The following is a 114,593-nucleotide window of genomic DNA, read 5'->3' on the forward strand; positions in this document are numbered from 1 at the left end:
GGCACCGAATCTCAACTTCTTCATGAACGTGCCGGTCGAGGCCGACGGTACGCTCGGCATCGTCGACGGGCTGTCGGCGCCGGGACTGCGGGTGGCGCTGCGCGCCGACACCGACGTTCTCGTGCTGGTGTCCAACTGCCCGCAGATCAACAACCCGTGCAACGGCTTCGATCCGACACCGGTGCGGATGATCGTCACCCGCCCGTCCTGATCCACGTTCTCTCGCACCGCGTTCTGCATTCGAAGGAGTACCGGAATGGCGCCATCCGCCCTTACCGTGCTGCGGCCCGGGCCGAGCACCACCGTCCAGGACTGGCCGGGCCGCATCGGCTACTGGCAGGTGGGCGTTCCGCCGTCAGGCCCGATGGACGACCTGTCACTGCGGCTGGCCAACCTCGCGGTCGGTAACGCCGAGGGCGCACCCGGCCTCGAGGCCACGATGGCCGGTCCGACACTGGGATTCGACGAGGCGACGGTCGTCTGCGTCACCGGCGCCCCGGTATCGGTCACGCTCGACGGTGTCCCGGCACGGCAGTGGGCGCCCATCGCCGTTCCGGAGGGCGGTGTGCTCGAGATCGGCGCGGTGCAGGGCGTCGGCATGCGCATCTACATCGCGGTGGCCGGTGGTATCGAGGCCGAGGCGTACCTCGGCTCGCGTTCGACGTTCACGCTCGGGAAGTTCGGCGCCGGTGGGCGGGCCCTCGCGGCCGGCGACCGTCTCGATCTGGGTACCCCGGGGGGACGACCGCGCCGGCTGACCGATGAGGAGATCCCGTCGATCGGCCACGAATGGCGCCTGGCGGTCACCGAAGGACCGCATGGCGCGCCGGAGTTCTTCACCCGCGCCGACATCGAAAGCCTCTACGAGGCCACGTATCTGGTCGACCACAACCTCGACCGCACGGGTGTGCGCCTGGTCGGGCCGAAGCCGCAGTGGGCCCGGCCCGACGGCGGTGAGGCCGGCCTGCACCCGTCGAACATCCACGACACCCCGTATTCGGTTGGCGCCCTGGACTTCACCGGCGATACCCCGATCCTGCTCGGTCCGGACGGACCCAGCCTCGGCGGTTTCGTCTGCCCGGTGACGGTGACGTCGGCGGACCGCTGGAAGCTCGGGCAGCTCACGCCCGGCGACCGGGTGCGCTTCGTACCGGTGCGGGCCAGTGCCGCGGCACCGCTGGCGGCCCTGGGCACCTCACGGCGCGCGGCGTCCCCGGTGGTGCGCAGCCCGCGCGGCGACGGCGACGACGGTGTCCTGCACCGCGGCGTCACCGGCGATGGTACGACGTCGATGACCCTGCGCCGCAGCGGTGATGACAACCTGCTGGTCGAATACGGCACGATGACACTGGATCTCGTGCTGCGGGCGCGGGTGCACGCCCTGCACACCGCGATCGACGCGCACCGGCCCCGCGGCATCATCGACCTGACGCCCGGGATCCGTTCGCTGCAGGTCAAGTTCGACGCCGCGCTCACCGACCACCAGGCGATGACGGCTTTCGTGCTCGACCTCGAGTCCGCGCTCGGACCCGTCGACCAACTGGTGCTGCCGAGCCGCTCGGTGCGGCTGCCGTTGAGTTGGGACGACCCGACCATCCGGCTCGCCATCGACCGGTACCGCAACGGTGTGCGCGACGACGCGCCGTGGTGCCCGAGCAACATCGAGTTCATCCGGCGGATGAACGGCCTCGAGTCGCAGCAGGAGGTGTTCGACATCGTCCATGCGGCAAGCTATCTCGTGCTCGGTCTGGGGGATGTCTACCTCGGCGCCCCCGTCGCCACCCCGGTCGATCCCCGCCACCGGGTGGTCACCACCAAGTACAACCCGGCGCGCACCTGGACGCCGGAGAACGCGGTCGGGATCGGCGGTGCCTACCTGTGCATCTACGGTATGGAAGGCCCGGGCGGCTACCAGTTGATGGGCCGCACCACGCAGGTGTGGAACCACCGATACCCGTTGTCCGCACCGGGTTTCGAGCCCGAACAGCCGTGGCTGCTGCGGTTCTTCGACCAGGTGTCGTGGTACCCGGTGTCGTCGGAGGAACTGACCGATCTGCGGGCCGACGTCGCCGCCGGACGCGGCACGGTCGACATCACCGACGGTGAGTTCCGCATCGCGGACTATCTCAACTTCCTGTCGAGGGAAGCCGACGACATCGCCGCGGTACGACAGCGGATGACCGCCGCCCGCAACGAGGAGCGGGCCCGCTGGGAGGCCAGTGGCGAGATCGGCGCGCGCAAGAAGCCGTGCGCCACAACAGGACAGGAAGTCGCATGACGGACCGGATCAGCGCCGCCTACGCGGCCATCGCACAGCGACCGGAGGCCTTCATCACCGTCCGGGACGAGGACACCGTGCGCCGCGAGGTCGCACAGGCGCAGGGACCGCTGGCCGGTCAGCTGCTGGCGGTCAAGGACAACGTCGACGTCGCGGGCCTGCCGACCACGGCGGCGTGCCCGGGCTACGCCTACACCCCGGATGCCGACGCGCCGGTGGTGGCGGCGCTGCGGGCGGCCGGCGCGGTCGTGATCGGCAAGACCAATCTGGACCAGTTCGCCACCGGGCTCGTCGGCACTCGAAGCCCCTACGGCGCGGTGCGTGACGCCCGGCGACCGGACCGGATCTCGGGCGGCTCGTCGTCGGGTTCGGCCGTCGCCGTGGCCATCGGTGCGGCTGACATCGGAATCGCCACGGACACTGCGGGATCCGGCCGGGTGCCGGCGGCGTTCCAGGGCCTGGTCGGAATCAAGGGCACCATCGGGCTGGTGTCGACGACAGGCGTCGTTCCGGCCTGCCCGAGCTACGATTGCGTGACGATCCTGGCGCGTGACCTGGCCACGGCAGAGAGCGCCATGGCCGTGATGGCGACCACCACGCAGCGGCCGTGGCCCGCGTCGACGCGCTTCGCCGCCCCAGCAGAACCGGTGCTCGCGGTACCCGCCGAGCTGCCGGCGCTGGCGCCCGGTTGGGACGTCGCGTTCCAGCGCGCGGTCGACGCCGCGCGGGATGCCGGGATGCGGATCGTCCCCATCGACCTGACGGACTTCCTGGCCGCCGCGCGGCTGTTGTACGACGGGGCACTGGTCGCTGAACGCACGGAAGCGGTGGGGGACTTCATCAGTGGTGCCGGTGCCGACGCCGGTCTGGACCCGACGGTCGCGGCCATCATCACCGCCGGCGGCTCCCACACCGCGACCGGGCTGCTGCGTGACCGTCGTGAGTTGGACCGCCTGCGGGAGCGGGCCTTCCGGGCATTGGGGGAGTGCGACGCGCTGCTCGTCCCCACCGCTCCGCTGCATCCCACGCTCGCCGAGGTGGCGGCCGACCCGGTCGCGGTCAACGCCCGGATCGGTACGTATACCAACTTCTGCAATCTCTTCGACATGTGCGGCGTCGCGGTTCCGGCGGGCGAGGTCGCCGAATCCGACGGCACCACAGCACAATTCGGCGTCACGGTGCTGGGCCGGGCCTTCGATGACGCCGTGGTCGCGGACATCGCGGCCCGCCTGGGCGGTGGCGAGCGCGGTGCGGCGGCGTCCTGGCCCGAGCGCGCGGGCGCCGGGGTGCTGACGCTGGTCGTGGCCGGAGCGCATCTGCGTGATCAGCCGCTGGCCGGTCAGCTCCACGATCTCGGGGCGCGGTGGGACGGGCCGGCGCGCACGGCCGACCGCTATCGGATGACGGCGCTACCGTCGGGCAAGCCCGCGCTGGTGCGGCTGCCCCATGGTGGACGGGCTTTCGAGGTGGAGCGTTGGTCGCTCTCGCCGGCGGCGCTCGGGACGTTCCTGGCGGCCCTCCCGACTCCGATGGGGCTGGCGGCGGTCGAGCTCGACGACGGGTCCTGGGAGACCGGCTTCGTGTGTGCCGACGAGGCCGCCATCGCGGCGCCCGACATCTCGGAATTCGGTGGCTGGCGGGCGTATCTCCAGGCCCGCGAGTTCGCCACCCAGTGATTTGTGCACGATTTTCCGCGGCAAGCGCGGAAAATCGTGCACAAATCCCGGTCAGAGTTAGGCGATGACCCGGCCGGCCTTTGCCCGCGCCGACCACCGGCCGTGGTCGCAGCCGACCTCGATGGGGTGTGAAAAGGCCTCTGTCACATGATCGGTCGTCACGGTCTCGACCGCCGGGCCCACCGCGACGGTGCGGCCATCGGAGATCAACAGCGCGTGCGACGTCGACGTCGGCAGCTCCTCGAGGTGGTGCGTCACCAGGATCGACGCCATCTCGGGATGTGAATGCTCCAGCGCATCAAGGGTTTCCAGCAGCTGCTCGCGCGCGGCGACATCGAGGCCGGTGGTCGGCTCGTCGAGCAGCAGCAGCCGGGGTTCGGCGATCAGCGCGCGGGCGATCAGGGTCCGGCCGCGCTCGCCCTGCGAGAGCGTCGGCCACACCGCGTCGGCGCGGTGGGTCAATCCGACGGTGCCGATCAAATCGTCGGCCCGTGCGACGTCGTCGGCGGTGGGTGTCCAGCGTGCCGCGATGTCGATGGTGCCGGTGACGCCGGTCAGGACCACCTCGCGCACCGTCAGCGGGTACTGCAACCGGTGCCGGGGATTGACGTGACCGATCGACCGTCGCAGCGGCGCCAGGTCGGTGCGGCCCATCTGTGCGCCCAGCACCCGCACGGTGCCCGTCGTCGGGAACGTGACTGCGCCGCAGAAGCCGAGCAGCGTGCTCTTGCCTGCGCCGTTCGGGCCGAGCAGCGCCCAGTGCTCGCCCTCGTGCACCGTCAGCGAGATGCCGTCGATGATCTGCTTGCCCTCGCGACGGAAGGTGACGTTGTCGAGTTCGAGGACCGGGGTCATGTGAACGACTCCTTCAAAGCGCTCAGGTGGGTGCGGCTCGCGGCAGCCGCGGCGTCGGGGTCGCGCGCCACGATGGCGTCGGCGAGTTGTTGATGCAGGGCGTGGTCGCACGGCTCCGATGTGATCGGGCGGATCTTCAGCATGTCGATCATGGCCAGCCGCAGTCGGGGGAGGAACGCGTCGAACAGCTGGGTCAGCACGTCATTGTGGGCCGCGGCGATCACGGCCCGGTGAAACGCCATGTCCGCATCCACGTGTTCGGGCACCGACTGGCCGACGACGCCGCGCGCGGCGAGCGTGCGCCGGATGGTGCGCAGGTCGGCCGGCGTGCGGCGGGTGGCGGCCAGGGCCGCGCCCTCGGCCTCGATGGCGATCCGGGCCTCGATCACCGAGGCGATGTTCGCGCTGCGCAGTACGGTGTCCCAGTCGTCGGAGACGTCGAGGGCGGTGACGAAGACACCGGCACCCTGACGGCTGTCGAGGACGCCCTTTCCGGCCAGTTCTCGGATGGCTTCGCGCAGTGTCGAGCGGCCGACGCCGAGCTGTGCGGCCAGCGTCGTCTCGCCCGGAAGTCGTTGTCCGAGGGCCCATTCACCGTCCTTGATGCGCGTCAGCAGGAGCTGCGCGGCTTGCGCCGCCAGGGGTTGACGCTGTACCTGCGCGACCATGATGCCTCTCTACTTGTCTGAGGAGTTGTGTATAGTCTACCCATCATGACGCGCGTGCTTCTCCTTGGCTGCCGCGGCGGGGTCTGAAACGACCGGCCCCCTGCCGTGGGGCTCTGTCGCGACCGGTCACTTTCATCCCTGACCGAAAGCAGACCACTCATGAGCACTTCCTGGAACCGTCAACAGCCGTCACCCATGCCGTGGCATCGCTACACCGATGTCTTCAATCGGGTGGATGTTCCCGTGGCCGAAAGGGATTGGCCCAGTAACCGAATCACCACCGCGCCGCTGTGGGTGCCCGTCGACCTGCGTGACGGCAACCAGGCCCTGGCCGAGCCGATGGACCCGGAACGCAAACGCCGGTTCTTCGAGCAGCTCGTCGCCATCGGCTACAAGGAGATCGAGGTCGGCTACCCGTCGGCGTCGCAGACCGACTTCGACTTCGTCCGGCTGTTGGCCGAAACCGACATCGCACCAGAGGATGTCACCATCGCGGTGTTCACCCCGGCCCGCCGCGACCTGATCGAGCGCACCGTCGAATCGGTGCTGGGCATGCGCAACGACGTCGTCATCCACATGTACACCGCGACCGCGCCCACGTGGCGAAACACCGTGCTGGGCAAGGACCGCGACGAGCTGCGCAGCCTGATCCTGCACGGCGCGCTCGACGTGCTCACCCTGACCGAGGACATGCCGAACGTCCGGTTCCAGTTCTCGCCGGAGGTGTTCAACCTCACCGAACCCGATTACGTGCTGGAGATCTGCGACGCCGTGTCACAGCTGTGGGACGCCACCGCGAGCCGGCCGGTGATCCTGAATCTGCCTGCCACCGTTGAGGTTGCGACGCCCAACGTGTACGCCGACCAGATCGAGTACATGCACCGGAACCTGGCCCGCCGCGACGCGGTGATCCTGTCGGTGCACCCGCACAACGACCGGGGGACGGGCGTCGCCTGCGCCGAACTGGCAGTGCTGGCCGGCGCGCAACGCGTCGAGGGCTGCGTGTTCGGCAATGGCGAGCGCACCGGCAACGTCGACATCGCCACCCTGGCGCTCAATCTGTATGCGCAGGGCGTCGACCCGATGATCGACTTCTCCGATATCGACGCGATCGCCCGCACCGTGTCGCACTGCACCCGGATGCCGATCCACGAACGGCATCCGTATGTTGGCGACCTGGTGCACACCGCGTTCTCGGGCACGCATCAGGACGCGATCAAGAAGGGCATGGCCGAGCACCGGGCCCGGGCAGCGGCGCAGAACCGGGACGAACGCGAAATCGATTGGCGGGTGCCGTATCTGCCGATCGATCCGGCCGACATCGGCCGCAGTTATGACGCCGTCATCCGGGTGAACTCACAATCCGGCAAGGGCGGCATCGCCTACCTGCTGAACACCGGGTACGGACTGGACCTGCCGCGGCGGCTGCAGATCGATTTCGCGCGGCATGTGCAGGCCCACACCGACGGCAGTGGCGCCGAGGTGACCGCCGCCGAGCTGTACGAGCTGTTCGAGGCGACCTACCTGGGCTGCAGTGGCCCGGTGGAGCTGAAGGACTGGCACGCCAGCAGCGACGACACCACCGAGATCACCCTGACCGTCAACGGGGTCGCCCGCACGAGTACGCACCGCGGCGTCGGACCGGTCGAGGCGCTGACCCAGGCGCTGGCCGATGTGGACCGGCCCGTCGAGATCCTGAGCCTCACCCAGCAGTCGATCGGCGACACGGCGGTCACCTACCTCGAGCACCGCGGCGGCTGGTCGTGCGGCCGCAGTGACTCGGTGCTCACCGCGTCACTGGCGGCGGTGATCCGGGCGGCTAACGCGCCCTGAGCACCTCGAGCGCCTTGTCGGCGTGAGAGTCCATCGAGATCTCGCTGGCGATCACCTCGAGAACCTTGCGGTCGGTGTCGATGACGAACGTGGTCCGCTTGACGGGCATCAGCTTGCCGAGCAGGCCACGTTTCACACCGAACGCCTCGGCCACCGCGCCGGAGGTGTCCGACAGCAGCGGGTAGTCGAAGCTGTGCTTCTCGGCGAACTTGTCCTGCTTCTCGACCGCGTCCATGCTGATCCCGACCCGGGACGCACCGACGGCGGCGAACTCGGCCGCCAGGTCGCGGAAGTGGCAGGCCTCCATGGTGCAGCCCGGCGTCATGGCCGCGGGGTAGAAGAACAGCACGATCGGCCCGTCGGCCAGCAGTTCGGAAAGGCTGCGGTTCGTCCCGGTCTGGTCGGGGAGATTGAACTCTGCGACGACGTCACCACGTTTCATGGTTGCCACGCTACTTCTGGGAGGATGACCGCGTGAAGACGACCTCACGTGAGGAATTCCAGGCGCTGGCCGCCGAGCACCGTGTCGTGCCGGTGACGCGCAAGGTGCTCGCCGACAGCGAGACGCCGTTGTCGGCCTACCGCAAGCTGGCCGCCAACCGTCCCGGCACGTTTCTGCTGGAATCGGCCGAGAACGGGCGCTCGTGGTCGCGATGGTCGTTCATCGGTGCGGGCGCCCCGTCGGCGCTGACGGTCCGTGACGGCGAAGCCGTCTGGCTCGGCAACACCCCGCAGGACGCACCGCGAGGCGGCGACCCGCTGCAGGCCGTGCGCGACACCCTGGCGCTGCTGCAGACCGCGCCGGTGCCGGGGCTGCCGCCACTGTCGAGCGGGCTGGTGGGTTACTTCGCCTACGACATGGTGCGCCGGCTGGAACGGCTGCCGGAGTTGGCGGTCGACGACCTCAAACTGCCGGACATGGTGCTGCTGCTGGCCACCGACATGGCCGCCGTCGACCACCACGAGGGCACCATCACGCTCATCGCCAACGCGGTCAACTGGAACGGCACCGACGAGCGCGTCGACTGGGCCTACGACGATGCCGTCTCCCGCCTCGACGTCATGACCAAGGCGCTGGGGGAGCCGCTGCCGTCGAGCATCGCGACCTTCAGCCGGCCACAGCCGCAACCGCGCCAGCAGCGCACGGTCGAGGAGTACACGGCCATCGTCGAGAAGCTCGTCGGCGACATCGAGGCCGGCGAGGCGTTCCAGGTGGTGCCCTCGCAGCGCTTCGAGCTGGACACCGCCGCCGACCCCATCGACGTGTACCGGGTCCTGCGGGTGACCAACCCCAGCCCGTACATGTATCTCCTCAACGTGCCCAATGCCGAAGGCGGCCTTGACTTCTCGGTCGTCGGCTCCAGCCCGGAGGCGCTCGTCACGGTGAAGGACGGGGTGGCGACCACGCACCCCATCGCCGGCACCCGGTGGCGCGGCGCCACCGAGGAGGACGACATCCTCCTCGAAAAGGAGCTCCTCGCCGACGACAAGGAGCGCTCCGAGCACCTGATGCTGGTCGACCTGGGCCGCAACGATCTGGGCCGCGTCTGCCGGCCGGGGACCGTCCGCGTCGAGGACTACAGCCACATCGAGCGCTACAGCCACGTCATGCACCTGGTCTCCACCGTCACCGGCCACCTCGCCGACGACAAGACGGCGCTGGACGCCGTCACCGCCTGTTTCCCGGCCGGGACGCTGTCGGGGGCGCCGAAGGTCCGGGCCATGGAACTCATCGAAGAGGTCGAACTGACCCGCCGCGGCCTGTACGGCGGTGTGCTCGGGTATCTCGACTTCGCCGGTAACGCCGACTTCGCCATCGCGATCCGCACCGCGCTGATGCGCGGCGGCACCGCTTACGTGCAGGCCGGTGGTGGCGTCGTCGCGGACTCCAACGGGCCGTACGAGTACAACGAGTCGTCCAACAAGGCCAAGGCCGTCCTGGCGGCGATCGCGGCTGCCGAGACCCTGAGCGAGCCGTGAGGACCACCCGCACCGCTCAGGTGCTGCTGCTCGTCGCCGCGCTGATGCTGTGGGGCGCCTCCCGGCTGCCCTGGGTCGACGTGTCGTCGTTCGACGGGCTGGGCCAGCCGAAGACGACGACGCTGTCCGGCGCGGCCTGGTCCACGGCCCTCATCCCGCTGGCGCTGCTGGCCGGCGCTGCCGCGGTGGCGGCGCTCGCCGTGCGGGGCTGGGCGCTGCGGCTGCTGGCGCTGCTGGTCGCCGTCGCGAGCGCTGGGATGGGATATCTGGCCATCAGTCTGTGGGTGGTCACCGACGTCTCGGTGCGCGCCGCCGACATGGCACAGATCGCGGTCATGTTCCTCGTTGGCACGCAGCGGCACTACTGGGGTGCCGGGGTGACGCTGGCCGCCGCCGTGTTGACGCTGGTCGGAGCCGTTTTGTTGATGCGTTCGGCCGGTCAGAGTGCTGCGGCGCCGGCCACGTCGAAATATGCCGCGCCGGCCGCGCGCCGCGAGGCGGCACAGGAAGAAGCCGCCGACGGCATGTCCGAACGGATGATCTGGGACGCCTTGGACGAAGGCCATGATCCGACCCGGAACGAGGGACCTGATCCCTCCCAGAACGACGGCGGCGGGAAATGAGCGTGGCCCGGTGGCAGTCTGCGCCGCCCTGGCGACTACCCTTCGAGATGATCATCTGGCTTGCCGAACCGGCACGGAAGGACGACGACGCGTTATGACTTCGGGGACCGTGCTCGACTCCATCATCGAGGGAGTTCGCGCTGATGTTGCCACCCGTGAAGCCGCGCTGAGTCTGACCGAGGTCAAGGAGCGGGCCAAGAAGGCGCCGACGGCCAAGGACGCTCTCGCCGCGCTGCGGGAGCCGGGCATCGGCGTCATCGCCGAAGTGAAGCGGGCGAGCCCCAGCAAGGGGGCGTTGGCGCAGATCGACGATCCCGCCAAGCTGGCCAAGGCCTACGAGTCCGGCGGTGCCCGGGTGATCAGCGTGCTGACCGAGGAGCGTCGCTTCAACGGTTCGCTGGCCGATCTGGACGCCGTGCGTGCCGCGGTGTCGATCCCGGTGCTGCGCAAGGACTTCATCGTCACCCCGTACCAGATTCACGAGGCCCGGGCGCACGGCGCCGACATGCTGCTGCTGATCGTCGCGGCGCTGGAGCAGTCGGTGCTGACCTCGATGATCGACCGGACCGAGTCGCTCGGGATGACCCCGCTGGTCGAGGTGCACACCGAGGAAGAAGCGGACCGCGCCATCCAGGCCGGTGCCAAGGTCATCGGCGTCAACGCCCGCGACCTCAAGACCCTCGAGGTCGACCGCGACTGCTTCGGCCGCATCGCACCCGGTCTGCCGAGCAACATCATCCGGATCGCCGAGTCGGGAGTGCGTGGCACCGCCGACCTGCTGGCCTACGCCGGTGCCGGCGCCGACGCCGTCCTGGTCGGCGAAGGCCTGGTGACCAGTGGCGACCCCCGCAGCGCCGTCGCCGACCTGGTGACGGCCGGCACGCACCCGTCCTGCCCGAAACCAGCCCGCTGAATTGCGGGCTCCTGCGCGAAGAAGCAGCCCGAGTTCTCATGTCTGATCACACAGGTACTGAATTGCCGCGGATGAGCGCGGCGGTCGCCGAAGCCACGAGCCACGACCCCGACGCCAAGGGGCACTTCGGTGCCTACGGCGGCCGGCTGGTACCCGAGGCGCTGATGGCGGTCATCGAGGAAGTCACCGCGGCCTACGACAAGGTCCGCACCGACCAGACCTTCCTCGACGAGCTCGACCGGCTGCAGCAGCACTACACCGGCCGGCCGTCGCCGCTCTACGAAGCGACGCGACTGTCCGAACATGCCGGCGGTGCGCGACTCTTCCTCAAACGAGAAGACCTGAACCACACCGGTTCTCACAAGATCAACAACGTGCTCGGGCAGGCTCTGCTGGCCAAGCGCATGGGCAAGACCCGCGTCATCGCCGAGACCGGCGCCGGCCAGCACGGCGTCGCCACCGCGACGGCCTGCGCGCTGCTCGGCCTGGAGTGCGTCGTCTACATGGGTGCGGTCGACACCGCGCGGCAGGCGCTGAACGTGGCCCGGATGCGGCTGCTCGGCGGCACCGTGGTGTCGGTCGAGGCCGGTTCGGCGACGCTCAAGGACGCCATCAACGAAGCCTTCCGCGACTGGGTCACCAACGCGGACGACACCTACTACTGCTTCGGCACCGCGGCCGGGCCGCATCCGTTCCCCGTCATGGTGCGCGACTTCCAGCGCGTCATCGGCATGGAGGCGCGGGTCCAGATTCAGGAGCAGGCCGGTCGGCTGCCCGACGCGGTGACGGCATGCGTCGGCGGTGGATCGAACGCCATCGGCGTCTTCCACGCCTTCATCGACGATCCGGGGGTGCGCCTGGTCGGTTTCGAAGCGGCCGGCGACGGCGTCGAAACCGGAAGGCACGCCGCCACTTTCACCGGCGGGTCGCCGGGTGCGTTCCAGGGCTCGTTCTCCTACCTGCTGCAGGACGAGGACGGCCAGACCATCGAATCGCATTCCATCTCAGCCGGTTTGGACTACCCGGGCGTCGGTCCCGAACATGCCTTCCTCAAGGACATCGGCCGCGCCGAGTACCGGCCGGTCACCGACACCGAGGCCATGGAAGCGTTCGGGCTGCTGTGCCGCACCGAGGGCATCATCCCGGCCATCGAGTCGGCGCACGCGGTGGCGGGCGCGTTGAAGCTGGGCAGTGAACTGGGCCCGGGTTCGGTGATCGTGGTGAACCTGTCCGGCCGTGGCGACAAGGACGTCGAGACCGCCGCGAAATGGTTCGGTCTACTGGACGGTGAGACTGGGGAAGCGTCATGAGCCGACTGGCTGGATTGTTCGAATCGTGCCGGGCCGAAGGGCGTTCGGCGCTGATCGGGTACTTGCCGACTGGTTACCCGGACGTGCAGACGTCCATCGACGCGATGGTCGCGATGACCGAATCCGGTTGCGACATCATCGAAGTCGGCGTCGCGTACTCCGATCCGGGCATGGACGGGCCGGTCATCGCCGCCGCCACCAACACCGCGCTGCAGAACGGGGTTCGGGTCCGTGACGCGTTGAAGGCCGTCGAGGCCATCAGCAACGCCGGCGGGCACGCCGTCGTCATGACCTACTGGAATCCGGTGTTGCGCTGGGGCGTCGACGCTTTCGCGCGTGACCTGGCGTCGGCGGGCGGGCTCGGGCTCATCACGCCCGACCTCATCCCCGACGAGGCCGACGAATGGTTCGGCGTCTCCGACGCCCACAACCTGGACCGCATCTTCCTGGTGGCGCCGTCGTCGACCCCGGAGCGGCTGGCCGCCACAGTGCAGGCCTCGCGCGGGTTCGTCTACGCCGCGTCGACCATGGGCGTGACCGGTGCGCGCGACGCCGTGTCGAACATGGCGCCGGAACTGGTGTCGCGGGTGCGTGCAGTGTCGGACATCCCGGTGGGTGTCGGCCTCGGTGTGCGATCGCGCGGACAGGCGGCCGAGATCGCCGCCTACGCCGACGGCGTCATCGTCGGCTCGGCACTCGTGTCGGCGCTGGGTGACGGCGGCATCCCCGCGGTACGCGCTTTGTCCGAAGAACTGGCCCACGGAGTACGACAGAAAGTTTCCGCGTGACCACATCGTTGCTGGCATACATCCCGAGTCCGGCCCAGGGCGTCTGGCACTTGGGGCCAGTACCGATCCGGGCCTACGCGCTCTGCATCATCACCGGCATCATCGCCGCGCTGATCATCGGCGATCGCCGATGGGTCGCGCGCGGTGGTGAACCGGGCGTCATCTACGACATCGCGCTGTGGGCGGTGCCGTTCGGCCTCGTCGGTGGTCGCCTGTACCACCTGATGACCGACTGGCGCACCTACTTCGCCGAGGGCGGCGCGGGCTTCGCCGGTGCTGTCCGGATCTGGGACGGCGGCCTGGGTATCTGGGGTGCGGTCGCGCTGGGTGGCGTCGGCGCATGGATCGGCTGCCGCCGGCATGGAATTCCGCTGCCTGCGTTCGGTGACGCCATCGCACCCGGCATCATCCTGGCCCAGGCCATCGGCCGCCTCGGCAACTACTTCAACCAGGAGCTGTACGGCCGGCCGACCGACCTGCCCTGGGGCCTGCAGATCTTCCAGCGCAGCGACGGTTCCGGCGTCGTGAACCCGCATCTGCTCAACGGCGTCTCGACCGGGCAGGTCTATGAGGTCGTACACCCGACGTTCCTCTACGAATTGCTGTGGAACCTCCTGGTTTTCTTCATCCTCCTGTGGGCCGACCGCCGCTTCAAGCTGGGTCACGGCCGGCTGTTCGCGCTGTACGTCGCCGCCTACTGCGTCGGCCGCTTCGGCGTCGAGCTGATGCGCAGCGACACCGCGACGCTGATCGCTGGTATCCGCGTCAACTCCTTCACCTCGACGTTCGTGTTCATCGGTGCCGTCGTCTACATGATGGTGGCGCCGCGGGGCCGTGAGGATCCGTCGACGCTCGGTGGCCGGCAGGCCGAAGAAGCCGACGAAGAGACCGACGCTGAGGGCGCCCTGTTGGCCGTGCCCGTGGCTGTCGCGGCCGGCGCCGCTGCCGCGTCGGACGGCGATGCCGACGTCGCCGACGAGGCCGACGCCGTCGAGACCCAATCCGACGAAACCGTGGCGCTCGCCGAGCAGGCCGGCGACGCCGAGGGCGCGGTCGAGGAATCCGTCGACGAATCCGCCGACGAGTCAGTCGATTCCGAGGCAGTCGAGGCAGCAGACGAGTCCGACTCCGAGGCCGAAGAACTGGATGCCGAAGAGCCCGAGACCGCGGAGGCCGAAGCCGAGGCTGCTGACGCCGAAGACGTTGAGGCGGAGATCGCCGAAGGCGACGACAGCGCTGATGTTGAGGATGCCGCGGAAGCTGAAGCTGTCGAGGTGGCCGAGGAGTCCGAGGGGACAACGGAATCCGACGAGGTGGCTGACGAGGCCGCCGCGGAGACTGAGGTCGCCGACGGTGACGACAGCGCTGATGTTGAGGATGCCGCGGAAGCTGAAGCCGTCGAGGAGTCCGAGGAAGTAACGGATTCCGAAGCTGAAGACGCTGACGAAGCCGCCGCGGAGACTGATGTCGTCGACGGCGACGACAGCGCTGATGTTGAGGATGCCGCGGAAGCCGAAGCCGTCGAGGAGTCCGAGGAAGTAACGGATTCCGAGGCTGAAGACGCTGACGAAGCCGAAGACGCCGACGACAGCACCGACGAAACTGCCGATGAAGCCGACGCCGACTCTGAGCCGGCTGAAGAAGCTGCACCGAAGGCCGCAGTCACCGAAAAGGTTGAGCCCGTTGGGGTTCCCGTGTGGGAGCCGCCTTCACCTCGTCGTCGTTGGTGGCGCCGTCAGGGCTGAGCCAAGCCTGCAGGGCCGCGAATGTGCGGCCAGATCGCGGATCTGGCACCGAGGACGCACTGTGCGCACGCTCGGCGACCCTCGCTGTTGACCCTGAACTGAGGGCGCAAAAGTGCGAGTGGCGAACGCCGTCAGCGCAGAGTCAACGCGGCCGGGCGGCCCCTCGCCGTTGACCCTGAACTGAGGGCGCAAAACCCACTTCGTAGGCGCAGGGCCACCGCGACCTCACATCCACCCCGGGGCAAAAGTGCGCACAAGCTGCACATTCATGCGAACGGTATGTTCCGCAGTCGCCGGTCGTTATCGGTTGTGCGGTGGTTGGATGTCTCCTGTGGATGACATAGCCGACGGAGCGCAGTTGCAGCAGTCTCGGCAGGACCGCATCCTCAATGCGGCGCTGACGGTGTTTGCGCAGCGGGGCACGTCCGATGCGACGTTGCAGATGGTGGCTGATACCGCGGGCGTGTCAGTGGGGTTGGTGCAGCACCATTTCGGCACCAAGGACGGTTTGATCAAGGCCGTCGACGACGTGGCGATGAAACTCATCAGCTCGACCATGTTCGCCGCGCTGGAAAGCCCCGGGCCGGATTCGGTTGCCGCTATCGGCAGGGCGGTGCACGGCCTGCTCACCGACCATCTGGTGGTCATGGACTATCTGGGCCGGGCGGTGGCTTCTGAAACACCAAGTGGCATAGCGATATTCGACGCGATGGCGCGGATCGGCATCGACCGGTGGCAGCGCATGGTCGACAGCGGGGACGCGGCCGAGGGGCTCGACGTGGTCTGGGCCGGGCTGAATCCGTTGGTCCTGACGTTGGGCTCGATCATCTTGCGCCGGCATCTCGATCGGCACCTGCAGGCGTCGTTCACTTCTGATCCCGAGCTGGCCAGGTGGGAAGAGTCCGTCAACGAGCTGATCCGGCACGGCCAGTTGCGCCAATAACCCTCGCCTACGTTTGCCCGAACCGTTACAATACGGCAATATTGTCGCTGGGTTCGCGCGGCGGACGTCGGTGTCGAGGGGTCACCGACGTTCGCATTTGCACATCGCACGTACCAATTCCCTGTTCAGTCCGCGGCGAGCGAGCCCCCACCGGGCATCATGGACTGATGACGTCAGCAGGCAGGGCCGCGCGTGTGGCGGGAGTGGCCGGCACCGGCGCTGTGGCGGTGGCGACTCTGACGTATATCGGTGTCGCTGACCCGCATCACCCCGGATTCGGGTTTCCGCCGTGCCCGTTCAAGGCCCTTACCGGCTGGAACTGTCCGCTGTGCGGCGGGCTGCGCATGACGCACGACGTGCTGCATGGTGACTTCTCGGCTGCCGTCGTCGACAACGTCTTCGCACTCGTGGGATTGCCGCTGCTGACCGTCTGGCTCGTGGTGTGCTGGCGACGCCGCCTGTCGGTGGCGCCGCCGCTGGTGACGGCTCTGGTGGTGATGCTGGTGTGGACGGTGATCCGTAATCTGCCGGGCTTCCCTCTGGTGCCGACGTTCACCCAGCCGTAGCGCGCTGAGCTGCGGACACCGCCCAGCAACTCGCTGTTCGGCTGATGTTCGAGGCGCCGACGGCGCTCCCGACGGGCCGTTATCTGAATCGATCCACTATGCTCATGCACCGTGAATAGGCGCGGAAAAATCGTCTGTACCCTGGGCCCGGCTACGTCTACCGACGCGACCGTACTGGCGCTGGTGGAAGCTGGGATGGATGTGGCGCGGCTGAATTTCAGCCATGGTGCCCACGCCGATCATGAGACGGCGTACAAGCGCGTGCGGGCGGCGTCCGACACCGCCGGCCGCGCGGTCGGCATTCTCGCCGACCTGCAGGGCCCCAAGATTCGGCTCGGTCGCTTCGCCGACGGTCCCACCGAGTGGCACACCGGCGAAACGGTGCGGATCACCGTCGACGACTGCGAAGGCAGCCACGATCGCGTGTCGACCACCTACAAGCAGCTGGCCGAGGACGCCCGCGCCGGTGACCGCCTGCTCGTCGACGACGGCAAGGTCGGCCTGGTGGTCGACAAGATCGACGGCAACGACGTCGTCTGCACCGTCACCGAGGGCGGGCCGGTCAGCAACAACAAAGGCCTGTCGCTGCCCGGGATGAACGTGTCCGTTCCGGCGTTGTCCGAGAAGGACATCGAAGACCTGAAGTTCGCCTTGAAGCTCGGCGTCGACCTGATCGCGCTGTCCTTCGTCCGGTCGCCGGCCGACATCGAACTCGTGCACGAGGTGATGGACTCGGTGGGGCGCCGGGTGCCGGTGATCGCCAAGCTGGAGAAGCCCGAAGCCGTCGACAATCTCGAGGCCATCGTGCTGGCCTTCGACGCGATCATGGTCGCCCGTGGTGACCTGGGCGTCGAGCTGCCGCTCGAGGAAGTGCCGCTGGTGCAGAAGCGCGCCATCCAGATGGCCAGGGAGAACGCCAAACCCGTCATCGTGGCGACCCAGATGCTGGAGTCGATGATCGAGAACTCCCGGCCCACTCGGGCCGAGGCCTCGGACGTCGCGAACGCGATTCTCGACGGCGCCGACGCCGTGATGCTCTCCGGTGAGACCTCGGTCGGCAAGCACGCGCTGGAGGCCGTGCGGACCATGGCGCGCATCGTGAAAGCTGTCGAGGCGAACTCCACGGACGCGCCGCCGTTGACCCACGTGCCGCGCACCAAACGTGGCGTCATCTCCTACGCGGCCCGCGACATCGGCGAGCGGCTGGACGCCAAGGCGCTGGTCGCCTTCACCCAGTCGGGCGACACCGTGCGCCGGCTGTCCCGCCTGCACACGCCGCTGCCGCTGCTGGCCTTCACCGACCTGCCCGAGGTGCGCAGCCAGCTGGCGCTGACCTGGGGGACCGAGACGTTCATCGTCCCGAAGATGGAAAGCACCGACGGCATGATCCAGGAGGTCGACAAGGCGCTGCTGGAGCTGGACCGCTACAAGCGCGGTGACCTGGTGGTCATCGTCGCGGGTGCGCCTCCGGGCACAGTAGGCTCGACCAACCTGATCCACGTGCACCGGATCGGGGAGGAAGATCACTAACCGGGAGCGACGCGTGACGACTGCTGATTTCGAGGAACTGCTCAAGGTTCTCGACGTCACCCAGGTCGATGACGACACCTTCACCGGTGGTCATCCGAGCCGGAACCCGGTCCGTACCTTCGGTGGCCAGATGATGGCGCAGGCCTTCGTCGCCGCCAGCCGCACCGTACCGCCGAAGCTCCCGCCGACGACGCTGTCGACGCACTTCATCGCCGGTGGCGATCCGGAGCGCGACCTGGAGTTCAAGGTGGTCCGGCTGCGCGACGAACGTCGCTTCGCGAACCGCCGCGTCGACGTCATGCAGGGCGACACCCTGCTGGCGACGGCACTGGTGTCGCACCTGGCCGGCGGGCGCAGTCTCGAACACTCGGTCAAGGCCCCGGTGGTGCCGGATCCGTTGTCGCTGCCCACGATCGACGACCTGCTGAAGGGCTACGAGGAGACCGTTCCGCTGTTCGTAGAGGCGCTCAAACCCATCGAATGGCGCTACACCAACGACCCGGCCTGGGTGATGCGGGACAAGGGCGGCAAGCTCGACCACAACCGCGTGTGGCTCAAGACCATGGGTGCCATGCCCGACGATCCGGTGCTGCACGCTGCGGCACTGGTCTATTCGTCGGACACGACGCTGCTGGACTCGATCATCACCACCCACGGCCTGTCGTGGGGGCACGACCGGATTTTCGCGGTCACCATGAACCACACCGTCTGGTTCCACCGGCCCATCAAGTTCGACGAGTGGGTGCTGTATTCGACGACGTCACCGGTGGCCGCCGATTCCCGGGGCCTGGCGTCCGGCCATTTCTTCGACCGCGCCGGCCAGGTGCTGGCGACGGTGACCCAGGAAGGCATCGTCAAACACTTTCCGGGCTAAGGCTTTTGGTGTGTCACGGGACCCGGCTCAGCCGACCGTGACACCGAACTCCTTCTCGATGCGGCCGCGGAAATCCTGGACGCAGGTGTTCTGCGCGTTCTGGTCCTGCCCGGCGCGCGTCATGCAGTCGGTGTAGTCACCGAACCCGACCTGGCGGTAGAAGCCGATCACGACGAAGACGAACACGACGGCCAGTACGGTCGCCAGCGCGCCGAGCACGATGCCCGCACCGGCCACCACGCCGTTGTCGGCGAGGCCCTGCTTGACCCGGCCGCGGCCGAGGACGCCGCACGCCACGGCGCCCAATCCGAACAGCAGTCCACCGACCACCGACCACGAGGTCAGCAGTCCCACGATGCCCAGAACCAGTGCGGCGGTTCCCATGCCGTTGCGCGGCGCCGACGTGTATGCCCCGTATCCCTGGTTGGCGTACGGCGGCGGTGGCGGCGGGGGATACGCGCCACCGGGATACATGCTCATGACTGCGCAGGGTACCCGTCTTTGCTGAGGTCCAGGTTCAGCACCGTGCAGTGCAGGCTCGGCGGCAGGTGGTGCGTGGCCACCACGACCGCCCGGTCGGCGCCGAACAATGCGCCGGGAGTGAGGAGTTCGGCGAGCAAGCGGTGGCTGTCCGCCGCGTCGAGATGCTCGGTGGGTTCATCGAGGAGCACGACGGGGAAGTCGGTCAGCAGGGCACGGGCGAGCAGCAGGCGGCGCCGCTGTCCGGCGGAGACGGCGGCAGGGCCGCCGGCCAGCAGGGTCGACAACCCGTCCGGCAGCGTCGCCAGCCAGGGGCCCAGGCCGACCTTTGCCAGCGCGGCGATGAGCTCGTCGTCGGTGGCGTCGCCCCGGGCCACCAGGAGGTTGTCCCGCAGCGTGGTGTCGAACAGGTGCGCATCCTCGGCGAAAAACCCTGCCGGTGAATCGGTTTCGCGCAGGCGATCGGCGGTGGACAGCAGCAGCGTCGTCTTGCCCCGACCGCTGGCGCCCAGTACGGCAATCCGTTCGCCGGGTACGACCTGCAGCGGCGGGACGGCCACGAGGGCGCGGTCGTCGGGGTGCTCGGCCAGCATGCCGGTGAGCCGCGTGATGGCGATGCGGGCCCGCGTCAACTGCACGGCCGCGGCGGGCAGCGCGCCGGTTGCTTCGAACGCCGACAGCGGCAGCAGCATGAGGATCGCCAATGTCGTGGGTGCGACGGCCGACGTGAGCGAGATGGCGGCGAGGATCGCGGCGATGGCGCTGGCACCGGTGGCCAGAATCGGAACCGCGGCGGCGATGGCGGCGGGCCGGGCGGCGCGGTCGGCGGCGTCGCCCCAGCGGCGGTGGTCCGCGGTGGCCTGCGCGATGACACCGCTGAGGCGGCCGGCCACGGCCAGTTCGGCGGCATGGTCGAGTGCCAGCATGACGGCGGCGTCACGGTCCGAATGGTGTGCTGCGGCAAGACGTTCGGTGGCTTCCGCGGCGCGGGCCGCCTGCCATGGCGCCCAGACTCCGGCCACCACCAGTCCGGCGGTCAGGGCGAGCGCGGCAGCGGGGGAGATGACGGCGATGACGATCACCGCGGCGGTCGACAGCACCGTCGCCACGGCGGCGGGCAGCACGGCGCGCACCAGGGTGTCGGCCAGGTCGTCGACGGAAGCGCCTGCGCGCGAAACCAATTCGCCGCTGCTCAGGCGCAGCACCGTCGCCGGCGGGGCGGCCGACAGCCGCCGGTACAGCTCGGTGCGGGCCCGGCCGGCGGCGCGCAGCGCCACGTCGTGCGATGCCAGGCGTTCGCAGTAGCCCAGCACGCCACGGGAAATGCCGAACAGCCGGACGGCCACCACCGCGACCGTCAACTCCAGGATCGGCGGCTGCTCCCAGGCCCGGGTGATCAGCCACGCCGAAACCCCGGCCAGGGCGAGGGCGCTGCCGAGCGCCGCGGACCCGAGGAAGACGGCCAGCGCCAGGCGGGGAAGCCGGGGCCGGAGCAGGTCGACCGCGAATCTAACTGTGGACACGGGACGCACCTCCCACCCGGACGATCTCGTCACCGATGGCCAGCACGGCGGCCCGGTGTCCGACGACGATGACGGTCGCGCCGGCCTCGGCGCGGGCCCGGATCGCCTGGAGGACCTGGAGTTCCAGCTCGGCGTTCAGATGTGAGGTCGGTTCGTCGAGCAGCAGCACCGGGGTGGGCCGGCCGAGTACGCGCGCCAGTGCCAGCCGCTGCCGCTGGCCCAGCGACAGCCCGGAGCCGCCGCGGCCCAGCACGGTGTCCAGTCCGGCGGGCAGAGTGGCCAGTACCTCGTCGAATCCCGCTGCACGGCAGGCGCCGTCGAGATCGGGCAGCAGGCCGAGCAATTCCAGGTTCTCGCGCACGGTGCCCGGGACGAGCACGGGCCGTTGCGGCAGCCAGCCGATCTGTTGCCACCAGTGCTGCCGGTCCAGCGCTCCGACCTCGACGCGGAGCTCGCCGTCGCCGAGAGACACCCGGCCGGCGTCGGGCGTCGTCAGCCCCAGAATCGCTTGCAGCGCTGTGCTTTTTCCGCTGCCATTGGGTCCGGTCAGGACAGTCACCGAGCCGGGCTCGGCCCGCAACGTCAGATTGTGCGGAGCCGGGCCATCCCGGCCCTCGATGCTGACCTGTTCCAGGTCGATGGTCGGCCGTGCGCCGATCCGGGCGGTGCCGGACTCGGGTTGCCCGGCGTTCTCCAGCAGCCGGTAGGCCTGCTCGAAGGCGACCTTGCCGTCTTGGGCGGCATGAAATTCGACGCCGACGCGGCGCAGCGGCCAGAACACCTCGGGTGCCAGGAGCAGCACCGTCAGCGCGACCGGCAGGGTGACGCCGCCGCTGACCAGGCGCAGACCGACGCCGACGGCGACCAGCGCCACCCCGAGTGTCGCCAGTAATTCCAGGACGAGCGCCGACAGGAACGCGATCCGCAGCGTGGCCAGGGCCGAACGCCGGTGTGCGTCGGACAGTTCGGTGATGCGCGGCGCGGCGCCCTCGGCGCGGTTCAGGGCACGCAGTGTGGGGATACCTGCGATCAGGTCGAGCAGACGCGACTGCAGCGTGGCCATGGCGGCGAGCGCGGCCGCCGACCGCTCGGTGGTCATGACACCGATCAGCACCATGAACAGCGGGATGAGCGGCAGCGCGATCAGCACGACGATCGCGGATTTCACGTCGTACCAGGCGATCACGATGACGGCGGCCGGGGTCAGCAGCACGGACATGACGACCGCGGGCAGGTAGCGGGTGAAGTACGGTCGCAGCCCGTCCAGCCCGCGGGTCAGCAGGATCGCGGCCTCGTCGTGCACGGCCTGTCGACGCTGCGGCGGCAGCGCGGTGACGGCGGTGAGCACCTGCGCGTCGAGATCGGCGATCATGGCGGTGGCGCCGTGCTGACTGAGCCTGGCCTGCCACCACTGGGCGCCGGCGCGCAGCGACCAGAGTGCGGCGAGCGCCAGCAGCTGAGGTACCCAGTGCGACAGCGGCGCGCCGGTGGTGATGACCCCCGCCACCACCTGCGCGGTGAGCACTGCCGCGGCGAGCGCCGCGCCGGTGATGACGACCCCGCTGCCGACCGTGGCCGCCAGATGCCGCCGCAGGCCGGCGGTCATGCGGGGGTTGGTCGACGAACGGGTCAGTGCAGCCCGCCGTTTCGGGTCAGACCGATGGAGGCCGGGATCTGCTCGGCCGAAATCCGTTGCCGGAACACCCAGTACGACCATGCCTGGTAGCCGATCACCAACGGCGTGAACACCAGAGCGGCCCAGGTCATCACCTTCAGGGTGTAGGGCGACGACGACGCGTTGTGGATCGTCAGGCTCCATGCCGGATTGAGGGTCGAGGGAATGAGATTCGGGTACAGGCAGCTGAACAGGAGCGCGACCACCGCGACGACGACGACCGCTGTCGCGGCGAACGCCCACCCGTCGGCGCGGCGCGTCCACACCAGGCGGACTGCCGAAAGCTGTGCCACGACAGCGATTCCCAGCGCGATCCAGGTCATGTCGTTGCCGTAGGCCACCTGGGTCCAGATGCCGAATCCGGCGACGATCAGGGTCACCGGGACGGTGAGTCGGGTGGCGAAGCGGCGCGCGTCGTCGTGCACGGCCCCTTGGGTTTTCAGCGTGACGAACACCGCGCCGTGGAACGCGAAGAGGCTCGCCGTGGCGAGGCCGCCGAGTATCGAGTACGGGTTGAGGACGTCACCGAAGGACAGCTGAATCTGATGGTGGGCGTCGACGGGGAGGCCGCGCAGGATGGAGGCGAACGCCACGCCCCACAGCACGGCGGGCAGCCACGATCCCAGGGCGATGCCGATATCGGCCCACCGGCGCCACTGCGGGTCGTCGATCTTGCCGCGCCATTCGATGGCGCAGACCCGGACGATCATGCCGACGAGGATCACGAGCAGCGGCAGGTAGAGGCCCGAGAACAGCGTGGCGTACATGCCGGGGAATGCCGCGAACATGGAACCGCCGGCGGTGAGCAGCCAGACTTCGTTGCCGTCCCATACGGGACCGATGGTGTTGAGCGCGACGCGGCGGTGCCGTTCGGCGTCGGCCTCGTCACCGCCGGCGGCGCGGCCGAAGAACTCCATGAGCATGCCGACGCCGAAGTCGAAGCCCTCCAGGACGAAGAAGCCCACGAAGAGCACGGCCAGGATGATGAACCACAGATGCTGGAGTGTCATGGCTGCCCCTTCCTAGTACGCGAACGACAGTGGGGCGACGTCGTCGCTGTCGGGTGGGGTCGGTGGTGTCGGTTCGGCGTCGTGTTCCTGGGGCCCTTCGAGCGTGTAGCGGCGGATGAGCCAGAACCAGACGACGGCGAGCGCCGCATACAGCGCGGTGAAGGTGAGCAACGAGATCCACACCGTGCCTGCGCTGTGCGCCGACACGCCCTGCCGGATGGTCAGGTGCAGGTTGGGGTCACCGGTCGGGTTGGCGGCGACCACCCAGGGCTGCCGGCCCATCTCGGTGAAGACCCAGCCGGCGCTGTTGGCCAGGAACGGCATGGGCAGCGTCACGAGCGCGAACAAGCTCAGCCACCGTTGCGTCGGAATCCGGCCCTTGCGCGTCAACCACAGCGTGGTGAGCGCGAAAAGCCCTGGGAACGCGAGCAATCCGATCATCATGCGGAACGACCAGTAGGTCACGAACAGGTTGGGCCGGTAGTCACCCGGACCGTATTTGGCCTCGTAGGCCTTCTGCAGGTCCTGCACGCCCTCGAGTCGGACGCCCTCGAACTTGCTCTCGGCGAGGAACGGCAGTACGTACGGCACCTCGATGACGTGCACGACGCTGTCGCAGTTGTTGTGGGTACCGATGGTCAGGACCGAGAAATCGGGATCGGTTTGGGTGTGGCACAACGATTCTGCCGAGGCCATCTTCATGGGCTGCTGGACGAACATCAGCTTGCCCTGGGCGTCGCCGGTGAGCGTGAGCGAGGCAGCGGCGACCAGCGCGACCCAGCAGCCCAGCACGGCGGCGGGGCGGAACATGGTGCGCGATTCCTCGGTGTTGCCACTGCGCACCATCCACCAGGCGCTGATCGCCGCGACGAACGTGGAGGCCGTCAGGATGGCGCCGCCGACTGTGTGCGTGAACGCCGCGATGCCGGTGTTGTTGGTCAGCAGCTCCCAGATGCTGGTCAGCTCCGCCCGGCCGGTCTCCGGGTTGTAGTGCGCGCCAACGGGATGCTGCATGAACGAGTTGGCCGAGATGATGAAGAACGCCGACGCGTTCACCCCGAACGCGACGATCCAGATACACGCCAGGTGCACCAGGCGGGGCAGCTTGGTCCAGCCGAAGATCCACAGGCCGATGAAGGTGGATTCGAAGAAGAACGCCGCCAGGCCCTCCAGCGCCAGCGGTGCGCCGAACACGTCGCCGACGAATCGTGAGTACTCACTCCAGTTCATCCCGAACTGGAATTCCTGCACGATGCCCGTGGCCACGCCGAGGGCGAAGTTGATCAGGAACAGCTTGCCGAAGAACTTGGTCAGCCGGTACCAGGCCGGATTGCCCGTCACCACCCAGATGGTCTGCATGACGGCCAGCAGCGGCGCGAGGCCGATGGTCAGCGGGACCAGGATGAAGTGGTAGACGGTGGTGATCCCGAACTGCCACCTCGATACGTCCAGTGCGTCCATGGGGCCTTCCCCGAGCCGGAGGGATTGGTCTACGACTTACTGTAGTAGTTCATCCGGTCGGTGGTCCAGACCCGCCGAACAGCGAATTGTGTGGCCAGGCGCACACGTGCGCCCGGCCACACAATCGCGGACAGTCGGCGGACTCAGGCGTTGGTCGCCGCCTCGTTGATGGCCTTGTCAACGGCCTTGGCGCCCTTGCGGATTCCGAATGCGGTGATCACTTCGGCGACACCGGTGACCACCAGCCAGATGCCCGTCACCAGCGCCAGCGTGCCGATCGACTCGATCGGCGAACCCAGCACGACGAAACCGGCGATCAGGCTGATGATGCCGAGGAAGATGTTCCACCCGCGGGCGGGCAGCCCCGGATCGCTGATCGCCGACACCGTGGTGGCCACACCGCGGAAGATGAAGCCGATGCCGATCCAGATGGCCAGCAGCAGCACGGCATCGCCGATATGACGGAAGGCCAGCACCGCGAGCACCAGAGATGCCGCGCCGCTGATGAAGGCCAGCACGCGTCCGCCCGCTGTGATGTGCAGGCTGAAGGCGAACACCACCTGGCCGATACCGGTGACGAGCAGATAGGCCCCGAAGAAGATCGCTGCCACCGCGACCGAGATGCCCGGCTGGGCCAACACGGCGGCGCCCAGTACCACGGAGATCAAGCCGGCGATGAGCTCGGTTTTCCACAGATGCTGCAACAGACTTGGCGGAGTTTGCGTGGTCATTGACGCAGTCTCACATATTTGACGGAGGCTGCGCAGAGTTCGGACAACACTGGTTTTCGGTGGTTCTAGATGTGGACAACTGGCGATTGGGCTGCTTGGCGACCACCGTGCCATTAAGGTGCTCTCCAACGCAGCACGCCGACCGATGCGCGCTGGCGGGGTGTCATGGCAGCTGTGGCTGGGACAGAGTTGAGCACGAAGGAAGAGGCAACGTGTCAGGTGTGAGTCAGACCCGTCGGGGCACGGCGTGGCGCATTGCGGTGGTGGCGGCGGCCAGTGGCGCGTTGGCGCTGTCCGGGTGTACCAAGAACACCGAATCCAGCTCGCCCGCATCGAGTTCGTCGGCGGCTCCGGCCGCCAAGGTCGAGTCGATCGCCAACACGGTGCCGGAGGCCATCAAGTCCAGCGGCAAGCTGATCGTCGGCGTCAACATCCCGTATGCACCCAACGAGTACAAGGACCCGAGCGGCAAGGTCGTCGGTTTCGATGTCGACCTGATGAACGCCATCGCCCAGACACTCGGTCTGACCGTCGACTACCGCGAAGAGTCGGACTTCTCGAAGATCATCCCGGCGATTCAGGCCGGCACCTACAACGTCGGCATGTCGTCCTTCACCGACAGCAAGCAGCGTGAGCAGCAGGTCGACTTCGTCACCTACTTCTCGGCCGGCAGCTTGTGGGCGCAGCGCGCAGGTGACCACGTCGACCCCAACAACTCCTGCGGCAAGAAGGTCGCGGTCGAGTCGACCACGGTGCAGGACACCGAGGAACTGCCCGCCAAGTCCAAGACGTGCACCGACGCCGGTAAGCCGCCCATCGACGTGGTGAAGTTCGACAACCAGGACCAGGCCGCCAACGCCGTCGTCGTCGGCCAGGCCGACGCCATGTCCGCGGACTCGCCCGTGACGCTGTGGGCGATCAAGCAGGCGGGCGGCAAGCTCGTGCAGGCCGGCGAGGTGTTCGATTCGGCGCCCTACGGCTGGCCGGTGAAGAAGGGCTCGCCGTTGGCACAGTCGCTGCTGCAGGCATTGCAGCACCTGATCGACAACGGCACGTACAAGCAGATCGCGACCAATTGGGGCGTGCAGGCCGGAATGATCGACAAGCCGGTCATCAATGGGGCCACCAGCTGACGTGACGGGTGCTGAGTCAGCGGCGGACCCGAGCGGTCCCGCCGCCATCCACGCGGTACCGCTACGGCATCCCTGGCGGTGGGTTGGGGCCGTCGCGATCATCGCTGTCGCCGGGCTGTTCCTCTACGGCGCCGCGACCAACCCCGCGTACGGCTGGGACACCTATCTCAAGTACCTGCTCGACGTGCGGGTGGCCGAGGCGGCGTGGAACACCGTGCAGCTCACCATCTACGCGATGGCGATCGGCTTGGTGCTCGGCGTCGTCCTGGCCGTGATGCGGTTGTCGCCGAACCCGGTGTTCCGTGCGGTCGCGTGGGGCTACCTGTGGATTTTCCGCGGTACTCCGGTGTACGTGCAGCTGGTGTTCTGGGGCCTGTTTCCGTCGATCTACCAGAACATCCAGATCGGGGTGCCGTTCGGTCCGTCGTTGTTCCACATCCAGCTGCAGGGACTGTCGCTGGCGTTCGAGATGGCCTTCATCGGCCTGGGCCTCAACGAAGCCGCCTACATGGCCGAAATCATCCGTGCCGGAATCATTTCCGTCCCGGAGGGGCAGACCGAGGCGTCGGTCGCTCTCGGCATGTCGTGGTGGATGACCATGCGGCGCACCGTTCTCCCGCAGGCGATGCGGGTCATCGTGCCGCCGACCGGCAACGAGCTGATCAGCATGCTGAAAACCACATCGCTGGTCACAGCCGTGCCGTACACGCTCGAGCTGTACACCCGTACCCGGGACATCTCCGCGGTGATCTTCCAGCCCATCCCGCTGCTGCTGGTCGCCGCGACCTGGTACCTGGTCATCACCAGCGTGCTGATGGTCGGCCAGTTCTACCTGGAGCGGTACTTCTCGCGGGGTGCGTCGCGCAAGCTGACGACCAAACAGCTTGAGGCCCTTGCCCTGGCGCAGATGGGCGACCACGGGGGTGTGCCCGCATGACCCCCATGGTGCGCGCCGAACAGGTGTGCAAGAGCTTCGGTGCCCTCGACGTGCTCAAGGGCGTCTCGCTCGAAGTCGAGCGCGGCCAGGTCCTCGTGCTCGTCGGTCCCTCCGGTTCCGGAAAGTCGACGTTCCTGCGGTGCATCAACCACCTGGAACAGGTCAGCGCCGGGCGGTTGTACGTCGACGAGGAGCTGGTCGGGTACCGCGAACGCGGGGGCAAGCTGCACGAACTCCCGCCCAAGGAGGCCGCCCGCCAGCGCCGCGATGTCGGCATGGTCTTCCAGCATTTCAACCTGTTCCCGCACCGGACCGCGCTGGAGAACATCATCGAGGCGCCGTTGCACGTCAAGGGCGTCAAGCGGGACGCGGCGGTGAGTCGTGCGCGGGACCTGCTCGACCAGGTGGGGTTGTCCAGTAAGGCTGATGCGTACCCGGCGCAGTTGTCCGGCGGCCAGCAGCAGCGCGTCGCGATCGCCCGCGCGTTGGCGATGGAACCCAAGCTCATGCTGTTCGACGAACCGACCTCGGCGCTCGACCCGGAACTGGTCGGCGATGTGCTCGCGGTCATGAAGAAGCTTGCGCAACAGGGCATGACGATGATCGTGGTCACGCACGAGATGGGCTTCGCCCGCGAGGTGGCCGACGAGCTGGTGTTCATGGACGGCGGAGTCGTGGTCGAGCGCGGCGCCCCGCGCGAGGTGATGGCCAACCCGAAACATGAACGCACGAAGGCTTTTCTGTCCAAAGTGATGTAGTGGCTGTTCACCTGGCCTCAGAACCGGACCCGGCCGCCCCGCTGTGGCGGGCGGCGCAGGGCTTCCGGCTTCTCAGCTGCCTGTACGCCCTGGGTTTTCAGCTCGCGGTGAATGACGATCTGCGACACCCGACCGTCACGTGGGCGCTGTTCGGGGTCCTCATCGCGTGGAGCCTGGCGTGTGCCGTGGCCTATCTGAAGGGTTTCGGCCGACGGAAGGCCTGGGTGCTGGCCGAGGTGGTGGTCGTCATCCTGCTGGTGTTGTCGACCGACCTGGTGGCGTCCCCGGCGTGGATCGCCGGCAACCAGTCGTGGCCGACGACGTTGTGGGCCACCAACGCGACGCTGTCCGCGGCCATCCAGCTGGGGCCGCCGGCCGGAATGGGCGTCGGGCTGCTGGTGACGGCGGCCGGCGCGGTGCTCAAGGGCTACTTCGACCCCAATCTCGGCCGGCAGGCGACGCTCGTCATCGAGTTGGCGGTGGGGCTCGCCGTCGGGATGGCCGCACAGACCGCCCGCCGTGCCCACGCGGAGCTGCAGCGCGCCATCCGATTGGCAGCGGCGACCGCGGAGCGCGAGCGGCTGTCCCGCCAGGTGCACGACGGCGCCATCCAGGTGCTGGCACTGGTGGCCCGCAAGGGGCGGGAAATCGGTGGTGAGACAACGGAACTCGCGCAGCTGGCCGGCGAGCAGGAACGGGCGCTGCGCCGGTTGGTCAGTTCCGGCCTGGACGAGGCCACGGGCGGATCGGTCGACGTCGGGGAGATGCTCCGTGCCCGCGCGGGTGATCGCGTCGCGGTGAGCGTGCCGCCGGACCCGGTGCTGCTCGACGCCGCCGTGGCAGGCGAACTCGATGCCGCGGTCGCCAATGTGCTGGGTAACACGGTCGCGCATGCGGGCCCGCAGGCCCGGGCCTTCGTCCTCGTCGAGGACCTCGGCGAACAGGTCGTGGTGAGCATCCGCGACGATGGGGTGGGGATCGCCGACGGACGGTTGGCGCAGGCGGCTGCGGAGGGACATATGGGTGTGACGAAATCCATTGTGGGACGGCTGGAATCACTCGGCGGTACGGCCGAGCTGACGACGTCGCCGGGCGCCGGCACAGAGTGGGAGCTGACCGTGCCCAGGGCGGCCGGCGATGTCTGAGCCGCAGCTGACGGTCATGGTCGTCGACGACCACCCGATCTGGCGGGACGCCGTCGCCCGTGACCTCGAGGACTCGGGCTTCACCGTGGTGGCCACCGCCGACGGCGTCGCGGCCGCGGGACGCCGGGCCGCGGTGGTCAAGCCGCAGGTGGTGCTGATGGACATGCGTCTGTCCGACGGCAGCGGCGTCGAGGCGACCGCTCAGGTGCTGGCGGTCTCACCGGCGAGCCGGGTGCTGGTGCTGTCGGCCTCCGACGAGCGCGACGACGTGCTGGAGGCCGTGAAGGCCGGTGCCACCGGGTATCTGGTGAAGAGCGCCTCCAAGGCCGAGCTGGCCGACGCGGTGCGCGCGACGGGTGAGGGGCGTGCGGTGTTCACTCCGGGCCTGGCCGGTCTGGTGCTGGGGGAGCACCGGCGCATCGCCAAGGCGCCGGGAGCGGACCCGGCCGCGGGGCTCACGGAACGGGAGACCGAGATCCTCCGTTACGTGGCAAAAGGCTTGACCGCCAAGCAGATCGCCGAGCGTCTGACCCTGAGTCACCGCACCGTCGAGAACCACGTGCAGGCGACGTTCCGCAAGCTGCAGGTGGCCAATCGGGTGGAAGCGGCGCGCTATGCCATCGAGCACGGGCTGGACTGAGCACCGTCGGCTCGCGACGAGCCGGCCGCGGAGGTTCGCCCGACCAGGTACCAGGTGCGCATCAGGCCCTTGCCCTTGACGTCGATCTCGCCGCGCTCCTCGAATTCGTAGGCGTGCTGGAGACGCTCATACACGTTGTGCGGCACCTGGATTCGGCCGGCGACATCGGTGCTCTCCATGCGGGACGCGACGTTCACCGCGTCGCCCCAGACGTCGTAGAAGAACTTGCGTGACCCCACCACACCGGCCACGACGGGGCCGGCGGCGATGCCGATGCGGACCGGGACGGGACGCCCCTTCGGGTCGGTCAGTTCGCGGACCGAGTCGGCGAAGTCCAGGGCCAGGCAGGCCAGCGCCTCGAGGTGATCGGCCCGGCCGTGCGGGATACCGCTGACCACCATGTAGGAGTCACCGCTCGTCTTGACCTTCTCCAGGCCGTGCCGGTCGACGAGTGCGTCGAGCCCGGTGTACAGCGCGTCCAGGAACTGGACCAGATCGGCCGGAGCGGTGTCGCTGGCGCGCTGGGTGTAGCCGGCGATGTCGGCGAAAAGGATTGAGGCGTCGTCGAATTTGTCGGCGATCACCGAATGCGCGGGATCCTTGAGGCGCTGCGCGATGGACTCGGGCAGGATGTTCGCCAGCAGCGTCTCGGACCTCAGGTATTCGGCTTGGATGGCGCGCTGGGCGATGGCGTTCTCCCGCAGCACCGACCAGACCGTCGCCATCACGATGAGGCAGGCCGACACCGCGATGATGACGAACGACACCCGGCTTTCCATCTCGGTCTGCGCTCCGGTGTGTGCCGGGACCGTGAATTCCAGGATGCTGGCGGTGACGATGCCGACGGCGGCGACGGCGGCCGCGAATCCCACGTGCTCGAGACCCACGATCAATAGCGCGATGGCACCGGAAACGGTCAGATACAGCAGAATTCCCGAGCCGGTGCCCACATTGATGGTCACGACTGTGACCGTGGCGTAGGCGATGAGGATGAATGCCGCCGGGGCCACGAGCTCGCCGAACCGGTAGAGCGCCGGGACGAGGAGGAAGAGCACCGCGCCGGCCAGGTTGACCGCGCCGATCCACATCGTGTGAGGCCCTGTGGTCAACGCCTGCAAGGCGAAGAAAACGCTGAGCACCGCGCCGAGGCGGCTGGTGCGGGTCAGAATCCGGCGGCTGCGGGCGACCGTCGGGCTCAGGATGTCGGCGTCGGGACGCAGGCACTCGCGGACGGTCGCGGTCGGCACACAGACAGAACGGCGCACGGCAGCGACCAAATCGGCGCTGGCCGGGGTCGCGGCGCCACCGGCGAGGCGAGCGTCGTCCATGATCGCCATGGATTCAGGGTAGACGCGCGGGGCCGCATTTGGTGCCCGCCTGCGGATACTGCGCTGACGGCGAACAGCGGGCCGCCGCGGCGCCGCCGCCGTGGCCGCTTCGGAGTGGTTGCGGGACCCCTATTGGCCAGTCGCTGTGGCCATTTAGGAGGGCTCACTGAGTGGGATATTCGTTGGTACCGGGTGTCCCTTCGCCGCAACCGAAAAGTATGGTCAGCCGCGATCAATATCAAAATTGCCAAATATTCGACAGCTGCGTCGAATGGCTTACCTGTAAGTCGATAAAGCCGTGTGAACTGGGGAGATACCAAAAGAATGCTTGCTCATGGCAATTTTGCAAACCGATATTGATTAGCTGTTTGTGAACATACCAGGAGTATTTAGGGCATCTCTATATTTGCTTGATTCGCACGATCGGATTATTTCAATCAGATTTCGGATTTGAGTTCATTAAATTGTTGTCGGAGCAGTAAATTAACTGCCACGCGTCGTTGTCGAGGGGCGACGACCAGGGCGGAAAGGGGACTGTGGTGAACCGTCTGGTCCGTGCTCTCATGCTGAGAGTCGTTGTCGTATTGATGCCGTTGGCTGTCGTCTGCACCTACAGCCATGTGACGCCCGCGCCGACCCGGACGGTCGCGCTCGACGTCGTACCCACCGCCGAGATCGATGACACGCATTCGACCATCGGCATCGCCGACTCGAGCCTTTATGGATTGTCGCCGGCGGAGATCGACAAGACCCTGACCCAGCTGCAGTCCATCGGGGTGCAGAACATCCGGGTCTTCGTCCCATGGGCGTTGATCAAGATGACGGGTCCGAATGATGCGGCGAATGACGCCAACTGGACTCTGATGAACAACGTGATGGACGCCGCGCGTGCCCACAACATGGGTGTGCTGGCGGTCATCAGTCACACCCCCTTGTGGGCGGCGCCCAGCGGCACCACCCCGGGTGCCGGCGCACCCGATCCAGCCGTCTACGCGGACTTCGTGAAGCAGGTGGCCACGCGCTACGGCGACGTCATCTCCGCGTACGAGGTCTGGAACGAGCCCAACAGCTTCACGTTCTTCCAGCCGATGGATGCCGCCAAATACACCGCCATCCTGAAGGCCGTCTACACCACCCTGAAAGGCGGCGACGGGACCACCGGTGTGGACCCTACGGCCTCGGTCATCGCGGGCGCCCTGGCGCCGATTCAGGACTTCTTCGGACTCACGTCGTCTCCACAGACCTTCCTGGCCGCGATGTATGCCGCCGGCGCCAAAGGCTTTTTCGATGCGATCTCGTTCCACCCGTACGAGTTCAACCAGGTGCTGAAGTTCTCGCAGGGTGCCTTGAACCCACTCGCGCCGCTGTACCAGCTGCAGCAGATGCGGGCGATCATGGTGCAGAACGGTGACGGTGACAAGCTGATCTGGGCCACCGAATACGGCTTCCAGACCGTGCTGGACCAACTCGGCGTCGTCGACCCCACGAGCAACCAGAAGCAGGCCGATTTCATCTCGGACTTCATCACTGCCTGGCGGGCGCTGACCTACACCGGCCCGATATTCATCTACACCACCCGTGACGGCACGCCGGGCACGGACACCGGTTACGGCATCTTCCAGGCGGACTGGACGGCGAAGCTGGCGGTGAAGGTGATCTCGGATGCCATCGGTCTGCCGCCGGTCATCGTCTCGCCGATCGTGGCGCTGGCACAATTGATCCAGAAGGCGCTGGCTCAGGCCCAGAAAGCCTTCGCGTCGTTCACCGCATCGCTGCAGACCGCGGTCAACAATGCCGTCAAGGCGTTCCAGAGCCTGCTGGCAGGCATCTTCAAACCGGCTGCGGCGCAACCGAGTACCACCGCGAGCCTGACGTCCGCCGCCGCCTCGATCAGTGCGGACACTCTCTCGGAGGCCAACCGGGCCGCGACTGAGCTGAAGTCTCAGGTGAGTGGTTCGAAGGACACCGCCGACCACGTCAAGGCCGGCGACAAGTCGGAATCGGGCGACGTCAAGGTCGTCGACGCTGTCGAGCACGAAACCGCCGGAGCTGTCGACCCGAAGGCCGTGGAGACCAAGACCGAGGAGCCCAAGACAGCGGATCCCAAGGCGGAAGAGCCGAAGGCCGAAACCCCGAAGGCTGAATCCCCGAAGGCTGAATCCCCGAAGGAAGAAACCCCGAAGGAAGAGACGCCCAAGGCCGAGACGCCCAAGGTAGAGAGCCCCAAGGAAGAGACCCCGAAAGCGGAGTCGCCGCAGTCTGATTCGCCTGCGTCGGCGGCGCCCAAGGCCACGGACGAGTCCAAGAAGCCGGCCAAAGACGTTGCGGCCCAGGACAAGTCGACCGATGCCAAGGACGGCGACAAGCCGGCCACCAAGGGCAAGGGCAAGAAGCCGGGCAAGACGAAGAAGCCGACCCCCGCGGCCAGTGAACCGTCCAAGCCGGCGGGGCGGTCGAACAGCGACACCGGTGGCAAGACTTCGCCGGCGGACGGCAAGTCACACCAGCATCAGGGCGCATAACCCGGGTCTGGGCGAGGCCTCCCTGGCGTGTCATGCGCCGGGGAGGCGCTCAGGTTTTACGGCTCAGACCGAATAGAACGGGGCGCCGATCCCGGACATGGTCGCGCGGAGGCGGTGCGCGATATCCCGGTCCAGCGCAACGAGATTCGCGGCGAAGTGCCGAATGTCGGCAGAGTGGTCGTCGGCCATCGACTCGCGCGACTCGCGCTCCCTGGCCACGAACCGGTACCTGACCTCGGTCACCGACAGGTCTTCGGAGACGGTGAACTCGTTGGTGCGCGCCTCGTCGATTGCGTTGAGCGCCAGTCGTTTCACATCGGACAGCGACGCCGCGCCGGTGTGGGCGATACTCGCGGCGGCCCGCAGCGCATCGGCTGATCCACGGACCTTGACGAGGTCGCGCCACGCGATGTCCTGCGCGTTTTCCGCCGCGCTGCCCTCCCACGTGGTGCCGCCGGGGCGCAGGGTGCCCTGCCAGACGTCGTGGAACGAGTTCTCCCACAGGTCGGCGGTCTTGTTCCATTGCGCGGCAGCGTCGACGAGGTGTTGCACATCCCAATCGGTGATCTGTGCCAGCGTCGGCAACTCGAGTTCGGCCATCACGGCTACTCCGCCAATGCTGCCGAGGCAGAGCTGTCGGAGTCGGTATAGGCGCGGCCGGCGGCGGTCAGTGAGGAGGCAACAGACCAGATCCGTTCGGCATGTGCGGCGGACGCGGCATCAATGTGCGACTGGATCTCGGCGACGACATCCGCGGTGGATTGGCCCTCAGGCAACGGCGCACCGCTGGTGATGTGTGCCGACAGAGCTTGGGCATGCTGCTCGAGTTGTCCGGCAACGGCGAACAGTCCATCCGCAGTGACTCGCAGTGCCCCCATGCGTGCAGTTTAGCGGCGAGTTTTGGTGCCCTCGGTGAGATTCGAACTCACACTGCACGGGTTTTGAATCCGTTTCCTCTGCCAGTTGGGATACGAGGGCGTCACACCGGTTGATCGGGTGCGGTGTACCACCATAGTTGATGTGATTCTCGGGGCCACGCCGCGCCCCGAGGTCGCTTCATTTGACGGCTCACGCGACAATATGGGGATGACCGGGTCAACATCTGAAGTCGCACCGCGCCGTGTTCTCGTGGCCGAGGATGAGGCGCTCATCCGGCTGGACCTGGCGGAGATGCTCCGCGAGGAGGGCTACGAGATCGTCGGCGAGGCCGGCGACGGCCAGGAGGCCGTCGAACTCGCCGAGCAACTCAAGCCTGACCTGGTGATCATGGACGTGAAGATGCCGCGCCGTGACGGCATCGACGCCGCTTCCGAGATCGCTGCCAAGCGCATCGCGCCCATCGTGATCCTCACCGCGTTTTCCCAGCGTGAGCTGGTCGAACGGGCCCGCGACGCGGGTGCCATGGCCTATCTGGTCAAGCCGTTCTCCATCACGGACCTGGTGCCGGCCATCGAGGTGGCGGTCAGCCGCTTCGGTGAGCTGACGGCGCTGGAGAAGGAAGTCCTCTCGCTGTCCGATCGGCTCGAGACCCGCAAGCTCGTCGAGCGGGCCAAGGGCATCCTGCAGACCAAGCAGGGCATGACCGAACCCGAGGCGTTCAAGTGGATTCAGCGGGCGGCGATGGACCGGCGCACCACCATGAAACGGGTGGCCGAGGTGGTCGTCGAGACGCTGGATCCGCCGGCCGCGGAAGCGACGGAACCGTCAGCCGGCTGAGTCCCGCAGGCGCGTCCCGTTAACTCTGTGTTTCGGGCCGCAGCATTTACACAGGTCCGATGAAGACAACGTCGGCCAGCATCGCTCAACAGCGCGTATAGCCGCGCCGTGTTGGTTACTGTCTACGCGAAGCAGCGGAGTCGGCCCCACCTGCGAAGCGTGCAGGCCGAATCCGGTGCCACGTAACCATGACCCGGAGGTGAAGCGTGCGCAGTCGCGTAGCTCGTAATGCTCTTGCAGTCGGCAGTGCCGGTCTGATCGTGTTCGGTCTGGCGGGGTGCAGCCAGTCTGAGCCGAAGCAGAGCGGCGCGGCCGGCTCGAATCTCAAGATCGTCGAGCAGGTGCAGATCGACGAGAACGGCGCCGAGGTCAAGGGCGCCGCCGGCGCAACTCCGGCCGATCCCGCCGGTGACGGCAAGGCCACCTGCCCGCCGGTGAACATCGCCATGGCCGGCGCGCTGAACGGCCCCGATGCCGCACTGGGCATCAACATCAAGGACGGCGTGCAGCTGGCCATCGACAAGCACAACGCGGCGAACCCCGGCTGCCAGGTGACGCTGAAGACCTTCGACACCGAGGGCGACCCGCAGAAGGCGACGGGCATCGCGCCGCAGATCGTCGACGACAAGTTCACCATCGGCCTCGTCGGCCCCGCCTTCTCCGGCGAGACCAAGGCCACCGGCACCGTCTTCGACCAGGCCGGCCTCGTCGCCGCCACCGCGTCGGCCACCAACGTGACGCTGAGCGAGAACGGCTGGAAGACCTTCTTCCGTGGCCTGGCCAACGACGGCGTGCAGGGCCCGTCGGTCGCGAATTACCTGAAGAACACGCTCAACTACAAGAAGGTCTGCGTCGTCGACGACAGCACCGACTACGGCCTGGGCCTGGCCACGGCCGTGCGCACCACGCTGGGACCGGTTGCGGACTCGGCGTGCAACATCTCGGTCAAGAAGGGCGACAAGGACTTCTCGGCGGCCGTCACCCAGATCAAGGGCGCCGCGCCGGACGCGATCTTCTACAGCGGCTACTACGCCGAGGCTGCGACGTTCGCTCAGCAGCTCAAGGACGGCGGCGTGACCGCGACGTTCGCCAGCGCCGACGGCACGAAGGACCCCGAGTTCGTCAAGCAGGGCGGCGAGGCGACCAAGGGCGCCATCCTGTCCTGCCCGTGCGGCCCGGCGAGCAAGCAGTTCGCCGAGGAGTACACCAAGAAGTTCGGCCAGGAACCCGGCACCTACAGCACCGAGGGCTACGACCTGGGCACCATCCTGGTCAAGGGCATCGACTCGGGCGCCGTCACGCGGCCCGCGCTGCTGGACTTCGTGACCAAGTACGAAGGCCAGGGTGTGGCCCGCAAGTACCAGTGGAACAACAAGGGTGAGCTGACCACCAACCTCATCTGGATCTACAAGGTCCAGTAGGAACCTGCAGACGACGACGCGTCCGGACCCCGTGCCGGGCGCGTCGTCGTTCCTGGACTCTCACCACCGCGATAACCGAGGAGCCGCCACCCGATGACATCCGACTGCGTCGGCCACTACGTGTGCACCGCGGCCAATATCAATTTCAACGTCGACAACCTGGTGAACGGGTTCTGGCAGTTGACGATTGACGGGTTGTCGTGGGGTGCGATCTATGCCCTGGTCGCCGTTGGCTACACCCTGGTGTTCGGTGTGCTGCGACTGATCAACTTCGCGCACTCGGAAATCTTCATGCTCGGCATGTTCGGCGCGTACTTCGCGCTGGAGATCATTCTCGGGTTCAAGCCCAGCGGAAACGCCTACAACCTGGGCGTCGGGTTGACGATCTTCTATCTGGGCATCGCCATGGTGGTCGCGATGCTGGTCTCCGGCGCCGCGGCCGTCGGGCTGGAGGTCGTGGCCTACCGGCCGCTGCGCCGCCGCAACGCGCGGGGGCTGACGTTCCTCATCACCGCCATCGGCATGTCGTTCGTCCTCCAGGAATTCGTGCACTTCGTGCTGCCGAAGATTCTCAAGGGATTCGGCGGCAGCAATGCCCAGCAGCCCATCATCCTGGTGCAGCCCAAGACTCAGTTCACGCTCTTCAGCGCGAACATCTCGAACGTCACCATCGTCATCGTCGTGGCGGCCATCGTGCTGGCGCTGCTCACCGACATCGCGCTCAACCGCACCAAGTTCGGCCGCGGTATCCGGGCCGTCGCCCAGGACCCGACGACCGCCACCCTCATGGGCGTGTCCCGCGAGCGCATCATCATGACGACGTTCCTCATCGGTGGCCTGCTCGCGGGCGCCGCCGCGCTGCTCTACACCTTGAAGGTGCCGCAGGGCATCATCTACTCGGGCGGATTCCTGTTGGGAATCAAGGCATTCTCGGCCGCCGTGCTCGGCGGTATCGGCAACCTGCGGGGCGCGCTCCTCGGTGGGTTGATCCTCGGCATCATGGAGAACTACGGCCAGGCGTTCTTCGGCACCCAATGGCGCGACGTGGTGGCGTTCGTCCTCCTCGTGCTGGTGCTGTTGATCCGTCCCACCGGGATACTCGGTGAAAGTCTCGGGAAGGCACGCGCATGAGCGGGCAGCATCGAAATGAGGGCCGCGCCCGGTACCTGCTGGCGCCCGGTGACCAGATCCGCCAGTGGTGGGACCAGCAGTCGAGGCCGGCCAAGTGGGCCTTCGGTGTCTTCGTGTTCCTTCTGGTGGCGTACCTACCGCTACACACGCCGGCGTTCCTCAACACGCCCGGTATCAGCTTCGGCGGCACCATGGCACAGTTCGCGATGGTGGCGATCATCGCGATCGGCCTCAATGTGGTTGTGGGCCAAGCGGGATTGCTCGACCTCGGCTATGTCGGGTTCTACGCCGTCGGCGCCTACACCGTCGCGCTGCTGACCAGCCCCGACAGCCCCTGGAACCAGGTCGGGGTCGACGGCTTCCTCGACAAGGACTGGGCCTGGCTGGCCTGTGTCCCTCTGGCGATGGCGGTCACGGCCATGGCCGGCCTGGTGCTGGGTATCCCGACGCTGCGGCTGCGCGGTGACTACCTCGCGATCGTGACGCTGGGATTCGGTGAGATCATCCGGCTCCTGGCCGACAACCTCTCCGACCTGACCAACGGCGCCCGCGGCCTCAACCAGATCGCCTATCCGCGGCTGGGGGAGACCGACAAACTCCCGACGGGGGTGTTCTCCAGCGGCAACTCCGCCGGCAGCGCCAACTACGGCACGTGGTGGTTCTGGCTGGGGCTGGCGCTCATGGTCGGCATCCTGCTGCTCGTCGGCAACCTGGAACGCAGCCGCGTCGGGCGGGCGTGGGTCGCCATCCGCGAGGACGAGGACGCCGCGGAAGTCATGGGCGTCAACACTTTCAAGTTCAAGCTGTGGGCGTTCGTCATCGGCGCGGGCATCGGCGGCCTGTCGGGCGCGCTGTATGCCGGCCAGGTGCAGTACGTCGCGCCGCCGACCTTCAACATCATCAACTCGATGCTGTTCCTGTGCGCGGTGGTCCTCGGCGGCCAGGGCAACAAACTCGGCGTGATCGTCGGCGCGTTCATCATCGTGTACCTGCCCAACCGGTTGCTCGGGGTGCACTTCCTCGGCATCAACCTCGGCGACCTCAAGTACCTGTTCTTCGGCCTGGCTCTGGTCGTGCTGATGATCTTCCGGCCGCAGGGTCTGTTCCCGGTACGCCAGCAGCTCCTGACGTACGGCAAGTCCGCGCGGGCGCTGTTGCGCAATGCCGACGAAACGAAGGCGGCGGCATGAGCGACACCTTCGAGCCCGCGCCCGACGAGGAACTCGCCGCCCTGCACCGTGACGTGCAGGTCGCCGAGGGTGAGAAGCTCTTGGCCACAACCGATCTCACGGTCAAGTTCGGCGGGCTCACCGCGCTCGATGCGGTGACGTTCGATATCCGGCGCGGCGAGATTCTCGGTCTCATCGGTCCCAACGGCGCCGGCAAGACCACCTGCTTCAACGCGATCACCGGCGTGTACCGGCCGTCGTCCGGATCGGTGATGTTCGACGGCGCGCCGCTCGGCAAGATCAAGCGCCACGAGATCACGCGGCGCGGCATCGCTCGCACGTTCCAGAACATCCGGCTGTGGGGCGAGATGACGGCGCTGGAGAACGTCGTCGTCGGCACCGACGCCCGGCACAAGACGTCGGTCCCGGGCGCGCTGCTGCGCACCTCGCGGCACCGCCGCGAGGAACGCGATGCCATCGAACGTGCCGCGGCGCTGCTGCAATTCGTGGGCATCGCGCACCGCGGCGAGGAAAAGGCGCGGAACCTCTCGTACGGAGACCAGCGCCGGCTGGAGATCGCCCGGGCCCTGGCCACCGAGCCGAAGCTGCTGTGCCTGGACGAGCCCGCCGCGGGTTTCAATCCGAGCGAGAAGTCCGCGCTCATCGAGCTGATCCAGGCGATCCGGGACGACGGCTACACCGTGCTGCTGATCGAACACGACATGCGGCTGGTCATGGGTGTCACCGACCGGATCGTGGTGCTGGAGTTCGGCCGCAAGATCGCCGAAGGCCTACCGGCCGAGATCCGCGAAGACCCGAAGGTCATCGCCGCTTACCTGGGGGTGCCCGATGACCAGCTCTGAGTCCACCGACCTCGACCCGCGGCCCGTGCTGCTGGAGGTCCGTGACGCCGTCGTCCACTACGGCAGAATTCAAGCGCTGCACGGTGTTTCGCTGGTCGTCCGGGAGGGTGAACTGGTCACCCTGCTCGGCTCCAATGGCGCGGGCAAGACCACCATGATGCGGGCCATCTCCGGGCTGTTGCCGTTGTCGTCGGGTTCGGTGTGGTTCGACGGCGAGGACGTCTCGAAGATGAAGGCGCATCGCCGCGTGACCGCGGGCCTGATCCAGGCACCCGAGGGCCGCGGCATCTTCCCGGGCATGACCATCGTCGAGAATCTCGAAATGGGCTGCTATGGGCGCAAATTCGAGTCCAAGCATGACCATGACGAGCGTCTCGACTGGGTACTGACGACGTTTCCGCGGCTGGCCGAACGGCGGTCGCAGGCCGGCGGCACGCTGTCCGGTGGCGAGCAGCAGATGCTGGCGATCGGCCGCGCGCTGATGGCCCGGCCCAAGGTGCTCCTGCTGGACGAACCGTCGATGGGTCTGGCGCCCATGGTCATCTCGCAGATTTTCCGGATCATCTCCGAGATCAACTCTCAGGGCACCACGGTGCTGCTGGTCGAGCAGAACGCGCAGCAGGCATTGAGTCGGTCCGATCGGGCCTACATCCTGGAGACCGGTGCCGTCACCCGCAGCGGCAATGCCCGGGATCTGCTGAAGGACGACAGCATCCGAGCTGCCTACCTCGGCGTCGCCTGAGCTGGGGCCTACGGCAGGTGGCGCTGGATCTTGTCGTGGATATCGTCGCTGAACGCCACGAATCTGACGACGGTGACGGCGGTATCGGCGGCGGAGGCCGTCTCGAGTGCAATTGCGATCGCGTCGTCCAACGGCCAGCCATAGATACCCGCGCTGATCAACGGGAACGCCACGCTCTGCGCGCCGAGTTCGTCCGCGACGTCGAGTGACCGCCGGTAGCAGGACCGCAGCAGCTCTGGATCGCGTTGGCCCGCGCGGTAATTCGGCCCGACGGTGTGGATGACCCAGCGGGCCGGGAGATTGCCTGCGGTGGTCCAGCCGGCATCGCCGGTCGCCAGCCCATGCGGGAAACGCTCGATGCAATCCGCGAGAACCGCGGGCCCACCCGCCCGGTGGATGGCGCCGTCGACGCCGCCACCACCACGCATCGCGCTGTTGGCGGCGTTGACGATCGCGTCGACGTCCTGCTGCGTGATGTCGCCGAGGACGGCGGTGATCCGTGGCATGACTGCAGTATCCGCGCTATTCGTCGATCCGGAACCGCTTGATCCGGGCCGCCGCGCCGGACACCAGCTCGACCCGCGACTTCGGCACGTCGAAATGGTCGGCCAGCACGCGGATCACCGCGGTGTTGGCCTTGCCGTCCACGGCTTGCTCGCGGACGTAGACGACCAGCGTGCCGTCGTCATCGGTCTCGACGAGCGGCCCCTTGCGGCTGCCCGGCTTGACCCGGACCGAGATCATCACTGGTCGAGTGTCCCGCACGTTCGGCGGCTCGAAAACTAGCGCGCGACGATCACCGACGAACCGTGGCCGAACAGGCCCTGGTTCGCGGTCACGCCCACGCGGGCACCTTCGACCTGGCGGCCGGTGGCCTGCCCCTTCAGCTGCCACGTCAGCTCACACACCTGCGCGATGGCCTGGGCGGGGATCGCCTCACCGAAGCACGCCAGCCCGCCCGACGGGTTGACCGGCACGCGGCCACCGATGGTGGTGGCGCCGGAGCGCAGCAGCTGCTCGCCCTCGCCCTTGGCGCACAGGCCCAGGTGCTCGTACCAGTCGAGTTCCAGCGCGGTCGACAGGTCGTAGACCTCCGCGAGGTTGACGTCGTCGGGTCCGATGCCGGCCTCGGCGTACGCCGCATCGAGGATCTGGTCCTTGAACACCCGTTCCGGTCCGGCGATGGCCGCGGTGGAATCCGTTGCGATGTCCGGCAATTCGGGCAGGTGCTGCGGGTACTGCGGGGTGACGGTGCTGATCGCGCGCACCGACGGCACACCGTCGAGCGAGCCGAGATGCTTGCGCGCGAAGTCGGCGCTGGCCACGATCAGCGCGGCCGCGCCGTCCGAGGTGGCACAGATGTCCAGCTGCCGCAGCGGGTCGGAGACGACCGGGCTGGCCAGCACGTCCTCGACCGAAGCCTCCTTGTGGTAGCGGGCATTCGGGTTGTTCAGACCGTGCTTGGAGTTCTTCACCTTGATCTGGGCGAAGTCCTCGGACGTGGCGCCGTACAGGTCCATGCGGCGGCGGGCCAGCAGGGCGAAGTACACCGGGTTCATGGCGCCCAGCAGGTGGAAGCGCTGCCAGTCGGGGTCGTTCTTGCGCTCGCCGCCGACGGGCGCGAAGGCACCCTTGGGTGTGGTGTCGGCGCCGATGACCAGCGCGACGTCGCAGAAGCCGGCCAGGATGTGGGCGCGGGCACTTTGCAGGGCCTGCGAACCACTGGCGCACGCGGCGTACGACGACGACACCGGCACGCCGTTCCAGCCCAGCTTCTGGGCGAACGTCGAACCGGCGATGAAGCCGGGGTAGCCGTTGCGGATGGTGTCGGCGCCGGCGACCAGCTGGATCTGACGCCAGTCCAGGCCGGCCTCAGCCAGCGCGGCGCGGGCGGCGACGACGCCGTACTCGGTGAAGTCGCGGCCCCACTTGCCCCACGGGTGCATGCCCGCGCCGAGGATGTACAGCGGTTCGGGCGTGCTCATTCGGCGATCCTCCACGCGTAAGTGGTCCGCTCGACACCGTCGGCGTCCGTGTACAGCGGCATGGTGGTCAGTTCCATCTCCATGCCGACCTTGAGGTCCGCGGCGAGCGTGCCCTCGACGACCTTGCCCAGCACGATGAGGCCTTCGGCCTCCAGCTGGACGGCGGCGATGGCGAACGGCTCAAACGGGTCGGCGGCCGGGTACGGCGCCGGCGGGGGATACCGGTTCTCGGTGTAGCTCCACACCGTGCCGCGGCGCGACAGCGCGACGGGCTCGAGCACGTCGCTGTCACAGGCTGGGCTGGGGCAGTTGTTGGCGCGGGGCGGGAAAACGTAGGTCCCACACTGCGGGCACTTGGCCCCGATCAGGTGTGGCGCACCGTTTTCGTCGGTGTCCCACCAACCTTCAATTGCCGGTTGACTCCCGGCGTCCGTCACTCCTGGCACGAGCTCAGCGTAACTGCCGACAGGCCAGAAACTGAAACGTGTTGCAGTTTTATCCCGGCAGCCGGGAAAACCTGATTGAAGTGTACGAAACTGTTTCGTACACTTTGGCCATGGTGCGAGGAGCTGAGCGGGAACAGGCGGTGCTCGCGGCGACGGCCGAGTTGCTCGTCGAGCGGGGCTACGCGGCATTGACCACCGACGCGGTGGCAGTTCGGGCGGGCGCAAGCAAGGCGACGATCTATCGCCGGTGGCCGAACAAGGCTCAACTCGTCCGGGCCACGCTCGACGCCGCGGACGCCGCCCGCAACGCGTCGATGCCCGATACCGGGGCGCTGCGCAGCGACCTGTTCGCCGTGATGGACGCCGTCGCCGCGAATGTCGCCGACCCGTTGACGCGGGTCACGGCGGAACTCGCGACGCTCATGCGCCACGACGAACAACTCGCCGAGGCCATCCGCCAGCATCTCGACAAAGAGGAGCTTTCGCCGTTCCACGACGCGCTCCAGCGCGCCATCGCGCGGGGCGACATCGCCGCCGACACCGACGTCGAACTGATCCACGACGTCGCCGAGGCGATGATCCTGCGCCAGATGCACCTCGACCGTCCCGTCGACGCCGCCTTCAGTGCGCAGCTCATCGACGACGTGCTGCTGCCGCTGTTGGGCGGTGCCCGATGAGCGTGGTGATCGCCGGCGCCGGACCCACCGGACTGACCCTCGCCATCGAGCTGGCGCGCCGCGGCGTACCGGTGCGCGTGCTGGACCGGGCGCAGGCGTTGTTTCCCGGTTCGCGCGGCAAGGGACTGCAGCCGCGCACCCTCGAGGTGTTCGACGACCTCGGCGTCATCGGTGCGGTACTCGCGGCCGGCGAGACGTTTCCACCCATGCGCCTGTACCGCGGCGCGGAGGTGGTCTGGACCAAGCCGATCTACGAGCTCCTGGGCCTGCCCGAACTCGCGGCCACGCCGGCCGTGCCGTATCCCTTCACTTGGCTGATCCCGCAGTGGCGAACCGACCAGATCCTCGCGGCGCGGTTCGCTGAACTCGGGGGGATCATCGAATTTGGTACCGAGTTAACGGGTTTCGAGCAAGACGACGATGGTGTGACGGTGCAGACCGACCGCGGCCCGATCCGTGCCGACTATCTCGTCGGGGCGGACGGCGGTCGCAGCACGGTGCGCAAGGCGTCCGGCGTCGCGTTTCTCGGCGGCGCGCTGACCGAGGAACGCATCATCGTGGGCGACGTCCGCGCGACCGGGCTCGACGGCCGGTGCTGTCACCTGCTGACGCGTGACGGCGACCAAACCAAGCGGTTCTCGTTGTGGAACCTGCCGGGCACCGAACACTTCCAGCTGGTGGTGACGATGGCGCCGGGCGAGGACCCGCCCGCACTGACCCTGGGTGGCATGCAGGAACTGCTCGACCAGCGTTCGGGGCGACGCGATGTCGTGCTGTCGGACCTGCGGTGGATTTCGGAGTACCGCGTGAATCTGCTGATGGCACAACAGTTCCGGCTGGGTCGCGTGCTGCTGGCCGGTGACGCCGCCCACGTCCATTCGCCGGCCGGGGGACAGGGCGTCAACACCGGCGTGCAGGACGCCTACAACCTCGGCTGGAAACTGGCCGCCGTGCTGGCCGGCGCGCCCGACGAACTACTGGACAGCTACGCCGCCGAACGGATGCCGGTGGCGGCCAACGTACTTGCGCTCAGTGGTGCGCTGCACCGCCAGGGCTTCGCTGCGACCGGGCCGGCGCCGTCGGCCATCCATCAGCTGGACATCAGCTACCGGGGCGGGCCTCTGGCGGGTGGGGAGCGCGCGCCGGGCGCGCTACAGGCCGGTGACCGCGCCCCCGACGGTCTGTTGCCGGACGGCCGCCGGCTGTTCGACGTCTTCCGTGGACCGCACTGGACGGTGCTCGAATTCGGCGGAGCAGCAGTCGATTTCGGTGTCCCGCAGGTGCGCCTGGTGCCCGGACCCGAGTACGACGTGCCGGCCGGCTCCTACGTGCTGGTGCGGCCCGACGGGCACATCGCGGTGATCACGGACCGGGCGGACGCGATCAGTGAGCAGTTGCGCCGCCTCGGGTGCTATTCGCCGTCTCCGTCCGGTATCGGGTGGTGACCCGCGCCAAATCCGCCGGCGCCCGCGACGCCCCCGCGACGTGCATCTCGCGGTTGGCGGCGATGACGTCAGCGGTCTCGGCGCGCCGGGACTTCTCGTAGTCGCGCAGCCCGGCGAAGCCATGAGCCGCGAGTTCGTCCGCGAGTACGCGCGCATCCACGATCGACTGCGACGCACCGTTGGCACCGACGGGGTACATCGGGTGGGCGGCGTCGCCGAGCAGCGTCACCAGGCCGTCGCCCCAGTGGGGCAGGGGGTCCTTGTCGACCATGGGGTAGCTGAACAGCGCTGGGCTATGGCCGATCAGCGCGCCCACGTCGAGCCAGTCGAGGTTCCAGTCGGCCACGTGCGGCAGGACGTCGTCGGCCGTCGCGGGCGCGTTCCATTTCGCGTCGCCCTGTAGCGGGCCGGGCTGCCCGGTGGGCACCTGGAGGACCCAGTTCACCTGGCCGCCGCCGATTGGATACGTGATGAGGTCAACACCGTTGTCGGCCTTGACGATTGCCATGGTCTGCCCGTCGAGGAACGGCGTGATGTCGCTGGCCCCGCGGTACATGGTGATGCCGGATGACAACAACGGGTCATGGCCCGGATGTAGGGCCGCGCGCACCACGGAATTGATGCCGTCGGCGCCGACGAGGGCAGAGCCCGCGACCTCGCCTGCCGCGGTGTCCACGACGACGCCGTCGGTGCGCTGCCGGAATCCGGTGACCCCGCTGCCGGTGCGGACCGCGTCGGCGCCGAGACGTTCGCGCACCGCGTCGAGCAGCATCATCTGCAGCCGCCCACGGTGCACCGACAGCTGCGGGTAGGCGTCGCCCGCGGCCAGCCCACGCGGCTCGGTGAACAACAGATCGCCGCGATGGGAGTAGAAGCGGATGGCCGACGGGGCCACGGCCATGGCGGTCAACGCGTCGCCGAGGCCGAGTCCGGTGAGTTCGCGAACCGCATGCGGCAGCAGGTTGATGCCAACGCCCAACGGCTGCAGGTCATGTGCGCGTTCCAGCACGAGCGCGTCGAAGCCGCGCGCGTGCAGCGTCAGTGCTGTGGTGAGTCCGCCGATACCGGCGCCGGCGATGAGTACTGGTGTCATGTCTCCAGCCTCAGCGCACCAGAACCATAAGTCCAATATCGATCTGGTCCACAAACTATAATCATTGCTTATGGAACTGCGGCAGTTCGAGTACTTCGTCGCCGTCGCGGAGGAAGCCAACTTCACCCGCGCCGCCGAGCGCATCCACGTCGCGCAACCTGCGGTCAGCGCCCAGATCGCCCGGCTGGAGCGCGAATTGGGCGAGCCGCTGTTCGACCGCGCTCGCCGGGAGGTCCGGCTGACGGCGGCGGGGCAGGCCGTCCTGCCGTACGCGCGGGCGGCCCTCGCCGCGGCAGCCGATGCGCGGACCGCGGTCGCCGAATTGAGCGACCTCGTGCGCGGCGCCGTCACCATCGGCACGGTCACCGCCCACGACGTCGACATGCCGAGCCTGCTGGCCCGGTTCCACGCGGCCCATCCACTCGTCGACATCACGCTCGGCACCGACAACTCGGACGCGTTGATCGAGGGCGTCCGCACGGGGCAGTTGGACGCCGCCATCGTGTCGGTCGGTAGCGAGCTGCCGGCCGGGCTGGCCGCCGTCGTCGTGACCGACCAGCCGATCGTCGCTGCCGTCGCCCTCGACGATCCGTGGCACACCCGGCGCACTCTCCGGCTGGCGGAGCTGGCCGGCCGCGCCGTCATCGCGCTGCCCGTCGGCACCGGCATCCGGCACCAGTTCGACGCGGCGTGCGCCGATGCCGGCGTCGACGTGCACGTCGCATTCGAGGCGAGCACGCCGCAGGCGCTGGCCGACCTCGCCGCGCGGGGTTTGGGGGTCGCCGTGTTGCCGCAATCGATGGTGCGGTCGCGTACCGACCTGCACCTGATCAAGCTGACGCCGGCGCTGCGCGGGCGGCTGGTGTTCGCGTGGCGGGCCGCCGGGCCGATGAGCCCCGCGGCCCGCGAGCTGGTGAACATGGCGCGGCGGTTACTCGCTGTCGGTGGGCCTGAATAGAGTTAGGGTCGTGAGCCCCACCGCAACGGACGCCCCGCCCACCACCAAGCCCACATTGATGCTGCTGGACGGCAATTCACTGGCGTTCCGAGCGTTCTACGCGCTGCCCGCCGAGAACTTCAAGACGCAGGGCGGGCTGACCACCAACGCGGTGTACGGCTTCACCGCCATGCTCATCAATCTGCTGCGTGACGAGAAGCCGTCGCACGTCGCCGCCGCCTTCGACGTCTCCCGCAAGACCTTCCGCAAGGAGAAATACCCGGAGTACAAAGAGGGGCGGGCCGCCACCCCCGACGAGTTCCGCGGCCAGATCGACATCACCAAAGAGGTGCTGGGCGCACTCGGCATCACGGTGCTGGCCGAAGACGGCTTCGAGGCCGACGACCTGATCGCCACGCTGGCCACGCAGGCCGAGGCCGAGGATTTCCGGGTGCTGGTCGTCACCGGCGACCGTGACTCGCTGCAGCTCGTCACCGACGACGTGACGGTCCTGTACCCGAAGAAGGGCGTCAGCGACCTGCACCGCTTCACTCCTGACGCGGTGGTGGAGAAGTACGGCCTCACCCCGACGCAGTACCCGGACTTCGCGGCCCTGCGCGGCGACCCGAGCGACAACCTGCCCGGCATCCCCGGCGTGGGGGAGAAGACCGCATCCAAGTGGATCAACCAGTACGGCTCGCTGCAGGCGCTCGTCGACCATGTCGACGAGGTCAAGGGCAAGGTCGGTGACTCGCTGCGGGCCAACCTCTCCAGCGTCATCCTCAACCGTGAGCTGACCGACCTGGTCCGGAACGTGCCGCTGGCGCACACCCCGGAGGCGCTGCGGGTGCAGCCGTGGGACCGCGACCGCATCCACCAGCTGTTCGACGACCTCGAGTTCCGCGTGCTGCGGGACAGGCTGTTCGAGACCCTGTCGCCCGTGGAACCCGAGGTCGAGCTCGGCTTCGACGTGCGCGGCGGACTGCTGGAGCCGGGCACCCTGGCGGCCTGGCTCTCCGAGCACAGCAACGGCAGCCGCTTCGGCATGGCCGTCGCCGGCACGCACAAGGCCTTCGACGCCGATGCCACCGCGGTCGCGATCGTGTCGGCCAGCGGTGAGGGCGTCTACATCGACACCGCGCGGCTGGACGCCGAGGACGAGGCGGCGCTGGCGTCATGGCTGGCCGATCCGGGCCCGCCGAAGGCGCTGCACGAGGCGAAGCTCGCCTGGCATGACCTGCTGGGCCGCGGCTGGAACCTCGCCGGCGTCACGTCGGACACCGCGCTGGCCGCCTATCTGGTCCGCCCGGGACAGCGCAGCTTCGCCCTCGACGACCTGTCGGTGCGGTACCTCGGCCGCGAACTACGCGCGGAAACCAAGGAAGAGCAACAGCTTTCGCTACTCGACGATCCCGACGAGGTCGACGCCGCCGCCGTCCAGGCGCTGATCGTTCGCGCCGCGGCCGTCGGCGATCTGGCCGACGCGCTGGACGTGGAACTCGCCCGCATCGACTCGCTGGCACTGCTGGGCCAGATGGAGCTTCCGGTGCAGCGCGCCCTCGCCGAGATGGAGAACGCCGGCATCGCCGTCGACATCGACCTGCTCGGCCGGCTGCAGAGCCAGTTCTCCGACCAGATTCGCGACGCCGCCGAGGCCGCCTACGCGGCGATCGGTGAGCAGATCAACCTGGGCTCGCCCAAGCAGCTCCAGGTCGTGCTGTTCGACAAGCTCGAGATGCCGAAGACCAAGCGCACCAAGACCGGCTACACCACGGATGCCGATGCGCTGCAATCACTTCTGGACAAGACCGGGCACCCGTTCCTGCAGCACCTGCTGGCGCACCGCGACGCGACCCGGCTCAAGGTCACCGTCGACGGACTCCTGAACGCGGTCGCCTCCGACGGCCGGATCCACACCACGTTCAACCAGACCATCGCTGCCACCGGCCGGTTGTCGTCCACCGAGCCGAACCTGCAGAACATTCCGATCCGCACCGAAGCGGGCCGGCAGATCCGTGAGGCCTTCGTGGTGGGCAAGGGCTTCTCCGAGCTCATGACCGCCGACTACAGCCAGATCGAGATGCGCATCATGGCGCACCTGTCGGGCGACGCCGGCCTGATCGAAGCCTTCAACACCGGCGAGGACCTGCACACCTTCGTCGCGTCACGGGCCTTCGGCGTGCCGAGCGAAGAGGTCACCGCCGAGCTGCGCCGTCGGGTCAAGGCCATGTCCTACGGCCTGGCCTACGGGTTGTCGGCCTACGGCCTGGCGTCGCAGTTGAAGATCTCGACCGAAGAAGCCAAGCAGCAGATGGACCAGTACTTCGACCGGTTCGGCGGCGTGCGCGACTACCTGCACTCGGTCGTCGAACAGGCCCGCAAGGACGGCTACACCTCGACGGTGCTCGGGCGCCGGCGCTACCTGCCCGAACTCGACAGCAGCAACCGCAACGTCCGCGAGGCCGCCGAACGGGCCGCGCTCAACGCGCCCATCCAGGGCAGTGCCGCCGACATCATCAAGGTCGCGATGATCAACGTCGACCGCGCCATGAAGGACGCCGGGCTGAAGTCACGAGTCCTGCTCCAGGTGCACGACGAGTTGTTGTTCGAGGTCGCCGAAGGCGAACGGGACGCACTCGAGACGCTGGTCCGCGAGCAGATGGGCAGCGCCTACCCGCTGGACGTGCCGCTCGAGGTGTCGGTCGGTTACGGCCCCAGCTGGGACGCCGCCGCGCACTAAGCGTCGGCGGCCAGGCCGATACCTAGCGCGACGAGGATCGCGCCCATGGCGCGTTCGATGCGCTGGCGAATGTGGGTGCGGCTCAAGATGTTCCGGGCCCGGTCGGCCGCCAGCACGACACCGACGCACCACGAGGTGTCGATCACCAACTGGATGGCGGCGAGCACCAGCAGCGTCGGCAGCACCGGGCCGCCGGCCGGCAGGAACTGGGGGAGCACCACGATGCCGAAGGCCGCGGCCTTCGGGTTGGCGGCGATCGACACGAGCGCCGCGCGGAACGCCGCGCCGGGGGTCCGTCCACGCAGGGGCAGGGTCACGGCCATGTCGGTGGGGTGCTTGGCACTGCGCCAGGCGCTGATGCCCAGCCAGATCAAGATCGCGGCGCCGACGACGTGCAGCGCCAGCGACAGCCAGTGGTTGGCCGTCAGCAGGATCGAGAGCCCGCCGCCGCCGGCCAGCGTCCACCCGCAGACGCCGATCTCATTGCCGACCACGGCCGCCAGACCGGCCTTACGGCCGTCGCGCACCGATCGGTGCAGGAACAGGGCCGTCGCCGGTCCGGGCAGCGCGGCCAGGATCACCGACGCGACCAGGAACGCCGGCAGGACGTCGAGAAGATGCGCGAGCATGCAAGAAGTATCGCTGGCCCGCGCAAATAGTTAAGTCACGCCGCCCGGTAATTCGTCAGCCACTGCAGCACCGGCGCCTGCGCCCGCGTCGCGGTCAGCCAGTATGCCTCCTCGGCGTGCCGCTGATAGGTCCGCTCGTCGGCCAGGCCCCGGTCGATGCGGTCCCGGACGAATGCCAGCTCGACGACCTGCACGGCGAATTCCTTCACTGATTTACCGGCCGGTGCGCCGCCGATCCGCGTCGCCGTCGCGATCGCCGCCTTGCGGGTGCGCATCGAGCCGAGCCACGTCGCCTCGTTCGGGGTGATCAGGCCGGAGGCGATGAGCCCGGGCAGCTTCTCGGCGACCACCCGCTGCTCGCGGCGACGGCCCAGCACGCCGGTGACGATGGCGAGGGTGAAGATCGGCACCATCCAGAACAGGTAGACGGCGAAGTAGGCGCCGGCGCCTACGACGGTCGAGCCGTTCCACAACATGTGCATGACCACCGCGGCGAGGTAGCCGAGCCCGATGTAGAGCACCTTGGCGCCGGCGCCGCGGTGCTGCAGTGCGAGGTACACGCCGATGCCGGTCATGCTGGTGAACAGCGGATGCGCGAACGGGCCCATGATCAGCCGCAGGGCGGCGGTGAGCAGGGAATGCGCGATGGTCTCGCCCATGGCGATGTAGAAGATGTTCTCCAGCCACGCGAAGCCCGCGGCCACGAAACCCGCGTAGACCAGGCAGTCCGTCAGCGAGTTCAGTTCGTTGCGGCGCCGGCCGGTCATCATCAGCAGCAGGAACACGCCCTTGGCGGCCTCTTCGATCACCGGTGCGCCGATGGCCATCGCGGCGAAGCCGTCCTTGCCGAGCAGCGGCGTCGACATGGTTTCCAGGACCACCGAGATGACGACGCTGATGGAGGCGCCCCAGACGAACGCGAAGATCAGCAGCCGCGGCGGCTCGGGCTCCCAGCGGTCGAACCACAGGTAGGTCAGCAGCACCACTGCCGTCGCGATGCTGGCCAGCACGAACCCGATGGTCATGCCGATCGGGTTGGTCAGGGTGGTCAGGATCAGGACGCAGCCGATCAGCACACCGAGCCCGATGATCACGCCGAGGGGCGCACCGACCTTGCGGATTCGCCGCGGCATCGGCGCCAGGTATGGATATGGCGGCGGCACGGGCGACGGAGCGGGATACACGACACGAAGACTATCGGCGGAACGTCATTCCCCTGCAGTGGAGCAGACCGCGTTTGGCCTGCGTCTACGGGTCTAGTACCCTCAACAAGTACCTGTGTCCACATGGGCTATGGGTGCGCGTGAAGCGCCAGGCGGCAACGCCGCGACGCATCACAAGAACACAAGCAATTTGTCCCTACGATTAAACCTGTCCGGAGCCATCCACCACATGCCAAGTCCCTCCGTCACCTCGCCGCAAGTAGCCGTCAACGACATCGGCTCGGCCGAGGATTTTCTCGCCGCCATCGACAAAACCATCAAGTACTTCAACGATGGCGACATCGTCGAAGGCACCATCGTCAAGGTTGACCGCGACGAGGTCCTGCTCGACATCGGTTACAAGACCGAAGGTGTCATTCCTTCCCGCGAACTTTCCATCAAGCACGACGTCGACCCCAACGAGGTCGTTTCCGTGGGCGATGAGGTCGAAGCCCTGGTCCTCACCAAGGAGGACAAGGAAGGCCGTCTGATCCTGTCCAAGAAGCGGGCTCAGTACGAGCGCGCCTGGGGCACCATCGAGGAGCTCAAGGAAAAGGACGAGGCCGTCAAGGGCACCGTCATCGAGGTCGTCAAGGGCGGCCTGATCCTCGACATCGGTCTGCGCGGCTTCCTGCCCGCATCGCTCGTCGAGATGCGTCGTGTCCGCGATCTGCAGCCGTACATCGGCAAGGAGATCGAGGCCAAGATCATCGAGCTCGACAAGAACCGCAACAACGTGGTCCTGTCGCGTCGCGCCTGGCTGGAGCAGACCCAGTCCGAGGTCCGCAGCGAGTTCCTCAACCAGCTCACCAAGGGCGCCATCCGCAAGGGTGTCGTGTCCTCGATCGTCAACTTCGGCGCGTTCGTCGATCTGGGCGGCGTGGACGGCCTGGTGCACGTCTCGGAGCTGTCCTGGAAGCACATCGATCACCCGTCCGAGGTGGTTCAGGTGGGCGACGAGGTCACCGTCGAGGTGCTGGACGTCGACATGGACCGCGAGCGGGTTTCGCTGTCGCTCAAGGCGACTCAGGAAGACCCGTGGCGCCACTTCGCCCGCACCCACGCGATCGGTCAGATCGTGCCGGGCAAGGTCACCAAGCTGGTTCCGTTCGGTGCGTTCGTCCGCGTCGAAGAGGGCATCGAGGGCCTGGTGCACATCTCGGAGCTGTCCGAGCGCCACGTCGAGGTCCCGGACCAGGTGGTCCAGGTCGGCGACGACGCGATGGTCAAGGTCATCGACATCGACCTGGAGCGTCGCCGCATCTCGCTGAGCCTCAAGCAGGCCAACGAGGACTACACCGAGGAGTTCGACCCGTCGAAGTACGGCATGGCCGACAGCTACGACGAGCAGGGCAACTACATCTTCCCCGAGGGCTTCGACGCCGACAGCAACGAATGGCTGGAAGGCTTCGAGAAGCAGCGTGACGAGTGGGAGGCCCGGTACGCCGAGGCCGAGCGTCGCCACAAGATGCACACCGCCCAGATGGAGAAGTTCGCCGCGGCCGACGCCGAGGCAGCTGCCCGTCCGGCGACCAGCGGTTCCTCGCGTTCCGAGGAGTCGACCGGTGGCACCCTGGCCAGCGACGCCCAGCTGGCGGCGCTGCGCGAGAAGCTCGCCGGCAACGCCTAAGTAGGTCAACAAGAAATGCCCCGGCCCATTGGGTCGGGGCATTTCTTGTTTGTGCGGCCGATAGGGTGACCCGGTGCTTCGTATCGGACTGAGCGGCGGCATCGGCGCCGGAAAATCCACTGTGTCATCGACCTTCGCGGCAGAAGGCGGCATCGTCGTCGATGGCGACGTGATCGCCCGTGAGGTGGTGGAACCCGGCACCGAAGGGCTGGCCGCCCTGGTGGAGGCCTTCGGTGAGGACATCCTGCTGCCCGACGGTTCGCTCAACCGGCCGGCGCTGGCCGCGGTGGCGTTCAGCGATGACGAGAAGCGCAAGACCCTCAACGGCATCGTGCACCCGTTGGTCGGCAAGCGCCGTGCCGAGCTCATCGAGGCCGCGCCGGTGGGTTCGGTTGTGGTGGAAGATATTCCGCTGCTCGTCGAGTCGCAGATGGCGCCGCTGTTCCCGTTGGTCGTCATGGTGCACGCCGACGTGGACGTGCGGGTCGCGCGTCTGATCGAGTACCGCGGTTTCTCGGAGGAGGACGCCCGCGCCCGGATCGCGGCGCAGGCGACCGTCGAGCAGCGTCAGGCCGTCGCCGACGTCTGGCTGGACAACCACGGCAGCGCCGACGAACTGGCGGCCGCGGCCCGCGAGCTGTGGGAGCAGCGCATCGTCCCGTTCGCCCGCAACGTGCAGGCCGGTGTGCCGGCCAATATCGCACCGGCCGTGGTGTCGTACGACGAGACGTGGCCCGAGCAGGCCGGCCGCATCCTGGCCCGGCTGCGCACCACGTGCGGCCACCGGGCGGTCCGGGTCGACCACATCGGGTCGACGGCCGTGCCGGGCCTGGACGCCAAGGACGTCATCGACATGCAGGTGACCGTGCCGTCACTCGAGGTGGCCGACGAGCTCACCGACCTGCTGCTGGCCGCCGGCTACCCGCGGGTCGCGGATATCAACGAAGACGTCGCGAAGGACGATGCCCGCAGCACGGTCGCCGAATTCGACCACACCGACGACAAGGCATTGTGGCAGAAGCGCTTTCACGCGTCGGCCGATCCTGGCCGGCCGACCAACGTGCACATCCGCGTTGACGGCTGGCCCGGCCAGCAGTTCGCGTTGCTGTTCCCGGCGTGGATCGCGGCCAACCCCGACGAGCGGGTCGAGTACCTGGCCCTCAAACACGACGCGTTGGCTGCTGCGCCGGCCACCAGCGGGGAGTACGCCGACGCCAAGGAGCCCTGGCTCGCCGGTGCGTACCGACGGTCCTGGGCCTGGGCCGACGAAACCGGTTGGCGCCCTTAGTGCGAGGCCGGCGTTGCGGCCGGTGTTGCGGGCACGGCTGGGGCTGCCGGGGTGCCCGGTAGCTCGGCGCTGTACTGCTGGCTGGGGTCGAAGTCGGTCACCGAACCGCAGCTGAGCACGCCGTAGCCGGGGTCCTGGCGCTGCGGCGTCAGGCGCGGGGCGACGAACTGGTCGGCCTGGGCGACGATCTCGTCGTCGACCAGGATCTCGCAGTGCAGGCTGGCCGAGTACGGCCATTGGATCGACACCTGCATGCCGGCGTTCGCCGCGTTGTTGAGCACGGCAGAGGCTTCGAACGACTCGCCCGGCAGCAACGAGGGCGTCGCGGAGTTGAGCTGCGTGTCGGTGAGCCGATAGGTGATCAGTGTCCCGCGGGACACCCCGTCGATCCGGGCCCGGTAGGTGACGTTGTGCGGTCCCGTGCTCGGCGTTGTGCTGTCGCCGGCCGGAACCGCCGGCGGTGCGGGCGGGGCCGGGGGTGCCGGATCGGCAGCTGCCGTCGCGGCGAGAAACAGGGACGTGCTCGTGGCCACTGCGGTGGCACACGCCAGCGATGCCGCGGCCATGCGTCCGCGCCTGATCGATGTCATGGTTGTTGACATTACCTGTCGCGCCAGGTCAGTGACATACCGAGACTGGCTAGCCAATTACCCAGCTGATAATTGTGCTGAGCCAGCCCTTCGATGGCAGCCGTCGCCGTCGTGATGGCGCGTTCGCCGTCGTCGGTGCTCAGCAGGTGGTGACGCACCGCGTCGAGAAGTTCGTCGACGTCCTCCAGCTCGACACTCTTGCCCGACCGAACGACCAGATCCAGATAGTGGTCCTCCGACGTCCAGGACTGCTCACCGGCGGTGAACCGGCCGACATCGAGGTAGAAGTCCTGGTCGCGTTCGTATCCCGGATTGAAATGGAAGATGCTCGCCCGCAGGCCGATGGACGGCAGCAGCCACGATTCCAGGTAGTAGAACTGCGGACGTCCGGGCGTGGGACGGGCCATGTACAGGCCCCACGGTTCCACCCGATACACGTCGACGGCCCGCACGATGCCTTTGGGATCGGTGTTCGTGCGGGCAGCCAGATCGAACGTCTCGTGTTTGGGTGCGTGGATGGCGCCAGCGTACGCGCTCGTCCGGCGGTCGGCAGCGCCTGTCGGTGCCCGCCTCTACCCTGGTACCCATGGCCTTCGCGACCGAATACCCCGTCCTCGCGCACTCGGAATACCGGCCGGTCGACGCCATGGTGCGGGCCGGCGGGCGCTTCGAGGTGGTCAGCCCGTACGAACCGGCGGGTGACCAGCCGGCGGCCATCGACGAACTCGAGCGGCGCATCGCCGCGGGAGAGCGTGACGTGGTGCTGCTCGGCGCCACCGGCACCGGTAAGTCCGCGACCACCGCCTGGCTCATCGAGCGGCTGCAACGTCCCACCCTGGTGATGGCGCCCAACAAGACACTGGCCGCTCAGCTGGCCAACGAGCTGCGGGAGATGTTGCCGCACAACGCCGTCGAGTACTTCGTCTCGTACTACGACTACTACCAGCCCGAGGCGTACATCGCTCAGACGGATACCTACATCGAGAAGGACAGCTCGATCAACGACGACGTCGAGCGGTTGCGGCACTCGGCGACGTCCAGCCTGCTGTCCCGCCGTGACGTCGTGGTGGTGGCGTCGGTGTCGTGCATCTACGGCCTGGGTACCCCGCAGTCGTATATGGACCGCTCCGTCGAACTGAAGGTCGGCGACGACGTGCCGCGCGACGGGCTGCTGCGCCTGCTGGTCGACATCCAGTACAACCGCAACGACGTGGCATTCACCCGCGGCACGTTCCGGGTGCGCGGCGACACCGTCGAGATCATCCCGTCGTACGAGGAACTGGCGGTGCGCATCGAGTTTTTCGGTGACGAGGTCGAGGCGCTCTACTACCTGCACCCGCTGACCGGCGATGTGGTGCGCAAGGTCGACTCGCTGCGCATCTTCCCGGCCACCCACTATGTGGCCGGCCCGGAGCGCATGGCCATGGCGATCTCGACCATCGAGCAGGAGCTGGAAGAGCGGCTCGCCCAGCTGGAAGGTCAGGGCAAGCTCCTGGAGGCGCAGCGGCTGCGGATGCGCACCAACTATGACGTCGAGATGATGAAGCAGGTCGGGTTCTGCTCGGGGATCGAGAACTACTCGCGGCACATCGACGGTCGCGCCGCGGGCTCGGCGCCGGCGACGCTGCTGGACTACTTCCCCGAGGACTTCCTGCTCGTCATCGACGAGTCACACGTCACGGTGCCGCAGATCGGCGCCATGTACGAGGGGGACATGTCCCGCAAGCGGAACCTCGTCGACTTCGGTTTCCGGCTGCCGTCTGCGGTCGACAACCGGCCCCTGACCTGGGAGGAGTTCGCCGACCGCATCGGGCAGACGGTGTACCTGTCGGCGACGCCCGGGTCCTACGAAATGGCCCAGTCCGGCGGCGAGTTCGTCGAGCAGGTCATCCGCCCGACGGGTCTGGTCGACCCGAAGATCGTCGTCAAACCCACGAAGGGCCAGATCGACGATCTCATCGGCGAAATCCGTAAGCGCACCGAACGCGACGAGCGCGTGCTGGTCACGACGCTGACCAAGAAGATGGCCGAGGACCTCACCGACTATCTGCTGGAAACCGGCATTCGGGTGCGCTACCTGCACTCCGAGGTCGACACGCTGCGCCGCGTGGAGTTGCTGCGCCAGCTGCGGCTCGGCGACTACGACGTCCTGGTCGGCATCAACCTGCTGCGTGAGGGCTTGGACCTGCCCGAGGTGTCGCTCGTCGCGATCCTCGACGCCGACAAGGAGGGCTTCCTGCGTTCGACGCGAAGCCTGATCCAGACCATCGGCCGCGCGGCGCGCAACGTGTCCGGCGAGGTGCACATGTACGCCGACAAGATCACCGATTCCATGCAGGCGGCCATCGAGGAGACCGAACGGCGCCGCGCCAAGCAGGTCGCCTACAACGAGGAGAACGGCATCGATCCGCAGCCGCTGCGGAAGAAGATCGCCGACATCCTCGACCAGGTGTACCGCGAGGCGGAGGACACCGAGACAGTCGAGATCGGCGGTTCGGGCCGCAATGCCTCCCGCGGTCGCCGGGCCCAGGGCGAGCCGGGGCGTGCGGTCAGTGCCGGCATCGTCGAGGGTCGCGACACGGCGAACATGCCGCGTGCCGAGTTGGCGGACCTGATCAAGGACCTCACCGAGCAGATGATGAACGCGGCCCGCGATCTGCAGTTCGAGCTGGCGGCGCGCATTCGCGACGAGGTGGCCGACCTCAAGAAGGAACTGCGCGGGATGGACGCGGCCGGGCTGAAATGAGCGCTCCTTGACCTCAACCGCGGTTGAGCCCCTAGCGTCGCGGACGTGACCGACATACGCGCCGACCCCGTGACGATCGGCAGCTGGCGGGAACTGCTGGGTCCCAGATATCTGGGTGCGTCGACGGTGTTGGCCGGTGGCGTTGCGCTGTACGCGACCAACGAGTTCCTGACCATCAGCCTCCTGCCCAGTGCCGTGACCGACATCGGCGGCGGACGCCTGTATGCCTGGGTCACGACGGTGTACCTGGTCGCGTCGGTGATGGCGGCGACGACCGTCAGCGCCATGGTGGCGCGGTTCGGACCGCGACGCGCATATCTGTTGGGGTTCAGTGTCTTCGCGCTCGGCAGTGTGGTGTGCGCCCTGGCACCGACCATGGAGGTGATGCTCGCCGGCCGCGTGGTGCAGGGCGCCGCGGGCGGCACGCTGGCCGGGCTGGGGTATGCCGTGATCAACACGGCTCTGCCGCAATCGCTTTGGCCCAAGGCGTCGGCCCTGGTGTCGGCGATGTGGGGTGTCGGGACGTTGCTCGGCCCCTCGGCGGGCGGCTTGTTCGCGCAGTTGGGCGTGTGGCGCTGGGCGTTCGGCGCGCTGGCGATTCTGACCGTCGCGGTGATGGTCCTGGTGCCGCTGAGTCTGCCGGGCAGGTCAGGGGATCGGGAGCATGAGCCGCTGCGGATTCCGGCGTGGTCGTTGGTGATTCTCGGCTCCGCTGCCATGGCGATCAGCGTCGCGGGCATCCAGCGCAGCGTGCCCGTGATGGTGGTGCTGCTGGCCGCCGGTGTGGCGCTGGTCGGGGTCTTCATCGTCGTGGATCGGCGGATGCCGGTGAGCGTGCTGCCGCGGACCGCGTACGGGCCCGGCCCGTTCAAGTGGATTTATGTGACCCTGGGCGTACTGATGGCGGCCACCATGGCCGACATGTACGTGCCGCTGTACGGGCAGCGGCTGGCCGGTCTGGTGCCGTTGACGGCGGGCTTTCTCGCGGTTGCGCTGAGCGTCGGCTGGACGGTGAGCGAGATCGTCAGTGCCTCGGTCACCACACCCGCCCGGGTGGTGCGCATCGTGGCGGCGGCGCCGTTGGTGATGGCGATCGGCCTGGGCGCCGCGGCGCTGAGTCAGGTCGACGGGGCGTCCCCGGCGGTGGTTGCGGTCTGGGCGTTCTCGCTGCTGATCACTGGCGTTGGCGTCGGCATGGCGTGGCCGCACCTGTCGGTGTGGGCGATGGGCCGGGTCGACGATCCCGCGCAGGGCACGGTGGCCGCGGCGGCGATCAACACGGTGCAGCTGATCTGTGGGGCGTTCGGCGCCGGTCTGGCGGGCATTGTCGTCAACACCGTCGATCGGCCCGATGCTATCGGTGCCACGTGGCTGTTCGCGGTCTTCGCCGGGCTGGCGGCGCTGGGCTGCGTGGCGTCCTTCAGGGCAGGTAAGGGCGTGGGTTAATCGCGGCCACAGTTTCGGTTCTGGCGTCGGTACAGTCGGTTTCGTGTCAATCCTCGCCAAGCCCGTCGTTGCCGATGCTGTCGCGCGGCTGTTCTCGTCGACCATCAATCCCGCGCCCAAGCCAGGTGTTCGATTTCCTGAAATCGCAGGGAACACAACGTCGGTCGTGATTCCGACCCGGCACGGCGACACTGCGGCGACGGTGTACTGGCCGGAACCGAGTGACCAGGCGGCAGGCGTCTACGTGAATGTTCACGGTGGTGGCTTCGTCGTCGGCCACCGTGAACAGGACGATCCCTGGTGCCGTTTCCTCGCTGCGCACGCGAATGTTGTTGTGGTGAATACGGATTACGTGTTGGCTCCGGGGCACCGGTTTCCTGCCCCCGTCGAGCAGGTGTACGACGTTCTCGTCTGGGCAGCTGCCGCCGAGCGCGAATGGGATGGCCACAAGCTGTGCGTTGGTGGTCAGAGCGCCGGGGGCAGTCTCTCGGCGGCTGCGGCCCGGCTCGCCTTGGAACAGGGCGGCCCCGCGGTCAAGCTGCAGATGTTGCACTATGCGCCACTGGATTTGGTGACGGCCAGCAAGGACAAGCATTCCACGCTGGGGGACAAGGCCGTGATGCGGCCGTGGATGAGCGAGGTGTTCGACACCGCGTACATCCCGGACCCCGCACAGCGCCGCGATCGGCTGGCCTCACCGGCGTGGGGCGCCAACGCCGACGGCATCGACGGCATCGCCCCTGCATTGATCGTCACCGCCGAGTACGACCGGCTGCGCGATGAGGCGTGGCGGTATGCCCAGAAGCTGGATGCTGTCGGTGCTTTGGCGCAGTACTACGAGGTGCCCGGCGTCGACCACGGCTACAACATCATGAGCAACGCAACGGACATCACGCGCGGCGTCTACGAGATGATCGCCGGACACGTCAGCCGGGCGATCGCGGATTGACCTAGTCGGGGTCTTCCTCCAGCTGGCGGACGCCCGCCACGCCATCGATCAGGGCCACCACCGAGGCCGCCCGCAGGACGCCGGACCCCGCGAGCGTCAGCTGAACCCCGACGTGGCCGGGCGGCGCACCGAGCGGTTCGCCGGCAGGGTCGGTTTCGAGGTCGGTGATCTGCCAGTCGCGCCGGCCGCACGCCTGCAACACGTCGCGTAGGACGCCGCGGTCGTCGGCGTAGGTGATGTGCAGGCGCACCGACCCGCCCAGTCGTGCAGCCAGCCGCCGGGCCAGCGGCATGAATCCGATGATGATCAGGAGGTGCATCCCGGTCATCACGGTGGCCAGTAGGAGTAGTCCGGCGCCGGCGGCCATGCCGATCGCCGCCGACTCCCATACCGAGGCGGCGGTGGTCAGACCGTGCACCGAACCCCGGCGCACGATGATGATGCCCGCACCGAGGAACCCGATGCCGGAGACGATCTGGGCCGCGACACGTGACGGGTCGACGACGACCAGACCCGGGGTCAGCACGTCGCCGAATCCGTACTTGCTCACCAGCATGATCAGCGCCGCCGCGGTGCCGACGATGGTCTGCGTGCGCAGCCCGGCACTCTTGCCCTGGATTTCTCGTTCGAGTCCGATCAATGCGGTCAGGCCGAACGCGACCACGAGTTCGATGATCTGACGCGAACCCTGCCCGGGACCGCCGAAAAAGGCGGGATCTGCCAGCCACTCCATGAGGGACAAACTAACGCGCGCCGATGACTTTTGGCGGCAGTCGAAGTCTGTCTTTGTATAGGCCGATTTGAGGAGTGATGCCCATGTCCGCGCAACCAGCTGCCTATCCCGACGTCGTCACGCGGGAGGAATGGCTCGGGGCCCGCACGAAGCTGCTGGCCCGGGAACGAGAGGCGACGCACCTGCGCGACGCTGTCAACGCCGAACGCCGTCGGCTCCCGATGGTGAAGGTCGAGAAGGACTATGTCTTCGACGGACCAGATGGCGTCGTCAGCCTGCTCGATATGTTCGAGGGCCGCAATCAGCTCTACATCCACCACTTCATGTGGATCGACGCGGTCGATGCCGGTTGCCCGAGCTGCACTGCCGCGGCCGATCTCACGTTCACCGAAGGGGACCGAGAGCTGTTGCACGGCAAGGGTGTGACGTTCGCGTGCGTGTCCCGTGCGCCGTATGCGAGCATTGCCCGCTACCGCGACCAGCACGGCTGGACGTTCCCGTGGTACTCGTCGCGCAACGGCGACTTCACCTATGACTTCCACGTGACACTCGACCCGGCGCGAGCGCCGGTCGAATACAACTACAAGACGCTCGATGAACTGCACGCCGACGGCTGGACCGATGACGACCTGCGCGGAGACTGGCCTGGCGCAAGCGTTTTCCTGCGCCGCGGCGACGAGGTGTTCCACACGTATTCGGCATACGCGCGCGGGCTCGACCACTCGGCGGTCGGATATCCGTTCCTGGATCTGACCCCGTACGGCCGGCAGGAGCCGTGGGAGGACTCACCGGCCGGCTGGCCGCAGGGTGGCCCGGTGGTGGGTCGGCCGGTGGGGGATTGCTGCGAGGGGTAGCAATCACCGCGATCTCAACCCTGGGCGGCCGAACCGTTGACTGGCACTGTGGTGATCAGTGCGGGTGTGGCTGAGTGGCTAGGCACCGGCCTGCAAAGCCGTTCACACGGGTTCGAATCCCGTCACTCGCTCCACTATCAGAAGCTCGGCAGGTGCCCACCACCTGCCGAGCTTCTATTTCGGTGGGTGCTCTTCGAAGATGAGTTTGCGTGCGACTTCGTACAAGGGGATGTTCAATTCCTGCGACAGCTTCGTCAGCATCGTGAAGGCCGCGCCGACCGGAATGTTGAACCGTTCCATCAGAATGCCCTTGGCCTGGCCGATGATGTCCCGCGAAGCCAACGCACTTTGGAGCTCGTCGCCGCGGCGAGCGTTGGCGAGTCCGATCGCGGCGTGAGCGGCCAGCGTCAGGGCAGTCTCCTCGACGTCATGGGTGAAGACGTTGGCCTCTTCTGAGTACAAGTTGAGCGTCCCGAGCTCGTTCTCATTGGTGTAGAGCTGAATGGACAAACTCGAGCGCACGGGCGTCTGTGCGAGCAACGCGGCGACGAAGGTCGGCCACCGCGGCTCGGTCGCATAGTCCGCGACACGGACGGTGTACAGGTTCCAGATCGATTCCAGGCACGGTCCTTCGCCAAGTTCGTCCTGCAACCTGTCGAGCGTTCTGGGGATCGCTCCGGTGGCCGCGCCCGACTCGACTGTTCGGCGGCGGCGATTGACAACCAGCGTCACGCCACCATGTGCGACCTTGGGCAGCAGTTGGGTGGCCGTTTCGGTGACTTCGAGCAACAGCCGGTCGGAATCGAGGTCCATGACCTCTGCAAGGTGCGCGCCAACCGCGACAATTCGAATGAAAGTCCGCCTGAGACTTCAGCTTCGGTACCCATGACACCGCCTCCAGTCCTATACCGGTTCAGCATCAAATCGACTGTGCTCAAGAAGGTCCTGACCTGCAGTGTAGCGACCGGCAACGGGGGTACGCTCCCGCTAGCGGCGGAGAAGGCAAGGTTGTCTGTATTCTTCCGGCGCGAGGTGGTCAGCGGTGGCAACTTCGGTGTTGAGAAGCCAGCATGGAGCCGCTGATCCCCGTTGCGGCTCACGCCCGAATACCCCTGAAAGTCATGCCTTTTCAGGGGTATTCACGCCGCACTCAGAGTGGCGGCGGGATGTCTTGTTGCTCTGCTGATTCGGCGGCTACCGCGGTTTCTGCAGCCTCGGCGGCTTCGCGTTCGTGGCGTTCTTTGCGTTGGCGGTCGAAGGCTTCTTCTGCGGCTTCGCGTTCGTCGATGTCGGCTTGGTTGAGGGCGCGTTCGTAGGCGATCTGTTGAGCCTGGGTTTGGGCGCGGGTGCGGCGGCGGATGGGCATCATGATGCCCCGGCCGGGAGCCGGTGGGGTGTCCAGATCGGGCGCGTCAGGTGGCAGTGGGCCCGGTAGTGGGGTGTCGGTGACCGTGCGGGGGAACAGGATTCGGCTTTCGGGCACGGTGGTGTAGGTGTGGCCGGTGGGTGCGGTCCACACGATGGTGCCGTCGGGTTGTTGACGGTCACTCCAGCCGTCGGGCCCGCCGTAGAAGGTTTTGAGCAGGTGGTGTTTGCGGCATTTCGGGCTCAGGTTGCCCGGATGCGTCGGCCCGGTCGGCCACGGAATCGTGTGGTCCACATCGCAGTTGGTGGCGGGCTGGTCGCAGCCGGGGAACATGCATGTCATGGCCCGCATGCGGACGAATTCATCCATCGCGACCGACGGCCGGTAGCGCGGCACTCCATCGAGATCGGTGGCTGAGGCGACGGTGCGGACTTTGGCGCCGCGGGCCACCAGATCAGCCAATACCGCCGGCGGCACTACGCCGCCGCCGAGGACATAACCGACCGGGGTGCGCACCGGTGCTGGGGGTTTAGTGACACCGGCTACCGGAGCGGGACTGGGCGTCGCATGAGCTCCAGGGGTGGGCGCGGTGTCGCCGGCCGGCTCGACTACCGCAGGGGCCGGCGTTTCGGCGGGCCGTGAATCGGCTGCCGGTGCGGGGTCGGGCGTCGGAGTCGGCGCTGTGTTGTTCAGGGGCGCAGGTGCGGGCGTGAAGACCGCCTCGGGTGTGGGCTCACGTTCGGCTGTGGGCTCGGGCGCGAAGTCCGACTCAGGCGCAGACGGGGCAGGCGTGGGCACCAGCGGCGCCGCCGGGTCCCCGCTGAGCAGCGGGTCCGCCACCGGGACCGGCAGGGAATCAGTCAACACGTGGATCACCACCGCGGTGGCACGGGCATCAGGCCCGGCCGCCGGGCAGTCGGGATTGCCGCACTGGCAGGCCAGCCGATCCCCGCGGGCCGCCAACACCCCGAGCGCGTCGGCGCGGCGCTGCCCGAACGTGCGGGGATCGTTCTCGCACACCTGCCGAGCCATCTCGGTCAGCACCCGATCCAGCAGCTCGGCATCGGTGGCCAGGAGCGCACCCCAGATCGACGCCACCCCGGTCTCATCGTCCGGCTTGCCGATCCCGACCCCGCGGCGGCGAGCGGCCGAGCGCACCTTGATAACTGCCGCCGGATCGAACTTCTGCACCCAGCCGTCGATCTTGCGTTCAATCTTCTTGCGGGACAACCCCGCCCACTCACACAACGCCCCCGCCAACGCGGCATCAATGACAGCGAGCGTGTTCGGGTCCTCCACCAGGCGGGTACGCCAGCAGATCAGCGACACCGTCCGTGCCGACACGCCGCCGTCGGCGAACACCGCCGCCACCTTCGGCAACCGGAAGCGCAACGCGACCGCGATCGACAACTGCCCCGACGCTTCGCGCTTCCCCAGGCCCAGCGCGGCTCCGACTTCGGCGACGGCAGCATCCCAGCCATCGCACGCCCACCACTGCCGGCCATCCTGATCGTCGATGCGCAACATCGCCAGGTCGGCAATGGCCGTGAACTTCCCGGACTCGGCGATATTCGACACCCGGGCGAAATGAATCATCGCGTCGACCACGGAGACGTCGTGCACGAGAACTCCCGTGCCATCGACCCCCACATGTTCGAACATGTGTTCGAGTCTACCTGTCGATTTGACGCGCCACAACAGAATTCGATGAGCTTGTGGATAAATCTTCGACGGTGACGTCACTCACCGCGGCGCTCAGCGCTACCGACGAATAGGTGTGCCAACACCTCGGGCAAGATGCCTCAGGTGACGTACAGTTCGCCGACCTTGTCTGACCTCGTGAGCACGTTGCTGGTGGATCAGACCGATGACCACCACTTCGTGGCCACCCAGCTCGACAATCCCAGCCACCACATCGCCGGCGGTCATCTCGCCGGTCAGGTGCTGGTGGCGGCGAGCCGGACTGCGCCGGCACGCAGCGCACACAGCCTGCACGTCTACTACCTGCGTGCCGGTGATGCCCGAAAGCCGGTCGAGGTCCAGGTCGACGCCGCGCGCGACGGCGGCACGCTCGCCACGCGCCGCATCACCGCCCTTCAGGACGGCGAGATCCTGCTCGAGGCGCTGGCGTCGTTCAGCACCCCGGTCGACGCGCTGGACTACCAGGCGACGATTCCTGATGTGCCGGAACCGCTTTCGGTACCGACAATGGCCGAACAGCTTGCCGACTACGCCGACGAATCAGACGGATTCTGGGTCCGTGACCAACCGTTCGAGCTGCGTTACATCGATCCGCACCCGCGGCTGGCCAAGGATTCGCCGGATTCGGCACCGCATCTGCGGATGTGGTGGCGCCCGACCGACGCGATCCCCGACGACCCGGCCCTGCACGCCGGGCTGCTGGCGTACCTGACCGGCACCACCATGCTGGAAGCGGCGATGATCCCGCGCGGTGCGCTGCCGGCCCACACCTTCTCCGCGCTGATCGACCATGCGCTGTGGTTTCACCGGCCGGTCGATCTGAGTGATTGGGTGCTGTCCGACCAGACCTCGCCGAGCGGAATCGGGGGCCGCGGACTGGCCAGCGGGACGATGTACAACCGTGCCGGGCAATTGGTGTGCGTTGCCACGCAGGAGCTGTATTTCGGTCGTGGCTAACGATCACGGGTCCGAAGCGTTCTACCTCACGGGACGAAACACCCAGTCGTTTCGTCACTATTGGCAAGCTCGTTGCGGCTCCTGCCGCTAACATCGGTGCCGGTAAAGCACATTTTTCACCGTGTCGCCGGCGAACTTGTGTGGTGAAACCGCACCAATGGCCACGTTTCAGCGGCTACTGTCTGCGGGGATGCCGGACAGAACGCCGGATACACAAACCTGGATAACGGGAGGCCATTGATGAGCGGCTACCAGACCGTGGTCGTCGGTACGGACGGATCGGATTCGTCACTGCGCGCCGTGGAGCGCGCTGCCCAGATCGCCGCGGGGGCCAATGCGAAGTTGGTCGTGGCAACCGCCTACTTCCCGCACGCCGATGATCAGCGTGCGGCCGATGTCCTGAAGGACGAGGGTTACAAGGTGCACGGCGATGCGCCGATCTACGCGATCCTGCGTGAGGCCCGCGACCGTGCCGAGGCTGCTGGTGCGACCCAGGTCGAGGAGAAGGCCATCGTCGGCGCTCCCGTCGACGCTCTTGTCGACCTGGCCGAGAACTCCAACGCTGACCTGCTGGTCGTCGGTAACGTCGGTCTGAGCACCATCGCCGGCCGCCTGTTGGGCTCGGTGCCGGCCAACGTGGCCCGCCGCGCCAAGGTCGACGTGCTGATCGTCCACACCTCGTAAGGTTCGATTTCCTGAGGCCCTCGGCGTACTGCCGAGGGCTTCAGTTTTTTCGTGCCCGTAAAGTTCGGGCCATGGCTCGAAGAAGTCTCGTCCGTGCGTCATGGGTGACGCTGTCATTGGCCGCCACACTGATCGCCGGCTGCACGGGTAAGAACCAGTCCGCGGCTCCTACGCCGACGACATCGGCGATCGCGTCGGAGACCGAATCGACGATCCCGGCTGTCGCGCCCCCCGACCCCAATGTGGCCAACAACCCCGCCGTGACTGCCGCGCAGGCGAGTGTGGTGCGGGTCCACGGCATCGCTCACAGCTGCCGAAAGCGGTTGGAGGGCACCGGGTTTGTGGTGGGCCCCAAGCGTGTGATGACGACGGCACACGGCGTCGCCGGGACCGACGAAGTGTCCGTCGAGGTCGGCGGCGCCAAGTACAAAGGCCAGGTTGTGTCGTTCGACCCGAACATGGACATCTCGATCCTCGCGGTGCCGGACCTGCCGACGGCCCCGTTGATGTTCTCCGAGGCGCCTGCCGTCAGCGGCGCCGACGCGGCCGCACTCGGCTTCCCGCATGGCGGCCCGTACGAGGCCAAACCGGTGCGGGTCCGTGAGGTCATCAAGCTCCAGGGGCCGGACATCTTCCGCACCGGCACGGTGACGCGCGAGGTGTATGCACTCAGAGGTGCTGTGCAGCAAGGAAATTCAGGCGGCCCGGTGATCGACCTGGACGGCCGGGTGCGCGGAGTGGTCTTCGGGGCCGCGCAGGACGACCCTGACACCAGTTTCGCGTTGACGGCGAAGGAAGTCGGACCCCAGCTGGCACTGGTCGGCAACACCCAATCCGTCCCGACGGGTCAGTGCGTGGGCTGACCTACCAGCCGCGCGCCCGCCACTCCTCGAGATGAGGCCGCTCAGCGCCGAGGGTGGTGTCGTCGCCGTGGCCGGGGTAGATGACCGTCGAATCGGGGTAGACGTCGAAGACCTTGCGGGTGACGTCGCCGAGCAGCCGCTCGAAGTCTCCCTCTTGCCATGTCTTGCCGACGCCGCCGGGAAACAGGCAGTCACCGGTGAACAAGTGGGTGACCTCGCCGTCCGCGCCGCGCAGCGCCAACGCCACCGAACCCTCGGTGTGACCCTGCAGATGGATGACGTCGAAGGTCAGGTCGCCGATCGTGATGGTGTCGCCGTCGGCGAGGATCCGGTCGGGCTTCACCGGCAGCGGCTCGGCGTCCAGCGCGTGCGCGGCGGTGGGCGCACCTGTGGCCTCGGCCACTTCCGCCAGGGCCTGCCAGTGGTCGAAGTGCTGGTGGCTGGTGACAATGAGTTCGACGTCCGGCGCCTGCGACCTGATCAGCTCCACGAGTGCCGGTCCGTCGTTCGCGGCATCGATGAGCAGCGTTTTTCCGGTCGCGGAGCACGTGATGAGGTACGCGTTGTTGTCCATCGGCCCGACAGATGCCTTGACGATCGTCGCGGCGGGAAGGGTGCGACGGGCCGCGGTGCCCGCGTCGACGTGGCCGGTGTACGTGTCATTGACGACTGTCATGACGCCACCGTATCCGGACTTGTCGGTGGGGACACCTAGCATGGCGATGTGGTGTCTGGATTGCCCAGACTGGTGAAGGGATACGTGTGTCGGACCGTCTGATCGTCAAAGGTGCGCGCGAGCACAACCTGCGGGGAATCGACCTTGACCTGCCCAGAGACTCGCTGATCGTGTTCACGGGCCTGTCGGGTTCGGGTAAGAGCTCGCTGGCGTTCGACACCATCTTCGCCGAGGGGCAGCGCCGCTACGTCGAGTCGCTGTCGGCGTACGCCCGCCAGTTCCTGGGTCAGATGGACAAGCCGGACGTGGACTTCATCGAGGGCCTGTCGCCCGCGGTGTCCATCGACCAGAAGTCGACCAACCGGAACCCGCGTTCGACCGTCGGCACCATCACCGAGGTCTATGACTACCTGCGCCTGCTCTACGCGCGCGCCGGCACACCGCACTGCCCGGTGTGTGGTGAGCGCATCGCCCGGCAGACGCCGCAGCAGATCGTCGACCAGGTCCTCGCGATGGATGAGGGCATCCGCTTCCAGGTGCTCGCCCCGGTGGTGCGCACCCGTAAGGGTGAGTTCGTCGACCTCTTCGACAAGCTCAACGGTCAGGGCTACAGCCGCGTGCGGGTCGACGGCGTCGTGCACTCGCTGACCGATCCGCCGAAGCTCAAGAAGCAGGAGAAGCACGACATCGAGGTGGTCGTCGACCGCCTCACCGTCAAGGCCAGCGCCAAACAACGTCTGACCGATTCGGTCGAGACCGCGCTCGGTCTCGCGGACGGCATCGTCGTCCTCGAGTTCGTCGACCGTGACGACAACCACCCGCAGCGGGAGCAGCGCTTCTCGGAGAAGCTGGCCTGCCCCAACGCGCACCCGCTGGCCGTCGATGACCTTGAGCCGCGGTCGTTCTCGTTCAATTCGCCGTACGGCGCCTGCCCGGAGTGCACCGGTCTGGGCATCAAGAAGGAAGTCGACCCCGAGCTCGTCGTGCCGGACCCGGAGCTGACGCTCGCCGAGGGTGCGGTGGCGCCGTGGTCCATGGGCCACAACTCCGACTACTTCACCCGCATGATGGCCGGGCTCGGTGAGGAGCTGGGCTTCGACATCGACACCCCGTGGAAGAAGCTTCCGGCCAAGGCGCGCAAGGCCATTCTGGAAGGCTCCGACCACCAGGTGCACGTCCGGTACAAGAACCGGTACGGCCGCACGCGCTCGTACTACGCCGACTTCGAAGGCGTGCTCGCGTTCCTGCAGCGCCGTATGGAGCAGACCGAATCCGAGCAGATGAAGGAACGCTACGAGGGCTTCATGCGGGACATCCCGTGCCCCGAGTGCGCCGGCACCCGACTCAAGCCGGAGATCCTGGCCGTCACGCTGTCCGCGGATGACGACGCGAAATCCATTGCGCAGGTGTGTGATCTGTCCATCTCGGACTGCTCGACGTTCCTCAACGCCCTGACCCTCGGCCCGCGCGAGCAGGCCATCGCCGGCCAGGTGCTCAAAGAGGTGCAGTCGCGGCTCGGCTTCCTGCTCGACGTCGGCCTCGACTACCTCACCCTGTCCCGGGCCGCCGGCACGCTGTCCGGCGGTGAGGCACAGCGCATCCGGCTGGCCACGCAGATCGGCTCCGGCCTCGTCGGTGTCCTCTACGTGCTCGACGAGCCGTCCATCGGTCTGCACCAGCGGGACAACCGCCGGCTCATCGACACCCTGGTGCGGCTGCGCGACCTAGGCAACACGCTGATCGTCGTCGAGCACGACCTCGACACCATCGCGCACGCCGACTGGGTCGTCGACATCGGTCCCGCGGCCGGCGAGCACGGTGGCCAGATCGTGCACAGCGGCACCTACAAGGAGCTCCTGAAGAACACCAAATCGCTTACCGGCGCCTATCTTTCGGGCCGGGAACAGATCGAGGTTCCGCCCATCCGTCGTCCGGTCGACCGCAAGCGGCAGATCACGGTCGTCGGCGCGCGGGAACACAACCTCAAAGAGGTCGACGTCGCGTTCCCACTGGGTGTGCTGACCTCGGTCACGGGAGTCTCGGGCTCGGGCAAGTCGACGTTGGTCAACGACATCCTCGCGACCGTCATGGCCAACAAACTCAACGGTGCCCGGCAGGTGCCGGGACGCCACACTCGGATCAACGGGCTCGACCAACTGGACAAGCTGGTGCGCGTCGACCAGTCGCCGATCGGCCGCACCCCGCGGTCCAACCCGGCCACCTACACCGGGGTGTTCGACAAGATCCGCACGCTGTTCGCGGCCACGACCGAGGCGAAGGTCCGCGGCTACCAGCCGGGCCGGTTCTCGTTCAACGTCAAAGGTGGCCGCTGCGAGGCGTGTTCAGGTGACGGCACCATCAAGATCGAGATGAACTTCCTGCCGGACGTGTACGTCCCGTGCGAGGTGTGCCAGGGCGCCCGGTACAACCGGGAGACGCTCGAGGTGCACTACAAGGGCAAGACCATCTCTGAGGTCCTCGACATGCCCATCGAAGAGGCCACCGAGTTCTTCGAGCCCATCAGCTCGATCCACCGGTACCTCAAGACGCTGGTCGACGTCGGCCTCGGCTACGTGCGGCTGGGCCAGCCCGCCCCGACGCTGTCCGGCGGTGAGGCGCAGCGCGTGAAGCTGGCCGCTGAACTGCAGAAGCGGTCGACCGGGCGCACCGTCTACATCCTCGACGAGCCGACCACCGGCCTGCACTTCGAGGACATCCGCAAGCTGCTCAAGGTGATCAACGGCCTGGTCGACAAGGGCAACACGGTCATCGTCATCGAGCACAACCTCGACGTGATCAAGACCTCGGACTGGATCGTGGACATGGGTCCCGAAGGTGGCGCCGGCGGCGGCACCGTCGTGGTGTCCGGCACGCCGGAAGACGTCGCGGCCCACCCCGACAGCTACACCGGGCAGTTCCTCGCCGAGCTGTTGCCGGCCGTCGCACCGGATCCGCCGAAGACCAGGCGGCGCAAGGTGAGTGCCTAGGTCAGCGGTAGAGGGCCTGGCTCAGCGGTGACGGAAAGCGCGGCTTGACGCGCACCCCGTCGAGCCAGTCCGTCAGCTCGGAAGCCTTGCGCTGCAGGACCTTCCGAGCTGGCGCCCCGACGTCCTCGACGTACTTCAGCTGCACCCGGCCGTCGGGGTCCTGACCCCAGGCGCCGACGACGCGGCCGTCCCACCACACCGTGGGACCGGCGTTGCCGGAACGGTCGAACAACTGGCCTGCGTGCGGGCCGAGGTACCAGGAACGGGCCTGCCAGCCCATGACGGTCGGGTCCAACCCGGGCAGCAGCGCGCCCCACGGGGAAACCGGGGGAGCGGCGTCGAGATCGTCGGGCAGGACGAACCCAGCGTCATCGCAGTCTTCCAGCCCGACTTCGACGGCCTCGATCGACCGCAGCCCTTCGCGTGCCCACGTCAGGGTCTGCCCGAACCACCACTTGATGTCGGTGGCCGTTGCCGGCCCGAACGTGCGCAACCAGGTACGCAGCAATGTGTCGCGCGCGGCATCAGGGTCCGTCGCCGCGATCGGTTCAGGCAGCCAGTGCGACGCCGCGGCCCACAGCGGCCGCGATGTCGTCCACATGCCGTCGTTGGGGCCGCGCAGAATGTGCCCCTGTGCGGACAGCACCGTCATCACCCGTGGCGCCACGGGAGTGGTTGCGCCCCAGCTCTTTCCGGGCGCGGGGTTCCAGCTGCCGGCCAGCTCGGGCAGCTCGGCCCGGAGCGCGGCGGTGCCGGCCGTCAAACCCGCTTCCAAGTGCTGACGCACCGCAGCCGATGCCAGCTCCAGCCACGCCGCGCCGTCGGCCGCGATACCGGCTTTCTCGACGTCGCCGATCAGTCGTTTGCGCTCGGTGGCGGCCACGCGGTGGCTGGCCGCGGCCTGAACCGCGGGCAGGTCGGCGGTGTGCACGACCCACAGCGTCCGGCGCATGGCCATGTGCTTGACCAGATGCCGGCCCCGGTACAGCGCCGCGTCGAGATCGTCCACGATGAAACCGGGCAGTCGCGCCCACAGAGACAGGTACGGGGTGGCGGGATCGGTGCCGTGCAGGCCCACCAGTGCCCGGGTCACCTCGGCGGGGCTCGATGCCGCATCGCTCAGGAAATGGCGTTGCGCCAAGCGATTGCGGCGCTCGGCGATGGTGAAGGTGCGCAAGTCAGCCGTCGTGCATCGAGCGGCGGATCTGCTCGAGGCGCTCCGCGGCGGCCTTCTGGCGCGCTTCGTACTGTTCCTCGACCGACCGGCCCTCAGGGGTGTCCGCGGCCAGCTCGGCCGAGCCGATTGCGGTGCCGTACCGGTTCTCGATCTTCTCGCGCACCGACTCGAAGGTCGGGACACCGTCGGCGGTGTAGCCCGGATCGACAGGCGGGGACACCGGCACCGGTGCGGGCGCCGGATCCAATGGCACGACCTCGGCGTCGATGGGCTCGGTTTCGTCGGCCATGGCTTCACCGTACCGCGCCACAAACTTGGGATCGGTAGCCGCGGCGTCCGCGTGTACTTACGGCACGACGACGCCACTGGGGCGGCGTAACGAGGAAGGGAAACCCTCTGCCATGAACATCAATCGCACTCTGGCCGCTGGTGTCGGCTTGCTGGCCGTGGGCGCCACTCTCATCGGCTGCTCCACCGACAAGGCGGACGGTCCGAAGGCGTCCGGCCCGGGTTCGGTGACGAACGGCGGCAACACCGTCGTCAAGGTCGAGGGCCAGGACCTGGCCGGCCTGGACCTGAAGTCGGTGACCTGCGTGAAGCAGGGTGGCAGCATCAACATCGCCAGCGCACCCATCGGCGGTGGCGCGCAGGGCCTGGGCGTCGTCATGACCGACGCTTCGCCGCCGAAGGTGCAGTCCCTGGGCTTGGTGGTCGACGGCAACGCGCTCGCGGTGTCGGAGATGGGCGGCATGAAGACCGGCTCCGCTGACGTCAAGGTCGACGGCAGCACGTACACCATCACCGGGCAGGCCGCCGGTGCCGACATGAAGAACCCCATGGCGGGGATGATCTCGAAGAACTTCGAGATCAAGGTGTCCTGCGGCTGACATGCCCAGGGCTGCCCGAGCGGCGGGTGCAGACAATGCATCCGCCGCTCGACTTATGATGCGGCCGTGTCGACCACCGGCGAACTCGCCCGCGCCCGCGCGATGATGTTCGCCGCCGACGAGGTGACAGCCAAGGAACTGCTGCTGTCGCTGATGCCCGCCATCGAAGCCGCCGACCGTGATGACCTGATGCTCGAGGTCTTCGCCCAGCTCGGCGAGATCTATCTGATCCGCAGCGCCCTGGATGGGGTGCGCGAGTGCATTCGGCGCATCGACGACTGCCTCGACATCTACGCATCGATCCTGGCCGGCCGCGCGCCGGCCGAGATCGTCGCGCAGATGACCATGACCCCGGAGGACGCGGATCACATGCTCAGCCGCTACCGCCGCCGGGCCACCTTTCTGCGGACCGGCCTGTCCGCAGCCATCGGCGACCACGAAGGGGCGGCGCAGTCCCTGACCGCACTCGATGCCAAGCCCTCGTACGCCGATCTGCAGGACGAACACACCTACCTGTTGACCCACGCCCGCATCCTGTGCGCGCTCGCGCTCTGCGACGACGATCTGCACGTCCGCTCGGTGCCGCTCTGGGAGGAGGTGCTGGCCATGATCGCGACGCCGGCCGACACCCCGGAACGTGAATATCTCTGGGTCACCGGCGCGCTCGGCTACGCGCGGTTCTGCGTCGAAACCGGCAAGGTGGACGCGGCAGTGCCGTGGCTGCGGCGCGCGGAGGCCCGGGCACAGGCTCGCGGCTGGGAATTGGCCACCGCCCGAGCGCAATTGGAGCGGGCCGCGGTGAGTTGGCTGGCCGGCGACCAGCCGGGTACCGAGGCACTCGTCACGGCGGCGTATCCGGAGATCGCGCGGCAGGCGCGGGCCCACGAAGTGTCCCGCTGCTGGCTGTACTTCGGGCTCACCCGGCTGGCCGCGGGTGCCCTGCAGGCCGCCGACGAATGCTGGGGGCACGCCGAGCGGCACTGGCGTGAGCTGGGCAAGCCCCTGCACGTACACCGCATCTTGTTGCAGCGCAGCTGGATCGCCATCTTCCGGGGCCGATACGACGGGGCCCGGGCATTGATCGATCAGGCCAGGGCGTGCCTGGATTCCTCACCGCGCAGCAGCTGGCTGCAGTACGCACGGTTGGATGACCAACTCGGCACCGTCTGGCGTGCAGAGGGACTGGCGGAGCTCGGCTTCGATGCCGCGGGCAATCCAGCCGACACGTGGGCGCAGGCCGAAGCCCGCTATCGCGGCGGGCTCGGGACGTGGTCCGCCGAACCCGGCACCGACCAATACCTTTCCGGCATGGACAAATTGGCCGCTGCTGCCGACCTGAAGTTGCCCGCGGCGCTGGCCGTCGACTCGGTGCGGTACTCGATCACCGACGCCGACGCGCGCTCGCGATGGGCCACCGGGGTGGCGGCACCCTTGCTTGCCGGTGCCTTCGCGGTGGCATGGGAATCGCAGAACCCGGCGCTGGTCGGCGAACTGATCGAATATCACAGCGCCCGAGGGGCGTTCAGCGTCGATGCCGCGGCGGGCGGCCCGCTGGAGTGGGCCCGGGCCACCACGACGGCCGCGCCGGTTCTCGACGTCGACGAACTCGCGTCGGTCGCGTCCGGCCCGGTCGCGGTCGGCGCGGCCGGCCTCATCCGGCTCGGGCCGCTGCCGCCGCTGCAGATGGAGCCCGGCGGCGAGCCGGTGCTGGCGCGCTACCGCGAACTGGCCCAGAGGCGTTACGGCCGCGCGGTGACCGCGGACCAGGAGGCATGGTCGACATGCCCGTAACTCAGGACACCACAACGACGTTGGTGCTCCGGTTCGCCGACATCGGGATCGCGACGTACGTCAGCCTCCGGGTTGTCGGCGCACCCGAGCGGCTGGTCACCTGGGTCGTCGCCGAGGACGTTGTTCTCGCGGTCACCTCGGCACTGGCGGAGGCATTGCCGGATCCGCTTGACGGCGAACAACTTCCCGAGGCATTGACCCGGTCATTGGCCACCGGTCCGTTCGCCGCTGTGGCACGCGAACGGGAGCTCGCGCGGCTCCTCGGCGCCCTGCTCCCTGACGAAGCGTGGGACCTGCTGCGGCAGTGCACCGATGACCCGGAGCTGCCGGTGCTGTTCGTATCGCCGAGCGCCCGCCTGAGCCGGGTGCCGTGGGGCCTGCTCGCGCAGCCCAGCGGCACCGATGACCAGCGCTTGATCGAGCTCGCCGACCTCGTGCTGGCGGTGCCACCGAACGTCGCGAACGCGCCGCGCCGACAATCGCCACCGGTCGACGGGCCGCCGCTGCTGCTGCTGGACCCGAAAGTGCCCGGGCAGCGGCCGGACTCAGCGCTCGGTTCGGTGCTGGGCCGACCCGCGCCGGACACCGTGCTGGCCCGGTACTTCGGCGAGCGCCCCGCGCTCCCGGCGGTCAGCGCCCCGGTGGAGCTCTTCCGTAGAGCCGACGTCGACCGGCACTGGCTGGCGGACCAGTTGACGCAGCAGCCGTCACGGTTGGTGTATGTCGGGCACGCCAGTGCCGCCCCGGACCGGGACGGCTCGGCCGACCAGGCGGCTTTGCACCTGGCGGAGCCCGAGCCGCTGACCGCCGCCGACATCATGGTGATGGACTTGGCGGTTCCGCCCCGGGTCGCGTTGCTGGCCTGCGCATCCGGCGCCGACTACCGGTTCGACGAGGCCACCGGCCTGGTTGCGGCGATGATTCTCGGTGGCGCACAGGTGGTTACCGCCACCCTCTGGTCGCTCCCGACAACCGCCGGCTACCGAGCGGCCACCGCCGGCACTGCCGACCCGATGTCGGAGGCGATCATCGCCGTCGACACCGCACACGAGGCGACGACACCGGCTCGTGCCGTGAATCACTGGCAGCGACAGTGCCTGCGCCGCTGGCGAACCGGCAACGCCGAATTGAGCCCCGTGTACTGGGCTGCCATGATGACCTTCACCGTCGATGGAGCGCGCTGATGACTACTGGGCCACAGCCACGTCGCGCCGTCATCGACGCGGCGTGGCGCGAGATCGGGCCCGGTCTCGAACTGCTCAGCAGCCCCGACGGCGGCCCGCTGAGCCGCGCGGTCAAGCGCATCATCGACCCGCTGGTGCTCCGGCTGCGGGCACACCCCGAATACTCGGCGCCCGTCGTCGCCGCCGACATCGCGGACGAGATGCGCCAGGTGATCGTCGACCACGCGGTTCAGTTGCGTGCCGCGGCACAGTGGTTCGCGCTCTTGAAGGCGCAGCGCCGGCGCGACCGGATCACCACCGGCAACGCCCAGGAGCTCTACTTTCCGGTGTGTTTCGAGCTGGCCGCGACCAGAGGCGAACCGGGACACGATGATTCGCGCGTCGTCTCGGAGGCGTTGCGTGACGTGCACGGCGACCGGGACCGCACCGCGGTGGAGCGGCTGCACGAGTACCTCGCCGATCCCGCTGTGCTGGAGACGTTGTCGCGTCAGCTCGACGCCGGTTGGGACGACGTCAGGGTGGGCGACGCGCCGTGCGAGCCGTTTCTCGCCGGGCTGACGACGGTCCTCGGCCCGGACGGCGGTCACAACGCCGACGCCACGCGGCAACGGGTCTGGACCGCACTGATCGGGGACACCACCCCGTACAACTTCGGCGCCCGCATGCGGGACGCCGGGGCCACCGCGCCGTGGTCGGTCGACCAGATCGGGTTGTGCGCTGCCGCACCGCAATCGAAGCCGGCGGTCGCCGGCTCCCGTGCGGCCGAACGTCCCCTCGACCGCAGCATCATCGACCGGGTCCGGGCGACGCTGCGCCGTGCCCTCGACCGCGACGAACTGCCCGACCTGCCGACCCTGTGCGCCGAAGAGGCCGACCGCGCGGCCGCCCCGTGGGGTCTCCTCGCCGAGGACAACCAGGCCACGCTGGTCGCCGGTATCGAGGTGGGGGTGGACCTGGCGCCGCTCGAGGTGAATCACCGCACGCGCTACCACCTTTCGGGCCAGATTCAGGCGCGGCTCCGCAAAGAGGCGTACGTGCTGCACGCCCGCCGGTATCTGACCGACGGTGGCCCGGTCCACCCGCGGCAGCAGCAGGTCGTCGACGACCTCGCGACGTTCGTCCGTCCCTATGTCTCGCGGCTGTGGGCACGGCTGCACGGACGCGACGTCTGGCAGGAATCCTGCGACGACGCCGGCGAGGTGCGCGGCCTGCTGGACGGGGTCGCCCGATCGGTGAGCCTTGATCATCGCCAGCGCATCAAGGCGATGCTGGAATTGGAGGCGGCAGGATGAAACTCACTGTCGATTCCGGGTTGTGGGCCTTGGGATCCGAGGTCGCGGCACCGCCGGAGGTGGCGGTGCTCGAGGTGAGCGGCGCGGTCCTGGCGTGGACGATCCAGGACCCGGCGCAGGCGGTCCGGATCACGTTCACGGATCTGCCTGCGGCCGACTGGTTGTGGCGGCTGGTCGGCGAGCCCGGCCACGTCGCGGTGGTCGCCGCCGCCGAAGCCGCCGCGGAAACCGGCGCCGATCTCGACCTCGCCGACGTCCTGCCGCGGCCCGAACCCCTTGCTGCGCTTCGCCGTCTGGCCGTCGGACACTGGCTACGGCGGTGGTGGCCCGCCAGCGCCCGCGACGGCATCAACCCGCTGGACGCCGTCGTGCTGGACGCCGAGGTCGCACTGTCGACGGCGACGCTGCAGGACTACTTCACCGAGGACACCCTGGATTCGGACATCGCCGGGCTGCTGGCACCGCATCGTCAGGCGTTTGCGAGCACAACGGCCTCCGGGGACCCCAGGATTGTCGACCTGATCCGCAGTTGCGTCGACATCGCGGAACAAGCCGGGCTGGGGGACTGGTCGGAAGTCCTTGCGGCGCAGGGGCCGCCGCGGCAGGATGACTACGCGCTCGCCGCCGGGCAACCCGGTGCCGGCGGCGACGGTGCCATCGCGAACGGCGTCGCATCGGTCTCGTGGACCGCCGTGCCACCGCGGACGTTCGACGCGGCCGAGCACACCATCGACTGGTCCGTGCGGGCCCGTGACGGAGCGGTCGTCGCCGACATCCGGGTGGCCACCATCGGTCCGGCGGACGGTATCCCGGTGCGGCTGGACTCGGGTTCGATCACCGGCGGCGGCACGCTCGACGTCGACGGAAACGCCACCCTGCCGCTGCCGGCCACGGAAAACCAAGCGTGGGGCCACGATTGGACCGACACCACCGTGACGGTGGGCGCCGGGACCGGCGAGACGGAAGCGGTCCGGGACCGGGTCCGGCGCTACGTGCGGGCCCGGCTCGCGGCGCCCGGCCCCGATGCGTTCCTCGCCGAGGTCCTGGCCGCCGAAGCCGACTACTAGGTCACCGGCGCGCGGCTTCGACCGGCATGGCCGGTGCCGTCGCAGCAGGCAACGGCAGCCGCGGCACACCCGGTGTCCCGAGTTGGCCGGCCAGCCACGGCAACGCCGCGCTGAATGCCTGCGCGGCGAACGGCCAGTCGTGCTTGCCCGGCCGTTCCACGACGGCGCACCGGATGCCACGGGTGCTGCCGACGCCGCAGAGCGTATGTGCCGCAATTGTTTGCGCGGGCAGCGGGCTGCGGGAGAGCTCGGGTCCGTTGATGTCGTACCAGGCCGCGATGTCGTCGTAAGTGCGACGGGACATCACCGTCATCGGGTCCCAGTCGGCGTATTTGGCGGTGCTGCCACCGAACAGTCGCTGAACGGTCTGTGGCCGGTCACCGGCATTCGGCGCGATGTCCCCGGCGATGTCCTGGAAGGCGCTGAACAGATCGGGATGCATCACCGTCAGATCCACCGCGCAGGTGCCACCCATGGACCAGCCGACGATGCCGCGGTGCCGCCGGTCGGTACTCACGCCGTAATTGGCGGTCATGAACGGCAGCACGTCCTTGATCAGGTGGTCGGCGGAGTTGCCGCGGGGCCCGTTGACGCACTCGGTGTCGTTGTTGAACGAACCACCGGGGTCGACGAACACCAGCACCGGGGCGTTGCCATGATGCGCGGCGGCGAAGTCGTCGACCGTCGTGATCGCGTTACCGGCCCGCAGCCAGTCAGCGGGGGTGTTGAACTCACCGCCGATCATCATCACCATCGGCAGCTGCGGCGGCGGATTGCTGGCGAACCACGCCGGCGGCAGGTACACGTATTCGTCGCGGTGTTTGAATCCCGATGCCGCCGAACCTGTTTGGACCTCGACAACACTGCCCTTGCTCGGTATCCGCCGCGCCTTCTGCATCGCGACCACGGTCTCGGGTCGCGTCTGGTTGGGCAACGGCGCCGAGTTGGCCTGTTCCCACGCGGTGTCGAGATTCGGGAAGTACCCGACCCAGGCGTTGAGCGTCAGCCCCGTGGACAGCACGCACAGCGGCACCGACAGCACCGCGAGCCCGCGGCGCCACCAGCGGGTGGCGTGCCAGCCGACGATCAGCAGAACCACCGCGGCGCCGGTCACCGCGGTCCAGATCCACAGCCGGGTCGGCGCGGGATCATCGGACCAGCCCTGCGATGCCACGACCCAGCGTGCGGCGGCCGTCACCAGCAAGCCGGATATGGCGGCGACGGGCAGCCACACGGCGCGCCACCGGCTGTTGCGCCAGCCCACCGCGACGATCAGCACCGCCACCGCGAGGGCCTGGACGGTGAACGGTAGCCAGCCGTGCGTCAACGAAACATGTTGCTCGCCATAGAGCTCGGCGTTCGTCGCCCCGATTGTCACGACGCCAGGGTGCCGCCCAAACCTGGGAGGCTCCTGTGTGCGCGCTAGGTGCCGATGGCCCTCACCTGGCGGTTCCAGCAAACATCCGAACCGAAGATTCGGCCGTTGTTCACCGAGGCTTCGCGAGGGGGAACGGCAGCGTCTCGCGGATGCTGCGACCGGTGATCAGCATGACCACGCGGTCGACGCCCATGCCCAGACCGCCGGTCGGCGGCATCGCGTATTCCATGGCTTGCAGGAAGTCTTCGTCCAGCTCCATGGCCTCGGGATCGCCGCCGGACGCCAGCAGCGACTGCTCTTCGAGCCGCCGGCGCTGTTCCACCGGATCGGTGAGCTCGCTGTAGGCGGTCCCGAGTTCGACACCCCAGGCCACCAGGTCCCAGCGTTCGGCAACGCCCGGGATGCTGCGGTGCGGGCGGGTCAGTGGCGACACGGAGGTGGGGAAGTCCTTGTAGAACGTCGGTGCCTCGGTGCGGTCTTCGACGAGGTGTTCGTACAGCTCCAGCACGATCGCGCCGGCGTCCCAGTGGGTCCGGTACGGGATCGTCGCGCCGTCGCACAGCTTGCGCAGCGTCGCCACGTCGGTCTCCGGGGTGACGTGCTCGCCCAGTGTCTCGGACACCGCGTCGTGCACGGTCTTGACGGGCCAGACACCCGAGATGTCAACGGGCGTAAGGTTTCCGTCGGGCCCTGGGCGCATGACCACCTGCGCGCCGTTGGCCGCCGCCGCGGCGTTCTGGATGATCTCGCGGCAGCCGTCGATCCAGGCGTTGTAGTCGGCGTGCGCCTGGTACGCCTCCAGCAGGGTGAACTCAGGGTTGTGGCTGAAGTCCACGCCTTCGTTGCGGAACGCGCGGCCCAACTCGAAGACGCGCTCGACACCGCCCACGCACAGCCGCTTCAGGTACAGCTCGGGGGCGATGCGCAGGTACAGGTCCAGGTCGTAGGCGTTGATGTGGGTCTCGAACGGCCGGGCGTTCGCGCCGCCGTGGATCTGCTGCAGGATCGGCGTCTCGACCTCCAGGAAACCCTTGCCCACCAAGGTTTCCCGGATGGCGTGCAGCACCCGGCTGCGGGCGGTGATCAGCTCCCGCGACTCGGTGTTGATGGCGAGGTCCAAGTAGCGGGTGCGGACACGGGCCTCGGGGTCGGTCAGGCCCTTCCACTTGTCGGGCAGCGGCCGCAGGCACTTGCCGATCAGGCGCCAGTCGTGCACCAGCACCGACACCGTGCCGTTACGGCTGGTGCCCATGACGCCGGAGACCTCGATCAGGTCGCCGAGGTCGATGGCGCCGGTGAATTCGGTGACGGTGCTGCCGGTCAGGAGCGAATTGTCCAGCAGCAGTTGGACTTCGCCGGACCAGTCGCGCAGCTGGGCGAACAGCACGCCGCCGTAGTCGCGCAGCCGTAGCACGCGTCCGGCGACGCAGACCGCGGTGTCGGCGGCCGACTCGACTGCCTCGGTGACCGTGTGGCTGGGCGCCCGTCCCACCGGGTAGGCGTCGATGCCTTCCGCCTGCAATGCCTGCAGCTTGGCCATCCGAACCCGGACCTGGTCGGGCAGGCGCCGGGCCTCGGCGGCCTCGGCTGCCCCGGCCGCGAGATCGGCCACATCGGGTGCACTGCCGTCGGGGTGCAGCCGTCCCGAATCGATCAGGTTCTTGGGGGCCGCGGTGTGGTGGCCGGTGTGGGGTTGTTCGTCGCGCCGGGAGAACGGCAGCACCAGGAAGCCCTCGGCGATCACCGAGGCGACGCCGACGCGCGGGATCAGCCGCGCGTCTTCGTAGCAGGCGTAGCGCGGCACCCACTCGGGCAGGTATTTCATGTTGGAGCGGTACAGCGTCTCGAGCTGCCACCACCGCGAGAAGAAGATCAGCAGCGCGCGCCACAGGCGCAGGATCGGGCCGGCGCCCAGCTGCGAACCCTGCTCGAAAGCCGAGCGGAACATCGCGAAGTTCAGCGAAATCCGGGTAACGCCAATCTCTTCCGAGCGCTGGCACAGCTCGCTCACCATCAGCTCGATGGTGCCGTTGGGGGACGCGGGGGAGCGGCGCATCAGGTCCAGCGACACCCCGTTGTTGCCCCACGGCACCAGTGACAGCATCGCCACCACCTGACCGTCGCCCTGCACGGCCTCCACCAGCAGGCAGTCCCCGTCGGCGGCGTCACCGAGCCGTCCCAGTGCCATCGAGAAGCCGCGCTCGGTTTCGGTGTCGCGCCAGGCGTCGGCGTGTGCGATGACCTGAGCCATCTCGTCGGCGCTGATGTCGCGGTGCCGACGCATCCGTACCGTCAGGCCGGCTCGGCGGGCCCGGGTGACGGCCTGACGGACGGCCCGCATGTCAGGACCCGACAGCCGGAAGTTCTGCGGATGCAGGATGGCCTCGTCGCCGAGCTGCAGGGCGTTCAAACCACCCTGACGATAAGCCTCCGCTCCCGTCGAGCTGGCGCCCATGACGCCCGGTGCCCAGCCGTAGGTCTGGCACAGCGCCAGCCACGCGTCGATGGCCGCCGGCCAGGCCCGCGGGTCGCCGACGGGATCACCGCTGGCCAGGCAGACGCCCACCTCGACCCGGTAGGTGATGGCTGCACGGCCATTGGGTGCGAAGACCACGGCCTTGTCGCGGCGGGTGGCGAAGTAACCCAGCGAGTCGTTCTTGCCCCACAGCTCGAGCAGGCCACGGATCGCGGACTCGTCTTCGCCGGTGAGGGCGTTCTCGGCGCGCTGGGACTGGAACAGCACGATCGCTGCCACGATCAGCGCCAGTGCGCCGAACAGGCCGAACAGCGCGTTGAGGAACGCATGCGGATGGCCACCCTCGAACGCTTCCTTGCCGACCGCGGCGAAACCGCTGACTCGGTTCACCGCATAGGCCAGCCGGTAGTCGGGGTCCAGCGGCGGCCGGCCGGGGAACATCTCCAGCAGGCCCCAGGCCGCCAGGATGCCGACAGCCATGCCGGCGACCAGGGTCAGGGCCGCCTTGAGCAGCGCCCCGCGGCGGACCTTGGCCCAGAACTGGTTCCGCGACAGCAGCAGCACGACGATGACGCCGATGTGGAACACCAGGCCCACTGCCTCGCCGAAGTCCTCCACGAAGGTCAGGTCGCCGTCCGGGAAGTTGTCGGACAGCAGTCCGTAGACGTTCCAGCCGATGTGCCCGACCATGTAGATCAGCAGGACCCACCAGGCGATCCGCTTGCGTGCCGCGAGTGCCGCGGCAAGCAGGATCAGCACGAACGACCAGGCGAAGCTGGTGTCCGGGAAGTTGAACAGGTAGTCGTTGACGAACTCGCGGGGGATGTGGATCATCCACCGGATCAGTGGCGACAGGCTGGCGAACAGCGACAGCGTCGCGACGACACCGACGGTCCAGCCGGCCGCGGCCGGAACCCACCCCAATGTCGTCGGGCGCTGCTGCTGTCTGCTCGGCGTCAACGTCATAAGTTCGGACAATATGCGGTGAAACCGGGAAGTGTCTGCAGGGCCCCTGAGCTACCAGACGGGGCCGGTGTACTTCTCGCCCGGACCGTGCCCGGGCTCGTCCGGTGCGACGCTCGCCTCGCGGAACGCCAGCTGCAGGCTCTTGAGGCCGTCCCGGACCGGGCCGGCGTGCAATCCCAGATACTCGGCCGAGGCCTGAACCAGGCCGGCCAGCGCGGTGATGAGGCGCCGGGCCTCGTCGAGGTCGCGGTGCGGGCTCTCGTCGGGATCGGCGTCGGCCAGCCCGAGCTTCTCGGCGGCCGCGCTCATGAGCATGACGGCGGCGCGGGTGATCACCTCGACGGCGGGAATCTCGGCCAGTTCGCGTACCTGGGCTTCCTCAGCTGTTGTCGTGGCGTCACTGGTTAGGTTCGGGTCGGTCATGACTGCTAGAGTGTCATGCGCGACCGTCCTGGCTTACGTCAGGACAGCAAGTGGAGTCCCACCTCCCACCGTCGGCCTCACGGCTTGGCGGTCCGGTCACAGGCACATTGTGCCTGTTCTGCGTTGTGCGCAGGCGGCGTGAGCCGTGATCGGTCGGCATTGGGCCCTGCTATATGCAGGGCTTTTCTGTTCATGCGAACAGATGGCTGAGCCGGGTGTGACCTCTACTGAACAAGTAATGGAACAACCCGGGAGGCCCCATCAGCACTGAGACACGCGTCAACGAGCGCATTCGAGTACCTGAAGTTCGGTTGATCGGACCGAACGGCGAGCAGGTAGGCATCGTGCGCATCGAAGATGCCCTCCGCGTCGCCGCGGACGCCGATCTCGACCTTGTCGAAGTTGCGCCAGGCGCCAAGCCGCCGGTCTGCAAGATCATGGACTACGGCAAGTACAAGTACGAGACGGCTCAGAAGGCACGTGAGTCTCGCAAGAACCAGCAGCAGACCGTCGTCAAGGAACAGAAGCTGCGTCCCAAGATCGACGACCACGACTACGAGACCAAGAAGGGTCACGTCGTCCGCTTCCTCGAAGCAGGGTCGAAGGTCAAGGTGACCATCATGTTCCGCGGACGTGAGCAGTCGCGGCCCGAACTGGGCTACCGACTCCTGCAGCGGCTGGGCGCCGACGTCGCCGAATACGGCTTCATCGAGACGTCCGCCAAGCAGGACGGCCGCAACATGACGATGGTGCTGGCTCCGCACCGCGGCGCGAAGACTCGCGCCAAGGCGGCGCACGACGCCGACGCACCGGCCGGACGGCCGGCCCCCGCGGCACCTGAATCTGACGCAACCGCGTAACAGCAGTCGCGATTGCCCGCAGCGGCCTCCAGCCGCCGCGAGCAACCGCATGGAAAGAAACTGAGGACACATGCCCAAGGCCAAGACCCACAGTGGCGCATCGAAGCGGTTCCGCAAGACCGGAACCGGCAAGATCGTGCGCCAGAAGGCCAACCGCCGCCACCTGATGGAGCACAAGGCCACCAAGCGCACCCGCCGTCTCGACGGTCGCGCCGTGGTTGCTGCCAACGACACCGCGCGTGTCGCCAAGATGCTGGCCGGCTAGTACCGCCTGCTCCCCTCTGAACACCGAAGGATAGGAAATCTCATGGCACGCGTGAAGCGCGCACTGAACGCTCAGAAGAAGCGGCGCACAGTACTGAAGGCCTCGAAGGGTTACCGCGGGCAGCGCTCGCGGCTCTACCGCAAGGCCAAGGAGCAGCAGCTCCATTCGTTGACCTACGCCTACCGCGACCGTCGCGCCCGCAAGGGTGACTTCCGGAAGCTGTGGATCACGCGTATCAACGCTGCGGCCCGCGAGAACGGCGTCACCTACAACCGCCTCATCCAGGGCCTGAAGCTGGCCGGCGTCGAGGTCGACCGCAAGAACCTGTCGGAGATCGCGATCAGCGATCCCGCCGCGTTCACCGCGCTGGTCGAGGTGGCCAAGGCCGCTCTGCCCAGTGATGTGAATGCGCCGTCGACGTCCTCTGACGAAGCTGCCTGAGTCTGACTACAGACTCAGCGCTCACCGAGCGATCTGCCCGGGTGGTCGCTGCGGCCAAGCTGCAGCGCCACGTCGGGCGCAAACGCGCCGGGCGCTTCCTCGCCGAGGGACCCAACCTCGTCGAGGCGGCGCTCCGGCGCGGTCTTGTTTCTGAGGTCTTCGCGACGGAAGCCGCGCTGGCACGTTTCGCCGCGCTGCTGGACGGCGCCCCGGTCTCGGTGATCACCGAGAAGGCCGCAAAGGCGTTGTCGGAGACCGTGACTCCCGTCGGGCTCATCGCGGTGTGCACGCTGCCCTCGGTGTCGCTGGAGGGCGTACTGGCGTCCGAGCCACGCTTGTTGGCGGTGCCGGTCGGCATGTCGGAACCCGGAAACGCCGGCACCCTGATCCGCATCGCCGACGCCATGGGCGCCGACGCCGTGGTGTTCGCCGGCCACAGCGTCGACCCCTACAACGGCAAGTGCCTGCGGTCCTCGGCGGGCAGCATCTTCTCACTGCCGGTGGTGGTGGATCCCGATGCGGCCGCGGTGGTTTCGGCGATCCGGGACAGCGGCATCGAGGTGCTCGCGACCGCGCTGGACGCCTCCGTCGACATCCGCGCCGCCGATCTGTCGGCGCGTACCGCGTGGCTGTTCGGGCCCGAGGCACACGGCCTGCCCGCAGACGTCATGGCGCTGGCCTCGCAGCGCGTGCACATCCCGATGCGGGGGAGCGCCGAGAGCCTCAACGTGGCAGCCGCCGCGTCGATCTGCCTGTACGAGAGCTCCCGCGCCCAGTCCTGACGTGCTATCGCAGTGGCGAGATGAATTGTTCTGCAACCCATTCGGCGACTCCGCTGGGGTAGGGCGAAGACAGTCCGAGGACGAGGTGCTCGAAGCCGGCGTCGATGGCGCGGCCGACAGCGTCCCGGGTGGCCCCGGGGTGTTCATAGGACACCGGTAAATAAATCGACCGGACCAGAGTGCTTGGCTCACGGCCGATTTCGGTGCAATAACGATTCAGCAGGTCGTTGCGGGCGATCGCGTCATCGAGGTCGGCTCCGGGCACGTTCCACAATTGGGCGTGTTCTGCGGCGACGCGCAACAACCTGGCCGAGCGGCCGCCGATCAGTATCGGTGGGTGCGGTTGCTGGATTGGCTTGGGGTTGCCGACGGCACCGGTGAGCCGGACGTCGGTGCCGGAGAAGTCGAACGGCTCGAACTCGGTCCACAGCCGGCGGATGACGGTGAGGGCCTCGTTGAGACCGTTCACTGAATCGGCAAAGTCGTCATAGGGCAGACCGTGTGCTTCGTATTCGCGCCTGGCCATTGGCAATCCGGGCCGCGAGCCCGCGCCGATACCGAAATCCAGGCGCCCGGCCGAGACGATGTCGACGGTGGCGGCTATCTTGGCCAGCATCGCCGGCGGCCGAAATCTGTTGCTGGTTACCAAGAGTCCTAGGCGCAGCCGACGGGTCTGGGCAGCCAGCGCCGACAACAGTGTCCAGCCTTCGAATGTCGGACCGGACGGATCGCCGAATATCGGCATCAGGTGGTCATAGAGCCACGCGTGTTCGATCTCGCCTATGGCGTCGGCTTCCTGCCAGACCCGGAGGATGTCGTCGTAGCTCACTTGCGACGGGGCCGTCATGATGCCGAACCGTGTATTCGTCATGCGGCGCGCTCGCCGACCGGCAGCCGACGAAGGTTGGTCTTCTCGATGGCGGGTGGGGTGTAGGCCTGATCGAGGGTACCGATATCGGTACCTGGCTGGACGATATCGTCGATGCGGTCAAGGATTTCGTCGCCGAGTGTGATGTCGACGCCGGCCAGTAGATCATCGAGTTGTTCGGCGGTCCGCGGTCCGAGCAGCGCACTTGTCACCCCTGGATGTGCGATGGCGAACGCCATCGCCAGGTGGGTAATGGACAGGGCCGCCTCGTCTGCCAGGGTGATCAATTGCTCGACGGTGTCGACGCGGCGTTCATCGGCGAAGACTTTCAACACACCCGCCCGGACGAGGTCGGCGTGGGCGCCTCTGCGCACGCGGCCGGTGAGCATGCCCTGGCCCAGGGGACCCCACACCAGCACACCCATGCCGTAACGCTGTGTGACGGGCAGTATCTCGGCCTCGATGCCGCGATTGAGCATCGAGTACGGCGGCTGTTCAGTGTGGAAACGTTCTAGCCCACGCCGGTCCGCAACCCATTGGGCCTCGACGATGTCGGTGCCGGGGGTATTGGACGAGCCGATGGCGCGCACCTTCCCGCTGCGGATCAGGTCCGAGAGCGCGGACAAGGTCTCTGCCATGTCGGTCTCGGGGTCGAGTCGGTGGATTTGGTAAAGGTCGATGTAGTCGGTCTGGAGGCGTCGCAAGGAGTCATCGACGGCGGTCATGATCCAGCGCCGTGAGGTGCCGCGCTGATTGGGATCGCCGCTCATGGGCCGACCGAATTTGGTTGCGAGTACGACTTTGTCGCGCCGCCCCTTGAGCGCCTTGCCGACAACGATCTCGGAGGCCCCGGCCGGTGGTATCGAATATGCGTCGGCGGTGTCGATCAGATTGATACCCGCGTCGAGCGCCCGGTGGATCAGGCGGATCGAGTCGTTGTGGTCCGGGTTGCCGATTTTTGCGCCCAGCAGCAGTGGTCCGAGTCCGTATGGACTGACCTTGATGCCGGTTCGGCCGAGAGTGCGGTATCGCATGTGGGCTCCGTGGTTGCGACTGAGGCGGCGGTGGCACCGATCCCCAGTTATTCGGAAAGCTATTCCGCTAACATATGGAACGCGTTTCCGGAACGCAACCTTATCCGGAAAGTTTTTCCGTTAAATTTTGCAAGGGACGGAGCACTCAATGGCGGCAGGCCCGTCGGAGTCGGGCGACTCGCCCGCATCGTCACCACGGCAGCGTCGGCAGCGTACCGATGCGCAGCGCAACGTCGGCGCGCTGCTCGAAGCGGCGAAAACCGTGTTCGCGACTGCGGGGGTCGATGCGCCCGCCAAGGAGATCACCGACCTGGCGGGAGTTGGAGTCGGCACCCTGTACCGGCATTTCCCGCGCCGATCTGACCTGATCGTGGCTGTTCTGCAACACGAGGTCGACGAGTGTGCCGAGGCTGCAACGGTATTGGCTCGGCACCACGAACCAGGTCAGGCGCTCGAGAGGTGGTTGTACCGATTCACCGAGTTCGTCGGCACCAAGCGCGGGCTTGCTTCTGCGCTGCACTCGGGCGACCCGGCTTTCGATGCCTTACCGAGCTACCTCACCTCGAAGCTCGAACCGGCCCTTGACGCATTGTTGTCCGCTGCAACGGCGACCGGTGAGGTCCGTGACGACCTCTGTGCCAGGGACCTCATCCACACCGTCGCACTGCTGTGTCAGCCCGTTCCAGGTGAGGCGCTCACCTACAACCAACGTCTGGTGGCGGTGTTCGTCGACGGACTGTATCGCCCGGGCACCGCGCATTCATGAATCAGGCCAAGAGCCCCTTGGCGACGTGGGTGATCTGCACCTCGTTGCTGCCGGCGTAGATCATCAACGACTTGGCGTCACGCGCGAGCTGCTCGACGCGGTACTCGGTCATGTAGCCGTTGCCACCGAACAACTGGATGGCGTCCATCGCGACGTCGGTGGCGGCCTGCGAGCAGTACCACTTCATGGCCGACGCCTCGGCCAGCGGAATCTGGCGGCCGGCCTGGCCGGACTCGATGACGCGGAACAGCATGTTGCGCACATTCATTCGCGCCACCTCCATGCTGGCCAGCTTGAGCTGGATCAGCTGGAACTGGCCGATCTCCTTGCCCCACAACGTGCGCGTCTTGGCGTAGTCGATACACAGCCGCAGGCATTCCTCGATGATGCCGAGCGACATGGACACGACGCCGACGCGTTCGGCCGAGAAGCTCGAGCGCGCGCTGTCGCGCCCGTCGCCGGCCTTGTTCTCCTCGGTCTCGCCGAGCAGCCGGTCGCGGCCCAGCCGGACGTTGTTGAAGAACAGCTCGCCGGTGCGCGACGAGTGAATGCCCATCTTGCGGAACGGCTTCGACTGGACGAAGCCCTCCATGCCGCGGTCGAGCACGAAGGTCAGCACCTTGCGGTCGCGCTTGTCGGCGCCGTCGCCCTCGTCCAGCTTGGCGTACACGACGACGACGTCGGCGTCGGGGCCGTTGGTGATGAAGGTCTTCTGGCCGTTGAGGATGTAGTCGTCGCCGTCGCGCACGACGTACGACTTCATGCCACCGAACGCGTCCGAGCCCGAGTCGGGTTCGGTGATGGCCCACGCGCCGACCTTCTCGTACGTCACCAGGCCGGGCAGCCAGCGCTCCTGTTGGGCCAGGGTGCCGCGGCTCTGGATGGTGGGCACCGTGAGGCCGAGGCTGACGCCCACGCCCGTCACCAGACCTGAACTGACCCGGCACAATTCGCTGATCAGCACCATGCCCATGCCGGCCTGGTCCGGTCCGCCGCCGAACATCCCGCCGGACGCCCGTGGCTTGCCGTCCGAGACTTCGCCGGACCGCAGCCGGGACAGCCGCCGCTCCAGTGCCTCCCGCGCCATGACGTCGATGCCGAAGGTGGCGAACAGCTTTCGGATGATGGGGTAGGGCTCCATGTCGCCGCCCTCGAGCTCGTCGAGGTGCGGGCGGATTTCCTTGTCCACGAACTCGCGAACGGCGTCGCGCACGGCAATATCGACGTCGGACCAATCAAGCATGTATTCAGGCAGCCTTTCCGGACACTGAGCGGTTGCGCGCGGGACGCAGACCAGCCAATGAGAACGTGGTGTGCACCAGTGATCCGGCGCGTTCCATCAACGACTTGTGACGTGGCACATAATGCATCGGCAGGCCCCAGCGGTCTTTCGGCGGGGCCATGAATCCCGGCGCCTCGACCAGTGGTGCATCGGCCGGCACCCGTCCGGCAGCCCGGCGGTATGCCGCCAATGCCCTTGGGTGCAAACGGATTTCATCGGGGACGGCGAGGAAGGCCAGCTCGACGGCCTTGCCTAATAGCCGCAGCACCACCTCGTCGCTGGGGGTCCAGCGCATGCCGGCTCGCTCCCGCACGGCGGGGTCGAACACCCCGGCCGCGACCCAGCGCTGCGCCCCGACCAGCGGCCGGAACATCTGGTCCCACACCGGGGTGGGCATCAGCACGAACCACGGCTTGGGGATGCGGATGGTGAAGATGTCGAGCGTGGCCCGGTTGATCTCCAGCTCCTCGGAGCATTTGTGCTCCCAATAGGTTTGGAAGTCCTCCCAGGTTTCCGGGACCGGCCGCATGCTCATGCCGTACATCCGGTACCACTGCACGTGCTCGTCGAATAACTGGCGCTTCTCGGCCTCGGTCAGCCCGCCGCAGAAGTACTCGGCGGTCTTGAGGATCAGCATGAAGAACGTCGCGTGTGCCCAGTAGAACGTTTCGGGATTGAGCGCGTGATAGCGCCGGCCGTCGTGGTCGACGCCCTTGATGGTCTGGTGATAGCCACGGATCTGGGCGCCGGTGTCGGCGGCGCGGTCGCCGTCGTAGACCACGCCCATGATCGGGTACACCGAGCGCGCGACGCGCTGCAACGGCTCCCTCAGCAGGATCGAATGATCCTCCACGCCGGCCCCGAGTTCGGGATACATGTTCTGGATCGCACCGATCCACACGCCGAGGATGCCGGTGCGCAAGTCGCCGAAGTACTTCCAGGTCAGCGAATCCGGGCCGAGCGGTTCGGCGGCGGGCGTCGTTCGTGGGGTCATGGTGTCCTCGCTCAACGTTGATACCGAGGGTTCTGTGTCGCCACGATAATCGTGACAACGTATGTTGTCCACGATTTGGTGCCGGTGTCGCGGTGACCGTTACAGAGCGTCCATCGGGTCGCCATACGTCGGTGACCAGCCAGTTTTCCGGCGCGCGGCCATGGTCGTTGCCGGTGCTGCGAACCGCCACCTAGGGTGGCGTCGTGGAAGTCGAATCGTTCGAAGAACGATCCGACGGTGTCGGAGAGATCGGCCCGGGCGCACACGCCGGGCCAGGATCAAGTGGACCGTTGGGGTGGTTGCAGAACACCAATCACAGTCCGGCTGTCATCGGATTCATCCGACGGGCGCGCCGTGCACTGCCGGGGGATCCGGAATTCGGTGACCCGCTGTCGGTCGCCGGCGTCGGTGGGCCCAGCGCGGCCGCCCGTGCCGCCGATCGGTTGCTCCCTCGTGGTGGGGCGTCCCACGAGGTGAGTCTCGCGGGGCTGCAGGTGTGGCAGGCCCTCACCGAGAGGGTGTCCGGACGCCCGGCGAACCCGGAAGTGACCATCGTCTTCACCGACCTCGTCGGCTTCTCCAAGTGGTCGCTGAGCGTTGGCGACGAGACCACACTGCGGCTGTTGCGCCGGGTGGCTCAGGTCTTCGAGCCACCACTGCTGGAGTCGGGCGGCCACATCGTCAAGCGCATGGGCGACGGGTCCATGGCGGTGTTCAGTAATCCGGTCACCGCGCTGCGGTCGGTGATCCGCGCGCTCGATGCGCTCAAAGACGTCGAGATCGACGGGTATCACCCCAAGATGCGCGCCGGCATCCACACCGGGCGGCCGCAGCGCATCGGGTCGGATCTGCTCGGCGTCGATGTCAACATCGCGGCGCGCGTCATGGAGCGGGCCACCAAGGGCGGCCTGATCATCTCGCAGTCCACGCTCGACCGGATCGACCAGCAATACCTCGACGCCCTGGGCGTGACGCCCAAGAAGGTGCGCAAGCAGCTATTCGCCGCCAAGGCGTCGGGTGTGCCCGAGGACCTGGCGATGTACTGGATCAGGCAGCGCAAGGACGCCGGCACCGAACCCGACGACGGGGAGCTCGCTGAGGCCTAGGGCCGGCCCGGTGCGGCGGCGCCTGTGCCGCGTTCCGGTCACCGTCGTCTACGCCGCGCTGTTGGTCGTCGTCACCGTGACCCTGGCGGCGCTCGGCCCGGCGGTGCATGACCGGGTGGTCGGGTACGCCAGTACCAATTTGCACAATCTCGGCGCTGGCCGAATCGACACGCTGTTTGCCAGTGCGCTCATCGCTGATGACGGCCGGTTCTTCCTGTGGCTGCCCGGACTCATCTGCCTGCTCGCTGTCGCCGAACTGGCCTGGCGCAGCCGCCGCCTGCTGGCGGTGTTCCTCGTCGGCCATATCGGAACGACGCTCGTCGTCGCGGCCGGGTTGGTGGCCGCCGTCGAGTTGGGGTGGCTGCCGTGGTCGATCAGCCGGGTTGCCGATGTCGGGGTCAGCTACGGGGTGTTGACGGTGGTCGGAGCGCTGACCGCGGTCGTGCCCGCCCGCCTCAGAGCGGTGTGGCTCGCGTGGTGGCTGGCCGGTTCGGTCGCCGTTCTCGCGGTGAGCGACGACTTCACGGAAGCCGGTCACGTGGTCGCGCTGGCGCTGGGTCTGGTGCTCGCGCGGCGCCTGGCCGCGCCGGTGCGCTGGACGCCGGCGCAGGGCGCCCTGTTCGGCGTGGGCGCGTGCTTCGGCTACGCCGTACTGGTCCACACACCGGAGCTGGCAGTGGTCGGGGTCCCTGCGAGTGCGGTGGGCGCGGCGCTCGTCGCTATGATCTCCGGGTGGCTGAGCAGGGTGAAGAACTAACGGAAGCAGCATTGACCGCGGCGGTCGACGCCGCCCGTCTCGCCTTCGAACAGGCCGCTGACCTCGACGCCCTGGCGCGCGCCAAGACCGAGCACCTCGGGGACAAGGCGCCCATCGCGCTGGCCCGTCAGGCACTGGGCACCTTGGCCAAGGAAGACCGGGCCGACGCCGGCAAGCGCGTCAACGTCGCCCGTAGCGCCGCGCAGCAGGCGTACGACGACCGCATCGTGGTGCTGCGCGCCGAACGCGACGCCGCCGCCCTGGTCGCCGAGCGCATCGACGTGACGTTGCCGACCACCCGGCAGCCCATCGGCGCCCGGCACCCGATCACGATCCTGGCCGAGAACGTCGCCGACACCTTCGTCGCGATGGGCTGGGAGCTGGCCGAAGGGCCCGAGGTCGAGACCGAGCAGTTCAACTTCGACGCGCTGAACTTCCCGCCGGACCACCCCGCGCGCAGCGAGCAGGATACGTTCCACATCGCGCCCGAGGGCTCACGGCAGGTGCTGCGCACCCACACGTCGCCGGTGCAGATCCGCGCCCTGCTGGACCGCGAACTGCCGGTCTACATCGTGTCGATCGGCCGCACCTTCCGCACCGACGAACTCGACGCCACCCACACCCCGGTGTTCCACCAGGTCGAGGGACTGGCCGTCGACAAGGGTCTGACGATGGCCAACCTGCGCGGCACCCTTGATGCGCTGGCGCGTGCCCAGTTCGGCCCCGAGGGGCGCACCCGGTTCCGTCCGCACTTCTTCCCGTTCACCGAGCCGTCGGCCGAGGTCGACGTCTGGTTCCCGGACAAGAAGGGCGGTCCCGGCTGGGTGGAATGGGGCGGCTGCGGCATGGTCAACCCGAATGTGTTGCGGGCCTGCGGTATTGACCCTGACGAGTACTCCGGATTTGCCTTCGGTATGGGATTGGAGCGAACCCTGCAGTTCCGCAACGGAATTCCCGATATGCGCGACATGGTGGAGGGCGACGTGCGCTTCTCCCTGCCGTTCGGGGTGGGTGCCTGATGCGCGTTCCCTACAGCTGGCTGCGGGAAGCCGTCCAGGCCGGGGCGCCGGGCTGGGACGTGTCGCCGGAAGAGCTGGAAGCCGCCTTCATCCGGATCGGCCACGAGGTCGAGGACGTCATCGCCGCGGGGCCGGTCACCGGTCCGCTGACGGTCGGTCGCGTCGTCGAGATCGAGGAACTGACCGAGTTCAAGAAGCCCATCCGGGCCTGCAAGGTCGACGTGGGTGAGGCGCAGCCGCGCGACATCGTCTGCGGCGCACGCAACTTCGCCGTCGGCGACCTCGTCGTGGCGGCCCTGCCCGGCACGGTGCTGCCCGGCGAGTTCAAGATCGCGACCCGCAAGACCTACGGCCGGGTGTCCGACGGCATGATCTGCTCGGCCGCCGAATTGAACTTCGGCTCCGACCATTCCGGCATCATCGTGCTGCCGCCGGGCACCGCGGAGCCGGGCGCTTCGGGCGCCGAGGTACTGGGCCTGGACGACGTGGTGTTCGACCTCGCCATCACCCCGGATCGCGGCTACTGCCTCTCGATCCGCGGCATGGCGCGCGAGATCGCCTGCGCCTTCGACCTGGATTTCGTCGACCCCGCCGACGTGCCGGCCCTGCCCGCCGAGGGCGAGGCCTGGCCGTTGACGGTCCAGCCCGGCACCGGTGTGCAGCGTTTCGGGCTGCGCCCCGTCGTCGGCATCGACCCGACGGCGGTGTCGCCGTGGTGGCTGCAGCGGCGCCTGCTGCTGTCCGGTATCCGCGCCATCTCGCCGGCCGTCGACGTCACCAATTACGTGATGCTCGAGCTCGGCCACCCGATGCACGCCCACGACCGCAAGCTGATCACCGGGGGCTTCGACGTGCGCTTCGCCAACCCTGGGGAGACCGTCGTCACCCTCGATGATGTTGAGCGCAAACTGGATTCGGGCGACGTCCTGATCGTCGACGACGTGGCCACCGCGGCCATCGGCGGCGTCATGGGCGCCGGCACCACCGAGGTCCGCGACACCACCACTGACGTGCTGCTCGAAGCGGCAGTCTGGGATCCGGCCGCGGTGTCGCGCACCCAGCGCCGCCTGCACCTCGTGAGCGAGGCCAGCCGCCGCTACGAGCGGTCTGTCGATCCCGCGATCTCCCGTGCCGCACTGGACCGCTGTGCCGCGTTGCTGGCCGAAATCGCCGGTGGCACCGTCGAACCCACTGTCACGGATTGGCGTGCCGAGCACACCGCACCGGACTGGTCGCAGCCGCCCGTCACCATCGCCGTCGATTTGCCCGACCGCATCGCCGGCGTCAGCTACCCCGAGGGCACCACGGCCCGTCGCCTCATGCAGATCGGCGCGCACGTCACCGTGTCCGGTGCTTCCGCCACTGTCGTGCCGCCGAGCTGGCGACCCGACATGAAGCAGCCCGCCGACCTGGTCGAGGAAGTGCTGCGGCTCGAAGGACTCGACGGCATCCCGTCGGTGCTCCCGCAGGCACCCGCCGGCCGCGGCCTGACGGCGGCACAGCAGCGTCGCCGCGCCATCGGTAAGTCGTTGGCGCTCAATGGCTTCGTCGAGATTCTGCCGACGCCGTTCCTGCCTGCCGGCGTGCTGGACGCCTGGGATCTGCCGGCCGACGACCCGCGCCGCGCCACGATCTCGGTGCTCAACCCGCTCGAAGCCGACCGGCCCGCACTGGCCACCACGCTGCTGCCGGGCCTGCTGGAGGCGTTGGTGCGCAACGTGTCTCGCGGTGCCGCCGATGTCGCACTGTTCGGCATCGAGCAGGTCGTGCAGGCCACGCCGCACACCAAGGCCGTGGGGGCCATCCCGGTGGACCGGCGTCCGACCGACGCCGAGCTGGCCGAGATCGACCAGGCCCTGCCGTACCAGCCGTTGCATGTCGCCGCGGTGCTCACCGGCCTGCGTGAGCCGGCCGGCCCGTGGGGTCCGGGTCGTGCCGTCGAGGCGACCGACGCCCTGGAGACCGTGCAGATCATCGCCCGGGCCTGCGGCGTCGAGTTGACGCTGCGCGCGGCGCAGGAACTGCCGTGGCATCCGGGCCGCTGTGCCGAAGTGCTCGTGGGTGACACCGTCGTCGGCCACGCCGGCCAGCTGCACCCGGCCGTCATCGAACGCACCGGCCTGCCGAAGGGCACCTGCGCCGTCGAGCTGAACCTGGACGCCATCCCGGTCATCGAGCGCGCCATCGTGCCGTCGGTGTCGCCGTACCCCGCGGTGTTCCAGGACGTCAGCCTCATCGTCGCCGACGACGTGGCGGCGCAGGCCGTGGTCGACGTCGTGCGCGAGGGCGCCGGCGGCCTGCTGGAAGACGCGCGGCTGTTCGACGTCTACACCGGCCCGCAGATCGGGGAGGGTCGCAAGTCCCTGACCCTGGCCCTGCGGTTCCGGGCGCCAGATCGGACCCTGACCGAGGACGAGGCCAGCGCGGCCCGCGACGCCGCGGTCGCCCTGGCCACCGAGCGTCTCGGCGCCGAGCACCGGCGCTAATTCGACTTACCGCGAGCGGGCGTGTTTGTACGCAGACACGCCGCCTGCGGCGTGCATTTTGGGGCCGCTCGCCGGAGCTGCGTGCGCATCGTAGGCATCGGTCAGATCATTGTTGTTGGCCCAACACGGTGTGCAGTTGATTGCGGTTGGTGATGCCGAGCTTGGGGAACATCTTGTAAAGGTGGGCCGCAACGGTTCGGTGTGAAACGTAGATGCGGTCGGCGATCTCCCTGTTGGTCAGCCCTGCGGCGGCCAACTGAGCGATCTGAAGTTCTTGGGAGGTCAGGTCGGAAGCCGGGCCCTGACGAAGAGTCCCGGCAGGGGTGGCCACGCCTGCCGCACGCAGCTCGGCGGCGGCCCGATCGACGAACGGTGCCGCGCCGGCGGCGTCGAACACGGCCAGCGCCGACGACAGATGGGTGCGCGCCTCGGTGATCCGGCGCTGTCTGCGCAGCCATTGCCCATATGCCAGATGCGTTCGGGCCGTTTCGAGTTCGGCATCCGCGTCATCTCCGGCGGTCAGAGCTGCCAGAAAATGGTCCTGTGCCGCATCATCGGTCTGGGCCAACAGCGCGTGTGCGCGATGCGCGAGCATCAACTCCAGGCCGGTCCCCAGCTGTCGCGCCTGATCCTCGATCTCCGCGAGCAGCGGTCGCACCAGTTCGGCTCGGTCGCTGCCGGCCGCGGCCTCGGCGAGATCGGCGACGGCCCACCGCTGGGATGTCCTGTGCCCGGTCATTTTCAGTAGGTGTCCCAATGCCTCGGCCGGATCGGCGGTAAACAGTGACAACAGGCCCGCTGCCCAGTGCGCGTCGTCATGCCACAGGATCGCGGGATCGGGAGCCAGCAGTCGACGCGCGGTGGCTATGGTCTCGTGGGCCTGGTCGAACCGGCCCTGCCATACCTGCACCCGGGCCAGGGTGGCCGCCGCCGAGGCCGCGGTCATCGGTAGCTTGATGTCCCGGGCCAGCCGCAGCGCATTCTCGGCCGCGATGGCCGCGGCCTGGATTCGGCCCTCTTGCAACAGCAGGTGCGACGCGCCGCGCTGACTCTCGCATTCGTCGGCGGCTGACCCTGAGGTCCTGGACCTGCTCTGGACCAGCTTCCAGCACTGCATGGCATGCGTGCGGTCGGCGACCGCCTCGGCGGCGAATCCGAGCGCCATCAACAGCAAGGGGTCGTCGGCAACCTCGTTTACGAACCGGGGCAGACGGGTGCGTAGGGCCTGACCCGCGCCGGTGTCGTCCAGCAACGCCATTGCCATGCATACCGCCGGATCGTCCGCGCCGCGATCGAGGCGGCTGATGGCCGCGACGATGTCGCGACGGGGCTCCTCGGCGAGGCCGTGCATGCGGCACTCGATGGCTGCAGCCCACAGCAACCGACGCTGTGCGGCGTCGCCGTCCGTGAACTTGCCGGCGAGCGCCACGAGTTCGGTCGCCGACTGGCCCGATAGCGCAGCGGTCGCATTGAGGACGAATCGGGTGATGGCCAATTGCTCTGCGCTGCAATGCTTGGCACCGAGATTCTCGGCTTCGCCGAGAATGCTGATGGACTCGGCGGTCAGTCCGGAGCTGCGGGCGATCTCGGCCGCTTCGGTCAACCGGCGCACCCGAGAAGACGGTTCTGGGGACAGCACGGCCGCCCGGCGCAGGGCCGCGGCGGATTCGGCGCCGGCACCGCGCGCATGGGCGTGCCGCGCGGCGCCTTCCAAAGCTGTGGCAACTTGCTCATCGGTGCCGAATGTGGCTTCCGCGCGGTGCCATGCCGCGCGGACCAGGTCCACCGTCGCGTCGGCGAGTGCCCGGTGGACGACTGTCCTCGTGGACAGCGGAGCTGCGCCATAGACCGTCGATCGGATCAACGGATGGCGGACGTGGATCCGGTCGCCGCCCGCCCTGATCAGGCCCGCCCGCTCGAGCGGGGCCAATTCATCGGTGAGTACCAGGCCGAGTAGATCAGCTGCGACGTCGATGTCACGTAGCTGGCCATCACTGGCCGAGATCAATAGCAGCAGCAGGCGGCCGTTGTCGGTCAGGTCGTCGAGCTGGGACAGGAAAGCTCGTTCGACCCGGCGGGTCGTGGGCAGCGGCTCACCGGAGAAGGTGGCGCTGCTGCCGCGCTCGCTCAGGGCGCCGGACAGTTCGATGACTGCCAGCGGGTTGCCGCCTGCCTGCTCGAGTACCCGTTGCTGGAGCAGGGCGTCTGCGTGCTGGGCGGTGGTGCTCAACAGTTGACGGGCATGTTCGGGAGCCAAGGGACCCAATGACAATCGAGGCAGACCGTCCAGATATGCGGTGGCGCCATCGAGCCCCGTACGTTCGGCGCACAACATCATCAGCGGTGCATTACTGAGCCGGCGCGCCACGAACGCCAAAACCTCCAGCGAAGACTGGTCCAGCCACTGGACGTCATCGATGATCAGGACGATTCGGCGTCGGCTCGCCGATTCTTCGAGGAGTCCGAGTACCGCCAGGCTGACCATCAGCCGATCTGGCGTCGGGCCTTCGGCCAGGCCAAAAGCGGTCAGCAGGGCCGTGCGCTGGCGGGGTGGTAATGCCGGGGTGTGGTCGAGCACCGGGTGGATGAGTTCGTGGATGCCGGCGAAACCCACTTCGCTCTGGCTCTGCAGGCCCGAACAGCCCAGCCTGCTGTAGCCGTTGGCCACCGCCCAGTCGGCGATCGCCGATAGCAACGTGGACTTGCCGATACCGGCCTCACCGTCGACGACAAGCGCTGCGCCACTTGTAGAGATCGCGGCGAGCGTGTCGGTGACGCTCGACAACTCGGTTGACCGACCGATTATCACCGTTGCCAAGCTAGCAGTCTGAATTGGCATTGCCAACCCAGGTATGGTGTGAGGATGCGCACCGACCCGTGGTCCGACGACGCCTGCCCGATAGCCCGCACGATGGCGGTGCTGGGGCAGCGGTGGGCCATCCTGATCGTCCGCGAGGCATTGCTGGGGCGGTCCCGGTTCTCCGAATTCCGCGAGCAGCTCGGGGTGGCCTCCGATGTACTCAGCGCGCGGCTGGCCGAGTTGGTGGCCGCCGGCATCCTGGAGGTCGAGGATTATCGGGAGCCCGGCGAGCGCACGCGCAGTCGCTACGTGCTCACCGACGCCGGACATGATCTGGTGACAGTGCTCGCCGCGATGGGGCAGTGGGGTCGCAAACACCGGGTCACCACCAAGCGCAGCGGCTACCGGTTCATCGAGAAATCCACCGGCGAGCATGCACTGGTGGTCTTCCGTCGGCATGACGGCATCGCTGTACCTACCCGTGACGTGACACTCATCGACTCGCTCAACTCCGAATGAAGTCCAGCAGATCGCGATTCAGCTGCTGCTGATAGTCGCCGTGAATACCGTGGGGGGCGCCCGGATACACCCGTAGGGTGCCGTACCGCACCAGCTCGATCGATTTCGACGCCGCATCGTGGATCGGGACGATCTGATCGTCGTCGCCGTGGGCGATCAGGATCGGCGCTTCGAGGGCCCGCAGATCCGCGGTCAGGTCGGTTTCCGAGAACGCCTTGACGCAGTCGTACGCCGATGCGAGTCCCGCCTGCATGCCCTGGAGCCAGAAATGGTCGATCAGTCCCTGGGAGACGGTGGCACCGTCTCGGTTGAACCCGTAGAACGCCACCGCGAGTTCCCGCCAGTACCCGGATCGGTTGTCCAGTACGCGGGCCCGGATGTCGTCGAACACCGACAGCGGTGTGCCCTCGGGGTTTTCTGCTGATGCCACCATCACCGGTGGCGCCGCGCCGACCGTGATCACCTTGCGCACCCGACCGGCGCCGTGGCGTGCCGCGTACCGCACCACCTCGCCACCTCCGGTGGAATGCCCCACAACGACGACGTCGGACAATCGGAGTCCGTTGATCAGCGCCGCCAGGTCTGCGGCGTAGGTGTCCATATCGTTGCCAGACCACGTCTGCTCGGACCGGCCGTGCCCCCGACGGTCGTGGGCGATGGCACGGAAACCGTTGTCGGCGAGGAGTTTCAGCTCCACATCCCACGCGTCGGCGCTGAGCGGCCAGCCATGACTGAAGACCACCGCCGGCCCGGATCCCCAGTCCTTGTAGTACAGCTGCGCCCCGTCGGAGCCCTCGATGAATGGCATGGGTGCCAGTCTGGCCTCAGCTGTCAGACGCGGCCATCAGTCAAACGACCATCGCGACACGCGGGCCCTCGTCCGCATACCCCCGTAGTCAATTGACGGATACCGGGGAGCCGGGCCGAGAACGCAGGCTGGTGACAACGACGACAGCAGGGAGACACCACATGACGGAAGCCGCCACCGCGGTGGGCGCTGCGCACGCCGCCAACCTGGACATCGAGGTCGACGGTGAACTGTTCGCCTACCGGCGCTTCGGTGGTCCTTCGGCCACGGTGCCGCCACTGGTGCTGCTTCAGCATTTTCGCGGCAATCTCGATTACTGGGACCCAGCATTCCTGGATGTGCTCGCGGCCGACCGTGAGGTGATCACCGTCGACCTGCGCGGCGTCGGAGGCTCCACTGGCACCACACCCGACAACATCGCGGACATGGCGCGCGACGCCCTCCGGTTCATCGACACGCTCGGCTTGAAATCCGTTGATCTGCTCGGTTTTTCACTCGGCGGTCACATCGCCCAGGAGATCGCGCTGGTGCGTCCGCGATTGCCGCGCCGGCTGGTGCTCGCCGGCACGGCGCCGCAGGGTGCTCCCGATCTGCACAGGTGGTCCGAGGATGTCTACGCCTACGCCTGTGCCGACGAGATCACCGCCGAAGGATTCATCGCGCTCTTCTTCTCCGGCTCCGAGAAGAGCGTCCAACGCGGTTGGGAGTACCTGGCGCGCACCCACGCTCGAGACACCGACCGTGACGCCGAAACCACTCTGGCCTGTCGTGACGCGCAGTACCAGGCGCTGATGACTTGGGGCATACCGGAATCGTCGAAGCTGGAACGGCTTTCGGCCATCACCCAACCGACGCTTGTCGCCAACGGCGACAACGACACCATGATGTCGACCAAGAACAGTTACTTGTTGGCCGAGAGGATCCGCGGTGCCCAACTGCGCATCTATCCCGATGCAGACCACGGATTCCTCGACCAGTATCCGGTCGAGTTCGGCCAGCACGTCCGCCAATTCCTCGGCCGCTAAGGAGAATTCATGACCGACCTGCTCACCTCTGTGCTGAATGCCTACGGCGGCGTCGACCGTTGGCGGGAGTTGACCTCGGTCACCGCGCGCAAACGGTTCGGGGGCGCCATCTGGGACATCAAGGCCGTACCCGGCATCGTCGACGACGGTGAGATCACGGTCTGGATCAAAGACCAACGCACCTCGCTGTCGCCTTTCACTGCGCCCGATTTGAAGACCGCCTACACGCCGCAACGGGTCGGTATCGAGACAACAGCCGGGGACATCGTCGAGATGCTCGACGATCCCAGAGCATCGTTCGCCGGGCATACTCTCGAAACACCTTGGAGCACATTGCAATTGGCGTACTTCACCGGGTACGCCATGTGGACCTACACGGCCGAGCCGTTCAATCTCACCTTTCCCGGTGTGCGTACCGCAGAGGGCGAATCCTGGCCCGAGGACGGCCAGCAATGGCGCACCCTGCACGTCGACTACCCCGACACGATCGCCACCCACAGTCCCCACCAGATCCTGTACATCGATTCCGACGGACTGATTCGACGTCGCGACTACCAGGTCGACATTGCCGGGGGATCCCCGGGCGCTCACTACGTTTCGGATTTCGATGAGATCGGCGGTCTGGTCATCCCACGCACCCGGATGATCTACGTCCGCGACGCCGACAACCACCCGATACCGGAGCAACTCGTGGTGTCCATCGAACTGACCGATATCACCGTCAACTGAAGGGAATGCCCATGACATATTTGTCCGATCAAGCTGAGGATCGCTTCGTCGGGGGCCCTGACGGCGAACGTTTCCACTACCGCCGATTCGGGAGGACCGGCGGAGTCCCGCTGGTGCTGTGCATGCGCCTGCGCGGAACTGTCGACCATTGGGATCCACAACTGCTCGATGCGCTGGCCGCCGAACGTGAGGTCATCGTCTTCGACAATCGGGGGACCAGCCTCTCCAGCGGTGCCGCGCCGACCACCATCGACGGGCTTGCAGACGGCGGTATCGCGTTCATCCGGGCGCTCGGGCTGACCGAGGTCGACGTGCTGGGATGGTCGTTGGGTGGCATTGTCGCCCAGGGCATTGCGTTGCGTGCACCGGAATTGGTGCGTCGGCTGGTGGTCGCGGGCAGCACGCCGGCAGGAGTGCCGGACCAGCCGGCCCCCGGGCCCCGGGTGGGGGAGATTCTCGGCCACCCCGTCAACGACGACGAGGACTACCTGTACCTGTTCTTCCCGGAAACCGATCAGGGTCGTGCCGCCGGACTGGCTTCATTGCGGCGCTTGGACACTCGGTTGCTGCAGTCCCAGGCCGCGGTGCAGGGGGACACCTATCGGGCCCAGTTGAGTGCCATCGCCGCGTTCGGTGGTTACTACCTGCGGCTGGCCGAACTGAAGCTGCCCGTGCTGGTCGTCAACGGTGCCCATGACGTGATGATCAATTCCTATGCGACCTACGCGATGTCGCAGCGACTGCCGGATGCCAAGGTGGTGCTCTACAGCGACGCCGGCCACGGATTCCTGTTCCAGCACATCGCCGATTTCGCGCACGACGTCAACCGGTTCCTGGGATGAGCGCCATGAGAGCTGTCAGCCGGGACGAACTCGGCGGGCCCGAAGTGCTGCACGTGGTCGAGATCGACCGTCCCACACCAGGAATTGGGCAGATTCTGGTCCGGGTGCACGCCGCCGGCGTGAACCCGGTCGACGGGATGAATCGTCAGAGCGGGGTACTCGTCGGGGCGACGCCGTTCGTCCTGGGTTGGGATGTGTCCGGCACCGTCGAAGCGGTGGGTTTCGGCGTCACCCTGTACCAGCCCGGTGACGAGGTGTTCGGCCTGTTGCCATTCCCTCTGGGGCACGGCGCCTATGCCGACTACGTCGTCGCTCCGACTCGGGTGTTCGTGCCGAAACCGGCGAACCTCGACCACGTTCAGGCCGCCGCGTTGCCGCTGGCCGGATTGACGGCCTACCAGGCGCTGGTGGACACCGCCGGCATCGGCGAGGGCACCCGGGTGCTGATCACCGCCCCGGCCGGCGGGGTGGGACATCTGGCAGTGCAGATCGCCAAGGCATACGGCGCGTACGTCATCGGACTGGCTTCACCCGATAATGTCGAGATGGTCACCGGCCTCGGCGCCGATGAGGTGATCGACTACACCACAACCGATTTCACGACGGTGCTCAGGGACGTCGATGTGGTATTCGACCTCATCGGTCACGACTATCAGAGCAAGGCGCTGCAGGTGCTCAAACCCGGCGGCACGCTGGTCTCGTCGCTGCCGCAGTCTCTGCCGGAGGTCGTCGCCGACGCTGTCGCGCGAGGTATCCGGCCGGCCGGACTGTTCGTCGAGGCCGACCGGCTGGGCATGACTGCGCTGGCAGAGCTTGCCGGCCGCGGGGCGCTGGTCCCGACGATCGCGGCCACCTTCCCGCTGGAACAGGCCGGGCAGGCGCAGTCCTACCGCGTCAGGACCGGCAAGGTGGTGTTGACCCTGTGATGGCGAACGAAGCTGGAACCGACGTCGTGGAGAGCACGGCGATCGAAGCCGATCTGCTCGTCATCGGTTTCGGTAAGGGTGGCAAGACGCTGGCCGGTGACGTCGGCCGGACAGGCCAACGGGTGGTCCTGGTCGAGCAGGCGGCGCAGATGTTCGGCGGCACCTGCATCAACACCGGTTGCGTGCCGACGAAGTCGATGGTCCATCAGGGCGAGAAGAACGCCGCGACAAACCTCCCGGGTGAACTGGCTTATGCCGCAGCGGTTGCCGCAACGGAGCGGTTGACCGCGGGGCTTCGTGCGGCCAACCTCGCTGCACTGGAAAGCATTCCGTCGGTCACGGTGCTGATCGGCACCGCCATGTTCGTAGATGCCAACACGGTGCAGGTCAGTTGTGATGCAGGTGCCGTGACGGTGAGCGCTCGTCAGATCGTCATCGGAACCGGGGCGCGCGCCGGCACCGCGGAAATACCCGGCCTGGCTGCTTGTCCGGTGGCCGTCACCAACGTCGAGCTGTTGCATCAGGCGGCTCGCCCGGAACGCCTCGTCGTTCTCGGTGGTGGATTCATCGGCCTCGAATTCGCGTCGATGTATGCCGCGTTCGGCTGCTCGGTCACGGTCCTCGAGAGGAATCCGGCAGTGCTCGCAAGCGAGGAGCCTGAGATCGCGGACATGGCGCGTTCACTGCTGGCCGCGCGCGGCGTAGATATCCAAACCGGCGCCGATGTCGTCGACGTGCAGACGATCCTCCGTCCCGGAGCCGCGCCGATGGCTCGTGTTCGGTACCTGAGCGATGGACGACCGGTCAGTGTCGACGCCGACACTGTTCTCGTCGCGCTCGGGCGCACTCCGAACACGGCTGCATTGCGCCTCGACCGGGCGGGAGTCGAGACGACCGACAGGGGTGCAGTGGTCGTCGATGACTACCGTCGAACCACCGTGCCGCACATCTTCGCCGTCGGTGATGTCACTGGGGGACCCCAATTCACCTATATCTCACTCGATGACTACCGCATTGTCACCGACCAGCTATCCGGGGTCGATGAACCGCGGCGGGCGTCGCAGCGTACGGCAGTGCCTACGTGTCTCTTCCTCACCCCGCCGCTGGCTCGGGTGGGATTGACCGAGTCGCAGGCGCGCAGTGCGGGTCACGACGTCCTCGTCGCCGCGAGTCCGGTCGCAAATCTCGCAACCGTGGCCCGTGCACGCATCGTCGAACAGACCGACGGAATGATGAAGATCGTCGTCGATGCCACCACCGGCAAAATTCTCGGTGCCACACTGTGGTGTCACGACTCCCACGAAGTGATCAACATCGTCGCACTGGCGATGCGGCACGGTATCACCGCGCGTGCACTGCGCGACGAGATCTACACGCACCCTTCGATGTCGGAGTGCTTCAACCAGCTACTGGGGCTATTGGCCTGAGCGCATTGCCCGGTGCGGGCGGTGCCCGCGCAACCACGCGAGGCACCGCCGCTACCGACTACCCGGCGTCGGTCATCGTCAGGACCACCCGAAAGCGCGCTTCATTGCGCATCATCCGGTCGTAACCGGCGGCCGCATCCCGCAGCGGCATCGGTTCAACCCACGGCCGAATGCCATGCAGGGCAGCGAATTCCAGGGTGTCCTCGGTATCCGCTGCGGTACCGGCAGGGTGTCCATGGATGGTGCCTGAGGTGTTGATCAGTTGTAGCGGAGTGATGTCGAGTGGTTCAGCGAGCACGGCAAGCGTGAGTACCTCACCGTGTGGCGCGAGGCCGTCGCCCGCAACGCTGATCGCGGTCCGATTGGTGGCCGTCGCTGCCACCACCCGCGCGCCACCGAGCTTGCGCAGTTCGGCGGCCACGTCGGCGGCGGTCGAATCGATGTAATGGTGAGCGCCCAATTGATGAGCCATATCGGCCTTTTCGGCGCCGCGTGCGATGGCCACGGTCCGGAATCCCATGCGTGCGGCGAACTGCACGCCCAGGTGACCCAGTCCGCCGATGCCCAAGACGGCGACCACGTCGCCTGGGCGTGCACCACTGTGGCGCAGCGAATTGAACATCGTCACTCCGGCGCACGCGAGTGGTGCGGCTTCGACGGCGGCGAGGGCGTCGGGGATCCGTGCCAGTCCGGACTGGTGCACGAGCAGCATCTCGGCATAGCCGCCCGGAAACCCGGCCCCGGTCACCTTCGAGCGCGTGCAGTGCACGAAATCACCGCGGCGACAGCGGGAACAGCTCCCGCAGTAATACCCGAACCAGCCGACTGCGACGCGGTCGCCGATCTGCCAGTCGAGCACTCCGGGCCCGACCGCCACGATGTGACCGGCGACCTCATGACCGGGCGTCACCGGAAAGACCGTGCCGGGCAGGTGGCCCGCGGCGATCTGAGAGTCCGAATGGCACACGCCGCAGGCTTCGACGCGGACCAACACCTCGCCGTCGCCGGGTTCGTGCACCGGCCGGTCCGTGAGTGTGATTGCACCACCGGGTTCGGTGACCTCGACGCTCCGGTATGTGGCGACCATGAATGTGACTCCTTTGCGACAGAAACGGATCAGGCGGGGGTGGCGACGTCGAGCACCACGCGGAACCGGGCGCGGCCGGACATCATCCGGTCATACGCACGGGGTGCTTCGGTGAAAGGCACGGGCTCTACGAGCGGCGCGATCTGGTGCGTGAGGCTGAACGCCAGGTTGTCTTCGTTGTCGATCGCAGAACCGGTCAGACTGCCGAGGATGCTGCGGCCCCCGAAGATCAGGTCGGATGTGTGAACAGGCAGCGGCTCGGGGGATGCCCCGACAACGACCAAACGTCCGCGGGGCCGCAATCCGGCGACCAACCCTGCCATCGACGGTCCGCTCGACGCCGTCGCGATGACGGCGGCGGCACCGCCGAGTGCGTTGAGCGTCGATGCGACATGTTCGGTTGAGCTGTCGATGAAATGGTCGGCGCCCAATGTCTTTGCCAGCTCCTTCTTCCCGGCGCCGCGCGCGACGGCGGCGACCTGGAATCCCATCTTCTTTGCGTACTGGATGCCGAGATGGCCGAGCCCGCCGATGCCCTGGATCGCCACCAAGCTGTTCAGCGGTGGCCCAGCGGCGCGTATCGCGTTGAATACTGTGACACCCGCGCAGAGCAGCGGGGCTGCGGTGAGCGCGTCGAAACCGTCTGGGACACGGACCAATCCGGCGGACCGGGCGTACATGATCTCGGCATAGCCGCCGTCTGTGGTGGTACCCGGCTGTGGTTGATCACTGCAGTTGACGAAGTCTCCGCGGCGGCAGAAGTCGCACTGCCCGCACTGCCCGCCGAGAAACCCCACTCCGACGCGGTCACCGGCCTGCCAGCGTGGATCGACGCCGGTGCCGACAGCGTCGATGATGCCGATCACCTCATGTCCCGGCACCACCGGTTCCTGCGGGTCGGTTCGCTGCCCCTCCACGGCGAGCACGTCGCTGTGGCACACCCCGCAGGCCGACACGCGGATGCGGACCTGCCCATGGTCCGGCTCCCGAAGTTCCCGTTCCACGAGGGTGAATTGCCGCTGTCCGGTCACCTGATACGCCCGATATGCCGTCACCACGTCAGGACATCAACCCGGACCGAATCGCGGTATCCGCACGGTGACCGTCGTTTGGCGTGCGGCGGGCGTGACGGTCTTTCAAGTGATCTGGCCAGGTTGGCAAGGGTTGTCCGCCGCGGCCGGCAGTCAGATTACTTATGCCGCGCTTCGCGATGCACGGCGAGAATCACCGGCATGAACGAATTGTCGAGCGCCGAAATGGCATTGGCCGCGATTCTCCCGGTGCTGGCCGCCGCCGTCGGCGAGAGTGTGCGATTGCCGACGCCCTGCCCGGGATTCGATGTGGCCGCGCTGGCGGATCATCTGGCGGGAACTGTGACAATGGTGGGCGAGGCGGCTGGGGCGCAGGTTTTCGTCACGCAGAACGCGGGCATCGGGACACGCATCTCGCAGACCACGAATTCGGTGATCGACGCCTGGCGCGCTCGGGGCACGGAAGGCGACGCGATGTTCGCCGGCAGGGTCATGCCCGCGCACCTGGCGTTGGGAGTGCTGTCGGTCGAGTTGGTGGTGCACGGTTGGGACTTCGCGCAGGCACTGGCACGCCCGCTGGCTGTCGCCGCCGCACACGCCGACTTCGTGCTCTCGCTTGCACAGCGCATCATCACCCCGGACAGTCGGCGTACTGCGGGGTTCGACCCTCAGGTACCGGTAACCACCGATGCCGAGGCTCTTGATCGCTTGGTCGCTTTCACCGGGCGTCATCCGCGACAACACGTTGCGTGACTCCAGAAGGCGCAGTAATTGGTTTGCAAGTTAATGCATAACCATGCAGAATCGCTCGTATGACTTCTGTGGCGGTGGCCGGCGCCAGTGGGTATGCCGGCGGCGAGATTCTGCGGCTCCTGCTGGGCCATCCGGCCTACGCCGACGGTCGCCTCACCATCGGTGCGCTGACCGCCGCGGGCAATGCCGGCACCACGGTCGGTGACCATCACCCGCACCTGCTGCCCATCGCGCAGCAGGTGCTGCAGCCCACCGAGGTCGACGTTCTCGCCGGGCACGACGTCGTCTTCCTGGGTCTGCCGCACGGACATTCGGCCGCGCTCGCGCAGCAACTCGGCCCGGACACCCTGATCGTCGACTGCGGCGCCGACTTCCGGCTCACCGATGCCGCCGCGTGGGAGAAGTTCTACGGCTCCGAGCACGCCGGCAGCTGGCCTTACGGGCTGCCCGAGCTGCCCGGCGGCCGGGACAAGCTCGTCGGTACGAAACGCATTGCGGTTCCGGGCTGTTACCCGACCTCGGCGCTGCTGGCCCTGGTGCCGGCCGTCGCCGCCGGGCTCGTCGAGCCCAACGTCACCGTGGTGGCGGTCAGCGGCACCTCGGGCGCCGGCAAGTCCGGCAAGGTCGACCTGTCGGCCGCCGAGGTCATCGGCTCGGCCCGGGCGTACAACGTCGGCGGCGCGCACCGGCACACGCCGGAGATCGCCCAGGGCCTGCGGGCCGTCACCGACAAGGACGTGACGGTGTCGTTCACGCCGGTGTTGATCCCGACGTCGCGCGGCATCCTCGCGACCTGCACCGCACGCACCACGGCATCTGTCGAGGAGATCCGCGCGGCGTACGAAAAGGCCTACGCCAGTGAGCCGTTCATCCACCTGCTGCCGGAAGGTCAACTGCCCAAGACGGGTTCGGTGGTGGGCAGCAACGCCGCGCAGATCGCCGTCGCGGTCGACGAGGACGCGAAGACCCTTGTCGCCCTGTGCGCCATCGACAACCTGACCAAGGGCACGGGCGGCGCGGCAGTACAGTCCATGAACATCGCGCTCGGCTGGCCGGAAACCGAAGGACTATCCACCGTGGGAGTAGCACCGTGACCGACACCCCGTCCCTGCATCGCAACCAGGGCGTCACCGCGCCGGAAGGCTTCCGGGCCGCCGGAATCGCCGCCGGTATCAAGGCTTCCGGGAAACCGGACCTGGCGCTGGTGTTCAACGAGGGGCCCGACCTGTCGGCCGCCGGTGTCTTCACCCGCAACAAGGTGCGGGCCGCGCCGGTGCAGTGGAGCGAGCAGGTTCTGAAGTCCGGTCGGTTGCGGACGGTGATCCTCAACTCCGGTGGCGCCAATGCCTGTACCGGTCCGGGCGGTTTCCAGGACACCCACCAGACCGCCGAGGCCGTCGCCGCTGCGCTGAGTGACTGGGGCACCGAGACCGGGGCCATCGAGGTTGCGGTGTGTTCGACCGGGCTGATCGGTGACCGGCTCCCGATGGACAAGGTGCTCGCCGGTGTCACCGAAATCGTGCACGAGATGGCCGGCGGCCTGTCCGGCGGTGAAGAGGCCGCGCGGGCCATCATGACGACCGACACCGTGCCGAAACAGGTTGCGCTGCACCACCCGGGCAAGTGGACCGTCGGTGCCATGGCCAAGGGCGCCGGGATGATGGCGCCGTCGCTGGCGACCATGTTGGTGGTCATCACCACCGACGCCGTGGCCGACGCCGAAGCGCTGAACCTCGCCCTCAAGAACGCGTCCGGCAGAACCTTCGACCGGCTCGACATCGACGGCAGCTGCTCCACCAACGACACGGTGCTGCTGCTGTCGTCCGGCGCCAGCGAAATTCGGCCCAGCCAAAGCGAATTGGACGCGGCCGTCCTCGCCGTCTGCGACGACCTGTGCGCGCAGCTGCAGGCCGACGCCGAAGGCGTCACCAAGCGCATCGCGATCACCGTCAAGGGCGCCGTCACTGAGGACGATGCCCTCGTGGGTGCCCGGGCTCTCGCGCGCGACAGCCTCGTGAAGACCGCGCTGTTCGGGTCCGACCCCAACTGGGGCCGGGTCCTGGCCGCCATCGGCATCGCGCCCATCGAACTCGTAGCCGACCGGATCAGCGTGTCGTTCAACGGTTCTGCGGTGTGCATCGACGGTGCCGGCGCGCCGGGAGCCCGCGACGTCGACCTGTCGGGCGCCGACATCGAGGTCGTCGTCGATCTGCAGATCGGCGAACACGAGGCCACCATCCGGACCACCGACCTGTCGCACGCGTACGTCGAAGAGAACTCGGCGTACAGCTCATGAGCACGGCCGGGCTTTCGACCGCGGTGAAGGCGGCGGTCCTCGCCGAGGCGCTGCCGTGGCTCAAGCAGCTGCACGGCAAGATCGTCGTGGTCAAGTACGGCGGCAACGCCATGACCGACGACACCCTCAAGGCGGCTTTCGCCGCCGACATGGCGTTCCTGCGCAACTGCGGCATCCAGCCCGTGGTCGTGCACGGCGGTGGTCCGCAGATCAGCGCGATGCTCAAACGCCTTGGCATCGAAGGTGATTTCAAGGGCGGCTTCCGCGTCACCACGCCCGAGGTCCTCGACGTCGCGCGGATGGTGCTGTTCGGGCAGGTCGGCCGCGAGCTCGTCGGGCTGATCAACGCCCACGGCCCGTACGCGGTCGGCATCACCGGTGAGGACGCGCAGTTGTTCACCGCGGTGCGGCGCAGCGTGACGGTCGACGGTGTGCCCACCGACATCGGTCTGGTCGGCGACGTCGAACACGTCAACGCCGAGGCCATCCTGGATCTCATCGACGCGGGCCGGATTCCGGTGGTGTCCACCATCGCTCCCGACGCCGACGGTGTGGTGCACAACATCAACGCCGACACCGCCGCGGCCGCAGTCGCCGAGGCGCTCGGCGCCGAGAAGTTGTTGATGCTCACCGACGTCGAGGGCCTGTACACCGACTGGCCGGACCGCAACTCGCTGGTCACCGAAATCGATACGGCCGCATTGGCACAACTGTTGCCGAAGCTCGAATCCGGCATGGTGCCCAAGATCGAGGCCTGCCTGCGGGCCGTGGAGAACGGTGTCCCGAGCGCGCACGTCATCGACGGCCGGGTCGAACACTGTGTCCTCGTCGAGCTGTTCACCGACGAGGGCACCGGAACCAAGGTCGTGTCACCCGCATGAAGGGAACCGAAGCAATGCAAGCCCGTTGGCAAGCGGTGATGACCAACAACTACGGCACGCCGCCGGTCGCCCTGGTCAGCGGCGACGGCGCCGTGGTGACCGACGCCGACGGCAAGAGCTACGTCGACTTCCTGGCCGGCATCGCGGTGAACGTGCTGGGACATCGCCATCCGGCCGTGATCGAGGCCGTCACCACCCAACTGAACACGCTGGGCCACACCTCGAATCTGTATGCCACCGAACCGGGTATCGCGCTCGCCGAGGCCCTCGTGGCCCAGCTCGGCGCGCCCGCCAGGGTGTTCTTCTGCAACTCCGGTGCCGAGGCCAATGAAGCCGCGTTCAAAATCAGCCGGCTCACCGGCCGCACCAAAATCGTTGCGGCCCAAGGTGCCTTCCATGGGCGCACCATGGGATCGCTGGCCCTGACCGGCCAGCCCGGCAAGCAGGAGCCGTTCCTGCCGCTGCCCGGTGATGTCACCCACGTGCCCTACGGCGACACCGACGCGCTCGAAGCCGCCGTCACCGACGAGACCGCGGCCGTGTTCCTCGAACCGATCATGGGCGAGGGCGGCGTCGTCACCCCGCCCGCCGGCTACCTGGCCAAGGCCCGGGAGCTCACCGCGAAACACGGTGCGCTGCTGGTGCTCGACGAGGTGCAGACCGGCATCGGCCGGACGGGCGCCTTCTACGCCCATCAGCACGACGGCATCACGCCCGACGTCATCACGCTGGCCAAGGGCCTCGGCGGCGGCCTGCCCATCGGCGCCTGCATCGCCATCGGGGCGGCAGCCGACCTGCTGCAGCCGGGCATGCACGGCAGCACCTTCGGCGGTAACCCGGTATGCACCGCCGCGGGCCTGGCGGTCGTCAAGACGCTGGCCGACGACGATCTCGTGCACCGCGCCGACGCCGCGGGCAAGACGCTGGCGCACGGCATCGAGGAGCTGGGCCACCCACTGGTCGATCACGTGCGGGGCCGCGGGCTGCTGCTCGGCGTCGTCCTGACCGCGCCGCAGGCCAAGGCCGTCGAAAACGCCGCGCGCGACGCAGGTTTCCTCGTCAACGCCGCGGCCGCCGACGTCGTGCGCCTCGCACCGCCGCTGGTCATCACCGACGCGCAGATCAACGCGTTCCTGACCGCTCTACCCACCGTTCTCGACACCGCAGCAGGGGAGTCCCAGTGATCCGCCATTTCCTCCGTGACGACGACCTGACCCCCGAGGAGCAGGCCGAGGTCCTGGCGCTCGCCGCCGAACTCAAGAAGGCGCCGTTCAGCCGTCGGCCGCTCGAGGGTCCGCGGGGCATCGCCGTCATCTTCGAGAAGAACTCCACCCGCACCCGCTTCTCGTTCGAGATGGGTATCGCCCAGCTCGGCGGGCACGCCGTCGTCGTCGACGGCCGCAGTACCCAGCTGGGTCGCGAGGAGACGCTCGAGGACACCGGTGCCGTGTTGTCGCGCTACGTCGACGGCATCGTCTGGCGTACCTTCGCGCAGGAACGCCTGACCGCCATGGCGTCGGGCGCGACCGTCCCGATCGTCAATGCGTTGTCCGACGAGTTCCACCCCTGCCAGGTGCTGGCCGATCTGCAGACCATCGCCGAGCGCAAGGGCAAGCTGGCCGGGCTCAACATGTCCTACCTCGGCGACGGCGCCAACAACATGGCGCACTCGCTGATGGTCGGCGGCGTGACCGCGGGCATCAACGTGACCATCGCCGCGCCGAAGGGGTTCGAGCCCGACCCGCAGTTCGTCGAGGCGGCCAAGAAGCGCGCGGCGGAGACGGGTGCGACCGTCACCGTCACCACGGACCCGCAGGCCGCGGCCGACGGCGCCGACGTCCTCGTCACCGACACCTGGACCTCGATGGGCCAGGAGAACGACGGCCTGGACCGCGTGCGGCCGTTCCGCCCGTTCCAGGTCAACACCGCACTCCTCGGCCGGGCGGCAGACGACGCCGTCGTGCTGCACTGCCTGCCGGCGCACCGTGGCGACGAGATCACCGACGAGGTGATCGACGGCCCGCAGAGCGCGGTGTTCGACGAGGCCGAGAACCGCCTGCACGCCCAGAAGGCCATGTTGGTGTGGCTGCTGGAACGTAACGGCCGATGACAGCGCCGACCCGGGCCGGACGGCAGTCGCGCATCGTGGCGCTGCTGTCGTCGAACCCGGTGCGCAGCCAGACCGAGCTCGCGGCCCTGCTCGCCACGGAGGGCATCGAGGTCACCCAGGCCACGCTGTCGCGTGACCTGGAGGAACTGGGTGCGGTCAAGCTGCGTGGCGCCGATGGCGGCACCGGCGTCTACGTCGTCCCCGAGGACGGCAGCCCCGTCAAGGGCGTGTCCGGCGGGACCGAGCGGCTGTCCCGGCTGCTGGGCGAGTTGCTGGTGTCCACCGACGCCAGCGCCAACCTGGCGGTGTTACGTACGCCACCTGGGGCGGCGCAGTACCTGGCCAGTGCAATAGATCGGGCGGCTCTGCCTTATGTTGTGGGCACGATTGCCGGTGATGACACCATTTTCGTCGTCGCCCGCGAACCGATGAGCGGCGCTGAGCTCGCCGCCACCTTCGAGAATCTG

At 67.7% G+C, this 114,593-nt stretch carries 105 protein-coding genes and 2 tRNA genes (2 of these 107 running past the window's edge); 68 read left to right on the forward strand and 39 right to left on the reverse strand.

The genetic code is table 11. The features are described from left to right. The 3 genes in view from H289_RS0123215 to atzF are tightly spaced (at most 45 nt apart) and all read left to right on the forward strand, a layout consistent with a single transcriptional unit that may run on beyond the window. On the forward strand, positions 1-211 hold the end of the coding sequence (locus H289_RS0123215) for an urea amidolyase associated protein UAAP2 (protein ID WP_020103233.1). Its footprint begins 437 nt before the window's first position; 211 of the gene's 648 nt are visible here — the last part of the coding sequence; the start codon falls outside the window, past its left edge; the stop codon is at positions 209-211. 45 nt (positions 212-256) lie between these two features. Beyond that, the gene (locus tag H289_RS31165) at positions 257-2,278 is read left to right on the forward strand and encodes a 5-oxoprolinase/urea amidolyase family protein (RefSeq protein WP_036421264.1); all 2,022 of its coding nucleotides are present in this window, start codon (positions 257-259) and stop codon (positions 2,276-2,278) included. Further along, a complete protein-coding gene (atzF, locus tag H289_RS0123225) occupies positions 2,275-3,954 on the forward strand; it encodes an allophanate hydrolase (protein WP_020103235.1) in 1,680 nt (559 codons plus the stop codon). Before H289_RS31165 ends, atzF begins: the two co-directional genes overlap by 4 nt. Positions 3,955-4,011: 57 nt before the next feature. Here the strand turns inward: atzF and H289_RS0123230 are convergent, their stop codons facing one another. Further along, a complete protein-coding gene (locus tag H289_RS0123230; RefSeq protein ID WP_020103236.1) occupies positions 4,012-4,809 on the reverse strand; it encodes an ABC transporter ATP-binding protein in 798 nt (265 codons plus the stop codon). After that, the gene (locus H289_RS0123235) at positions 4,806-5,477 is read right to left on the reverse strand and encodes a FadR/GntR family transcriptional regulator (protein WP_020103237.1); all 672 of its coding nucleotides are present in this window, start codon (positions 5,475-5,477) and stop codon (positions 4,806-4,808) included. The genes H289_RS0123230 and H289_RS0123235 overlap by 4 nt, the downstream gene beginning before the upstream one ends. Positions 5,478-5,672: 195 nt before the next feature. Here H289_RS0123235 and H289_RS0123240 point away from each other — a divergent pair, with 195 nt between their 5' ends. Next, positions 5,673-7,310, forward strand: coding sequence for a 2-isopropylmalate synthase (locus H289_RS0123240; protein WP_020103238.1), 1,638 nt, complete (start codon positions 5,673-5,675; stop codon positions 7,308-7,310). On the opposite strand, the gene H289_RS0123245 is transcribed toward H289_RS0123240, so the two are convergent. Further along, positions 7,297-7,752 carry a peroxiredoxin gene (locus H289_RS0123245; RefSeq protein WP_020103239.1) on the reverse strand — a complete coding sequence of 152 codons (456 nt, stop codon included), beginning with the start codon at positions 7,750-7,752 and terminating at the stop codon, positions 7,297-7,299. The genes H289_RS0123240 and H289_RS0123245 overlap by 14 nt on opposite strands. 2 nt (positions 7,753-7,754) lie before the next feature. Here H289_RS0123245 and H289_RS0123250 point away from each other — a divergent pair, with 2 nt between their 5' ends. The 10 genes from H289_RS0123250 to H289_RS0123295 all read left to right on the forward strand — a co-directional run bounded on the left by H289_RS0123250 (position 7,755) and on the right by H289_RS0123295 (position 18,582). Next, positions 7,755-9,290, forward strand: coding sequence for an anthranilate synthase component I (locus H289_RS0123250; RefSeq protein WP_020103240.1), 1,536 nt, complete (start codon positions 7,755-7,757; stop codon positions 9,288-9,290). Then, positions 9,287-9,913: a TIGR02234 family membrane protein gene (locus H289_RS0123255; RefSeq protein WP_020103241.1), complete on the forward strand. Its 627-nt coding sequence runs from the start codon at positions 9,287-9,289 to the stop codon at positions 9,911-9,913. The genes H289_RS0123250 and H289_RS0123255 overlap by 4 nt, the downstream gene beginning before the upstream one ends. A gap of 94 nt (positions 9,914-10,007) precedes the next feature. Beyond that, positions 10,008-10,826: an indole-3-glycerol phosphate synthase TrpC gene (trpC, locus tag H289_RS0123260; protein WP_020103242.1), complete on the forward strand. Its 819-nt coding sequence runs from the start codon at positions 10,008-10,010 to the stop codon at positions 10,824-10,826. 38 nt (positions 10,827-10,864) lie between these two features. Next, positions 10,865-12,136: a tryptophan synthase subunit beta gene (trpB, locus tag H289_RS0123265; protein WP_029105634.1), complete on the forward strand. Its 1,272-nt coding sequence runs from the start codon at positions 10,865-10,867 to the stop codon at positions 12,134-12,136. Next, positions 12,133-12,924 (forward strand): tryptophan synthase subunit alpha, encoded by a 792-nt coding sequence (gene trpA / locus H289_RS0123270; RefSeq protein ID WP_020103244.1) that lies wholly within the window; start codon positions 12,133-12,135, stop codon positions 12,922-12,924. The genes trpB and trpA overlap by 4 nt, the downstream gene beginning before the upstream one ends. Next, positions 12,921-14,669, forward strand: coding sequence for a prolipoprotein diacylglyceryl transferase (lgt, locus tag H289_RS0123275; RefSeq protein WP_020103245.1), 1,749 nt, complete (start codon positions 12,921-12,923; stop codon positions 14,667-14,669). The genes trpA and lgt overlap by 4 nt, the downstream gene beginning before the upstream one ends. Before the next feature lie 322 nt (positions 14,670-14,991). After that, entirely contained in the window at positions 14,992-15,612 is a 621-nt protein-coding gene (locus tag H289_RS0123280) for a TetR/AcrR family transcriptional regulator (protein ID WP_064986752.1), read from the forward strand. 167 nt (positions 15,613-15,779) lie between these two features. Further along, positions 15,780-16,178 (forward strand): DUF2752 domain-containing protein, encoded by a 399-nt coding sequence (locus tag H289_RS0123285; RefSeq protein ID WP_029105635.1) that lies wholly within the window; start codon positions 15,780-15,782, stop codon positions 16,176-16,178. Between the two features lie 111 nt (positions 16,179-16,289). Further along, a complete protein-coding gene (pyk, locus tag H289_RS0123290) occupies positions 16,290-17,708 on the forward strand; it encodes a pyruvate kinase (RefSeq protein WP_029105636.1) in 1,419 nt (472 codons plus the stop codon). A 13-nt stretch (positions 17,709-17,721) separates the two neighbouring features. Beyond that, positions 17,722-18,582: an acyl-CoA thioesterase II gene (locus H289_RS0123295; protein ID WP_020103249.1), complete on the forward strand. Its 861-nt coding sequence runs from the start codon at positions 17,722-17,724 to the stop codon at positions 18,580-18,582. Positions 18,583-18,609: 27 nt separating this feature from the next. Here the strand turns inward: H289_RS0123295 and H289_RS0123300 are convergent, their stop codons facing one another. The 6 genes from H289_RS0123300 to H289_RS31170 all read right to left on the reverse strand — a co-directional run bounded on the left by H289_RS0123300 (position 18,610) and on the right by H289_RS31170 (position 25,480). Then, a complete protein-coding gene (locus H289_RS0123300; RefSeq protein WP_020103250.1) occupies positions 18,610-19,062 on the reverse strand; it encodes a DUF4190 domain-containing protein in 453 nt (150 codons plus the stop codon). Then, a complete protein-coding gene (locus H289_RS0123305) occupies positions 19,059-20,594 on the reverse strand; it encodes an ATP-binding cassette domain-containing protein (RefSeq protein WP_196810073.1) in 1,536 nt (511 codons plus the stop codon). The genes H289_RS0123300 and H289_RS0123305 overlap by 4 nt, the downstream gene beginning before the upstream one ends. Further along, complete coding sequence (cydD, locus tag H289_RS0123310; protein ID WP_020103252.1) at positions 20,572-22,191, reverse strand: thiol reductant ABC exporter subunit CydD; 1,620 nt, start codon at positions 22,189-22,191, stop codon at positions 20,572-20,574. Before cydD ends, H289_RS0123305 begins: the two co-directional genes overlap by 23 nt. A 23-nt stretch (positions 22,192-22,214) precedes the next feature. After that, positions 22,215-23,270, reverse strand: coding sequence for a cytochrome d ubiquinol oxidase subunit II (gene cydB, locus H289_RS0123315; protein WP_020103253.1), 1,056 nt, complete (start codon positions 23,268-23,270; stop codon positions 22,215-22,217). A 12-nt stretch (positions 23,271-23,282) separates the two neighbouring features. Continuing rightward, positions 23,283-24,731 carry a cytochrome ubiquinol oxidase subunit I gene (locus H289_RS0123320; protein WP_020103254.1) on the reverse strand — a complete coding sequence of 483 codons (1,449 nt, stop codon included), beginning with the start codon at positions 24,729-24,731 and terminating at the stop codon, positions 23,283-23,285. 143 nt (positions 24,732-24,874) lie between these two features. Then, positions 24,875-25,480 (reverse strand): HdeD family acid-resistance protein, encoded by a 606-nt coding sequence (locus tag H289_RS31170; RefSeq protein WP_404822238.1) that lies wholly within the window; start codon positions 25,478-25,480, stop codon positions 24,875-24,877. Positions 25,481-25,683: 203 nt separating this feature from the next. Here H289_RS31170 and H289_RS0123330 point away from each other — a divergent pair, with 203 nt between their 5' ends. From H289_RS0123330 to H289_RS0123350, 5 genes are read left to right on the forward strand one after another with little or no spacing between them, the layout of a single operon-like run. After that, positions 25,684-26,595 carry an ABC transporter substrate-binding protein gene (locus H289_RS0123330; protein WP_020103256.1) on the forward strand — a complete coding sequence of 304 codons (912 nt, stop codon included), beginning with the start codon at positions 25,684-25,686 and terminating at the stop codon, positions 26,593-26,595. Beyond that, positions 26,579-27,532, forward strand: a complete 954-nt coding sequence (locus H289_RS0123335) for an amino acid ABC transporter permease (protein WP_051128567.1) — start codon at positions 26,579-26,581, stop codon at positions 27,530-27,532. Before H289_RS0123330 ends, H289_RS0123335 begins: the two co-directional genes overlap by 17 nt. 5 nt (positions 27,533-27,537) lie before the next feature. Continuing rightward, complete coding sequence (locus H289_RS0123340) at positions 27,538-28,290, forward strand: amino acid ABC transporter ATP-binding protein (RefSeq protein WP_196810074.1); 753 nt, start codon at positions 27,538-27,540, stop codon at positions 28,288-28,290. 11 nt (positions 28,291-28,301) lie between these two features. Further along, positions 28,302-29,435: a MacS family sensor histidine kinase gene (macS, locus tag H289_RS0123345; protein ID WP_036421299.1), complete on the forward strand. Its 1,134-nt coding sequence runs from the start codon at positions 28,302-28,304 to the stop codon at positions 29,433-29,435. Further along, the gene (locus tag H289_RS0123350) at positions 29,428-30,075 is read left to right on the forward strand and encodes a response regulator (protein ID WP_020103260.1); all 648 of its coding nucleotides are present in this window, start codon (positions 29,428-29,430) and stop codon (positions 30,073-30,075) included. The genes macS and H289_RS0123350 overlap by 8 nt, the downstream gene beginning before the upstream one ends. On the opposite strand, the gene H289_RS0123355 is transcribed toward H289_RS0123350, so the two are convergent. Then, positions 30,048-31,412: an adenylate/guanylate cyclase domain-containing protein gene (locus H289_RS0123355; RefSeq protein ID WP_020103261.1), complete on the reverse strand. Its 1,365-nt coding sequence runs from the start codon at positions 31,410-31,412 to the stop codon at positions 30,048-30,050. The two genes, H289_RS0123350 and H289_RS0123355, sit on opposite strands and share 28 nt — an antisense overlap. 554 nt (positions 31,413-31,966) lie before the next feature. Here H289_RS0123355 and H289_RS32020 point away from each other — a divergent pair. Then, a complete protein-coding gene (locus H289_RS32020) occupies positions 31,967-33,925 on the forward strand; it encodes a cellulase family glycosylhydrolase (protein ID WP_155944237.1) in 1,959 nt (652 codons plus the stop codon). A gap of 63 nt (positions 33,926-33,988) precedes the next feature. On the opposite strand, the gene H289_RS0123365 is transcribed toward H289_RS32020, so the two are convergent. The 3 genes from H289_RS0123365 to H289_RS0123375 all read right to left on the reverse strand — a co-directional run bounded on the left by H289_RS0123365 (position 33,989) and on the right by H289_RS0123375 (position 34,903). Continuing rightward, a complete protein-coding gene (locus H289_RS0123365; RefSeq protein ID WP_020103263.1) occupies positions 33,989-34,525 on the reverse strand; it encodes a hypothetical protein in 537 nt (178 codons plus the stop codon). Between the two features lie 5 nt (positions 34,526-34,530). Beyond that, positions 34,531-34,803: a hypothetical protein gene (locus H289_RS0123370; protein WP_020103264.1), complete on the reverse strand. Its 273-nt coding sequence runs from the start codon at positions 34,801-34,803 to the stop codon at positions 34,531-34,533. A gap of 23 nt (positions 34,804-34,826) precedes the next feature. Then, positions 34,827-34,903, reverse strand: a tRNA-Leu gene (locus tag H289_RS0123375). 108 nt (positions 34,904-35,011) lie between these two features. Here H289_RS0123375 and H289_RS0123380 point away from each other — a divergent pair. The 6 genes from H289_RS0123380 to H289_RS0123405 all read left to right on the forward strand — a co-directional run bounded on the left by H289_RS0123380 (position 35,012) and on the right by H289_RS0123405 (position 40,967). Then, entirely contained in the window at positions 35,012-35,641 is a 630-nt protein-coding gene (locus H289_RS0123380) for an ANTAR domain-containing response regulator (RefSeq protein ID WP_029105638.1), read from the forward strand. Between the two features lie 206 nt (positions 35,642-35,847). Further along, positions 35,848-37,062, forward strand: a complete 1,215-nt coding sequence (locus H289_RS0123385; RefSeq protein ID WP_029105639.1) for a branched-chain amino acid ABC transporter substrate-binding protein — start codon at positions 35,848-35,850, stop codon at positions 37,060-37,062. 93 nt (positions 37,063-37,155) lie between these two features. Beyond that, complete coding sequence (locus H289_RS0123390) at positions 37,156-38,193, forward strand: branched-chain amino acid ABC transporter permease (RefSeq protein ID WP_020103267.1); 1,038 nt, start codon at positions 37,156-37,158, stop codon at positions 38,191-38,193. Beyond that, positions 38,190-39,383, forward strand: coding sequence for a branched-chain amino acid ABC transporter permease (locus H289_RS0123395; RefSeq protein ID WP_020103268.1), 1,194 nt, complete (start codon positions 38,190-38,192; stop codon positions 39,381-39,383). Before H289_RS0123390 ends, H289_RS0123395 begins: the two co-directional genes overlap by 4 nt. Continuing rightward, positions 39,380-40,225, forward strand: coding sequence for an ABC transporter ATP-binding protein (locus tag H289_RS0123400; RefSeq protein WP_020103269.1), 846 nt, complete (start codon positions 39,380-39,382; stop codon positions 40,223-40,225). The genes H289_RS0123395 and H289_RS0123400 overlap by 4 nt, the downstream gene beginning before the upstream one ends. After that, positions 40,212-40,967, forward strand: coding sequence for an ABC transporter ATP-binding protein (locus tag H289_RS0123405; RefSeq protein ID WP_020103270.1), 756 nt, complete (start codon positions 40,212-40,214; stop codon positions 40,965-40,967). The genes H289_RS0123400 and H289_RS0123405 overlap by 14 nt, the downstream gene beginning before the upstream one ends. 8 nt (positions 40,968-40,975) lie before the next feature. Here H289_RS0123405 and H289_RS0123410 read toward each other — a convergent pair whose 3' ends face one another. The 4 genes from H289_RS0123410 to H289_RS0123425 are packed head-to-tail and all read right to left on the reverse strand — an operon-like array spanning position 40,976 to position 43,389. Continuing rightward, entirely contained in the window at positions 40,976-41,473 is a 498-nt protein-coding gene (locus H289_RS0123410; RefSeq protein ID WP_020103271.1) for an O-acetyl-ADP-ribose deacetylase, read from the reverse strand. Positions 41,474-41,489: 16 nt separating this feature from the next. After that, positions 41,490-41,711: a DUF167 domain-containing protein gene (locus H289_RS0123415; RefSeq protein ID WP_020103272.1), complete on the reverse strand. Its 222-nt coding sequence runs from the start codon at positions 41,709-41,711 to the stop codon at positions 41,490-41,492. 38 nt (positions 41,712-41,749) lie between these two features. Then, positions 41,750-42,952 (reverse strand): lipid-transfer protein, encoded by a 1,203-nt coding sequence (locus H289_RS0123420; protein ID WP_020103273.1) that lies wholly within the window; start codon positions 42,950-42,952, stop codon positions 41,750-41,752. Next, entirely contained in the window at positions 42,949-43,389 is a 441-nt protein-coding gene (locus tag H289_RS0123425) for a Zn-ribbon domain-containing OB-fold protein (RefSeq protein ID WP_177127388.1), read from the reverse strand. Before H289_RS0123425 ends, H289_RS0123420 begins: the two co-directional genes overlap by 4 nt. 119 nt (positions 43,390-43,508) lie before the next feature. Here H289_RS0123425 and H289_RS0123430 point away from each other — a divergent pair, with 119 nt between their 5' ends. Both H289_RS0123430 and H289_RS0123435 read left to right on the forward strand, forming a co-directional pair. Then, on the forward strand, positions 43,509-44,075 hold the full coding sequence (locus tag H289_RS0123430) for a TetR/AcrR family transcriptional regulator (RefSeq protein ID WP_020103275.1): 567 nt from the start codon (positions 43,509-43,511) through the stop codon (positions 44,073-44,075). Continuing rightward, the gene (locus H289_RS0123435; protein ID WP_020103276.1) at positions 44,072-45,520 is read left to right on the forward strand and encodes an FAD-dependent monooxygenase; all 1,449 of its coding nucleotides are present in this window, start codon (positions 44,072-44,074) and stop codon (positions 45,518-45,520) included. Before H289_RS0123430 ends, H289_RS0123435 begins: the two co-directional genes overlap by 4 nt. Here H289_RS0123435 and H289_RS0123440 read toward each other — a convergent pair. Next, on the reverse strand, positions 45,459-46,613 hold the full coding sequence (locus H289_RS0123440; RefSeq protein WP_020103277.1) for an FAD-dependent monooxygenase: 1,155 nt from the start codon (positions 46,611-46,613) through the stop codon (positions 45,459-45,461). The two genes, H289_RS0123435 and H289_RS0123440, sit on opposite strands and share 62 nt — an antisense overlap. A 70-nt stretch (positions 46,614-46,683) precedes the next feature. On the opposite strand from H289_RS0123440, the gene H289_RS0123445 reads away from it, so the two are divergent. Next, complete coding sequence (locus H289_RS0123445) at positions 46,684-47,571, forward strand: LysR family transcriptional regulator (protein WP_020103278.1); 888 nt, start codon at positions 46,684-46,686, stop codon at positions 47,569-47,571. A gap of 58 nt (positions 47,572-47,629) precedes the next feature. Continuing rightward, positions 47,630-50,290, forward strand: coding sequence for a DNA polymerase I (gene polA, locus H289_RS0123450; protein WP_081633526.1), 2,661 nt, complete (start codon positions 47,630-47,632; stop codon positions 50,288-50,290). On the opposite strand, the gene H289_RS0123455 is transcribed toward polA, so the two are convergent. Together H289_RS0123455 and H289_RS0123460 are read right to left on the reverse strand one after the other, a co-directional pair. Further along, positions 50,287-50,919 (reverse strand): LysE family translocator, encoded by a 633-nt coding sequence (locus H289_RS0123455; protein ID WP_020103280.1) that lies wholly within the window; start codon positions 50,917-50,919, stop codon positions 50,287-50,289. The genes polA and H289_RS0123455 overlap by 4 nt on opposite strands. A 35-nt stretch (positions 50,920-50,954) precedes the next feature. Beyond that, a complete protein-coding gene (locus H289_RS0123460; RefSeq protein ID WP_020103281.1) occupies positions 50,955-52,052 on the reverse strand; it encodes a PrsW family intramembrane metalloprotease in 1,098 nt (365 codons plus the stop codon). A gap of 259 nt (positions 52,053-52,311) precedes the next feature. Between H289_RS0123460 and rpsA the strand changes: the two genes are divergently transcribed. After that, a complete protein-coding gene (rpsA, locus tag H289_RS0123465; RefSeq protein ID WP_020103282.1) occupies positions 52,312-53,751 on the forward strand; it encodes a 30S ribosomal protein S1 in 1,440 nt (479 codons plus the stop codon). Positions 53,752-53,824: 73 nt separating this feature from the next. Then, positions 53,825-55,039 (forward strand): dephospho-CoA kinase, encoded by a 1,215-nt coding sequence (gene coaE / locus H289_RS0123470; RefSeq protein WP_020103283.1) that lies wholly within the window; start codon positions 53,825-53,827, stop codon positions 55,037-55,039. Here the strand turns inward: coaE and H289_RS31180 are convergent. Together H289_RS31180 and H289_RS0123480 are read right to left on the reverse strand one after the other, a co-directional pair. Then, on the reverse strand, positions 55,036-55,629 hold the full coding sequence (locus H289_RS31180; RefSeq protein ID WP_081633519.1) for a hypothetical protein: 594 nt from the start codon (positions 55,627-55,629) through the stop codon (positions 55,036-55,038). The genes coaE and H289_RS31180 overlap by 4 nt on opposite strands. A gap of 11 nt (positions 55,630-55,640) precedes the next feature. Continuing rightward, positions 55,641-56,147, reverse strand: coding sequence for a ribonuclease FAU-1 family protein (locus tag H289_RS0123480; RefSeq protein ID WP_081633520.1), 507 nt, complete (start codon positions 56,145-56,147; stop codon positions 55,641-55,643). Between the two features lie 68 nt (positions 56,148-56,215). Between H289_RS0123480 and uvrB the strand changes: the two genes are divergently transcribed. From uvrB to H289_RS0123495, 3 genes are read left to right on the forward strand one after another with little or no spacing between them, the layout of a single operon-like run. Further along, a complete protein-coding gene (uvrB, locus tag H289_RS0123485; protein ID WP_020103286.1) occupies positions 56,216-58,375 on the forward strand; it encodes an excinuclease ABC subunit UvrB in 2,160 nt (719 codons plus the stop codon). Between the two features lie 45 nt (positions 58,376-58,420). After that, the gene (locus H289_RS0123490; RefSeq protein WP_020103287.1) at positions 58,421-59,821 is read left to right on the forward strand and encodes an MFS transporter; all 1,401 of its coding nucleotides are present in this window, start codon (positions 58,421-58,423) and stop codon (positions 59,819-59,821) included. Between the two features lie 43 nt (positions 59,822-59,864). Continuing rightward, a complete protein-coding gene (locus tag H289_RS0123495) occupies positions 59,865-60,770 on the forward strand; it encodes an alpha/beta hydrolase (RefSeq protein WP_020103288.1) in 906 nt (301 codons plus the stop codon). Between the two features lies 1 nt (position 60,771). On the opposite strand, the gene H289_RS0123500 is transcribed toward H289_RS0123495, so the two are convergent. Next, complete coding sequence (locus H289_RS0123500) at positions 60,772-61,503, reverse strand: MgtC/SapB family protein (RefSeq protein WP_020103289.1); 732 nt, start codon at positions 61,501-61,503, stop codon at positions 60,772-60,774. An 83-nt stretch (positions 61,504-61,586) separates the two neighbouring features. Here H289_RS0123500 and H289_RS0123505 point away from each other — a divergent pair, with 83 nt between their 5' ends. Together H289_RS0123505 and H289_RS0123510 are read left to right on the forward strand one after the other, a co-directional pair. Beyond that, the gene (locus H289_RS0123505) at positions 61,587-62,357 is read left to right on the forward strand and encodes a DUF899 domain-containing protein (protein WP_196810071.1); all 771 of its coding nucleotides are present in this window, start codon (positions 61,587-61,589) and stop codon (positions 62,355-62,357) included. A 60-nt stretch (positions 62,358-62,417) separates the two neighbouring features. Further along, positions 62,418-62,491: transfer RNA gene (locus H289_RS0123510), tRNA-Cys, on the forward strand. A 40-nt stretch (positions 62,492-62,531) separates the two neighbouring features. Here the strand turns inward: H289_RS0123510 and H289_RS0123515 are convergent. Both H289_RS0123515 and H289_RS33925 read right to left on the reverse strand, forming a co-directional pair. Next, entirely contained in the window at positions 62,532-63,170 is a 639-nt protein-coding gene (locus tag H289_RS0123515; RefSeq protein WP_020103291.1) for a GAF and ANTAR domain-containing protein, read from the reverse strand. Between the two features lie 337 nt (positions 63,171-63,507). Continuing rightward, the gene (locus H289_RS33925; protein ID WP_020103292.1) at positions 63,508-65,385 is read right to left on the reverse strand and encodes an HNH endonuclease signature motif containing protein; all 1,878 of its coding nucleotides are present in this window, start codon (positions 65,383-65,385) and stop codon (positions 63,508-63,510) included. A gap of 135 nt (positions 65,386-65,520) precedes the next feature. Between H289_RS33925 and H289_RS0123525 the strand changes: the two genes are divergently transcribed. From H289_RS0123525 to H289_RS31190, 3 genes are all read left to right on the forward strand, one after another. Further along, on the forward strand, positions 65,521-66,381 hold the full coding sequence (locus H289_RS0123525) for an acyl-CoA thioesterase (protein WP_020103293.1): 861 nt from the start codon (positions 65,521-65,523) through the stop codon (positions 66,379-66,381). Between the two features lie 240 nt (positions 66,382-66,621). Further along, complete coding sequence (locus tag H289_RS0123530; RefSeq protein ID WP_020103294.1) at positions 66,622-67,065, forward strand: universal stress protein; 444 nt, start codon at positions 66,622-66,624, stop codon at positions 67,063-67,065. Positions 67,066-67,136: 71 nt separating this feature from the next. Beyond that, a complete protein-coding gene (locus tag H289_RS31190; protein ID WP_081633521.1) occupies positions 67,137-67,928 on the forward strand; it encodes a MarP family serine protease in 792 nt (263 codons plus the stop codon). A gap of 1 nt (position 67,929) precedes the next feature. Here the strand turns inward: H289_RS31190 and H289_RS0123540 are convergent, their stop codons facing one another. Next, the gene (locus H289_RS0123540) at positions 67,930-68,604 is read right to left on the reverse strand and encodes an MBL fold metallo-hydrolase (RefSeq protein WP_029105645.1); all 675 of its coding nucleotides are present in this window, start codon (positions 68,602-68,604) and stop codon (positions 67,930-67,932) included. An 86-nt stretch (positions 68,605-68,690) separates the two neighbouring features. Here H289_RS0123540 and uvrA point away from each other — a divergent pair, with 86 nt between their 5' ends. Then, positions 68,691-71,591: an excinuclease ABC subunit UvrA gene (uvrA, locus tag H289_RS0123545; protein ID WP_020103297.1), complete on the forward strand. Its 2,901-nt coding sequence runs from the start codon at positions 68,691-68,693 to the stop codon at positions 71,589-71,591. A 1-nt stretch (position 71,592) separates the two neighbouring features. On the opposite strand, the gene H289_RS0123550 is transcribed toward uvrA, so the two are convergent. Further along, positions 71,593-72,768 carry a winged helix DNA-binding domain-containing protein gene (locus H289_RS0123550; protein ID WP_020103298.1) on the reverse strand — a complete coding sequence of 392 codons (1,176 nt, stop codon included), beginning with the start codon at positions 72,766-72,768 and terminating at the stop codon, positions 71,593-71,595. A gap of 1 nt (position 72,769) precedes the next feature. After that, a complete protein-coding gene (locus tag H289_RS0123555) occupies positions 72,770-73,057 on the reverse strand; it encodes a hypothetical protein (RefSeq protein WP_029105646.1) in 288 nt (95 codons plus the stop codon). 118 nt (positions 73,058-73,175) lie between these two features. On the opposite strand from H289_RS0123555, the gene H289_RS0123560 reads away from it, so the two are divergent. From H289_RS0123560 to H289_RS0123580, 5 genes are all read left to right on the forward strand, one after another. Beyond that, positions 73,176-73,655: a lipoprotein LpqH gene (locus H289_RS0123560; protein ID WP_029105647.1), complete on the forward strand. Its 480-nt coding sequence runs from the start codon at positions 73,176-73,178 to the stop codon at positions 73,653-73,655. A 66-nt stretch (positions 73,656-73,721) separates the two neighbouring features. After that, a complete protein-coding gene (locus tag H289_RS0123565; protein WP_020103301.1) occupies positions 73,722-75,446 on the forward strand; it encodes a hypothetical protein in 1,725 nt (574 codons plus the stop codon). Further along, positions 75,428-76,630 carry a CHAT domain-containing protein gene (locus H289_RS0123570; RefSeq protein ID WP_029105648.1) on the forward strand — a complete coding sequence of 401 codons (1,203 nt, stop codon included), beginning with the start codon at positions 75,428-75,430 and terminating at the stop codon, positions 76,628-76,630. The genes H289_RS0123565 and H289_RS0123570 overlap by 19 nt, the downstream gene beginning before the upstream one ends. Continuing rightward, on the forward strand, positions 76,630-77,922 hold the full coding sequence (locus tag H289_RS0123575; RefSeq protein WP_020103303.1) for a hypothetical protein: 1,293 nt from the start codon (positions 76,630-76,632) through the stop codon (positions 77,920-77,922). The genes H289_RS0123570 and H289_RS0123575 overlap by 1 nt, the downstream gene beginning before the upstream one ends. Beyond that, positions 77,919-78,989 carry a hypothetical protein gene (locus H289_RS0123580; RefSeq protein ID WP_020103304.1) on the forward strand — a complete coding sequence of 357 codons (1,071 nt, stop codon included), beginning with the start codon at positions 77,919-77,921 and terminating at the stop codon, positions 78,987-78,989. Before H289_RS0123575 ends, H289_RS0123580 begins: the two co-directional genes overlap by 4 nt. Before the next feature lies 1 nt (position 78,990). Here H289_RS0123580 and H289_RS0123585 read toward each other — a convergent pair whose 3' ends face one another. The 3 genes from H289_RS0123585 to H289_RS0123595 all read right to left on the reverse strand — a co-directional run bounded on the left by H289_RS0123585 (position 78,991) and on the right by H289_RS0123595 (position 84,232). Then, positions 78,991-80,367 carry an alpha/beta hydrolase gene (locus H289_RS0123585; protein WP_020103305.1) on the reverse strand — a complete coding sequence of 459 codons (1,377 nt, stop codon included), beginning with the start codon at positions 80,365-80,367 and terminating at the stop codon, positions 78,991-78,993. Between the two features lie 109 nt (positions 80,368-80,476). Then, positions 80,477-83,809 carry a bifunctional lysylphosphatidylglycerol synthetase/lysine--tRNA ligase LysX gene (lysX, locus tag H289_RS0123590; protein WP_029105650.1) on the reverse strand — a complete coding sequence of 1,111 codons (3,333 nt, stop codon included), beginning with the start codon at positions 83,807-83,809 and terminating at the stop codon, positions 80,477-80,479. Between the two features lie 51 nt (positions 83,810-83,860). Beyond that, entirely contained in the window at positions 83,861-84,232 is a 372-nt protein-coding gene (locus H289_RS0123595; RefSeq protein WP_020103307.1) for a DUF1844 domain-containing protein, read from the reverse strand. A gap of 260 nt (positions 84,233-84,492) precedes the next feature. Here H289_RS0123595 and infC point away from each other — a divergent pair, with 260 nt between their 5' ends. The 4 genes from infC to H289_RS0123615 all read left to right on the forward strand — a co-directional run bounded on the left by infC (position 84,493) and on the right by H289_RS0123615 (position 86,580). After that, positions 84,493-85,092 (forward strand): translation initiation factor IF-3, encoded by a 600-nt coding sequence (infC, locus tag H289_RS0123600; protein ID WP_081633522.1) that lies wholly within the window; start codon positions 84,493-84,495, stop codon positions 85,090-85,092. Between the two features lie 70 nt (positions 85,093-85,162). Next, positions 85,163-85,357: a 50S ribosomal protein L35 gene (gene rpmI / locus H289_RS0123605; RefSeq protein ID WP_020103309.1), complete on the forward strand. Its 195-nt coding sequence runs from the start codon at positions 85,163-85,165 to the stop codon at positions 85,355-85,357. Positions 85,358-85,399: 42 nt separating this feature from the next. Then, positions 85,400-85,798 (forward strand): 50S ribosomal protein L20, encoded by a 399-nt coding sequence (rplT, locus tag H289_RS0123610; RefSeq protein ID WP_020103310.1) that lies wholly within the window; start codon positions 85,400-85,402, stop codon positions 85,796-85,798. Positions 85,799-85,839: 41 nt separating this feature from the next. Further along, positions 85,840-86,580 (forward strand): TrmH family RNA methyltransferase, encoded by a 741-nt coding sequence (locus H289_RS0123615; RefSeq protein WP_020103311.1) that lies wholly within the window; start codon positions 85,840-85,842, stop codon positions 86,578-86,580. A 4-nt stretch (positions 86,581-86,584) separates the two neighbouring features. On the opposite strand, the gene H289_RS0123620 is transcribed toward H289_RS0123615, so the two are convergent. Both H289_RS0123620 and H289_RS0123625 read right to left on the reverse strand, forming a co-directional pair. Then, positions 86,585-87,451, reverse strand: coding sequence for an LLM class flavin-dependent oxidoreductase (locus H289_RS0123620; RefSeq protein WP_020103312.1), 867 nt, complete (start codon positions 87,449-87,451; stop codon positions 86,585-86,587). Further along, the gene (locus tag H289_RS0123625; protein WP_020103313.1) at positions 87,448-88,482 is read right to left on the reverse strand and encodes an aldo/keto reductase; all 1,035 of its coding nucleotides are present in this window, start codon (positions 88,480-88,482) and stop codon (positions 87,448-87,450) included. The genes H289_RS0123620 and H289_RS0123625 overlap by 4 nt, the downstream gene beginning before the upstream one ends. A 148-nt stretch (positions 88,483-88,630) precedes the next feature. Here H289_RS0123625 and H289_RS0123630 point away from each other — a divergent pair, with 148 nt between their 5' ends. Next, entirely contained in the window at positions 88,631-89,248 is a 618-nt protein-coding gene (locus tag H289_RS0123630; protein WP_020103314.1) for a TetR/AcrR family transcriptional regulator, read from the forward strand. Between the two features lies 1 nt (position 89,249). Here H289_RS0123630 and H289_RS0123635 read toward each other — a convergent pair whose 3' ends face one another. Then, positions 89,250-90,491: an acyl-CoA dehydrogenase family protein gene (locus tag H289_RS0123635; protein WP_020103315.1), complete on the reverse strand. Its 1,242-nt coding sequence runs from the start codon at positions 90,489-90,491 to the stop codon at positions 89,250-89,252. Positions 90,492-90,495: 4 nt separating this feature from the next. Next, entirely contained in the window at positions 90,496-91,524 is a 1,029-nt protein-coding gene (locus H289_RS0123640) for an oxygenase MpaB family protein (RefSeq protein WP_020103316.1), read from the reverse strand. A 203-nt stretch (positions 91,525-91,727) separates the two neighbouring features. On the opposite strand from H289_RS0123640, the gene H289_RS0123645 reads away from it, so the two are divergent. From H289_RS0123645 to pheT, 4 genes are read left to right on the forward strand one after another with little or no spacing between them, the layout of a single operon-like run. Next, a complete protein-coding gene (locus H289_RS0123645; protein WP_020103317.1) occupies positions 91,728-92,630 on the forward strand; it encodes an adenylate/guanylate cyclase domain-containing protein in 903 nt (300 codons plus the stop codon). Between the two features lie 10 nt (positions 92,631-92,640). After that, positions 92,641-93,387, forward strand: coding sequence for a rhomboid-like protein (locus H289_RS0123650; RefSeq protein WP_020103318.1), 747 nt, complete (start codon positions 92,641-92,643; stop codon positions 93,385-93,387). Beyond that, on the forward strand, positions 93,363-94,406 hold the full coding sequence (gene pheS / locus H289_RS0123655; RefSeq protein ID WP_029105651.1) for a phenylalanine--tRNA ligase subunit alpha: 1,044 nt from the start codon (positions 93,363-93,365) through the stop codon (positions 94,404-94,406). The genes H289_RS0123650 and pheS overlap by 25 nt, the downstream gene beginning before the upstream one ends. Then, positions 94,406-96,892 (forward strand): phenylalanine--tRNA ligase subunit beta, encoded by a 2,487-nt coding sequence (gene pheT, locus H289_RS0123660; RefSeq protein WP_020103320.1) that lies wholly within the window; start codon positions 94,406-94,408, stop codon positions 96,890-96,892. The genes pheS and pheT overlap by 1 nt, the downstream gene beginning before the upstream one ends. A 106-nt stretch (positions 96,893-96,998) precedes the next feature. Here the strand turns inward: pheT and H289_RS0123665 are convergent, their stop codons facing one another. Continuing rightward, the gene (locus H289_RS0123665) at positions 96,999-99,701 is read right to left on the reverse strand and encodes an ATP-binding protein (RefSeq protein ID WP_231388116.1); all 2,703 of its coding nucleotides are present in this window, start codon (positions 99,699-99,701) and stop codon (positions 96,999-97,001) included. A gap of 54 nt (positions 99,702-99,755) precedes the next feature. Between H289_RS0123665 and H289_RS0123670 the strand changes: the two genes are divergently transcribed. After that, a complete protein-coding gene (locus H289_RS0123670) occupies positions 99,756-100,211 on the forward strand; it encodes a winged helix-turn-helix transcriptional regulator (protein ID WP_020103322.1) in 456 nt (151 codons plus the stop codon). On the opposite strand, the gene H289_RS0123675 is transcribed toward H289_RS0123670, so the two are convergent. Beyond that, positions 100,198-101,019: an alpha/beta fold hydrolase gene (locus H289_RS0123675; protein WP_020103323.1), complete on the reverse strand. Its 822-nt coding sequence runs from the start codon at positions 101,017-101,019 to the stop codon at positions 100,198-100,200. The genes H289_RS0123670 and H289_RS0123675 overlap by 14 nt on opposite strands. Positions 101,020-101,180: 161 nt before the next feature. Here H289_RS0123675 and H289_RS0123680 point away from each other — a divergent pair, with 161 nt between their 5' ends. The 5 genes from H289_RS0123680 to H289_RS0123700 are packed head-to-tail and all read left to right on the forward strand — an operon-like array spanning position 101,181 to position 105,968. Continuing rightward, positions 101,181-102,044 (forward strand): alpha/beta fold hydrolase, encoded by an 864-nt coding sequence (locus tag H289_RS0123680; protein WP_020103324.1) that lies wholly within the window; start codon positions 101,181-101,183, stop codon positions 102,042-102,044. A 9-nt stretch (positions 102,045-102,053) separates the two neighbouring features. After that, positions 102,054-102,773 (forward strand): hypothetical protein, encoded by a 720-nt coding sequence (locus H289_RS0123685; RefSeq protein WP_020103325.1) that lies wholly within the window; start codon positions 102,054-102,056, stop codon positions 102,771-102,773. A gap of 11 nt (positions 102,774-102,784) precedes the next feature. Continuing rightward, positions 102,785-103,615, forward strand: coding sequence for an alpha/beta fold hydrolase (locus tag H289_RS0123690; protein WP_029105653.1), 831 nt, complete (start codon positions 102,785-102,787; stop codon positions 103,613-103,615). Positions 103,616-103,620: 5 nt separating this feature from the next. Further along, positions 103,621-104,541 carry an NADP-dependent oxidoreductase gene (locus H289_RS0123695; protein ID WP_155944239.1) on the forward strand — a complete coding sequence of 307 codons (921 nt, stop codon included), beginning with the start codon at positions 103,621-103,623 and terminating at the stop codon, positions 104,539-104,541. Further along, positions 104,541-105,968, forward strand: a complete 1,428-nt coding sequence (locus tag H289_RS0123700) for a dihydrolipoyl dehydrogenase family protein (protein WP_020103328.1) — start codon at positions 104,541-104,543, stop codon at positions 105,966-105,968. Before H289_RS0123695 ends, H289_RS0123700 begins: the two co-directional genes overlap by 1 nt. Positions 105,969-106,026: 58 nt before the next feature. On the opposite strand, the gene H289_RS0123705 is transcribed toward H289_RS0123700, so the two are convergent. Next, positions 106,027-107,055, reverse strand: a complete 1,029-nt coding sequence (locus tag H289_RS0123705) for an alcohol dehydrogenase (protein ID WP_020103329.1) — start codon at positions 107,053-107,055, stop codon at positions 106,027-106,029. 29 nt (positions 107,056-107,084) lie between these two features. After that, a complete protein-coding gene (locus H289_RS0123710; protein ID WP_020103330.1) occupies positions 107,085-108,113 on the reverse strand; it encodes a zinc-binding dehydrogenase in 1,029 nt (342 codons plus the stop codon). A gap of 174 nt (positions 108,114-108,287) precedes the next feature. Here H289_RS0123710 and H289_RS0123715 point away from each other — a divergent pair, with 174 nt between their 5' ends. The 7 genes in view from H289_RS0123715 to H289_RS0123745 are tightly spaced (at most 59 nt apart) and all read left to right on the forward strand, a layout consistent with a single transcriptional unit that may run on beyond the window. Then, positions 108,288-108,839, forward strand: a complete 552-nt coding sequence (locus tag H289_RS0123715; protein WP_020103331.1) for a TIGR03086 family metal-binding protein — start codon at positions 108,288-108,290, stop codon at positions 108,837-108,839. Between the two features lie 59 nt (positions 108,840-108,898). Then, on the forward strand, positions 108,899-109,933 hold the full coding sequence (argC, locus tag H289_RS0123720) for an N-acetyl-gamma-glutamyl-phosphate reductase (RefSeq protein WP_029105655.1): 1,035 nt from the start codon (positions 108,899-108,901) through the stop codon (positions 109,931-109,933). Next, the gene (gene argJ / locus H289_RS0123725; protein WP_020103333.1) at positions 109,930-111,135 is read left to right on the forward strand and encodes a bifunctional glutamate N-acetyltransferase/amino-acid acetyltransferase ArgJ; all 1,206 of its coding nucleotides are present in this window, start codon (positions 109,930-109,932) and stop codon (positions 111,133-111,135) included. Before argC ends, argJ begins: the two co-directional genes overlap by 4 nt. Next, complete coding sequence (gene argB / locus H289_RS0123730; protein ID WP_020103334.1) at positions 111,132-112,016, forward strand: acetylglutamate kinase; 885 nt, start codon at positions 111,132-111,134, stop codon at positions 112,014-112,016. The genes argJ and argB overlap by 4 nt, the downstream gene beginning before the upstream one ends. Then, positions 112,013-113,200: an acetylornithine transaminase gene (locus tag H289_RS0123735; RefSeq protein ID WP_020103335.1), complete on the forward strand. Its 1,188-nt coding sequence runs from the start codon at positions 112,013-112,015 to the stop codon at positions 113,198-113,200. The genes argB and H289_RS0123735 overlap by 4 nt, the downstream gene beginning before the upstream one ends. Further along, positions 113,197-114,126: an ornithine carbamoyltransferase gene (argF, locus tag H289_RS0123740; RefSeq protein WP_020103336.1), complete on the forward strand. Its 930-nt coding sequence runs from the start codon at positions 113,197-113,199 to the stop codon at positions 114,124-114,126. The genes H289_RS0123735 and argF overlap by 4 nt, the downstream gene beginning before the upstream one ends. Continuing rightward, positions 114,123-114,593, forward strand: the 5' portion of a protein-coding gene (locus H289_RS0123745) for an arginine repressor (protein ID WP_020103337.1). It continues 3 nt past the right edge of the window; the window shows 471 of its 474 coding nt (coding positions 1-471); the start codon lies at positions 114,123-114,125; its stop codon lies off the right edge, out of view. The genes argF and H289_RS0123745 overlap by 4 nt, the downstream gene beginning before the upstream one ends.

The organism is Mycobacterium sp. 360MFTsu5.1, assembly GCF_000383495.1.
Taxonomy (GTDB): domain Bacteria; phylum Actinomycetota; class Actinomycetes; order Mycobacteriales; family Mycobacteriaceae; genus Mycobacterium; species Mycobacterium mucogenicum_B.

Excerpts from the sequence above, each read along its gene's own strand:
- H289_RS0123630 (WP_020103314.1), top strand. The coding sequence starts at position 88,631 with ATGGCGGCAGGCCCGTCGGAGTCGGGCGACTCGCCCGCATCGTCACCA.
- H289_RS0123555 (WP_029105646.1), bottom strand. The coding sequence starts at position 73,057 with ATGGCCGACGAAACCGAGCCCATCGACGCCGAGGTCGTGCCATTGGAT.
- rpmI (WP_020103309.1), top strand. The coding sequence starts at position 85,163 with ATGCCCAAGGCCAAGACCCACAGTGGCGCATCGAAGCGGTTCCGCAAG.
- atzF (WP_020103235.1), top strand. The coding sequence starts at position 2,275 with ATGACGGACCGGATCAGCGCCGCCTACGCGGCCATCGCACAGCGACCG.
- pheT (WP_020103320.1), top strand. The coding sequence starts at position 94,406 with ATGCGCGTTCCCTACAGCTGGCTGCGGGAAGCCGTCCAGGCCGGGGCG.
- H289_RS0123415 (WP_020103272.1), bottom strand. The coding sequence starts at position 41,711 with ATGATCTCGGTCCGGGTCAAGCCGGGCAGCCGCAAGGGGCCGCTCGTC.
- H289_RS0123675 (WP_020103323.1), bottom strand. The coding sequence starts at position 101,019 with ATGCCATTCATCGAGGGCTCCGACGGGGCGCAGCTGTACTACAAGGAC.
- trpC (WP_020103242.1), top strand. The coding sequence starts at position 10,008 with ATGACTTCGGGGACCGTGCTCGACTCCATCATCGAGGGAGTTCGCGCT.
- lysX (WP_029105650.1), bottom strand. The coding sequence starts at position 83,809 with ATGACGTTGACGCCGAGCAGACAGCAGCAGCGCCCGACGACATTGGGG.
- H289_RS33925 (WP_020103292.1), bottom strand. The coding sequence starts at position 65,385 with ATGTTCGAACATGTGGGGGTCGATGGCACGGGAGTTCTCGTGCACGAC.
- H289_RS0123430 (WP_020103275.1), top strand. The coding sequence starts at position 43,509 with ATGGTGCGAGGAGCTGAGCGGGAACAGGCGGTGCTCGCGGCGACGGCC.
- H289_RS0123410 (WP_020103271.1), bottom strand. The coding sequence starts at position 41,473 with ATGCCACGGATCACCGCCGTCCTCGGCGACATCACGCAGCAGGACGTC.
- H289_RS0123335 (WP_051128567.1), top strand. The coding sequence starts at position 26,579 with ATGGGGCCACCAGCTGACGTGACGGGTGCTGAGTCAGCGGCGGACCCG.
- H289_RS0123625 (WP_020103313.1), bottom strand. The coding sequence starts at position 88,482 with ATGCGATACCGCACTCTCGGCCGAACCGGCATCAAGGTCAGTCCATAC.
- H289_RS0123380 (WP_029105638.1), top strand. The coding sequence starts at position 35,012 with ATGACCGGGTCAACATCTGAAGTCGCACCGCGCCGTGTTCTCGTGGCC.
- H289_RS0123340 (WP_196810074.1), top strand. The coding sequence starts at position 27,538 with ATGGTGCGCGCCGAACAGGTGTGCAAGAGCTTCGGTGCCCTCGACGTG.
- H289_RS0123370 (WP_020103264.1), bottom strand. The coding sequence starts at position 34,803 with ATGGGGGCACTGCGAGTCACTGCGGATGGACTGTTCGCCGTTGCCGGA.
- H289_RS0123700 (WP_020103328.1), top strand. The coding sequence starts at position 104,541 with ATGGCGAACGAAGCTGGAACCGACGTCGTGGAGAGCACGGCGATCGAA.
- H289_RS0123235 (WP_020103237.1), bottom strand. The coding sequence starts at position 5,477 with ATGGTCGCGCAGGTACAGCGTCAACCCCTGGCGGCGCAAGCCGCGCAG.
- H289_RS0123525 (WP_020103293.1), top strand. The coding sequence starts at position 65,521 with ATGCCTCAGGTGACGTACAGTTCGCCGACCTTGTCTGACCTCGTGAGC.
- H289_RS0123280 (WP_064986752.1), top strand. The coding sequence starts at position 14,992 with ATGTCTCCTGTGGATGACATAGCCGACGGAGCGCAGTTGCAGCAGTCT.
- H289_RS0123390 (WP_020103267.1), top strand. The coding sequence starts at position 37,156 with ATGACATCCGACTGCGTCGGCCACTACGTGTGCACCGCGGCCAATATC.
- polA (WP_081633526.1), top strand. The coding sequence starts at position 47,630 with ATGCTGCTGGACGGCAATTCACTGGCGTTCCGAGCGTTCTACGCGCTG.
- H289_RS0123245 (WP_020103239.1), bottom strand. The coding sequence starts at position 7,752 with ATGAAACGTGGTGACGTCGTCGCAGAGTTCAATCTCCCCGACCAGACC.
- H289_RS0123500 (WP_020103289.1), bottom strand. The coding sequence starts at position 61,503 with ATGGAGTGGCTGGCAGATCCCGCCTTTTTCGGCGGTCCCGGGCAGGGT.
- trpA (WP_020103244.1), top strand. The coding sequence starts at position 12,133 with ATGAGCCGACTGGCTGGATTGTTCGAATCGTGCCGGGCCGAAGGGCGT.
- H289_RS0123620 (WP_020103312.1), bottom strand. The coding sequence starts at position 87,451 with ATGACGAATACACGGTTCGGCATCATGACGGCCCCGTCGCAAGTGAGC.
- cydB (WP_020103253.1), bottom strand. The coding sequence starts at position 23,270 with ATGACACTCCAGCATCTGTGGTTCATCATCCTGGCCGTGCTCTTCGTG.
- H289_RS0123695 (WP_155944239.1), top strand. The coding sequence starts at position 103,621 with ATGAGAGCTGTCAGCCGGGACGAACTCGGCGGGCCCGAAGTGCTGCAC.
- H289_RS0123735 (WP_020103335.1), top strand. The coding sequence starts at position 112,013 with ATGAAGGGAACCGAAGCAATGCAAGCCCGTTGGCAAGCGGTGATGACC.
- H289_RS0123395 (WP_020103268.1), top strand. The coding sequence starts at position 38,190 with ATGAGCGGGCAGCATCGAAATGAGGGCCGCGCCCGGTACCTGCTGGCG.
- H289_RS0123300 (WP_020103250.1), bottom strand. The coding sequence starts at position 19,062 with ATGAGCATGTATCCCGGTGGCGCGTATCCCCCGCCGCCACCGCCGCCG.
- H289_RS0123355 (WP_020103261.1), bottom strand. The coding sequence starts at position 31,412 with ATGGCGATCATGGACGACGCTCGCCTCGCCGGTGGCGCCGCGACCCCG.
- H289_RS0123460 (WP_020103281.1), bottom strand. The coding sequence starts at position 52,052 with ATGCCGCGGCGAATCCGCAAGGTCGGTGCGCCCCTCGGCGTGATCATC.
- H289_RS0123715 (WP_020103331.1), top strand. The coding sequence starts at position 108,288 with ATGAACGAATTGTCGAGCGCCGAAATGGCATTGGCCGCGATTCTCCCG.
- rpsA (WP_020103282.1), top strand. The coding sequence starts at position 52,312 with ATGCCAAGTCCCTCCGTCACCTCGCCGCAAGTAGCCGTCAACGACATC.
- H289_RS0123680 (WP_020103324.1), top strand. The coding sequence starts at position 101,181 with ATGACGGAAGCCGCCACCGCGGTGGGCGCTGCGCACGCCGCCAACCTG.
- H289_RS0123685 (WP_020103325.1), top strand. The coding sequence starts at position 102,054 with ATGACCGACCTGCTCACCTCTGTGCTGAATGCCTACGGCGGCGTCGAC.
- H289_RS0123445 (WP_020103278.1), top strand. The coding sequence starts at position 46,684 with ATGGAACTGCGGCAGTTCGAGTACTTCGTCGCCGTCGCGGAGGAAGCC.
- cydD (WP_020103252.1), bottom strand. The coding sequence starts at position 22,191 with ATGACCGCCGGCCTGCGGCGGCATCTGGCGGCCACGGTCGGCAGCGGG.
- H289_RS31190 (WP_081633521.1), top strand. The coding sequence starts at position 67,137 with ATGGCTCGAAGAAGTCTCGTCCGTGCGTCATGGGTGACGCTGTCATTG.
- H289_RS0123455 (WP_020103280.1), bottom strand. The coding sequence starts at position 50,919 with ATGCTCGCGCATCTTCTCGACGTCCTGCCGGCGTTCCTGGTCGCGTCG.
- H289_RS0123705 (WP_020103329.1), bottom strand. The coding sequence starts at position 107,055 with ATGGTCGCCACATACCGGAGCGTCGAGGTCACCGAACCCGGTGGTGCA.
- H289_RS0123320 (WP_020103254.1), bottom strand. The coding sequence starts at position 24,731 with ATGGACGCACTGGACGTATCGAGGTGGCAGTTCGGGATCACCACCGTC.
- H289_RS0123230 (WP_020103236.1), bottom strand. The coding sequence starts at position 4,809 with ATGACCCCGGTCCTCGAACTCGACAACGTCACCTTCCGTCGCGAGGGC.
- H289_RS0123540 (WP_029105645.1), bottom strand. The coding sequence starts at position 68,604 with ATGACAGTCGTCAATGACACGTACACCGGCCACGTCGACGCGGGCACC.
- H289_RS0123400 (WP_020103269.1), top strand. The coding sequence starts at position 39,380 with ATGAGCGACACCTTCGAGCCCGCGCCCGACGAGGAACTCGCCGCCCTG.
- H289_RS31165 (WP_036421264.1), top strand. The coding sequence starts at position 257 with ATGGCGCCATCCGCCCTTACCGTGCTGCGGCCCGGGCCGAGCACCACC.
- H289_RS0123435 (WP_020103276.1), top strand. The coding sequence starts at position 44,072 with ATGAGCGTGGTGATCGCCGGCGCCGGACCCACCGGACTGACCCTCGCC.
- H289_RS0123240 (WP_020103238.1), top strand. The coding sequence starts at position 5,673 with ATGCCGTGGCATCGCTACACCGATGTCTTCAATCGGGTGGATGTTCCC.
- H289_RS0123285 (WP_029105635.1), top strand. The coding sequence starts at position 15,780 with ATGACGTCAGCAGGCAGGGCCGCGCGTGTGGCGGGAGTGGCCGGCACC.
- H289_RS0123530 (WP_020103294.1), top strand. The coding sequence starts at position 66,622 with ATGAGCGGCTACCAGACCGTGGTCGTCGGTACGGACGGATCGGATTCG.
- H289_RS0123635 (WP_020103315.1), bottom strand. The coding sequence starts at position 90,491 with ATGCTTGATTGGTCCGACGTCGATATTGCCGTGCGCGACGCCGTTCGC.
- H289_RS32020 (WP_155944237.1), top strand. The coding sequence starts at position 31,967 with ATGCTGAGAGTCGTTGTCGTATTGATGCCGTTGGCTGTCGTCTGCACC.
- argC (WP_029105655.1), top strand. The coding sequence starts at position 108,899 with ATGACTTCTGTGGCGGTGGCCGGCGCCAGTGGGTATGCCGGCGGCGAG.
- H289_RS0123505 (WP_196810071.1), top strand. The coding sequence starts at position 61,587 with ATGTCCGCGCAACCAGCTGCCTATCCCGACGTCGTCACGCGGGAGGAA.
- H289_RS0123570 (WP_029105648.1), top strand. The coding sequence starts at position 75,428 with ATGGTCGACATGCCCGTAACTCAGGACACCACAACGACGTTGGTGCTC.
- trpB (WP_029105634.1), top strand. The coding sequence starts at position 10,865 with ATGTCTGATCACACAGGTACTGAATTGCCGCGGATGAGCGCGGCGGTC.
- H289_RS0123690 (WP_029105653.1), top strand. The coding sequence starts at position 102,785 with ATGACATATTTGTCCGATCAAGCTGAGGATCGCTTCGTCGGGGGCCCT.
- H289_RS0123350 (WP_020103260.1), top strand. The coding sequence starts at position 29,428 with ATGTCTGAGCCGCAGCTGACGGTCATGGTCGTCGACGACCACCCGATC.
- H289_RS0123640 (WP_020103316.1), bottom strand. The coding sequence starts at position 91,524 with ATGACCCCACGAACGACGCCCGCCGCCGAACCGCTCGGCCCGGATTCG.
- H289_RS0123420 (WP_020103273.1), bottom strand. The coding sequence starts at position 42,952 with ATGAGCACGCCCGAACCGCTGTACATCCTCGGCGCGGGCATGCACCCG.
- uvrB (WP_020103286.1), top strand. The coding sequence starts at position 56,216 with ATGGCCTTCGCGACCGAATACCCCGTCCTCGCGCACTCGGAATACCGG.
- H289_RS0123595 (WP_020103307.1), bottom strand. The coding sequence starts at position 84,232 with ATGACCGACCCGAACCTAACCAGTGACGCCACGACAACAGCTGAGGAA.
- argB (WP_020103334.1), top strand. The coding sequence starts at position 111,132 with ATGAGCACGGCCGGGCTTTCGACCGCGGTGAAGGCGGCGGTCCTCGCC.
- H289_RS0123365 (WP_020103263.1), bottom strand. The coding sequence starts at position 34,525 with ATGGCCGAACTCGAGTTGCCGACGCTGGCACAGATCACCGATTGGGAT.
- H289_RS0123440 (WP_020103277.1), bottom strand. The coding sequence starts at position 46,613 with ATGACACCAGTACTCATCGCCGGCGCCGGTATCGGCGGACTCACCACA.
- H289_RS0123405 (WP_020103270.1), top strand. The coding sequence starts at position 40,212 with ATGACCAGCTCTGAGTCCACCGACCTCGACCCGCGGCCCGTGCTGCTG.
- H289_RS0123575 (WP_020103303.1), top strand. The coding sequence starts at position 76,630 with ATGACTACTGGGCCACAGCCACGTCGCGCCGTCATCGACGCGGCGTGG.
- H289_RS0123670 (WP_020103322.1), top strand. The coding sequence starts at position 99,756 with ATGCGCACCGACCCGTGGTCCGACGACGCCTGCCCGATAGCCCGCACG.
- H289_RS0123515 (WP_020103291.1), bottom strand. The coding sequence starts at position 63,170 with ATGGACCTCGATTCCGACCGGCTGTTGCTCGAAGTCACCGAAACGGCC.
- rplT (WP_020103310.1), top strand. The coding sequence starts at position 85,400 with ATGGCACGCGTGAAGCGCGCACTGAACGCTCAGAAGAAGCGGCGCACA.
- H289_RS0123580 (WP_020103304.1), top strand. The coding sequence starts at position 77,919 with ATGAAACTCACTGTCGATTCCGGGTTGTGGGCCTTGGGATCCGAGGTC.
- H289_RS31180 (WP_081633519.1), bottom strand. The coding sequence starts at position 55,629 with ATGACATCGATCAGGCGCGGACGCATGGCCGCGGCATCGCTGGCGTGT.